Genomic DNA, 113,676 nt, shown 5'->3' with positions numbered 1-113,676 from the left:
CTGGATCTGGTGCAGGCGTGTGGCGTGGACCAGCAGGTCCTCCAGCCGGGTCTCAGGGTCCTCGCGGGCGTCGGCCTTTCCGGCGAGGCACAGGCCGATCACGAGGGCGGATGCCCCCATGGCGAGGGTGGGTAGCGTCAATATGGACTGCCGTTTCATCGGACAGGTCTCCGTCAGCCCGGCGGCAGCGCGCGTCAGGCAAGAGGATGCGACCGATCCCGGCCTCCGAAGATCGGGGGCCGGCGCTGGGATCGGGTCGCTTCGACGGATAGGTCCCCGCGCCCCTGTCTGGTCCCGGACAGAAGACGAGCGACGTCGGCGGCCAGGTCTCCTGGCTTGCGGATCAACAGCCACCGCCCTCGCCTTCCCGAACCGTCCGAAGACCGCTCAGTGACGCCGGGATCGCTCCCGGACCGGACGACGGCCTGGCCGCCTACAGTTGCGGGCACAGCCGCGGTTTTGGACCGCGTTCCCTTAACCGCCTGGGTCGCTTGTCGCAGCGGGGATCGCGAGGCGCAAGAGACGCTTGAGACCGGGCGCGCGATCCGTCACCCTGTCCCGAGGCATGAACCGTCCGCTGACCCCACCTCCCGTCGCCGAACATCCGGTGCGCTCCACAGAGGGCGCGACCCCGGTCATGGCGCAATTCCTGGAGGCCAAGGCCAGCCAGCCCGACGCCCTGCTGTTCTTCCGCATGGGCGACTTCTACGAGCTGTTCTTCGAGGATGCCGAGGTGGCGGCGGGCGCCCTGGGGCTGGCCCTGACCAAACGCGGCAAGCATCTGGGCGAGGACATCGCCATGGCAGGCGTACCCGCCCACGCCATGGAGGGCTATCTGGCCCGGCTGATCCGACAGGGCCACCGGGTGGCCATCTGTGACCAGACCGAGGACCCGGCCGAGGCAAAGAAGCGCGGCTCGAAGGCCGTGGTCCGGCGCGAGATCGTGCGGGTCGTCACCCCCGGCACCCTGACCGAGGACAGCCTGCTGGATGCGCGCGGCGCCAACCGGCTGGTGGCCGTGACCCTGCGCGGAGGGCGGGCCGCCGTGGCCGCCGTCGAGCTGTCGTCCGGCGCCGTCGAGACAGCCGTGTGCGAGGCCGGGGACCTGGCCTCGATGCTGGTCGCCTTTTCGCCGTCCGAAATCCTGGTGCCCGACCGCCTGTTCGGCGAGGCCGATCTGGATCAGGCCCTGTCGATGACCCCGGCCCCGGTCCAGCCGCTGGCCCAGGCCCTGGCCGAGCCCCGGGCCGCCGCCGACCGGGTGGCCCGCCTGTACGGCGTGGCGACGCTGGATGCCTTCGGCGCCTTCGAGCCCGTCGAGATTTCGGCGCTCGGCCTGATCGCCGCCTATCTGGAGACCACCCAGGTCGGGGTGGTGCCGGTGCTGTCGCCGCCGCGCCGGTCGGGCAGCACCCAGTATCTGGCGATCGATCCCGCGACGCGGCTGAGCCTCGAGATCGACCGCTCCCAGCGGGGCGAGCGGACGGGCTCGCTGCTGGACACCCTGGACCGGACCGTGACGGCGGGCGGCGCGCGGGCGCTGGCCGAGCGGCTGGCCCGGCCCGGGCGGGACCCCGACCGCATCAATCGGGCGCTGGACGCCGTGGGCTGGCTGGTCGACCACCGCAGCTTGAGAGGAGAGGTCCGCGACCTGCTGAAGGGGTCCGCCGACACGGCCCGGGCGCTGACGCGGCTGGCGCTGGGACGGGGTGGGCCGCGTGATCTGGCGGCCATTCGGGCGGGCACGCGCACGGCCCAGGAACTGACGGCCCTGTTCACCCGTCGGGCCGACCGGCTGGACCCGGCCCTGCCCCATGATCTGGACCGGGCGCTGGCGGCGCTGACGCCGGGGCCGGAGCTGCAGGATCTGCTGGCCGATCTGGAAGAGGGGCTGGTCGAGGATCCGCCGCATCTGGCCCGCGATGGCGGACTGGTCGTGCCCGGGCACCGGCCGGAACTGGATCAGGCGCGCACCCTGCGCGACGACAGCCGCCGGGTGATCGCCGAACTGGAGGCCCGGGCCGTGGCCGACAGCGGCATTCCGTTCAAGGTCCGGCACAATGCCGTGCTGGGCTATTTCCTCGAGGTCACCGCCAAACAGGCCGAACCCCTGATGCAGCGAGGGGCTGAAAGCCCCTTCATCCATCGCCAGACCCTGGCCAATCAGGTGCGCTTCACCACCGTCGAGCTGTCCGATCTGGATGCCCGGATCACCCAGGCCGGGCACCGGGTGACCGCCATGGAGGTCGAGACCTTCGAGGGCTGGCGGGGCCGGGTGCGCGATCTGGCCGGTTCGATCCAGGCGCTGGCCGACGCGCTGGGCTGGATCGATGCGACCGCCGCCCTGGCCGAATGGGCCGAGGAGGTCGGCGCGGTCCGCCCCGAGGTCGATGACGGGCTGGAGCTGTGCATCGAGGGCGGCCGCCACCCGGTGGTCGAGGCGGCCGTCCGCGCCGAAGGCAAGCCCTATACGCCGAACGATTGCCGGCTGGACGGAACGGGGGCGAACGGGTGCCCGCGTCTGGCGCTGGTGACCGGGCCGAACATGGCGGGCAAGTCGACCTTCCTGCGTCAGGCGGCCCTGCTGGTGGTGCTGGCCCAGGCGGGGGCCTTTGTGCCCGCGCGCGCCATGCGGCTGGGCGTGGTCGATCGCCTGTTCAGCCGGGTGGGCGCGGGGGATGATCTGGCGCGCGGGCGGTCGACCTTCATGACCGAAATGGTCGAGACCGCCGCCATCCTCAATCAGGCCACCGATCGCAGCTTTGTCGTGCTGGACGAGATCGGGCGGGGCACGGCCACCTATGACGGACTGGCCATCGCCTGGGCTGTGACCGAGGCCCTGCACGAGGCCAACCGCTGTCGCGCCCTGTTCGCCACCCATTACCACGAGCTGGCCCGGCTGGAGGGGCGGCTGGACCATCTGGCCAATCTGTCGCTCCGGGCCCGCGAGTGGAACGGGGAGCTGGTCTTCCTGCATGAGGCCGTCGCCGGCCCCGCGGACCGCAGCTATGGCGTGCAGGTCGCGCAGCTGGCCGGGGTGCCCCCCGGGGTGGTGGCCCGCGCAAGGGCGGTGCTGGACCAGCTGGAGACCACCGGCGAGGCCAATGCGAGGCTGGATGACCTGCCCCTGTTTGCCATGGCCGAACCGGCGGCACCGGCCCCGGTCACACCCTCGCCCCTGATCGAGGCGCTGGGCACGCTGGAGCCCGACGACCTGAGCCCCCGCCAGGCACTGGATGCCCTCTATCGGCTGAAGGCCCTGTCGCGCGGGTCAGGCCCGGGGACGCGCTGACCCCATGCCGTTCGAGGCCCCGCCCGCCGATCTGGATGACGCGACTGCGGCGGCGCTCGAGGCTGCGGCCGACGCCGCCAACCCTCGCGCGGCTATGGCCCCCGTGCTCTCTGAACTGCTCTCGGCCGGGCGGGCGCGGGCGGCGCAGCGTCTGGCGCAGGGCGCGGGCGGGGTGGATGTGGCGCGCCTCTATGCCCGGGCGGCGGACCAGATGGTCCAGGCCCTGTGGTGGGTGACCACCGAGCACCTGTTCCCCGCTCCCAATCCGACCGACGCCCAGCGCCTCGCCCTGCTGGCGGTCGGGGGCTACGGGCGCGGGGTGCTGGCGCCCCATTCCGACCTGGACCTGATGTTCCTCCGGCCGTGGAAATCGACGTCCCGCACCGAACAGGTGACCGAATTCGTCCTCTACGTGCTGTGGGATCTGGGGCTGAAGATCGGCAGTACCTCGCGGTCGATGGATGAGGCCCTGTCGGTCGGCAAGGCCGATATGACGGTGCGCACCGCCCTGCTGGAGGCCCGCCCCCTCGCCGGAGACGTTGATCTGGCCGAGGCCTTCCTGACCCGCTTTCGCCAGCAGGTGTCAAAGGCAGATCCCCGCCCCTTCATCGCCGCCAAACTGGCCGAGCGCGAGACCCGCCACCAGAAGGTCGGGGCGATCCGCTACCGGGTCGAACCGAACGTCAAGGACGGCAAGGGGGGCTTGCGCGACCTCAACTGCCTGTTCTGGATCGCCCGGGGACTGGCGCCCGACAGCCCGCTCGGAGAGGCGGCGCTGGAGGACCTGCTGACCCGGCGCGAGCGGCGGCTGTTTGCCGAGGCCTTTGATTTCCTGTGGCAGGTGCGCATCCACATGCACCGGATCACCGACCGGCCGGTCGAGGCCCTGACCTTTGACCTGCAGCCCGAGGTGGCGCGGCGGATGGGCTGGCGCGGCCGGGGCGACGAGCCGGCGGTCGAGCGCTTCATGCGACGCTACTTCCTTGTGGCGAGGGACGTAGGCGCCCTGACCCGGGCCATGAGCGCCCAGCTGGAGGCGCGCGAACAGAAGAAGGCCGGGGGGCTGGTGCGGGGCCTGTCGCGCCTGTGGTCCGGCCGGGGCAAGCCGCTGGACACGCCCGGCTTCCTGATCGACCGGGGCCGTCTGAGCGTGACCGGGCCGGAGGTGTTCGACGAGGACCCCGTGCGGCTGCTGACCCTGTTCGTCGAGGCGGACCGGCTGGATCTGGACCTGCACCCCGATGCCTTTGCCGCCGTCACCCGGTCGCTGCCGCGCATCACGCCACGCCTGCGTCGCGATCCGGAGGCCAGCCGCGCCTTCCTGACCATTCTGGCAAACGGCAAGCGCCCCTACCGGGTGCTCGGCATCATGAACGAGACAGGGCTTCTGGGGCGCTTCCTGCCGGAATGGGGGCGGATCGTCGGCCAGACCCAGTTCAACATGTACCACGCCTATACGGTCGACGAGCACACCCTGCAGGCCGTCGGCATCATCAATGACATCAAGCGCGGCAAGCTGAAGGACGACCATCCGCTGGCGTCGGAGATCATCCACCGGATCACCGACCCGGAAGTGCTGATGCTGGCCATGCTGCTGCACGATGTCGGCAAGGGCGGCGATCGCGGCCAGCTGGAGGACGGGGCGATCGCGGCCCGGCGGGCGTGCGAGCGGCTGGGCGTCGACAGCCGCCGGATCGAACTGGTCACCTGGCTGGTGCGGCACCACCTGGCCCTGTCCGACTATGCGCAGAAGCGCGATGTGACCGACCCCGACACGGTTCGCGCCTGCGCCGACCTGATGGGGGATCCCGAGCGGTTGCGGATGCTGCTGGTGCTGACGGCGGCCGACATCCGCGCCGTGGGGCCCGGGGTCTGGAACAACTGGAAGGGCCAGCTGCTGCGCGACCTGTATCGACGGGTGCTGGCGCTGTTCAAGGGCGAGACGGTCGACGAGCCCGACCCGCTGGAGGCCCATCCTGAACTGGTCGCACGGGCGCGCGAGAGCGGCGCGGCCGCCGACGTCATGGTCGACTGGGACACCGACCCCTCGGCCGAGCGCCAGCTGAAGGCGGTGGGCCGGCCGACGACCCGTGTGGCCGTGGCGGCTACCGACCGGCCGGGCCTGTTCGCGGCGCTGGCCCAGGCGCTGGCCCGGGCCGGGGCCGACATTGTGGGCGCCCGGGTCGCCACGGCACCCGAGGGTCTGGCGCTGGACGTCTTCGAGGTCCAGGACGGGGCGGGTCTGCCCTATGGCCAGGCCGAGCCCCGGCGGCTGGAGCGGCTGGTGCGGTCGCTGGAGGCCGCCGCCCGCGCCGTGCCCGAGGGCACCCCCGATGTGCCGGAAGGCGAGACCGTCCTGCCCTCGGTCAGCGCCCGGCGCGCGGCCTTTGACGTGCGGCCGGTGGTGATGATCGACCGGGAGGCCGTCAGCCACGCCGTGGTGATTGAGGTGTCGGGCGCCGACCGGCCCGGCCTGCTGGCCGAGCTGGCCGCCGCCATCGCCGCCGAGGGCCTGTCGCTGCGGTCGGCGCACGTGGCCAGCTTCGGCGAACGGGCGGTCGACGCCTTCTATGTGACCGATGCCAACGGGCGAAAGCCCATGCGCAAGGACCGGCTGGAACGGCTGGCACGGACGCTGGAGGCGGTTCTGGACCGGGCGCGCCTGCCCGAGCCCTCACCCGGTCAGCGCCCCATCATTCCCGTTCGGGCCAGTGTGCGCGACGTGTCGGACCTGGGGCCGCTCAGCGCCCGACGGCCTGCCGCTGAAGCTCGAAAAGGGTCTCGCAGCCCGAATGGGCCAGGGCGAACAGCCGGTCGAACTCGGCCCGGCTGAAGCCGCGCTTCTCGCCGGTCGCCTGGATTTCAACGATGCTGCCCGAGCCGGTCAGGACGAAGTTGGAATCCGCCTCGGCGCTCGAGTCCTCCTCATAGTCGAGGTCGAGAACCGGAACGTCGTTGAACACGCCGCACGACACGGCCGCGACCTGATCGGTCAGGGGATCGGTCTTCAGCACGCCCTCGGCCCGCAGATAGTCGAGCGCCGAGGCCAGGGCGACCCAGGCGCCGGTGATGGCGGCCGTTCGGGTGCCACCGTCGGCCTGGATGACGTCGCAGTCGAGGGTCACCTGACGCTCGCCCAGGGCCTTGAGGTCCACCACGGCCCGCAGGCTGCGGCCGATCAGGCGCTGGATTTCCTGGGTGCGGCCCGACTGCTTGCCCGAGGCGGCCTCGCGCCGGCCGCGGGTGTGGGTGGCGCGCGGCAGCATGCCGTATTCCGCCGTGACCCAGCCTTGCCCCTTGCCGCGCAGCCACGGCGGCAGGTGTTCCTCGACCGAGGCGGTGACCAGCACGCGGGTATTGCCGAACGCCACGAGGCAGGACCCCTCGGCATAGCGGTTGACGCCGGTTTCGAGCGTGACGGGGCGAAGCTGTTCGGGTGTGCGGTCGGAGGGGCGCATGCGATCTCTTTTGCGTCTTGGATGGGGTCGCGGGGGTGCTTAGCCCGGGCGCTTGTGTCTGTCCCCAATTTAACCTTGCACCAGCCTGAAATTTCAGATGACGCCGATACACCAGACAGCCTACACGTTAGTCGAAGGTCGGTCATTGGAGGGAAGGACATGAGTGAAAAGGCCCTGCTCAGCGCCGCTGTGCGTCTGGCTCTGGCGGTCAACAAGGCGACTGACGAGAATCTTCCGGAGTCCGTCGCAAACATCGTGAAGTTGCATTCGGGGATCGCTGTAGGTACGGCGCTGGTCCCCGTTCCAGGCGTCAATATCGTGGCCGGGGCAGGCAACATCTGGACGATGTATCTTCGCCTCAATGACGAGGTCGGCGTGCCTTTTAGTCAGAACGTGATCAAGAGCCTCGCTGTCGGAGTCCTCACCAATATCGGGGGTGCGGCTATCGGGGTGCTGCTTGTCGGCACGGCCTTGAGGTTTATTCCGGGCATCGGTTCGATCGGAGGAGCCGCTCTCACAGCAGGCGTAAGCTATGCCATAACGCTCGCGTCAGGCATCGTATACATGAACGCCCTTGCGAAGATCGTCGAGATGCAGAATGGCGGCCGTTCGGTCAGCGCAGAAGACCTCAAGGCTGCGCTGGACGAGGAACTGTCGCAGAAGGACATCATAAAGGATATCCTCAAACAGGCGCGCGACTCCTACAAGCGCGACAATCCTGATGGAAAGAGCTGAGCCAAGGGGGGGGGCGTCGAGACCCGCTTGAGGCTCATGCCGCCGAAAAAGACAGTTGTGCCGTGTCAGACTCCAGCCTCGCTCCCATTCTCCACCATTCTGTTGGACTGACGACTCTCGACGCCCGGGCGCGCGACATCTTCCGCAGCATCGTCGAGACCTATCTGGAGACCGGCGAGCCCGTAGGCTCGCGCACCCTGTCACGCGGGCCCATCGCCCTGTCGCCGGCATCGATCCGCAACACCATGCAGGACCTGACGCTGGCGGGGCTGCTGGCCTCGCCGCACACCTCGTCCGGACGGGTGCCGACCCATGCGGGCCTGCGGCTGTTCGTCGACGGCCTGCTGGAGATCGGCGACGTCGGCTCGGAAGAACGGCGCGAGATCGATGCGCGGCTGGCGGGGCTGGGGCGGCCCGGCGGTCGGCTGGATTTCGACCAGGCGCTGAACGAGGCGTCCGCCCTGCTCTCCGGACTGGCCGGGGGCGCCGGGATCGTCGCCAGTCCTGTGCGCGACACCGGCGTCAAGCACGTCGAATTCGTGGCGCTGGGCCATGACCAGGCGCTGGCCATTCTGGTGGCCGAGGACGGGCAGGTCGAGAACCGGCTGATGCCGATGGGCCCCGGCATGACGCCGTCGACCCTGCAGGAGGCCTCCAACTTCCTGAATGCCCGGCTGAAGGGGCGGTCGCTCACCGAGGCGCGCGGCGAAATGGGCGAGGAGCTGAAATCGGCGCGTCAGGCGCTGGATGCGGCGGCCGCCCGGCTGGTCGAGGACGGCATGGCCGCATGGTCCGGGGCCGCCGGCGAGCGCTCGCTGATCGTGCGGGGCCGGGCCAATCTGTTGCAGGACCGCGAGGCCCTGGAGGATCTGGACCGGGTGCGGGTGCTGTTCGACGATCTGGAACAGAAGGAACAGCTGATCGGCCTTCTGGACGGGGTCGCCGACGCCCAGGGGGTGCGCATCTTCATCGGGGCCGAGACACGACTGTTTTCACTTTCGGGTTCCTCTGTGATCGCGGCGCCCTATATGACGGGACGCCAGAGGGTGCTGGGCGCGGTCGGCGTGATCGGTCCCACCCGGCTGAACTATGCCAGGATCATTCCGTTGGTGGACTACACCGCCCGCGTACTGACCCGACTGTTTGACGGACAAGAGCCTTGAACGACACACCGCACGACCCCGAGACCGACGAATTCGACGACCTGAACGGCATCGATCCGGCCGATGAGGCCGACGCCGAGGCCGGGCTGAACGCCGATCCCGCCCATACAGGGGTGGGCATGGACAACCTCGACGTCATCATCGACGAGCGCGACCAGTGGAAGGATCGCGCCCTGCGCGCCGTGGCCGAGGTCGAGAACATCAAGCGCCGGGCCGAGACCCAGAACAACGACGCCCGGGCCTATGCCATCCAGCGCTTTGCGCGCGACCTGCTGGGCGTGGCCGACAACCTCGAGCGCGCCCTCCAGGCGGCCCCCAAGGATGCCGACGGCGCCGCCGCCGGTCTGGTCACGGGGCTGGAACTGACGCAGAAGTCGCTGCTGTCCGCCTTTGCCAGCAACAATCTGGTGCGCGTGGCCCCCGAGGCCGGCGAGGCCTTCGACCCGCACCTGCATCAGGCCATGATGGAGCAACCGTCGGACACGGTGGCAGGCGGAGCGGTCATCCAGACCCTGCAGGCCGGCTACGCCCTGTTCGGACGCACGGTACGCCCGGCCATGGTGGTCGTCGCGGCCAAGGGATCGGGCGCCCACGCCGGACCCACGCCATCGGAAGCGGCCCATGCCTATGAGGGGCCGGCCAGCCCCACCGGTGGCGCCCACGACTCCAAGGCCTGACCCGTCAGGACTTGAGGCGGGCCTCGAACAGGTCGAGCAGTTTTTGCCAGCCGTCGGCCGCCGCGTCCGCCTTGTAGCTGGCGCGGTAGTCAGCGTGGAATCCGTGCTGGGCGCCGTCATAGACGTCGATCCGGCTGTCCGTGCGGCCGGCCCTTTGCAGGGCCTGTCGCATGAGCTCGACGCTTTCCAGCGGAATGCCCCGGTCCAGCTGGCCATAAAGGCCGAGCACCGGCGCCTTGAGATCGGCCGCCAGATCGACGGGCCAGGGCTGGCCGCCGGCGATCTGATCGGGCGTGGCGTCGGCGGGCGGGGCCAGCCGGCCGTACCAGGCGACCCCGGCATCGATCACAGCAAAGCGGGCGCAGGCCTGCCAGACCACCTTGCCGCCCCAGCAGAAGCCGGTGATGCCGACCTTGTCTGCCCGGGCCCACAGCTGGCGCGACAGCCATTCCAGTCCCGCCGAGATGTCGCCCATCACCTGTTCATAGCCCGCCTGTCCCACGATCTGCTGGATGCGGGAGAAGTCGGTGAGCGGTGCCGGGTCCTCGACCCGCACGAAGAAGGCCGGCGCCATGGCCGCATAGCCCGCCTTGGCCAGCCGTCGGCAGATGTCGCGGATATAGTCGTGGACCCCGAAGATCTCGGAGGCGACGATCACCACCGGAAACGGGCCATCGCCCTCGGGCCGCGCCACATAGGCCGGCAGGTCGAAGCCGTCCTGGGCCTCATAATGGATGGTTTCGGTGACCAGGCCCTCGCTGTCGGTGACGATCGGCGTGGCGTCCTGGGCCAGGGCCGCCGGCGCATAGCCCGCGAACATCAGCCCGGCCAGCCCGCCCGTCGCCAGCGCCCGGCGACTGAAACGGAAATCCTGATCGGCGGGGCCTTCGGGGCGGGTCAGTCGCATCGGACGGTCTCCTCAAGGTCAGGGAGCGAGCCTGCGCCCTGCGCCCCGGGACGTCCAGTCACGATCGGCTCAGCCGCCCGGGTCAGCGGGTGAAATAATAGTCCGCGATGCGGCAGACGTTGACGCCGACCCGCTCCAGCCGCTCGCCGTTCGAGAACTCGGCCCGGATCACATAGACGCAGGTGCCCGCCCCGTTATCGATGTCGATCACGGCGCTGTCGCCCGTGGCCAGCACTTCGGGCACCAGCAGGTCCCCCCGCCAGTCGGCGCGGGCCGGATCGGCGGCATACAGGCTGATGATGGTCCAGCCGGTCTGGTTGTGAACCCGGACCCGGCGGTTCTGGCCGTCGTTCGAGGGCTGGGCGCCCCGGGTGCCGCGCGACGGTTCGCCCGACTGGGCCCACCCCAGGGCCGGCGCCGCCGCGAGGGAGGCGATCAGGGCCAAAAGGCCGGCCATGCGGGCCTGTCGCAGGGGGAGGCGACGGAAGAAGCGGTTCATGAGGGCACTGTCCCTGCATCAGTATGGGGCCGGAAACGGGGATTTCCGGACGACACGACCTGTCTAGGTTGTCTCCATACTGCCGTCCAGCGCGGGCGGGGGCACCTGACGGACCCTGACTATCGAGGCCTCCCCTTGGCGGCACGATCCGCAGAAAGGGGCTTGCGGGTGACCCCGCGCTTCCCATATCGGCATCAGCCGGTTCAAAGCCCCTTGTCCTTCTGGGGATTTGTCCCGATCCACATCCGTCGGTCGCGCCACAGCCCGTGCGCGTTGTCCGGCCCAACCCCACGGGGGTGGTTGACAGGGGCGCTCAGCCGAGGCCCGGAACCACCCGCCGAACAGGAGTAGACAGAAAGCCCATGAGCAAGATCATCGGCATCGACCTCGGTACCACCAACTCGTGCGTCGCCGTCATGGACGGCAAGAACCCGAAGGTGATCGAAAACGCCGAGGGCAACCGCACCACCCCGTCGGTTGTGGCGATCCAGGACGGCGGCGAGGTGCTGGTCGGCCAGCCCGCACGTCGTCAGGCCGTGACCAATCCGGCCAACACCTTCTTCGCCATCAAGCGCCTGATCGGCCGCAACTTCGATGATCCGGTGGTGGCCAAGGACAAGGGCATGGTGCCCTATGAGATCGTCAAGGGCCCGAACGGCGACGCCTGGGTGCGCGCCCACGGCAAGGATTATTCGCCCCAGCAGGTGTCGGCCTTCACCCTTCAGAAGATGAAGGAAGCGGCCGAGGCCTATCTGGGCGAGAAGGTCGACAAGGCGGTCATCACCGTCCCGGCCTATTTCAACGACAGCCAGCGTCAGGCGACCAAGGATGCGGGCAAGATCGCCGGCCTCGAGGTGTTGCGCATCATCAACGAGCCGACGGCGGCGGCGCTCGCCTATGGTCTCGAGAAGAACGACGGCCAGAAGATCGCGGTCTACGACCTGGGCGGCGGCACCTTCGACGTCTCGATCCTCGAGATCGGCGACGGCGTGTTCGAGGTGAAGTCGACCAATGGCGACACCTTCCTCGGCGGTGAGGACTTCGACCTGCGTCTGGTCGACTACCTGGCCGACGAGTTCAAGAAGGAGCAGGGCGTCGACCTTCGCCAGGACAAGCTGGCCCTGCAGCGCCTGAAGGAAGAGGCCGAAAAGGCCAAGAAGGAGCTGTCCTCGACCAGCCAGTACGAGGTCAACCTGCCCTTCATCACCATGAATGCGTCGGGCCCGCTGCACCTGAACATCAAGCTCAGCCGCTCGAAGCTGGAAGCCCTGGTCGAGGATCTGGTCCAGCGCACCATCGCCCCGTGCGAGAAGGCGCTGAAGGATGCCGGCCTGAAGGCGGCGGACATCGACGAAGTGGTTCTGGTGGGCGGCATGACCCGCATGCCCATGGTCCAGGAAGCCGTGAAGAAATTCTTCGGCAAGGAGCCGCACAAGGGGGTCAACCCCGATGAGGTCGTGGCGCTGGGCGCCGCCGTCCAGGCGGGCGTGCTGCAAGGCGACGTCAAGGATGTGCTGCTGCTGGACGTGACGCCGCTGACCCTGGGCATCGAAACCCTGGGTGGTGTCTTCACCCCGCTGATCGAGCGCAACACCACCATCCCGACCAAGAAGAGCCAGACCTTCTCGACCGCCGAGGACAACCAGTCGGCCGTGACCATCCGGGTGTTCCAGGGCGAGCGGCCGATGGCGGCGGACAACAAACTGCTGGGCCAGTTCGACCTGATGGGTATTCCGCCGGCCCCGCGCGGCATGCCGCAGGTCGAGGTGACGTTCGACATCGACGCCAACGGCATCGTGCACGTCTCGGCCAAGGACAAGGCGACCAACAAGGAACAGTCGATCCGCATCCAGGCCAATGGCGGTCTGTCGGATGACGACATCGACAAGATGGTCAAGGAAGCCGAGGCCAATGCCGCGGCCGACAAGGAGCGCAAGGAAAAGGTCGAGGCCCAGAATTCGGCCGACAGCCTGATCCACTCGACCGAGAAGGCCCTGTCCGAGCACGGCGACAAGGTGGCCGAGGCCGACAAGGCCGCCATCCAGTCCGCTCTGGATGAGCTGAAGGCCGCCCGCGAGACTGCCAGCGCCGAGGACCTGCGCGCCAAGACCACGGCCCTGGCCCAGGCGTCGATGAAGCTGGGCGAGGCCATGTACGCGGCCCAGCAGGGCGGCGAGGCCGGTGGCGACGACGCGGCGGCTCCGGCCGATGACGGCGTGGTCGATGCCGAATTCGAGGAAGTCTCGGGCGACGAGGCTGACAAGAAGGCCGACTGACGTCCCCTTCCCCGACCGGGGGAAGGTCTGAACCTTGCGGCCCCGCTTGTCAGACGGCAGGCGGGGCCGTTTCATAAAACTTGCATCATGCGACCAGAGCCCCATGTCTGTCGCAGGATCGGTTTCCGGTCAGCGCCCGGCCAAGAGGCGCGACTGGATCGAAACGGGATAATGAGGACCACGGCCTGATGGCGCAGCGTGACTATTACGAGATCCTGGGGGTCGAGCGTACGATCGACGCCGCCGGATTGAAGGCAGCCTATCGCAAGCTGGCCATGCAGCATCACCCGGACCGCAACGGGGGCTGCGAGGAGTCGGCGACCCGCTTCAAGGAAGTGTCCGAGGCCTATGCCGTGCTGTCGGACGACCAGAAGCGGGCCGCCTATGACCGGTTCGGCCACGACGGCGTCAACGACGGCGGCGGCCAGGGGCCGTTCGGTCGCGGCGGCGCGGGCTTTGCCGATGTGAACGACATCTTCGAACAGGTGTTCGGCGACGCCTTTGGCGATGTGTTCGGCGGTCGCGGGCGGACCAGCGGTGGCCCCCGCCGGGGCTCGGACCTGCGCTATGACCTCGAGATCGCCCTCGAGGACGCCTATCGCGGCACCGACGTCGAAATCTCGTTCCCGACCACCGCCACCTGCGACACCTGCGAAGGGTCCGGCGCCAGGCCCGGGACCCAGCCGGTCACCTGCTCGACCTGTCAGGGCGCGGGACGTGTGCGCCAGGCCAACGGCTTCTTCCAGGTCGAACGCACCTGTCCCCACTGTGGCGGGGCGGGCAAGCGCGTGGCCGAGGCCTGTGGCACCTGTCGTGGCCAGGGTCAGGTGCGCCGCTCGCGGACCCTGTCGCTCAAGGTGCCGGCGGGCGTCGACGACGGCTCGCGCATCCGCCTGACCGGCGAGGGCGATGTCGGCCTGCGCGGCGGACCGCGCGGCGACCTCTATGTCTTCATCTCGGTCACGCCGCATGAACTGTTCGAGCGGGACAATCTGGACCTGCTGGTGACCGTGCCGGTGCCGATGACGGTGGCGGCACTGGGCGGGGCGATCGACGCCCCCTGTCTGGTCTCCGAGGCCTGTGACGGCCGCTGCAAGGCCCCCGTACAGGTGCCGGCCGGCGCCCAGACCGGCAAGACCATCCGCATCAAGGGCAAGGGCATGCCGCACCTGAACGGCAAGGCCCGCGGGGATCTGGTGGTTGAACTGTTCGTCGAGACGCCGTCGGACCTGACGCCCCGCCAGAAGGAGCTGATGCAGGAGCTGGCCCAGTCGTTCGGCGAGGACCAGAACCCGCGCAACTCCAGCTTTGCCGGCAAGGCCAAGCGCTTCTGGGCCGATATTCTGGGCGGAGACGGTGACGGGCCGGGCCCGTCCTCGCGGGAGTCCGCCGCGTGAACGCCCTGTTCCACGCCGGGATTTCCGGCGCGCGCGGGCGGATGGGACGGGCGGTCAGCCAGGTTCTGGACGCGCGCAAGGATGTGGTGGTCGCCGCCCGGTTCGACCGGGGCGAGGCGCCCGACCTGTCGCTGTGCGACGTCATCATCGATTTCTCCACGCCCGAGGCCTCGGTCGAACTGGCCGAGCGCTGCGCCGAGGCCGGTGGCCCCGCGCTGGTGATCGGTTCGACCGGCCTGTCGCCCGAGGAAGAGGCCCGCATCGAGGCGGCCGCCGACAAGGTGGCCATCGTCCGCAGCGGCAATTTTTCGCTGGGCGTCAACATCCTGATCGGACTGGTCGAGCATGCGGCCCAGCGGCTGGACGCGCGCGACTGGGACATCGAGGTGCTGGAATCCCATCATCGCCGGAAGGTCGACGCCCCGTCGGGCACGGCCCTGATGCTGGGCGAGGCCGCCGCCAGCGGCCGCAATGTCGAGCTGGACGATGTGCGGGCCGCGCCGCGCAACGGCGTGGGCGAACCCCGTGCCGAGGGCGAGATCGGCTTTGCCGCGCTGCGGGCCGGCGGGATCATCGGCGAGCATTCGGTGATCTTTGCCTCGGACGACGAGGTGCTGACCCTCAGCCATTCGGCCATCGACCGGTCCCTGTTCGCCAAGGGCGCCGTGGCCGCCGCGGCCTGGGTGCGCAATCGCCGCCCGGGTCTCTATGACATGCAGGACGTGCTGGGCTTCCGCCAGGCCTGAAGGGAGACGCCGTGATCCGGCTGGAGGGCATCACGGGCGGCATCCTGCTGAGGATTCTCGCGGCCGGCAGTTTTTCGCTGATGTCCGGCCTGATGAAGCTGGCGGCCGAGGCCGGGGTTTCGGCGCCGGAGATGGTCTTCTATCGCGCCCTTTTCGGCCTGCCGGTGGTGCTGATCTGGGTGCTGGCCGGGCCGGGGATCGGCGCCATCACCACGCGGCGCCCGCTGATGCATCTGTGGCGCTGTGCGCTGGGCGTCACCGGCATCCTCTGCCTGTTTCAGGGGCTGAGCCTGCTGCCGCTGGCCGAGGCGACGACACTGGGCTTCACCGCCCCCATGTTCGCCACCCTGTTGTCCTTCCTGTTCCTGAAAGAGACGGTCGGCTGGCACCGCTGGCTGGCCGTGCTGGTGGGCTTTGTCGGGGTGATGGTGGTGATGCGGCCCGGCGGCGACCCCCTGCCCGCGCTGGGCGTGGCCTTTGCCCTTGTGGGGGCCGGCTTCTCGGCCGGAGTGACGGTGACCCTGCGCCATCTCAGCAAGACCGAACATGTCGCGGCGATTGTCTTCTGGTTCTTCATCGCCTGCGCCGTCGCGGGCGCGGTCCTGCTGCCCGCGTTCGGCAGTCTGCATGCGCCCCTCGCCTTTGCCTTCCTCGCAGGCGGCGGCATGGCCGGTGGGGTGGCCCAGCTGGCCATGACCGAGTCGCTCCGGCTGGCCCCGGTGTCGGCGGTCACGCCCTTCGACTATCTGCAGATCGCGGGCGCGGTCCTGTTCGGCTGGCTGGCCCTGTCGGTGGCGCCCTCCTGGTCGGCGCTGGCCGGGGCCGCCCTGATCGTGGGCAGCGGGCTCTATACGGCCTGGCGCGAGCAGGTGCGGCGCCGCGCGGTCACGGCGCCCGCACCTCCGCTCTGATCAGTGCGCGTGGGCGTGCCGGCGCCCGAAGATCAGCGACTTCAGGAAGAAGAACAGGGCGATGACGATGGCATAGCCCAGGAAGAGGGCGAACAGCGCCAGCCAGAAGTCCAGCGTCAGGATATCCGGCAGGACGAAGGCGCCTCCGTCCAGAACGGGGCGGACCACATTGATCACCACATGGATGAAGGCCGCCGCCAGGGCCGTGGGGAACAGCCTGCCCCAGCTGGCCATGAGGATGGCGGCGATCGCGGCGATGATCAGGCCCAGCACCTGATTGACGCCGTCAAAGCCGCCCTCGGCGAGCGCGAAGATGCCCGTCAGCAGGTTTCCGATCTGGTCCAGCAGGCCGTCCATATGCCCTCTCCTTGCGTGCTGCGACCCCGGGAACGGGGCCCGTTACCGTCAAGGTTAACACCGTTACGCCGGTTTGGCTCCCTCAGCGCCCGGTGGAGCCGAAGCCGCCTGCGCCGCGGGCCGTGTCATCAAGACTGTCGACCACCTGCCATTCGGCCCGCTCGTGGGCGGCAATGACCATCTGGGCGATGCGCTCGCCCCGGCGGATGACGAAGGGCTCGCGGCCCAGATTGGCCAGGATGACGCCCACCTCGCCGCGATAGTCGCTGTCGATGGTACCGGGGCTGTTCAGACAGGTGATGCCGGCCTTGAGCGCCAAACCCGAGCGGGGGCGGACCTGGGCCTCGAACCCTTGCGGCACGGCGATCTTCAGCCCCGTCGGCACGAGGGCCCGCGCCCCCGCTTCCAGCACCATGGGCTGGTCCTCGGGCACCGCCGCGCGCAGATCCATGCCGGCCGCGCCCGCCGTCTCATAGGCCGGCAGGGGCAGGCCCTCGGCGTGGGGCAGTTGCACGAGCGCGATACGGGTCATGAAGCCTCTTTCTTGAAATGGACGGCCACGGCATGGACCAGACGGTCGGCCACGGCGGTCTTGGTGGTCTCGGGCCAGGGGTCGGGCGTCTGTCCCTTGCGGAACAGCATCACCCGGGTCTCGTCGGCGCCGAAGACGCCTTCGGACACATCATTGCCGACGATCCAGTCACAGCCCTTGGTCTCCAGCTTGGCCGCGGCGCGCCGCTCCAGCTCGCCGGTTTCGGCGGCGAAGCCGATGACCAGCGCGGGTCGGTGATCGGGATGGCGGGACAGGGCCTTCAGGATGTCCGGGTTCTCGACCAGGGTCAGGGTCGGCGGGCCCTCTCCCGGCTGCTTTTTGATCTTCCTGTCGGCGGCATCCGCCACGCGCCAGTCCGAGACGGCCGCGGTCAGGACGGCGAGGTCGGCGGGCAGGGCGGCCTCGACCGCCGCCAGCATCTGGTCGGCCGTCTCGACCGACACCCGGTCAACGCCGGTGGGCGTGCCCAGTCCCACCGGCCCGGACACCAGCGTGACCCGCGCGCCCGCGCGGGCCAACGCTCCGGCGATGGCATAGCCCTGTTTCCCGCTGGACCGGTTGGTCAGGCCTCGTACGGGGTCGATGGGCTCGAAGGTCGGGCCGGCGGTGACCAAGGCGTGTCGCCCGGCCAGCGGGCGGTCGCCCGATCCGGCCTTGCCGTCATGGGTCAGGATGGCCGCCAGAATGGCCGCCGGCTCGGCCATGCGCCCGGGACCGTATTCGCCGCAGGCCATTTCCCCGTCGTCGGGTCCGACCACAGTATAGCGGGGCTCGGAAAAGGCCCTGACCGTCGCCAGATTGGCCTGCACCGCCGGGTGCAGCCACATACGCACATTCATGGCGGGCGCCAGCAGCACCGGGGCGTCGGTGGCGATCAATGTGGTCGAGGCCAGGTCGTCAGCAGCCCCCGTCGCAGCCTTGGCCAGCAGGCCCGCGGTCGCGGGCGCCACGACGATCAGGTCGGCCCACCGCGACAGCTCGATATGGCCCATGGCGGTCTCATCCTCGGACGAGAAAAGGTCCTGGCGCACGGCACTGCCGGTCAGCGCCGCCAGCGACAGGGGGGTGACGAACTCGGCGCCCGAGCGGGTCAGGACGGCCTTCACCTCCAGCCCGGCCTTGCGCATCAGCCGGACCAGCTCCAGCGCCTTGTAGGCGGCGATGCCGCCGCCCACGATCAGCAGGACGCGGCGGACGCGGGGAGTGTGGGGTGCCTCAACTGCCGTCATGCGCCACCCTTAGCCGCCCCCCCGCCCGTCGTCGAGCGCCGGACAGCTTGCGATACCCGCGCTCGAAGAACAGAACATTGCAAGAACATAAAACCTGTGCTTGTGTGCGCTCGCGGGTTTCGTGAGGGAGGGTTTCATGAAGAAGATTCAGGCGGGCCTGACGGCTCTGGGGCTGGTGGCCGGACTGGCGCTGGCGGGATGCGACAACGGCGCCTCGGCCGTCGAGACGCGGGAGCGGGCGGCGACGGAAGACGCCAAGCCTGTCGCCGTCGTCGATGCGGAGAGCTCAAAGGCGGCAGAGGGCACAAGCGAGGCCAAGCCGGTCCTGACCGCCAACCGGCGCGAGACGGTGGATGCCAAGGTCCAGCGGCTGTTCGAGCGAAACGGGGCCGCCTTCGGTACGACCACGCCCGAGGCCTATCTGGCGGCGGTTACGGCCTTCACGACCCGGCCCCCGGCCGATGCCGAGACGGTGCGGCGCGCCAATGGCGACGTCCTGATCTATCAGGCCTCGACCAATACCTTTGCGGTGGTCGATTCCGACGGGGTGCCGCGCACCATGTTCAAGCCGGACGACGGCGCCGCCTACTGGGCCAAGGAGAAGGCCGCCGCGCCGACCTTTGGCCAGCGCCGGCGGTCGTCGGCGGCGAACTAGTCGACGGCTTCCGGCTCGGGCGTATCCAGCATCTCGCGGATCAGCTCGAGCGCCAGACGCTGGCGGCGGTTCGACAGCCGGGGCGCGAGACGGGCGATCTCGATCGTCTGGCGGGTCGAGGGAAAGTCATGCTCGAAGGCGGCGCCCTCTTGGGCCACGCCCGGCGCGCCTTCGGCCAGGCCTTCGAAGAAGTAGCCGACATCGACCTTGAAGAAGCGGGCGATGTCGAACAGCTTGGACGCCGAGATGCGGTTCACGCCTTTCTCGTACTTCTGGATCTGCTGGAAGGTCAGACCCAGGGCGCGGCCCAGATCGCTCTGGTTATAGCCCAGGCTGATACGCTTTTCGCAGACGCGACGTCCGACGTATCGATCCACCGGGTGGGGGCCGTCTTCGCCCTTGCCTCTCGCCATACTTACAATTCCTGTTCCGCGACCAACTCCGGCGGGTTTCGCAAGGTCATGCTCCCGCCACGTCCGCCTGTCACCTTAAAATCAGGACAGATACGGGTTCGCGGCCCCTTATGACGCATCGCATAAAGCGTGTCGCCTACGTCCGATTACGTACATGGTTCGGTTAACGACCGAGGCGGGAAACCAGCGGTCGCAAGCGGTCGGCGAGGGCCACCAGCAGGGCTGAAAGCGTCAGCACCCAGAAGATCAGATCCCCGACACGGCCATACAATGTGGGCGACAATGCCGCCGGCAGCCGGGTGTCGATCACGCCGCTTTCGCCGGGATCCAGACGGGCCCCCTCGTCCACGCGGCCGAAGGGATCGATCAGCGCCGAAATGCCGGTCGGGGTGGCCCGCACTACCGGAAGGCCCGTCTCGATCGCCCGGTAGGCCGCCAGATTCAGATGCTGGACCGGGCCCGAGGTGCGCCCGAACCAGGCGTCGTTCGAGACATTGGCGATCCACAGCGGCCGGTCGGCCCCCGCCCCCCGAGTGAAGCCCGGATAGAGGCTCTCGTAGCAGATCAGCGGCTGCAGATCGGGCAGGCCTTCCAGCTTCAGCGGGGCCGGCCGGGGGCCGGCACTGAAGTCGGCGCCCACATGGACCAGGCTGCGCAGGCCGATGCGGCTCATCAGCGGACCCGCCGGCAGGTATTCGCCGAACGGCACCAGACGGTATTTGTCATAGAGGCCGGTGACCTCCAGCCCCCGCTCTCCCCCCCGTCTGACGGCCAGCAGGCTGTTGTAGAAGCGCGCGCCGACCTCGCTGGACGGGTCCGGCTCGGCCCGGCTCATCCCCATCAGCAGGACCTGACCGGGCTGGAGGACGGTGCGCAGGGCGGCCGCTTCCCAGCCGTCGGGCGCCAGCACGGCATTGGCCGTATTGGGCAGGGCCCCCTCGGGCCAGACGACCACGTCCGGCACGCGGGCGCCGGGACGACCGGTCAGATTGATGTATCGCTCGACGATCGACCGGTAGGCTTCGGGCGTCCACTTCGACTGCTGGTCGACATCCGCCTGGACGATGCGGATCACGGTCGGCGTCATTTCGACCCGGGCCCCGGCCAGACGGAACCCGCCCCAGACGTTGAGGGCGAGTATCAGGGCCAGACCCAGCACGGCGGCCCCGGCCCGGGCCTTGCGATTTCCGGCGGCGAGCAGGGGTCCGACCGCAGCAAAGCCCGCCACCGTCAGCAGGCCCAGACCATAGACGCCGATCAGGGACGCGGCCTGCGAACCCGCCGACCCGGCTTGCCAGCTGGCCCCGGCCGGGTTCCACGGAAAGCCCGTCAGCACATGGCCCCGCAGCCATTCCCCCAGCGCGAACAGGGCCGCAAAGGCCAGCACGCGCCTTACCCCCTCGATCCTGAGATGGCGGTAGGCCAGCAGGGCCAGCCCCCAGAACAGGCCCATACCCGAGGGCAGCAGGGCGGCGGCGAACGGGGCCATCCACGCCTGGTCCGGATTGACCAGAAAGGCCTCGGCCACCCACCAGCAGCCGATCATGAAATAGGCAAAGCCGGCCAGCCAGCCCATCCAGAAGGCCGAGCGGCGGGTCGGCGATCCATCGGCGAGCACCAGCAGGAGGGCATAGCCGAACAGACCCGGCAGGATACCGAACGGCGGATGGGCCAGGGCCGCGCCGGCCCCGGCGATCAGGGCGAGCGCCAGTCGCAACAGGCGCATGCGTCCGCCCAGGCGGGGACGGGGATCAGCGACCGGATCGGTCATGGGGCGGTGTCCACAATGGAACGATAGGGGTCATCGATGCCCAGTCCTGCAAGAAGCGTGCGCTCGCGCGCCTCCATGGCCTCGGCCTCCTCATCTTCCTGATGGTCGTGGCCCAACAGGTGGAGCAGGCCGTGAATGACCAGATGGGACAGATGGTGGGCGAGAGGCTTGCCTTGCTCCCCGGCCTCGCGGGCGCAGACACCGAAGGCCAGGATGATGTCGCCCAGATAGGGAGCCGTCTCCGGTTCCCCGGGCAGGGCGGCGGCCGGGAAGCTCAGCACATTGGTCGGGGCGTCGCGGTCGCGAAAGCGGGCATTCAGGTCGCGCACCGCGGCATCCCCTTCCAGCAGCACGGTCGCGCGTTCGCCGCCGCCCGGAGGGTCCGCCCCGAGCACAGCCTCGGCCGCGCCCCGGACCACCGCCTCGACGTCCGGCAGGGCCTCGCGCCAGGCCGGATCCTCGACCTGGATCTCGATCATGTATCGCCGCGCGCCCCGTCGGCGTCATAGGCGCGCACGATCCGCTCGACCAGGGGGTGGCGGATGACGTCCTCGGCGGCGAATTCGACGATGCCCACGCCTTCGACCCCCTTCAGGATCTTCAGCGCGTGGGACAGGCCGGAATCGCGCGGGTTCATCAAATCGATCTGGGTCGGGTCGCCGGTCACCACCATGCGGGAGTTCTCGCCCAGCCGGGTGAGGACCATCTTCATCTGCATGCGGGAGGTGTTCTGGGCCTCGTCGACGATGACGAAGGCATTCTTGAGCGTGCGTCCGCGCATGAAGGCGATGGGTGCCGTCTCGATCTCGCGCCGGTCGCGGTGGGCCTGGACCTGTTCGGGCCCCAGCACCTCGTTGAGCGCCTCCCAGATCGGGGCCAGATAGGGATCGACCTTTTCGTTCAGGTCGCCCGGCAGGAAACCCAATTTTTCGCCGGCGTCCACGGCCGGGCGGGTGACCACCAGCCGGCTGACGCTGCGTGCCCGGAGCAGGGAGGCGCCATAGGCGGCCGCGAGGAAGGTCTTGCCCGTGCCCGCCGGACCCACGCCGAAGCTGAGCGCGCAATGGGTCATCATGTCGACGTAGCGGCTCTGGGCCAGCCCCGTCGGGGTGATGGCGCCCTTCCGGCCAAAGGCCAGCACACCGCCGGTGGCGGCCGCGCCCCGCCGGTCCTGCCGCAGGATGGCGATGACCAGATCATCGGTGATCTCGACGCCCTGTTCGACCTTGGCCGACAGGCTCTCGATCATGCGGCGGGCATCGGCGCGATCCCGGGGCGAGCCGTGGATGCGGATGCCACCGCCCGGCGCGTCCAGATCGACGTCATAGGCGGACTCCATCCGGGCCAGATGGCGGCTGTTGGGGCCGACAACCTGACGCAGGACCCCGTCCTCGAGGGTGACGAATTCGCTGCCGCGGGCCATCAGGCGGCCTGTTCCACAGCGCCGGTCAACCGCCCGGTCAGGCTGTTCTGCTGGCCCGAAGTGATCTCGACCGCCACGATGCGGCCGATCAGGGGGCGTGCGTCCTCGACATGGACCGATTGCAGATAGGGCGAGCGGCCGATGGCCTGCTGGCCATGGCGGCCGGCCTTCTCAAACAGCACCGGCAGGGTGCGGCCGGCCTGCGCGGCGTTGAAGGCCAGTTGCTGTTCGGTCAGCAGGGCCTGCAGACGGTGCAGACGCTCGCGCGACACCTCGGCCGGAACCTGGGCACCCATGGTGGCCGCCGGTGTGCCGGGCCGCGGCGAATACATGAAGGAGAAGGCCGAGGCGTAGTTCACCTCGCGGACCAGCTCGAGAGTCTGCTCGAAATCGGCCTCGGTCTCGCCGGGGAAGCCGACGATGAAGTCGCCGGACAGGGCCAGGTCGGGGCGCGCCTCTCTCAGCCGGGCCACCAGCTCCAGATATTTGGCGCGGCCGTGCTTGCGGTTCATCAGACGCAGGATGCGGTCGGACCCGGACTGCACCGGCAGGTGCAGATAGGGCATCAGGGCGTCCAGATCGCCATGGGCAGCGATCAGGTCCTCGCCCATGTCATTGGGGTGGCTGGTCGTATAGCGGATGCGGTCCAGCCCCGGGATGTCGGCCAGCGCGTACGCCAGCCGGGCCAGGGTCGACGGCCGGCCATCGGCGCCCTCGCCGTCATAGGCGTTGACGTTCTGGCCCAGCAGGGTGATCTCGCGCACCCCCCGGTCCGCGAGCGCGCGGGCCTCGTCCAGAATGGCGGCTACGGGGCGCGACCATTCGGCGCCGCGCGTATAGGGCACCACGCAGAAGGTACAGAATTTGTCGCAGCCTTCCTGCACCGTCAGGAAGGCTGTCACGCCCTGGACGCCGCGCGCCCTGGGCAAGGCGTCGAACTTGTCGACCGGGGCGAAGTCGGCACCGATCCGCTCGCCGCGCGCGCGGGCCGTGCGGGTCAGCAGTTCGGGCAGCTGATGATAGGCCTGGGGCCCGACCACGAGATCGACAGCGGGCTGGCGACGCATGATCTCCTCGCCCTCGGCCTGGGCCACGCAGCCGGCCACGGCGATGGTCATGGCCCCGGCCTTTTCCTCCTTGAGCATCCGAAGCTTGCCCAGTTCGGAATAGACCTTTTCGGCCGCCTTCTCGCGGATGTGGCAGGTGTTGAGGATGACAAAGTCCGCGTCCTCGGCCGTCGCGGTCGGCGCATAGCCCAGCGGGCGCAGCACATCGGCCATGCGCTCCGAGTCATAGACGTTCATCTGGCAGCCATAGGTCTTGATGAACAGGCGCTTGGTCGCACCGGCTCCAGCCTCGGGCAAGGTCTCGGGTTCGGTCATGGCTCGCTTATGGGGGCAGGATGGGGCGCCTGCAAGGCAGGCCCGGCGTGCCGGTCCGCGGCCGGGGTCAGCTGTCGGCGCCGTCGCGCTGGTTCTGGCGCTTGTAGATCAGGCCGTCGCGGTCCGACGGCTCGGCGCCCGGAATGGGTTTGCCGTACAATTCCAGCTTGTGGCCGATCAGGTCGAAACCCAACCGCTTGGCGATCTCGGTCTTCAGACGCTCGATCTCCGCGTCATAGAATTCGATGACCTCGCCCGTCCTGGTGTCGATCAGGTGGTCGTGGTGGTCGTCACCCGCCTCTTCATAGCGGCTGCGGCCGTCGCCGAAGTCGTGCTTTTCGACCACGCCGGCCTCTTCGAACAGGCGGACGGTGCGATAGACGGTAGCGATCGAGATGTGCGGATCGACGCCCGAGGCGCGGCGGTACAGCTCCTCGACATCGGGGTGGTCTTCGGCGGCCGACAGCACCCGGGCGATCACGCGCCGCTGCTCCGTCATCCGCATGCCGCGCTCGGCACAGAGTTTCTCGATCCGGTCCATGCAGAAAGGATAGGGCCTTGATCCGCTCTAGGGAAGCACCTGGGCCAGGTCGAGCGTCAGAATAAGCGCATCGACGGCAGGGCCATCGGGGCGCGCATAGTAGGCCCGACGACGCCCGGCCTCGGTCATGCCCAGCGAACGATAGAGCGCCTCGGCCCCCGGATTGTCGGCGGCGACTTCCAGAAACACCTGCGAGACACCCCGCGTCCGGCAGCTGTCGAGGGCGGTCTGCATCAGTGCCCTCCCCCGGCCCTGACGGCGGGCAGGGGGCAGGACAGCGAGGGTCAGCACCTCGGCCTCATCGCCCGCCTGTCGCATCAGGACAAAGCCGTCCGGCGCCGTCTCGGCCCAGACACCGTCCTGCGCCAGCAGCTCGGCGAGGGCCGTCGCACTCCATGCCGGGGAGATGGACCGCGCATGGATGTCAGCCAGGGCGCGGGGATCGACGGTCATGCCCGGTCCGGTCGGGGCTGGCCCGGCAAGCGGGTGGGCGGGGTCGCATCCGGCGCCCGCAGGTAGAGGGGCTCAAGCCCGGTTGCCGACGACGCGTTCGCGAGGGCTGTGGCCAGATGCACGAGGGCGGCCGGGTCGGGGCCGTCCACCACATGGACCTCTGCCACGCCGCCTTCGACCAGCGCCGCGCCGCTGCCGATGGCCCGGGGCCGATGCGGGGCCAGCATGGCCTCTGCATCGGCGAGACAGAGAGCCGTCGGCGGCTGGATCGGGGTGCCGGGCAGACGCCCCTCAGGCCCGCCCCACAGCGCCAGATAGACCTGGCCCCGCCGTGCATCCATGACCGCCGCGAGGGGGGAATCGCCATCCGGATCGGCGAGTATCGCCTGAACCGCGAGGGCCTCGAGCGAGGACAGGCCGAGCCCCCTGGCGCCGGTGGCCGCAGCCAGCCCCTGGGCAAAGGCAAGGCCGACGCGCAGGCCGGTGAACGAGCCCGGGCCCCGGGTGGCCGCCACAACCGAAAGCGCCGATGCCCCCAGACCGGCCTCCGCCAGCACCGCCTCGACCAGCACCGGCAGACGCTCCTGATGCCCGCGCGTCATGGGCTCGGAGCGCGAAGCGACGACCTGCCCCCCCTGCCCCAGCGCCACGGTGCACAGGCCCTGGGCTGTATCCAGAATCAGCACGGTCATGCGGCGTCTCGTCCCGTCAGGTCGAGGGTGCCGGGTCCCGGGCGAGGGCCTCGGCCAGGACCACCAGCGCCTGGCGCGCGCGCCGTTGCGGAATGTGGCCGAACGCCTCGATCAGGCGCACGCCCGGGCTGGCCCTGCCGCCCGCAGCAGCCGGCGTGGCGTCCCCGGCCAGCGGCGTGGGGGCTCCGGCGGGAAAAAAGCTGCCCGGATCGGCGGCCAGGGCCACCGCGATCTGATGAAGGCGCGAGGCCGATATGCGGTTGATGCCCGTCTCGTACTTCTGGATCTGCTGAAAGCTGACCCCGACCCGCTCGGCCAAGGCGGTCTGGGAGAGGCCGAGCGCCTGACGGCGCGCTGCAATCCGCGCCCCGACCCAGGCATCGACGGGCGTGCCCTCGCGACTGGTCTGTTGTCCCGGCTTGCGCACCCGTTCGCTCCAACGTCAGTGTTTCACGATTACCGGAAAGTTTCATAGGGCGCGTTTTGTCGAAATGCAAATGTTTCATGACTCGTGGCGTGCGGTGACGGTCGACAGCCGCGCCACCTCGGCGCGGGCGATCCGGCCCTGCTCGTCCAGACCCCCGGCCCCTCCTCGCAGATGAAGCCAGTCGCTGTCCGCGCCGTCGAACAGCCGCAGCCAGGTCTCGCCGCCGACGGTCTCGATCACACAGCCCTGTCCCCGTCGGGGCCAGCGTCCCGGGTCGCACACCAGAACCACACCGCTCGACGCCCACGGCCAGACCTCCTCGGTCTGTACCTGAAACGTGAAGGTTTCGTCGGATGCGCTGTGTGCCCCCTCGCCCTGGTACGCCCGCTCCGGCGCGGACAGGCCCTCGCTGCGGCCCGCCGGGTGGGCGTCGGTGGCAGCCGCCGGTGTCTCAAGGGAGAGGGCTTCCGGCGTGGCGCCGAGGGCCGCCGTCAGGCGGGTCTGGATGTCGGGGCGGAACAGGCCGGCGCGCTTGCCGGACTCATAGAGGCCCCATCCCTGCCCGGTCATGCCGACCCGCTCGCCGGCCTCGGCCTGGCTGAGCCCGGCGGTCCGGCGCAGGCGGCCGAGCGCCTCGCCCAGCGCCGCCAGTTCGGCCTGCATACGGGCCTTGACCTCGTCGGTTGATGCAGACAGTCGCATGCCCCCGTTTATCACGCGGCATCCGGCAGGCGACGAAAAAGTTGGATCGCCTAGAGGGTCTGTTCCACCCGGGTCACCTCGGGAATATAGTGGCGCATCATCTGCTCCACCCCCGCCTTGAGCGTCGCCGTCGAGGACGGACAGCCCGCGCAGGCGCCACGCATCCGGAGCGTCAGCAGGCCGGTCGCCTCGTCGAACGAGTCAAACAGGATGTCGCCACCATCCTGGGCCACCGCCGGCCGGATGCGGCTGTCGAGCAGGGCCTTGATCTCCTGCACCAGCTCCGTGTCGTCGGCCCCGTCCGATGCCTCGCCGGTGTCGGTGCCTTCACGGACAACCGGCCGGCCGGACACGAAATGATCCATGATGGCGGCCAGGATCGGCGCCTTCATCTCGGACCAGTCGGGACCGTCCGCGCCGCGGGTCACCGCAATATGATCCGCGCCCAGCATCACACCGGCCACATTCTCGAGCTCGAACAGGGCCTCGGCGAGCGGCGAGGCGGCCGCCTCGTCGATCGAGCGGAACTCCAGCGTGCGATCGGGCGAGACGTCCCGTCCGGGCAGGAATTTGAGGGCCTGGGGGTTGGGCGTGGTTTCGGTCTGGATGAACATGCCGCTGACATGCGCCCCCTGCCCGACGCATTCAAGGGCCGCGCTCAAGCGACGAGACGCCGCGCGTCGAGCGTGGGCGCCCCAACTCTCAGGCCAGATCCTCGACTTCGCTTTCGCTGAGCTCGCCCGGGACAATGGTCACCGGCAGTTTGCGCCCGCCCAGCGAGCCCTGTTTCAGCAGGGCGCTGATCAGGGGACCCGGGCCGCGGTTGCCGCTGCCGGCCGCCAGGATCAGGATCTTGATGTCCGGATCGTCGTCGATGACCTTGCGGATGGCCCCGATCGGGTCGCCTTCCTCGATCAGGAACAGGGGCGGGGCGCCGGCCCGCTCGGTCGCCTCTTCGCCCAGTCGCATCAGCAGGGCCTCGGCCTCCTCGCGCAGCTGGCGGTCGATCTCGTCGCGCACACCCGACCAGTGGGCATCCGATCCGTAGCCGATGACCCGCAGCAGGGCCAGCCGCCCGCCCGTGGAGCGCGCCCGCCGGGCCGCATAGCGCAGCGCCGTCTCGAATTCGGGGCTGTCATCGACGACCACCAGGAATTTGCGCGGCATGCTCTTCCCTCCCCTGTCGGCCGACCGCGGGCCTCAGCCCGCCGAGGTGGCCACCTCGCGGATCGTCGCATTGGCGATCGTCAGCTTGGCGAACGTCCAGCCCTGACCCGACTGTTCGATCTCGTCGACCGAGGCGCGCACGCCCTCGACGATTTCCAGCCGGTGCCCGATCCAGGCGTCCACCGCGGCCTCGGCCGTGGCTTCGGTGCGGCCGACCTTGGGATCCGAGACCTTCGCCACCGCGCGGGTCAGGATCATCTGCTCGGCCATGAAATCCTGGATCAGGCGACGCACCGCCAGCCGGTCGAAATGGTCGACCGACGGCACCTGTCCGGCAGCAAAGCGCAACCGGTCGAGGTCAAAGGCCGCCCCGACCTGGTGATAGAGGCGCGCCATCGAGGGCGCGTCCCAGCCCGCTTCCTGGGCCAGATCGCCGATATCGGCCACGGCCACCTGGGGCCGCAGCAGGGCGATATCGCGGGCCATGTCCTCGGCCACGCCCAGCGCCACGAAGCTGCGGATGCGATCGTCCAGCCGCCCCTGTTCGAAGCGGGACAGGACCTCGCCTTCCTCGACCCGCAGGGCATCCGCCAGCGGGCGATAGGTATCGATCAGCGTGCCGACGGTCATGCCGGGGCGCGCCGCGCGCTTGGCCAGCCAGAAGGTCAGGCGGCGCAGGACGGTCGCCACCTCGCGGTAGAGGGCGATCTGGGCCCCCGACGAAATCTTCAGATCAAGGGCCGAGATGGCGTCCCAGGCCTCGTCCAGCCGGAAGATGCGGCGGGCGGCCTCGAACGCCAGCACCATCGGGCCGGCGCCGACCTCGGCGCTGCGCTTCAGCCGCTCGGGGAAGGTGGCACCCGCCATATTGACGATCTCGTTGCTGAGCACGGTCGCGATGATTTCGCGACGCAGGCGGTGCGACTGCATTTCCTCGCCGAAGCGCTCAAGCGGCTCGGGGAAATAGCGGCTCAGGGTCTCGCGGAAGAAGGGATCGTCCGGCGCGGTCGAGGCCACGATCTCGTCGAACAACTCGATCTTGGAATAGGCGGTGAGCACCGCCAGTTCGGGCCGGGTCAGGGCCTGACCGATGGCCTTCATCTCGGACAGGCGAACATCGTCCGGCAAGCCCTCGACCCGACGGTCCAGACGCCCGCGCGTCCCCAGCAGCTGCATGAACCGCTGCTGGGCGTCGAGCGCGCCGGCCCCTTCGTCGGCCTGCAGGGTCAGGGCGAGGGTCTGGTCATAGTTGTGCGCCAGGACCTTTTCGCCGACCTCTTCGGTCATCTCGGCCAGCAGGGGATTGCGGTCATCGGGCTCGAGCGCGCCCGACTGGATGGCCGACCCCACAAGAATCTTGATGTTGACCTCGTGGTCCGAGGTGTCGACGCCGGCCGAATTGTCGATGGCGTCCGTATTGATGCGGCCGCCGCCCTCGTCGCGGCCCTTGAGGGCAAAGGCGATGCGGGCGGCCTGGGTCAGGCCCAGATTGGCGCCCTCGCCCACCACCTTGACCCGGAGGTCCTCGGCATTGACGCGCAGCGGGTCATTGGTCTTGTCACCGACCTGGGCGTCGGTCTCGTGGATCGACTTCACATAGGTCCCGATGCCGCCGAGATACAGCAGCTCTGCGGGTGCCTTGAGGATGGCGCGGATCAGGCTCTGCGGGTCGAGGGCCTCATCATCGATGTCCAGCATGGCCCGGACCTCGGGCGTCAGCGGGATCGACTTCTCGCCGCGCGAGAAGACGCCGCCGCCCTTCGAGATCTTCGTCGCGTCATAGTCCTGCCAGGACGAACGGGGCAGGTCGAACAGCCGCTTGCGCTCGGCCCAGCTGGTCGCCGGATCGGGATCGGGGTCGAGGAAGATGTCGCGATGGTCGAAGGCGGCCAGCAGGCGCGTCCGGTTCGACAGAAGCATGCCGTTGCCGAACACATCGCCCGACATGTCGCCCACGCCGACGGCGGTGAAGGGCTCGGTCTGGATGTCCCGGCCCATCTCGCGGAAGTGGCGCTTGACCGCTTCCCAGGCGCCGCGGGCCGTGATGCCCATGGCCTTGTGATCATAGCCGACGGATCCGCCCGACGCGAAGGCGTCGCCCAGCCAGAAGCCGTAGTCGGCCGACACCCCATTGGCGATGTCCGAGAAGGTGGCTGTGCCCTTGTCAGCGGCCACGACCAGATAGGGGTCGTCGCCTTCCCAGCGCACGACGCGATCCGGCGTCACCACCGAGCCGTCGGCGGCGATGTTATCGGTGATGTCGAGCATGCCCGACAGGAAGGTCTTGTAGGCGCGAATGGCCTCGGCCTGCTGGGCGTCGCGGTCGCCGCCAGCGCGCACGATCTGGGGCAGGTTCTTGGGATAGAAGCAGCCCTTCGAGCCCACGGGCACGATCACCGCATTCTTGACCTGCTGGGCCTTCACCAGACCCAGCACCTCGGTGCGGAAGTCCTCGCGCCGGTCCGACCAGCGCAGGCCGCCGCGCGCCACCGGACCGAAGCGCAGGTGAACGCCCTCGATGTGCGGGGCCCAGACGAAGATTTCCCGATAGGGCTTGGGCAGCGGCAGGTCCTCGAGCTCGCGCGAGGCGATCTTGATCGAGATGTGCGGCTGCGGCCGGCCCTCATCGTCGCGGATGTAGTAGTTGGTGCGCATGGTGGCGCGCACCAGATGGGTCAGACGGCGCAGGGCGCGGTCGTGATCGAGACTCTTGACCGCCTGCAGCTGCTGGTCGAGGCGGGCGTTCAGCTCCGAGACCTTGTCGAACCGGCCGTCCCCTTCGGCGGCATCCGGGTCGAACTTCAGCCGGAACAGATCGAGCAGCCCACGGGCCACCTCTGGATAGAGGTAGAGGGCCTCTTCCTGCACAGACTGGCTGGGGTCCATGCCGGTCTGCTGGCGATAGCGGCACAGGGTGCGGATCAGGGCGGCCTCGCGCCAGCCGATGCCCAGCTCGATGACCAGACGGTTCAGGCCGTCGCTCTCGGTGTGCCCTGACCAGACGGCCGAGACCGCGGCCTCGAACGGCCCCTTCACATCGGCAAAGCTGAGCTTTTCGCCGCGCGGGTCCTCCAGCAGGAATTCGTGGATATGGATCGGCACATCGCCCTGGGGACGAATGGTGTGGCCCCATTCCTCGAGGGTCTTGAGCCCCATGTCCGCCAGCACCGGCAGGACGTCCGACAGCGGAACCGCGTCACCGCGGTGGTAGAGCTTGAAGCGGAACTGCAGCGGAGTGTCCTCGGCCGCGCGGAAGGCGCGCACCGCGATCGGCTCGCCCCCGTCGCGCTCGCCCGTGCTGTTCAGCTGGTCGAACTGCTCCAGGTCGATGACCGCCTCGGCCGCCGAATAGCGGTCGCGATAGCCGGTACCGAAGGCCTCGGTCCAGCGGGTGCTGAGGGGCCCCACGGCCACATCATCGACGCCCGCGGTCCGAAGCGCCGCCTCGAACCGCTCGGGCCAGCCGCGACCGGCCTCGGTGACCTCGGCTTCCAGCGCCTGGGCATCGGGGATGGGGTGATCGCCGGGCGTGACCCCGATGATGTAGTGGATGCGCACCAGCGGCGCGTCGGACAGCTGCGGATACCAGGCCGACAGTCGCCCGCCCCAGGCCCGGGCCAGGATCCGGCCGATCTGTTCGCGCAGCGACGCGTGGAAGCGCTCGCGCGGGATGAAGGCGAGGATGGAGACGAACCGGTCGAACGGGTCGTTCCGCGTGAACAGGCGGATGCGCGGCCGGTCGTAGAGGTGCAGGATGCCGAGCGCGATCGACAGCAGCTCGTCCTCGGTCACCTGGAACAGCTCGTCGCGCGGATAATTCTCGAGGATGTTCTTCAGCCGCTTGTGGCTGTGGCCGCTGCCGGCCTTGCCGGCCCGTTCCAGCGCCCGCTCGACCTTGCGACGGATCAGCGGCACCTGCGAGGCGACACGGTCATAGGCCTCGGCGGTGAACAGGCCGACGAAGCGGGTCTCGCCCGAGGGCCGCCCGTCGGGGCCGAACCGCTTGACGCCAATGTAGTCCATATAGGCGCGGCGGTGGACGCGGGACCGGGCATTGGCCTTGGCCACGGTGACCGGGTCCGACAGGTCCAGCTGACGCTTCATCTGGCGCGTCAGCACCGCGGGCTCATTTGCGCGACGCAGGACGGTGCGCTCCGGGTCGCGCAGGACGCCCAACCCCTCGCCTGACTGTGACAGGGGGGCTTCAGCCTCATAGCCGCCGTCGGCCGAGCGCGGGTAGTCGTAGTCGCGCGCACCGAGGAAGACGAAATGGTCGTCGTTCAGCCAGTTGAGGAAGGCCACGGTCTCGGCCACCACGGCCGGGTCGACCCCGGCGGGGTGCGCTTCCAGGTGGGCGACCGAGCGGGCCATGAGAGCCCGCATGGCCTTGTGGTCGGCGGTCGCCGCCGCCACATCGGCCAGCGTCGCCGAAAGGCCCTCGCCCAGACTGTCGCGGCGTTCCTGCGGCAGGGGGTCCATGACCACGATAATCACCGACTCGCGCGTCTGGCCGCCGCCCGCCTTGCGGTGGCCGTCGCCGTCGCGGGTGACGTCGGCGATCGGGTGGAACATGGCGCGGACGGAGACACCCGTCTCGGCCAGTTCGCCCATGACGCTGTCGACCAGAAAGGGGCGGTCGTCCTGGACGATCAGGATGCGGTCGAATCCCGTGGTCCGGCCACCGGCGCCGTGCAGGGGGCCGACCTGGATGCGGGCGGGCTCGCCGGCCTTGCGCTCGGCGGCCGTCGTCCAGGCCTCGGCCAGCAGCGCGCCGAGATCCTCAAGGTCGATATCGGGCGTCTCGTCCGCATCATAGTCTTCCAGCGCCTCGGCCAGGAAGGCCTTTACAAGGGCGTCAGCCGTCTCCCCGGTAGCCTTTTCGAACCCTGCGCACAGGACCTCCAGCGAGGTGTTGGCGGAGGAGGAAGGCGGGGATGCGACGTCGCGGGACATGCGGATGGGGTCTCTTCGGCGCGGCTCTTCACCGCCGGTGTGACCCTGATGACTAGATCGGCGCGCGACAAAGGGAAAGCCCTGTGACCATCCCCTCGTCCGCCGCGTCACCAGAGAGATGAAACAGGCCTGAAACAGAGGTGGCCGGACCGGCTTTCACCGGTCCGGCCCCTGTCGGTCTTCGACCGGGCGGGTCCTAGAAGCGGACGTTCATGCCCAGACGGACGCCGTGATACTCGAAATCACCGTTGCTGCGGGCGATATCGGTCCCGGCCGTGTTCGGCGGCAGGATGAACGGGTTGGTCGAGGGGGCCGTACCCGGCCCCGCCCGCACGACATAGTCGCCGGCTTCCAGGCTGGTGTAGAGGTATTCGCCCACCAGCGAGAGATTGGGGGCCAGCTTCCATTCCATGCCGGCGCCGTACTGGTAGCCATCGGCGTCATCCTCGCTGGTCTGCTCGGTGAAGCTGTTGGCGCCATTGGTGGTCTGGAACCGGTTGTTGACCTTGCCGTACACGGCCCCACCCGTACCGTAGAACAGGACCGGTCCCGCAGTGTAGCCGATGCGGGCGCGCACGGCGGCCGTGTGGTCCAGATCCCGGACCATGGTGTAGGAGGCCGGCGTGGTGCTGAACGACGTCACGCTGTCCTTGGCGTCCACGGCCGAAACCTCGCCGACAGCACCCACAACCCAGTTGCCGAATTGCAGGTCGTAGCCCAGGCGGACACCGGCCTCGATGCCGCCGCTGTCGCCGCTGCAGCCGGCACCCGGCGTCAGGCCCTGGGCAGTGCCGCCACAGGAGGCCGCCGTGAAGGCACTGGTGGTCGTTCCGTCCAGCACGACGGTGTCGTCGAACTCGCCATCGAAGTCGCGGTCGAACACAAGGCGCTCGGCACCGTCATCCCGGGTGTCGAGATAGCCGCCATAGAGGCCGATGTAGGGCCCGCTCCAGTCGGTCGGGACCGATTGGGCCAGGGCGGGGGTGGCCAGGCCGGCCGCCAGGACGGTAGCCAGGGCGATGCCGGTGCGGAGGGAAGTCTTCATCCCGTTGTATCCTCTTGAATTGCCGGGTGTTGCGCCCGGGCTTGTTCCGATTACCCCTCCGCGCCAGACAACGGGCCCCGTGGGGAGCCGTTCCCCCAAAAAGCGGCGTTCGGGACACAGTGTGGCAATTCGGTCGCCGGAATGACTAAGGCCGCCGAGCTTTCGCCCGGCGGCCTCTGTCTGGACGAGCCCGGGAGGGGGAGGGGTCGTCCGCATTCGCCGCAGCCTTGGGGGAGGGGGAGGGGGCCGCGGCGGTGAACGACAGGTGGTCACCCGCCCCCCTTCCTTCAAGCGGTCAGTCTGACGATTTGGATGCGTCCGAGTGCGGCGCGTTGACGCGGGGGGAAGGGCGTCGCCCGCCATGGTCGTCGTCGTCCGGATACGGCTCGCCGTCCCCGGACATCAGGATGGCGATCCAGCGGCTGCCCTTGAACTCGGCCAGGATGGCCATGGCCAGCACCGCCAGCGGGGTCGACAGGAACATGCCGATCACCCCCCACAGCTTGCCCCACAGAGCCAGCGACAACAGGACCACCACGGGATCGATGTTCTGGTTGTCGCCCTGCATGCGCGGCTGGATCCAGTTTCCGACGATGAACAGCACGGCCTGCAGTCCGACGAGCAGGATGAGGGCCGGCCAGTAGGTCGGAAACTGGACGAGGGCGAACAGCGGCGGCGCCAGACCCGCCACGGCCCCCCCCAGGATCGGGATGAAACCCACGACGAAGATCACAAAGGTCCAGAACTCGGCGTTCTGCAGACCGACGGCGCGCATCAGCACCCAGGCCACGGCACAGATCATGATGCCCGTGACAGCCTGCACCCACAGATACCCCTCGACTCCCGAGCGAATGCGCTGAAAGACGGCCCGGGCCTCATGCCGCGTTTCCCGCACCGGGAACATGCCGACGATCTTGCGCTGGAAGCCCGCCTCGGCCGCGATCAGGAAGCCCAGATAGACCAGGACGAAGAAGGCGCCGCTGGCGACGTTCTGGACCTGCAGGGCGACGTCGGCGACATAGCTGCGCAGGTCGATGTCGCCGATCAGGTCCATGGCCGTCGGCGGACTGTCGACGCCGAACAGCGCGGCCAGATCGTGGATGACCTGGTCGATGCGGGGGCCGATACGGGTGGAGACGCCCGAGGCCTCACCGAAGAAGCCCGCCGCGCCGTTCACGATGATGGCGATCGAGGCAAAGAAGCCGATCACCACCAGCACCAGCGCGGCCACGCCGGCCATCCGGTCACTCAGCACCGTATTGTCGGCCACGAACCGCTTGATGCCGTCGATCATGATCAGCAGGAAGATAGCCATGGCCAGCGGCGTCAGGATGTCCCGCAGCCAGTAGAGCGCCGCGCCCCCGGCGACCGCGGCCAGCAGCACCAGCGCATTGCGCGAAACGGTCGAGGTCGGCACGGCCATGGCGGTCTTCATGAGGCGGTTGTCCGGGTTCCCGGCGTTCCCGTCAATCGCGGTCTGGTCTATGTCTTGTGACGGACATTGGCGGGGTCAGGCATGAGCGACACGAACGGACTGTTTCTGGGCTGGACGGAGGACGACGGCGACAGCCGTCCCCGCTATCTGCGGTTCGACCGGGCCAATCGCCACGGCGTAGTGGCCGGCGCGACCGGCACCGGAAAGACCGTCACCCTCCAGATCCTGGCCCAGGGCTTTTCCGACGCCGGCGTCCCGGTCTTTTGCGCCGATGTGAAGGGCGACCTGTCCGGCATCGCCATCGCCGGCACGCCCAATGAAAAGCTGGTCGCGCGGGCCGAAGGCATGCAGCTGACGCTGACGCCGCGCGCCGCCCCCACCGTCTTCTGGGACCTGTACGGGGAAAGGGGCCATCCGGTCCGGACCACCGTCAGCGAGATCGGGCCGGTCCTGATGGCGCGCATGCTGGGCCTGAACGAGGTGCAGGAAGGGGTGTTGTCGGTCGTCTTTCACGTTGCCGACACCGAAGGGCTTCTGCTGCTCGACCTGGACGACCTGCGGGCCCTGCTGGTCCATGTGGGCGAGAATGCCGAACGGATCGGGCGCGAGGTCGGCCATGTGGCGCCCGCCTCGATCGCCGCCATCCAGCGGTCACTGCTGCAGCTGGAGCAGGAGGGCGGCAAGGCCTTCTTCGGCGAGCCGGCGCTCAGGCTCGAGGATCTGGTGCGCACGGGTCTGGACGGCCGGGGTCAGGTCAATGTGCTGGACGCCACCCGGCTGATGAACAGCCCGAAACTGTATGCCGCCTTCCTGCTGTGGCTGCTGTCAGAGCTGTTCGAGCAGCTGCCCGAGATCGGCGATCCGGACAAACCCCGGCTGGTGTTCTTCTTCGACGAGGCCCACCTGCTGTTCGACGACACGCCCAAGGCCCTGGTCGACAAGGTGGAGCAGGTAGTGCGCCTGATCCGGTCCAAGGGGGTCGGCGTCTATTTCGTGACCCAGAACCCGGCCGACATTCCCGACAGTGTGCTGGGTCAGCTGGGCAACCGCATCCAGCATGCGCTTCGGGCCTATACGCCCTCGGAGCAAAAGGGCCTGCGGGCCGCCGCTGGCAGTTTCCGGCCCAACCCAGCCTTCGATACGGCCGAAGCGATTCCGGCATTGGGCGTGGGGGAGGCCGTGGTCTCGACCCTAGACGAAAAGGGCGCGCCTTCCATGGTTGCCCGCACGAAGATCCGCCCACCCGCCAGCCGGCTGGGGCCCGCGACCGACGCCGAACGCGCCGCCGTCATGGCCACAAGCCCGGTGCGCGGTGTCTATGACACCCCGGTCGATCGGGAATCCGCCCACGAAATCCTGACCGCCCGCCACGCCGAGGCGGATCAGGCCGAGACCGAGGCGAAAGCCGCAGCGGACAAGGCCAGGGCCGATGCGCTGGCGGCGAAGGAGGCGGAAAAGGCCAGGGCCGCCCGCGAGAAGGAAGAGACCCGCATCCGCCGCGAGGCCGAACGCGAGGCCCGCGCCCGCGCCCCGGCGCGGCGCTCGTCCCGGGAAACCCCGCTGGAGGCCGCGACCAAATCCGTCCTGCGCACCGCCGGCTCAACCCTGACCCGCGAAATCCTGCGCGGCGTCCTGGGCGGGATGCGGCGGCGGTAGGATAACAATCAACTTCAGGGGTGGTGGATGTTCAACAGACTGTTTGGATTGCGGACGCTGGCTCCGGACGAGGCCGAGGATGTCGCAGCCCTGAAACAGGCGTTCGCCGATTTCCTGATCGCTCCTTCGGCGGAGGATATTCGCCGCTCACTCGACGGCTGGAGTTGGATGGAGGTGCCCAATACGCCTCCAATCTTTGTGACTGCGTTTGGCGACATGCTTTTCCGACGCAGCAACGATTTAGTCATGCTGGACACCCTTGATGGAACACTGGTGCCGGTCGCAAAGAGCGTCAGCGACTTGCGACAGCGGCTCTCCGACATCGAACTTCAAGATCATATCTTCAGTTCTGTGTGGGTGCAGGCCGCACGACGTCGCGGCTTAGCCCTGACTCCAGAAACCTGTTTCGATTGGAGGATTGCGCCTGCTCTGGGAGGCACGATTTCCGCTGACAACATCGAAACCCGGCTGTTCGTCGTGAAGGTGCATATCGCCGGCCAATTGCACCAGCAGATCAGCTCGCTGGCGCCGGGTACGAAGATCAGCAAGGTCACGATCAGCGATTGAGCCCGCGTTTCGCGCTCTACCCCTTGGGCACCAGCCGCCACATCCTGAGGGGGTGGCGGACGGCCCCGGCCTCGGCACCCGCCACATCGCCTCGGCCCATATAGAGGTCGGCGCGGACCGGGCCGCGGATGGCCGAGCCGGTGTCCAGCGCCATGACCAGTCCGCGATAGCTGGCGCGGGCGCCGATCAGATTGCCGCCGTCGGCCTCGATCCAGACCGGCTCGCCATAGGTCCAGTGGGCGGGATCGACCGCAATGGCGCGGCGCGCGGGCAGGGGAATGCCCGCCGCCCCGGCCGGGTGGCCGCCGTCATCCGGGTCCATGCGGAAGAAGATGTAGCGGGGATTGAGCGCCATCACCGCCCGGGCCTCGGGCCCCCGGTGGGCGGCCAGCCAGGCCCGGATGGCCTCGCCCGAGGTGCCGTTCGGGGGCAGCAGGCCCTGATCCGCCATGGGCCGGGCGATGCCGACAAAGGGATGGCCGTTGTCGGCCGCATAGGCGGCGCGCGCCCGCGATCCGTCGGCAAAGGTCAGATAACCCGAGCCCTGAATCTGCAGGAAGAACAGATCCTCGGCTCGCATCCAGCCCAGAATTTCATAGGACGCGGCATTGGCCTCGATGGTGGCCCGGTCGTCCAGCCGGTCCCCGCGCTGCCAGCCAGTGGGCCGGGCCAGCACCGGGGCATCATAGTCGGCGTCGGGGACCCGGCGGGCCTCATATTCCGGCGCGAAATAGCTGGTCAGCAGGGCGCGCGACGGCTCCGGTGCGACCGCCTCGACCGCGACGAACCGGGCTTCCAGAAAGGCGCGCGCCTGGCTGGGCGTCGGCGTGTCGGCGACCAGCGCGCGGGCCTCGGCGCAGAGGGCCTGCGACGCTGGCTCGCGCCGGGCGCTGCAGCCGGTGGCATAGGCGGTCAGGGCGGTCAGATGGTCTTCCTGATCCCAGCCCGGCAGGGCAGTGAGCGCCATCGCGCCGGCTAGCGGCGGGGTCGGAGTCGGAGTCGGAGGCGCGGGCTGGCTGACCGGCGGCACGGGCCGCGGCGGCGCGGTCGGCTCGGGAGCGCTGGCACAAGACGAGACGACGGCGGCCAGCAACAGGGCCGCGACCGCTTGCGCCCGACCGGCCGTCCGCATCATGCGGTGGCGGGCTCCACCCGGGCCAGCACCCAGTTGGGGTCGCTGGCGTTCAGCGGGCGCTCGAAGGTCCAGAGTTCGGCGGTGCGGCGCTCCTCGATGCGGGGCTCCTCGCCCTTGCCGTCCTCGATCGTCTGTTTCAGCTCCGACAGGAACCGCACCCTGGCGATGGCCCGGTCGCCCTGGGCCGTGGCCAGTTCCAGATCGGCGCGCGGCGGATGGGGAAACTCCACCTTTTCCTGCACGCCGCGCGTCTCGCGCTCGGCCATGCCGGCCTCGAACGAGGCCATCACCACCGGCGTCAGCAGGGGTTTCAGCGCCTCGCGGTCGCCCTCGGCATAGCCGCGGACGATGGTCTCATGGGCCTGTCGCGCGCCATCGAGGAAGCGGTGGGGGTCGAACCCGGGGTCGCGGGCCTTCAGACCGGCGATGGCCGCGAGCGTCGTTGCGTCCAGCGGTGTGCCGTTGGCGGTCGTGGCGGGCCCGCCCTCGGCGCCCTCCTTGCCGGCCGCGCCGCCGGGCTGGGCGCGGGCATCCTCTTCCGGCTGACGGCCGACCTTCTTGCCCAGCACATTATAGAGCTGGAACAGCACCACGGCCGCGATCACGGCAAACAGGATGATCTGAAATTGAGGATTCACGTCGGGTCCGGGTCTGGCGGCGCCGGAAACGCGGCGCTGGGCCCTGAGGATTAGGGATTGCCGGGTCCCCATGCAAGGCGGCACCCGGGGTGCGCGACATTGCCGCCCCGCCCCCGTCATGCTAGTCGCCCCGCCTTCGGGCCGCCCCGGCGACCCGCGACATCATCGACCAGGAAGACCTGCCCGCGCATGACCGACTCCACGCCTCCCGCCCCGAACGGTGACACCTCGAACGGCACGACCGAAACCCCCGTTCAGCCGGGCCAGCCCGCCCTGCCGGGCTTTCGCATCATGGCCCAGTACATCCGCGACTTCTCGTTCGAGAACCCGCGCGCGCCCGAGAGCCTGAAGGTCGAGGGTCGCCCCAACATCGATCTGGGCGTCGAGATGAATGCCCAGGGCCGGCAGGACGGCCTGTTCGAGGTCGACCTCAAGCTGTCGGTCAAGGCGACCAGCGAAGACAAGCCGGTGTTCCAGGTTGAACTGGTCTATGGCGGCCTGTTCCAGCTGATGAATGTGGCCGAGAAGGACATCGAGGCGCTGCTGCTGATCGAATGCCCGCGCTATCTGTTCCCGTTCGCCCGCGAGACCATCGCCAAGGCGACCTCGGACGGCGGCTTCTATCCGCCCTTCCTGATGGAGCCGATCGACTTCGCCGCCATCTACGCCCAGCGCCAGGCCCAGGTGGCCGGCGGCGCCGCGACGCCCGGTCAGGCCTGAGCCTGACCCCGGCGGATCAGGCTCTCAGCCAGAGCGCCTGATCCCCCAGCTGGGCTTCCACAAAGGCCGCATGCACCTCGCGTTCCGCCTCGGTCAGCCGGGGGGCGAGCGGGCGCGGCCGGGCGCCATGACGCCGGGGCCCGTCCTGACCGCCGGTATCGGTGGTGACCGACACCAGTTCCAGCGACCGGGCCTTGCCGCCCTTCAGCTCCAGATAGACGTCCGACAGCAGCCGGGCGTCGATCAGGGCGCCGTGCAGGGTGCGCTCGGTCAGGGAGATCTTGAACCGGCGGCACAGGGCATCCAGCGAATTCGCCATGCCCGGAAAGCGCATCTGGGCCATCTGCAGGGTGTCGATCCAGCGCGCGTCCTCGATGATGGCGCTGCCGCACAGGCCCAGTTCGTGATTGAGGAAGGCCCGGTCGAAGGCCGCATTGTGGGCGATCACCGGCGCATCGCCGATGAATTCGAGCAGGTCGGCCGCCACCTCGGCAAATTTGGGCGCGTCGCGCAGCTTGTCCAATGTAATGCCGTGCACGGCGATGGCGCCGGCCGGAATATCGCGCTCGGGATGGATCAGCCGGTGAAAGGTGCGGCCCGTCGGCAGCAGATCATCGATCTCGATACAGCCGACCTCGATCATCCGGTCACCCGTCTTGGGGTCAAAGCCGGTGGTTTCGGTATCCAGAACAATCTCGCGGGCCATGGCCCTTGATGCCGCGCTTCGGCCCGGGCTTCAATCCGCAGCGGGCGCCGTATAGCGGGCCATCAACAGCTCAACCTGCTTCCTGGCGTGATCGAGGCCGTGACCGGTGTCGATGACCACATCGGCCCCGGCCCGTTTTTCCGCATCGGGCGTCTGACGGGCGAGGATCTGTTGGAAGCGCGCCTCGGTCATGCCCGGCCGGGCCAGGACCCGGCGCCGCTGTTCCTCTGCCGGTGCGCTCGCCACCACGACCGCAGTGACCCCCGTGCGGTCTGCCCCGGTTTCGAACCACAGGGGGATGTCGAGGACCACCACGGGCCGCGCGTCGGCCTCGGCCCGGGCGATGAAGGCCTCGCGGTCGGCGCGGACCAGCGGATGGACGATCGCCTCCAGCCGCGCAAAGGCTTCGGGATCGTCTTGCAGACTGGCCGCCAGCCGGGTCCGGTCGACCGCGCCGTCGACCGTCGTGCCGGGGAATGCGGCCTCGACCGGCCCGACCGCGGCGCCCCCCCGTGCATAGAGGGCATGGACCGCCGCATCGGCATCCCAGACAGCCGCCCCGGCCTCGGCGAACAGGCGCGCCGTGGTGCTCTTGCCCATACCGATTGACCCGGTCAGCACCAGCACGATCATCCGTTCCCCTCCAGAGCCGCCAGCGCCGCGGCCCGGACGTCGACATCGGGTACCGGCCGCCCGAACAGGGTCTCGAACGAGGGGCGTGCCTGACCGATCAGCATGGCCAGCCCATCCGCGGTCGCATGGCCCCGTGCGCCCCCCTCCGCCAGAAAGGCCGTTCTCAGGGGGCGATAGGTCATGTCCATCAGCACGGTCTCCGGACCGAGGGCTGCGACATCGATCCGGGGCGCCACGCTCAGGGCGTTGACCACCAGGGCCGCGCCCTCCAGCGCCTCGTCGGGATCTTGATGGGTCAGGGCTGCCGGGGTGTACGGCTGAAGATCGGTCACCAGCCGGACGGCCCGGTCGGCGGTGCGGTTGACGATGCGGACCTCGGCAAAGGCCTGGCCGAGGGCGTGGACCGCCGCGCGAGAAGCCCCCCCGGCCCCCAGCACCACAGCGACCTTGCCGGCGGCGTCCAGTCCCGGCGCCTGCTCCTGAAGGGCCGCCATCAGGCCCCGGCCGTCGGTGCTGTCCGCCCGGAGCACCCCGTCGTCCAGCCAGAGCAGATTGGCTGATCCACAGGCCCGCGCCGTCTCGCTGACCGCGTCGGCGAGCGACAGGGCGACTTCCTTCCAGGGGGCGGTGACGTTCAGCCCGACGAGTTCACCCGCCCGGATGCGCCCGACCAGCACGCGAAAGGCGGCCTCGTCCTGCGGTCCATGGCGGTCATAGGTGGCGTCGAGGCCCGCCGCCTCCAGCCAGGCACCGTGAATCACCGGGCTGAGCGAATGGGCGATCGGCCAGCCGGCCACTCCGGCCCGGATCGTCATCGGTCGATCACGCCCTGATCCCGCAGGGCGTCCAGCACGGCCCACAGGGGCAGGCCGAGAATGGTGAAATAGTCGCCCTGGATCCGGCGGAACAACTGGGCGCCCGGCCCTTCAAGGCGATAGCCCCCGACCACAGAGGTCAGCGCCGGACCCTCGGCCGCTAGATAGGTCTCCAGCCAGGCGTCGGAGAAGTCGCGCACCGTAAGCGCGGCCGTGTCGACGGCGCTCCAGACGATCTGCCCGTCCCGGGCCAAGGCCGCGCCGGAATGCAGGTGGTGGCTCCGCCCCCGGAATCCGCGCAGGCGATCGGCCACGGCGGCCAGATCGTCGGCCTTCGACACCACAGCCCCGTCGTCCTCCAGGATCTGATCACCGCCCAGGACCAGCACGCCGGGATGGACCTCACTGACCGCGCGGGCCTTGGCCTCGGCCAGCTGTACAGCCTGTCGGGCCGGCGACAGATCGGCATGGGCCTGCCGGATCGCTTCTTCGTCGAGATCGGCGGGATGGAGTTCGACCGTCAGGCCGACCCCGGCCATCAGGGCCCGCCGGGCCGCGCTGGCCGAGGCGAGGATCAGGGGCTGGCGCTGGAATCCCTGGCTCATCCGGGCATCCCCGGGGTCAGGCCCGCCTTGCCCGAGCGACGCTCGCTCAGAAGATTGACGATGGCCGCCGCGGTTTCCTCGACCGAGCGACGGGTCACATCGATGACCGGCCAGCCCCGCCGTTCGAAGGCGCGTCTGGCCTTGATCGTCTCGTCCCGCACGGCGTCATGGTCGATGTAGGCCGAACTGCGCCCCGCATTCAGGCCGTCCAGCCGGTTCCGGCGGATCTGCACCAGCCGGTCTGCGGAGACCGTCAGCCCCACCACCAGCGGGCCTTTCAGCCGGGTCAGGCGCTCGCCGTCCTCCTGGCCGGGGACGAGGGGCACATTGGCGGCGCGGATGCCGCGGTGCGCCAGATAGATGCAGGTCGGCGTCTTGGACGTCCGGCTGACTCCGCACAGGACGACATCGGCAGCCTCCAGCTGGTCCGTCGTGCCCTGGCCGTCGTCATGGGCCATGGCAAAGTCGAGGGCCCCGATGCGGTTGAAATAGTCCGTGTCGAGGGCGTGCTGGGCCCCGACCCGGGTCGACAGGGCTGCCCCCAGATAGTGCGACAGGGCACCGACCAGCGGATCCAGCGCGCCGATCTGCGGCATGTCCAGTGCCCGACACCCTTCCTCAAGCTGGAGGCGCAGCCCCTTGTCGACCAGGGTGTGCAGGACCACGCCGGGCTTGGCCGAGACCTCTTCCAGCACCCGTTCCATCTGCTTGGGGGAGCGGACCAGGGCATAGATGTGCTCGATCGGGATCACGCCATCGAAGCGGGCCGTGACCGCCTTGGCCATGGCGTTGAGGGTCTCGCCGGTCGAGTCCGAGACCAGGTGGACGTGGAAATAGGTGGCCAGCCGGCCGGAGCCTGAGCGCGTCGGGGTCATGGCCTGTCATCGTCCGAAGCGGCGCGAGCGTCAAACCTGTTCGGCCGGAAAGTCTCCTGCGGAGCGAATCCGGGATTCCTGTGGATGGAGTCCTGCACCGCAGAGGGGAACAACCGGTCGGGGCCGGGAGCAAACGGGCATCGCCTGCGGCTTGGCCCGGAGGACAGGGGACGGGTGTGCAGGACCGGACCGGATTCCCGGCCGGATGTCCCCCGGTCGCCGGACGCGCCAAAGTCCTCTGGGGAAAGGTTAATGAGATCTTAATCCGGGCGCAGACGGTCCCCGGCACGCGCCCCTCGCCGAAGGCCCGCCCGTTAAGGATTGGTTAAGGATTATCCCCGGTTTCTACAGGGTCTGCACAGGGGCCCCTCATCCCGCGCCACCTCCTGTGGGAAGGCCCGCCCGCCCGCGCTTTCACGGTCGAACTATCCCCGTCGTCCCCGGCCCTATCTGCTATCTTCACTTTCAGGATTCCTGAATGAGAAGAAGAGAAGAGAAGCGGGGCATTTCGTCCGCTTGAGGTCGGGCGCTTCCCGGCCTAAAGCCGCTCCATGACGGATACGCGCTTGCTCAAGGCCCTGAGGGGCGAGGTCACCGACCGCCCTCCGGTCTGGTTCATGCGACAGGCGGGTCGCTACCTGCCCGAATATCGCGAGTTGAGGGCTACGACGCCCGGCTTCATCGAATTCTGTCTTGATCCGGAGAAGGCCGCCGAGGCCACGCTGCAGCCTATGCGCCGCTTCGGTTTCGATGCGGCCATTGTGTTTGCCGACATCCTGTTGATCCCGCGTGCCCTGGGCCAGAAGGTCTGGTTCGAGGCGGGCGAGGGGCCCAGGCTCGGCGCGCTTCCGGATCCGGCCGCCATGCGCGACCTGGCAGCGGGGGCGGGCGAGGCCCTGTCGTCAGTCGGCGAGACCCTGTCGCGGGTTCGCTCCGCCCTGGACCCCGAGCGGACCCTGATCGGCTTTGCCGGCGCGCCCTGGACGGTTGCCACCTATATGCTGGACGGCGAGAGCCGCTCGATCGGCAAGGGGGAACGCGCCCAGGCCCGCAGCTTCTATTACCGGGACCCGGAGACGGTTTCAGCCGTTCTGGATATATTGGTGGAGTCGACGGCCCACTATCTGAAGATGCAGGCCGATGCCGGCGCCCAGGTGCTCAAGATCTTCGAGAGCTGGGCCGAGGGCCTGCCGGACGATCTGTTCGAGACCCTGGTGCTCGCGCCGCACCAGAAGCTGGTGGCGCGGGTCCGGGAACTGGGCGTGACCGTGCCCCTGATCGGCTTTCCGAGGGGCTCTGCCGCCCTCGCCGAACGCTATGCGCGGGAATGCGATGTGCAGGCGGTCGCCCTCGATACGGCCTGCCCGCTCGAGGTCGGTCACCGGGTGCAGGCGATCAAGCCGATCCAGGGGGCGCTGGATCCCCTGCTGTTGCGCGCCGGCGGTCCGGCCCTCGACCGACGGGTGGACCAGCTGATGGAGGCCTGGGGGCAGGGGCCGTGGATCTTCAACCTTGGCCACGGAATCCTGCCGGATGTGCCGATCGCCCATGTGGAGCAGGTGCTGAAGCGGATCGGGGCGCAGTGATGGGGTCGGCGACGGGTCAGGGGCGGCGTATCGCCGTCGTGCTGTTCAATCTGGGCGGGCCGGACGGGCCGGACTCGGTCAGGCCCTTTCTGTTAAACCTGTTCAATGATCCGGCGATCATCGGCCTGCCGGGCCTGTTCCGGACGGCCCTCGCCCGGCTGATCTCCAGCCGCCGGGAAAAGAGCGCCCAGGCCAACTATGCCTTTATGGGCGGGGGATCGCCGCTGTTGCCCGAAACGCGGGCCCAGTCCGGGGCTCTGGAAGGGGCGCTCGCCGACCGCCTGCCGGCCGATGACATCCGCACCTTCATCTGCATGCGTTACTGGCATCCGATGACCGCCGAAGTGGCCGCCGAGGTTGAGGTCTTTGCCCCGGACGAGATCGTGCTTTTGCCGCTCTATCCGCAGTTTTCGACCACCACCACGGCCTCGTCGCTGAAGCTGTGGCACGAGACCTATCGCGGCCCCGGTATCAGCCGCACCATCTGCTGCTATCCGCAGGCCGGCGGCTGGGTCGCGGCCCAGTCCGATCTGATCCGCAAGGGACTGGCGAAGGCGGGCGAGGCGCCGGTCCGGGTGCTGTTCTCGGCCCACGGCATCCCCGAATCGCTCGTCACGAAAAAGGGCGATCCCTATGCCGAGCAGGTCGAGGCCGGGTGCCGCGTCATCGCCGAGCGTCTGGGCCTCGGCGACTGGAGCCTGTGCTACCAGAGCCGCGTCGGGCCGATGAAGTGGCTGGGCCCGTCGACGCCCGAGGCGCTGGAGCAGGCGGCGAAAGACGGCGTCGGCGTCGTCCTCGTCCCGATCGCCTTCGTCTCGGAGCATATCGAGACCCTGGTCGAGCTGGACATTGAGTATGCCGAACTGGCCCATGAGACCGGCATCCAGCCCTATATCCGGGTGCCGACCGTCAGCGTCGCCCCGGCCTTCATCACGGGGCTCGCCGAAGGTGTGATCGAGGCTCTGGATCGAACGGGCACGGCGCCCTACGGCCCGGGGTGTCAGTCGAACTGGAAAGCCTGTCCCTGCCGAGGGCGAGCCGTCGAGGGAGCTGCCGCATGAACGCCTATGATCTGGCGCGGGGCCTGCACATCCTCGCCGTGATCGCCTGGATGGCCGGCCTGCTGTTCCTGCCGCGGCTCTATGCCTATGACGCCGAACAGGCGGGCAAACCCGAGCCGCTCCGCTCGGAGATGCGGGGCCTGCTGCGGGTCTGGCAGAGGCGGTTGCTGAAGATCATCCTCAACCCGGCCATGATCGCCGCCTGGGCCTTTGGCCTCTGGCTGTTCTGGCTGCGCAGCGGCGAGGGCGCGGACTGGAGCTTCGCCCATCAGTCGTGGATGCTGGCCAAGATCGCCGGCGTCTTCGCGCTCAGTGGCTGGCACGGCTATCTATCGGCCGAGTTCCGCCGCATCCAGGCCGGTACCTCGGTCCGCACCGGGCGCTTCTGGCGCATGACCAATGAAGTGCCCTTCGTCATCGCCGTCGTCATGGTGCTGTCCGTGACGCTGGAGTGGGGGACGCGCTAGGCGCCCCGCCCCCCGGAACTTGGCCCGGGCTTGACCCGGAGCGGGCGGCGTGGTTTCCGTGATCTTGAGCCGCCCCACCGGCGGTGCCCGTCTCCTCTCCCCATTTGCCCAGTCCCCGTCGCGTGAGCGACCCTGCAGATGGCGGAGCCTTCCTTATGGCCGTAAGGCCTTGAAACTATTGGCGTTTTTCTTCTGCGGGGTGGTCCTGCGGGAGGCAGCGCCTGTGTGAGTTCCCATGAGCGACACCTCCGAGACCCCTGAATCGCCTGAGACCGACGTCCTGCCCGCAGAGGACGCGCATGCCGAGACGCCGGCCACCGAGGTTGATGCGTCCGACGAGGATGAGGACGACGGCGAGTCAATCGTCCCCTCGGGCCGCATCACCCTCGCCGAGCTGAACGAGAAGACGCCGGCCGATCTGGTCGCCTTCGCCGAACAGCTCGAGGTCGAGAACGCCTCCAACCTGCGCAAACAGGACCTGCTGTTCGCCATCCTCAAAGCCCTGGCCGAGGAAGAGGTCGAGATCATCGCTGACGGGGTCCTCGAGATCCTGCCCGACGGTTTCGGTTTCCTGCGCAGCCCCGACGCCAACTACCTGCCCGGTCCGGACGACATCTATGTCTCGCCCTCGCAGATCCGCCGCTTTGGCCTGCGGTCGGGTGACACCATCCACGGGGCCGTCCGCGGTCCCCGCGAAGGTGAGCGCTATTTCGCCCTGCTCAAGGTCGACACGATCAATCTGGAAGACCCGGAGACGGTCAAGACCAAGGTCCTGTTCGACAACCTGACGCCGCTCTATCCGGAAGAGCGGCTTCACATGGAAATCCAGGATCCGACGCTCAAGGATCGCTCGGGCCGTGTGATCGACATCGTCGCCCCGCTCGGGAAGGGCCAGCGCTGCCTGATCGTGGCCCCGCCCCGGGTCGGCAAGACGGTCATGCTGCAGAACATCGCCAAGTCGATCGAGGCCAACCACCCCGAGGTCTTCCTGATCGTGCTGCTGATCGATGAGCGGCCGGAAGAAGTGACCGACATGCAGCGGACGGTGAAGGGCGAGGTCGTCGCCTCGACCTTCGACGAGCCCGCAAGCCGCCACGTGGCCGTCGCCGAAATGGTGATCGAAAAGGCCAAGCGGCTGGTCGAGCACAAGAAGGATGTCGTGATCCTGCTCGACTCCATCACTCGTCTTGGCCGCGCCTACAATGCGACCGTCCCGTCGTCCGGCAAGGTGCTGACCGGCGGTGTCGACGCCAACGCCCTGCAGCGGCCCAAGCGCTTCTTCGGCGCGGCCCGGAATGTGGAGCAGGGGGGCTCGCTGACCATCATCGCCACCGCCCTGATCGATACCGGAAGCCGGATGGACGAGGTGATCTTCGAAGAGTTCAAGGGCACCGGGAACTCCGAAATCGTCCTGGACCGAAAGGTCGCCGACAAGCGTATCTTCCCGGCGATCGACGTGCTCAAGTCCGGCACCCGCAAGGAAGATCTCATCACGCCGAAGGATCAGCTGGCCAAGACCTATGTCCTGCGCCGCATCCTCAATCCGATGGGCCCGCAGGACGCGATCGAATTCCTGCTCGACAAGCTGCGCCAGTCCAAGAACAACTCGGACTTCTTCCAGTCGATGAACACCTAATCTGGCCCTATCGCCTCGCACGCGGTGCGAGGCTACTTGAGGGCGTGTTTCACGTGAAACGTCCTCATGCAGCGAGGTTCCGCGAACCGAGCGGCAGGACGAAGGAGACTTCATGAAGGTCAATATCGAGATCGACTGTACCCCCGCCGAGGCGCGCGCTTTCATGGGTCTGCCCGATGTGACGCCGCTGAACGAGGCCATGGTCTCGGAGATGCAAAAGCGCATGTCGGACAATATGGCGGCTATGCAGCCGGAAGAGCTGATGAAGACCTGGACCGGCTTCGGCCTGCAGGCCCAGGAGCAGTTCCGTCGCATGATGGAAGCCGCGACCAAGTGAGCGTGCGGTGACGGACACCGTCTTTGCTCTGGCGACACCGCCGGGCCGGGGGGCGGTGGCTGTCATCCGCCTGTCCGGGCCCGACTGTGACCGCGTGCTCGCCGACCTCGTTGCGGGTTGTCCCCCGGTCCGCAAGGCCATGGTGCGGAATCTTCAATACGAGGGCCGAAAGCTGGACCAGGCGCTCGTGCTGCGGTTCAAGGCCCCGAACAGCTACACCGGCGAGGACTGCGTCGAACTGCACCTCCACGGAGGACGGGCGGTGGTTGAGGGGGTCAGCGACGCCCTCGCTGGCTTGGGCGTGCGGCCGGCCGAGCCGGGGGAGTTCACGCGTCGGGCCTTTGAGAACGGCAAGCTGGACCTGACCCAGGCCGAGGCCGTCGCCGACCTGATCGACGCCGAAACCAGCGAACAGACGGCGCAGGCGCTCGGTCAGCTGGGCGGGGCGCTGGCGGGTGTCTATGCGGGCTTCCGGCGGGACCTGCTGACGGCTCTCGCCCTCGTCGAAGCCGAGATCGACTTTCCCGATGAGGACGTCCCTGATGCCTTGGCTCAACGTGCGGCGCCGGTGTTGTCCGCCCTGGAGGGCGATCTGGAGGCGGCCCTGGCCGATGGTCAGCGCGGCGAACGGATCCGCGACGGCTACCGGATCGTCCTGATCGGCGAGACAAACGCCGGGAAGTCCTCGCTGTTCAACGCTCTCGTTTCAAGGGAAGCCGCAATCGTGACGCCGATCCCCGGCACCACGCGCGACGTGCTGGATGCAACCCTGACCCTCGGCGGCTATGCTGTGACGCTCTCGGATACGGCGGGGCTCCGCGAGAGCGACGACCCGGTCGAGGCCGAAGGCGTGCGCCGCGCCCGGGCCCGGGCCGAGGCTGCCGACCTGCGTCTCTGGGTGGTCGCGCCGGGCGATCCGGTCGACGGGCCCGCTCTCGACCTGGTGCGGTCCGGCGACCTCCGGGTGTGCACCAAGGCCGATCTCGGCCGCACCGACTGGCCGGAAGGCGGGGTGGACATCCAGTCGCTTGTCGTCTCGCCCACGGATGGGAAGGGCATGGATCAGCTCGATGGCTGGTTGGCGGAGCGCCTGGCCAGCGATCTGAGTGGCGGCGATTTCCCGGCCCTGACGCGGGCCCGGCACCGCAGGCGGCTTCAGGACGTACTGGCCTCCGTGCATGCGGCGCAGGGGCGCCTGTCCTCTGCGCCCGAGCTCGCCGGGGAAGATCTTCGGCGCGCCGCCGACGCCCTGGCCCGCATCACAGGCGAGATCGGCGTCGAAGATGTCCTGGGCGAGGTCTTCTCCACCTTCTGCATCGGCAAATAGTTTCACGTGAAACAATGCGGGCCTGTGGTGGCGAAGGGGCCGGTTTTGGCCTATGTGGCAGCCCATGAAGCGTTTTGACGTCATCGTCATCGGGGGAGGGCACGCGGGCTGCGAGGCCGCGGCGGCAGCCGCGCGCGCGGGCGCCCGGACCCTGCTCCTGACCCAGCGGCTCGACACAATTGGCGAGATGAGCTGCAACCCGGCCATCGGCGGTCTGGGCAAGGGCCATCTTGTCCGAGAGATCGACGCCCTTGACGGCATCATGGGCCGCCTCGCCGATGTCTCCGGTATCCAGTTCCGCATGCTGAACCGGTCCAAGGGGGCCGCGGTTCAGGGACCCCGCTCGCAGATTGATCGCCGCCTGTACCGCGAGGCCATGCAGGCGGAACTCGCCGCCACCACCAATCTCGAACGTATGGCCGGCACGGCCCACCGCCTGCTCATGGAGGGCAAGCGCGTGATCGGGATCGAGACCGAGGCGGGCGAGACCCTCGGCGCCGCGGCCGTGGTCCTGACGACCGGCACCTTCCTCAACGGCGTCATCCACCGGGGCGATCAGCGCATTCCCGCCGGGCGCCATGGGGAGGCGCCCTCGACCGGGCTGGCCGCAGACCTGCATGCTGCCGGCCTCGCCCTCGGTCGACTGAAGACCGGCACGCCCGCGCGTCTGGACGGCCGCACCATTGCCTGGGACCGGCTGGAGATGCAGCAGGCCGACGCCGAGCCTGTGCCCTTCAGCTTCCTGACTGACCGGATCGCCGTGCCCCAGATCGCCTGCGGCATCACCCATACGACCGAAGAGACTCACCGGATCATCGCCGAGAATCTGGGCGAGAGCGCTGTCTATGGGGGGCACCTGTCCGGCCGGGGTCCGCGCTACTGCCCTTCTATCGAGGACAAGGTCGTCCGGTTCGCCGACAAGACCAGCCACCAGATCTTCCTCGAGCCCGAGGGCCTGGACGATCCGACCGTCTATCCGAACGGCATTTCCACCTCGGTCTCGGACGCGACCCAGGATGCCTTCCTGCGCACCATTCCGGGCCTCGAGGTGGTCCAAGTCATGCGCTACGGCTATGCGATCGAATACGACTATGTCGATCCGCGCGAGTTGCTGCCTACGCTGGAGGTCAAGGCGCGACCGGGCCTCTATCTCGCCGGCCAGATCAACGGCACGACCGGCTATGAGGAGGCGGCGGCCCAGGGTTTGATGGCCGGTCTGAACGCCGCCCGCGCGGCTGGCGGGCAGGACGCTGTGATCCTGCGCCGCGATCAGGCCTATATCGGGGTGATGATCGACGATCTGGTCACACGGGGTGTGACCGAGCCCTACCGCATGTTCACCAGCCGCGCCGAGTATCGCCTGAGCCTGCGGGCCGACAATGCGGACCGTCGCCTGACGCCTCTGGCCATTGAGCTGGGCCTGGCCGGAGCCGAGCGCCGCCGGGCCCACGAGGCCAAGCAACGCCAGCTCGACGAGGCCCTGACCTGGGCAACGCAGACCCGCTTTACGCCGGGCGAGGCGAACAAGCTCGGCGTACGGGTCAATGCCGACGGGCAGCGTCGGTCGGTGAGGGACCTTCTGGCCTATCCGGGCGTCACCCTTGATCAGTTCCGCCCGGTCCATCCGGGCCTCGACGACTGGAGCCCGGCCGTCCGCGAGCAGCTGGCCATTGAAGCCACCTATGCCGGCTATCTGGATCGCCAGTCCGCCGACGCCCAGGCCCTGCAGCGCGAGGAAGGGCTCAGCCTGCCCGCCGATCTGGACTATGCTGCGCTCGGCGGCCTGTCGTCCGAGGTGCGCGAGAAGTTGGCCCGCATTCGCCCCCTGACTCTCGGTCAGGCCTCTCGCATTGAGGGGATGACGCCCGGCGCGCTGACCGCCCTGCTCGCCCATGTGAAAAAAGGCCGGGTGGCCGCGTGACTGTCAGTACGGCCGAGGCGTTTCAGGCCCGCACCGGGGCCACCGACGCGCGTATGGACGACCTGCGCCTGTTCCTCGACCGCCTGACCGAGACCAACCAGGTCATGAATCTGGTCGGACCGGACACCCTCCCGGACTTCTGGTCGCGGCATGCCTGGGACAGTGCCCAGCTCCTCGAGCTGGAATCCGGGGCGCGGACCTGGGCCGATCTGGGGGCAGGCGCCGGCTTTCCCGGTGTGATCCTGGCCATACTGTTGAAGGACCAGCCGGACGCGCATATCTGGCTGATCGACAGTTTGGGCAAACGCTGTCGTTTCCTGTCGGCCCTCGTCACGGAGCTGAATCTCCCCGCAACCGTTATCCATGGGCGGGCCGAAGAACAGTCGGTCACCGTGGAGCGGGTCACGGCCCGCGCGGTCGCCCCGCTTGAGCGCCTGCTCGGTTATGCACAGCCCTATATGGATAGGGGTGCACAAGCGGTGTTTCTCAAGGGGGAACGGGCCGAGGAGGAGTTGCGCCAGGCCCGTAAATCCTGGAAATTCGACGCTGAGCTGAAGCCCTCGCTGAGTGACGCGCGGGGCCGTATCGTCCGCATCGGGAGCCTCCGCCGTGTCCGTCCTCTCTGAGACCAAACCCGGGCCGCGCGTCCTCGCGGTATCCAACCAGAAGGGCGGTGTGGGCAAGACCACGACCGCCATCAACCTCGGCACGGCGCTGGCCGCCATCGGTGAGTCCGTGCTGATCGTCGACATGGACCCGCAGGGCAATGCCTCCACCGGCTTGGGTGTTTCACGTGAAACGCGCAGGGTGACCATCTATGACGTCGTGACCGACGGTAGGGCCGTGGCTGAGGCTGCGGTCGAGACGGCCGTACCCGGCCTGCACATCATTCCGGCCGACCCGGACATGTCCGGCGTGGAGATCGAGCTGAGCCAGGCCGATCGCCGCTCTTTCCGCCTGCGCGACGCCCTGTCGGCACACGCCCGCAGCGGTCAGACCCGGTATGACTATGTCCTCATCGACTGCCCGCCGTCGCTGAACCTGCTGACCCTGAACGCCATGGCGGCCGCGGATGCCGTGCTCGTGCCGTTGCAGTGCGAATTCTTCGCGCTGGAGGGCCTGAGCCAGCTGATGAAGACCATCGAAATGGTCCGCCACAACCTCAATCCCCGGCTGGAAATCCAGGGCCTGGTCCTGACCATGTACGATCGGCGGAACGCTCTGTCGGGTCAGGTCGCGAACGATGTGCGCGCCCACTTCGGCGACAAGGTCTATGACGCTGTCATTCCCCGGAACGTACGGGTGTCCGAGGCGCCGTCCTATGGCAAGCCTGCCCTGATCTACGATCTGAAATGCGCCGGCAGCCAAGCCTATCTCAAGCTGGCGCGCGAGGTCGTGAAGCGGGAGCGGTCGCGCCGTTTGGCTGCCGCCTAAGTCACTGATAAGAAAGAACAAATAGAGTGTCTGAACGTCAAAGAGGTCTGGGGCGCGGTCTGTCGGCCCTGCTGGGCGAGACGGTGGCCGAACCCGTGTCGGTGTCGGGCGAGGGGGCGCCGGCGGGCGTACGCCTGCTGCCGGTCGAGATGCTCAGCCCCAATCCCGACCAGCCCCGGAAACAATTCACGCCGCAGGACCTTGAGGAGCTGACCACCTCGATCCGCGACCACGGCCTGCTTCAGCCCATTCTGGTGCGCCCCTGGCCGGGCGAGACCGACCGCTGGCAGATCATCGCCGGCGAGCGCCGCTGGCGGGCGGCCCAGGCGGCGCGCCTGACCGAGGTCCCGGTCATCGAGCGCAGCATGGACGATGTCGAGGTGCTCGAGGTCGCCATCATCGAGAACGTCCAGCGCGCCGACCTCAATCCGATGGAAGAGGCCAGCGCCTATGCCCTGCTGATGGAGCGTTTCGGTCGCACCCAGGACGCCGTGGCCGGCGTGGTCGGCAAGAGCCGCAGCCATGTGGCCAACACCCTGCGCCTGATGCAGCTGCCGGCCGCGGTGCAGGACCATGTGATGGCCGGTCGCCTGACCGCCGGCCATGCGCGCGCCCTGATCACCGCCGCCAACCCGGTGTCGCTGGCCGAAGAGGTCCTGGCCAAGGGGCTGAACGTCCGCCAGACCGAAATCCTCGCCCGTCAGAGCAATGAGGGACCGCGTCCGGAACGCAGTGCCAGCCGCGCCGGTGGCGGCGGGTCCGACAGCTCGGCCGATATCGAGGCCCTGCAACAGGATCTGGCCGATGCGCTCGGCATGAAGGTCGATCTGGTCGACCGCAACGGCAAGGGCGAGCTGACGATCCGCTATGCCAGCCTCGAACAGCTGGACGAGCTCTGCCGCCGTTTGATGCGGTCCTGATCGCCGGGCGGTGCCAGGGTGGTGCCATGACCGACACCCCTGACGCTCCGACCCCTTCGAATCTGACTGCGGAAGCCATGAAGCGGGCTCTGGCCGCCAAAAAGGCTGGAGGACCGGGCGCAACCACGTCCGGTGGCTTCAAGCCGGGACAGCATGAGGAAAAGCGGGTCGCCCGCCAGAACGCGGCGGCCAACAAGCCCGCCTTCCGCAAGGCCTCGAAACGCGGCTAAGGCGCTGAAATAAATAGCAATCTATGCCTAGAGGCCCAGTCTGCGGGCCCGGGCGGCGATCTCCAGAAACAGCCGCTCGGTGATCAGCCGGTCCGGCAGTGCGGTCGTCTTGGTCCGCACCTCGGCCAGTGCCACGGCCTCGGTCACGTCCTGAAGGTCCCGCTGCGACCAGACCTTCACCTGACGCAGAATCTCGGCCTCCTGTTTCCAGAAGACACCAGCGGACTTGGCGGCCTCTCGTGCACCCTGACCTCCGGCGATCGCCGCCGAGATCCGGCGCAGGCGGCCCAGATGCTGGCCTGCGGCGCGCACGGCGGCCACGGCGGCCTCGCCTTCGGCAAAGGCGCGGCGCAGCGCGCCCTGACAGGCCGCGGCCTTGCCGCCAAAGGCCTGCTGGGCCGCATCCTGGAACGAAGCCTGGGGCTCGACCCCCAGATGGGCCTCCAGCTCCGCCTCATCGATCTGCCGACCCGAGCCCGGCCCGATATAGAGGATCAGCCGCTCCAGCTCCTGTCGCATCAGGCCGCGCTCGCGCGGCAGGCGCGACACGAAATGATCCAGCGCCTCACGCGTCAGGCTGACATTGTCCGCCTGCAGGGCTTCGCGCGTCATCCGCGCGACGTCGCCCGTCTCGTCCTCATAGCAGACGATGCCCACGGCCCCGGCCTGGCCCTCGGCGGCGCGACGCAGGGCCGAGTCGCGGCCCAGATTGCCCGCCTCGATTACCCAGACGGCGTCGGGATTGAACTGGCCGTCGGTGTGGGCCTTGACCAATGCCGCCAGCGCCTTTTCCTGCGGCACCCGTTCGCCGCCCAGCCTCAGGCGCACCAGACGGCGCCCCCCCATCATCGACAGGGCGGACAGGGCGTCTTCCAGCCGGCCGTCATCGGCCTCGACATCGCTTTCGGTCAGCAGGGAGACGTTGAAGGGGTCGTTGAGATCCGGCGTGACGGTCTTGCACAGCCGTTCGGCCCGTTCGCCGACGCCCGATCGGTCCCGGCCGTGGATCAGGGCGACCCGCACCGACGGGTCGGGAGACTTCAGAAACCGCTCGATCTCCGGGGCCTTGGAGAGTTGCATGTCCCGTCAGGGCCGCGCGGGGCCGGTCGGGCCCATGGCTCGGACCAGCGCCAGCCGGATTCGCTGGGCCAGGGCCTCGGCCGCGCGGTCCTCGGCGTCCTGCTGGGCGGCAATGGCGGCATAGGGCTGGTCGGCCGCGGCATAGGTGACGGTGACCGTCTCCTGTCCTGTCAGGGCCTCGCCGCCGGACGCAGGGGTCAGGGACCAGTCGCCGACCAGGGTCAGCTCATAGCGGGCCGCGGTATCATCGATTCGGCGGCCCAGCGGGCGTCGCGACGGCTCCAGCGCGACCGCCAGCCGCCAGGCCGGAGCCGCCGAGCGGTCGAACAGCAGGGCGTCTTCCATCCGCTCGCGAAGGCGATAGCCCAGCCGCGAGTCCGGGGTCTGGACCTCGACCCGCGACAGCCCGGCCATGGCCGCCTCGCCATAAAGCGGGGTGAAGCCACAGGCCGACAAGGCCACAAGCGCCGCGGCAACCACGGCCAGCCAGGCGAGGCGTACGCCGCAGCCGCTCATCCCGCCACCAGATTGACGATGCGATCAGGCACCACGATCACCTTCCGGACCGACAGACCATTGGCCTCAAGGTAGGCCTGCACCGCCGGATTGGCCAGCGCCTCGGCCTCGACGGCCTTCGGATCGGCCCCGCGTGCCATGGTGATCTCGCCGCGTTTCTTGCCGCCGATCTGGACGGGCAGGGTCAGCTGGTCATCGGCCGCCAGCGCCGGGTCCCATTCGGGCCAGGGGGCGTCCAGAACCATTCCGCTTTCGCCCAGCGCGCTCCAGCATTCCTCGGCCAGGTGCGGTGTGAAGGGCGCGATCAGACGGGCAAAAGCCGACAGAGCCTCGCGCCGCGCCGCGCCGCCCGCACCGGCATGGGCGCGCAGGGTCGACAGGAAGCCGTACAGCTTCGCGATGGCCGAGTTGAAGCGGAAGCCCTCGACCCCTTCGGTGACAGCCTTGATCGCCTTGTGCGTCTCGCGGCGGAGGGCCTGGTCGACCTCGCCCTGATCGGGCGCGGCACCGTCAAATCCGTCGAATTCGGCCCAGACGCGCTGGACGAAGCGGCCGGCGCCTTCCAGACCGCCGGTCGTCCACTGGACGTCCCGCTCGGGCGGGCTGTCCGACAGCACGAACAGACGTCCGGCATCGACGCCGTGGCTGTCGAGGATTTCCTGCGGCGCGACCACATTCTTCTTGGACTTGGACATCTTCTCGATGTCGCCGATCGACAGGGTTTCGCCGGTCGACAGACGGCTCGCGACCCGCTTGCCGTCCACGGTCTCCAGCCGGACATCGGTCGGCTCGACCCAGGCCCCGGCTTCGGTGCGATAGGTCTCGTGAACCACCATGCCTTGCGTGAACAGGCCGGCGAAGGGTTCCTTCACCGACAGCATGCCCGCGTCCGACAGGGCGCGGGTGATGAAACGCGCGTACAGCAGGTGCAGCACCGCGTGCTCGACACCGCCGATATATTGATCGACCGGCAGCCAGTGGTCGGCGGCATCGCGATTGATCGGCGCCTCGGCCTTCTGATCGGTGAAACGGGCGAAATACCAGCTGGAATCGACAAAGGTGTCGAGCGTGTCGGTCTCACGCACCGCCTCGCCGTCGCAGGACGGGCATTTGACGTGCTTCCACGTCGGGTGGCGATCCAGCGGATTGCCGGGCTTGTCGAAGGTGACGTCCTCGGGCAGCACCACCGGCAACTGGTCGGCCGGCACCGGCACGGCGCCACAGGCCTCACAGTGGATCACCGGGATCGGGCAGCCCCAGTAGCGCTGGCGGCTGACGCCCCAGTCGCGCAGGCGATAGAGGGTCTTGCCCTCGCCGGCTTCGGCAGCCTCGACCCGGGCGATCACCTCGGCCTTGCCCTCCGCGATCCCCTTGCCGTTCAGGAAGTCCGAGTTGAACAGCGTCCCGGGGCCTGTATAGGCCTCGTCCCCGACGTCGAAGCTGTCGTCGGCGCCCTCGGGTCGCACGACCGGCAGCACCGGCAGATCATATTTCCGCGCAAACTCCAGATCCCGCTGGTCGTGGGCCGGACAGGCGAAGATCGCGCCCGTGCCGTATTCCGACAGGATGAAGTTGGCGATCCAGACCGGGATCTCCGCCCCGGTGAAGGGATGGCGGACCTTCAGGCCCGTATCGCGGCCGATCTTTTCGGCCTGTTCGATCTCGGCCTCGGAGGTGCCGCCCCGGCGGCATTCCGCGACGAACTCGGCCACGGCCGGATCGGCGTCGGCCAGCTGCTTCGCCAGCGGATGGTCGGGCGCCAGGCCGAGGAAGGAGGCCCCGAATAGGGTGTCGGGCCGGGTGGTATAGATTTCGATGCCATCCTCGAACCCGGCCGGGGGCGTCCCGGCAAAGGCCCAGGTCATCTGCAGGCCGCTGGACCGTCCGATCCAGTTCTCCTGCATGGTGCGGACCTTGTCGGGCCAGCGATCCAGCGTCTTCAGCCCGTCGATCAGATCGTCGGCATAGTCGGTGATCTTCAGGAACCACTGGTTCAGCTTGCGCTTCTCGACCACGGCCCCCGAGCGCCAGCCGCGCCCGTCGATCACCTGCTCATTGGCCAGGACCGTGTTGTCGACCGGGTCCCAGTTGACCACCGAGTCCTTGCGATAGACCAGACCGCGCTTCAGCAGCTCGAGGAACCAGGCCTGCTGCTTGCCGTAATAAGCCGGGTCGCAGGTCGCGAACTCGCGCGACCAGTCCAGCGACAGGCCCAGCAGCTTCAGCTGGTCGCGCATGGTGGCGATGTTGGACCAGGTCCATTCGCCGGGGTGCACGCCGCGCTCCATGGCGGCGTTTTCGGCCGGCATGCCAAAGGCGTCCCAGCCCATGGGGTGCAGGACCTCGAATCCCCGGGCCCGTTTGAAGCGGGCCACCACATCGCCCATCACATAGTTGCGCGCATGGCCCATGTGGATGTTCCCCGACGGGTAGGGAAACATCTCGAGCACATAGTATTTGGGCTTGCCGGTCGGCGTAACCGGTGTGGTGAAGGCGTCCGCCTCGCGCCAGCGGTCCTGCTGGCGGGGTTCGGCGGTCTTGGGGTCGTATCGGGCCACGCGGAAGAGGGCTCCTTGAACGAGCCCGGCGCGGGCCGGGCCCGGATGCGTCGGTCGGGAAGGACGGCCCCGGCAGGGCCATCAGGTCGGGCAGGCGGAGCCGAGGCTCCGCCGGATCAACGGGCGTCGGCCAGGTTGAGCTGGCGCGCGCGCGTCAGGATGGCGTTCTCGAGGTCCGTCTCGGTCTGCGGATCGACCGGAGCGGCCACCCACTGGCCATCGGCGCCGCGCACCTGCTTGACCACGGCCACGTTCAGGGCGTCGGCCCGAAGTCGCGTGTCGAGGATGAAGACGGTCGCCTTGAAGCGCTCGTTCGGCGCCGCCGGATCGGAATACCAGTCATAATTGATCACGCCGCCCCACGGGTCGGCGCTCGACAGCGGCATGAAGCTCAGCGTGTCCAGCGAGGCGCGCCACAGATAGGCGTTCACGCCGATACCGACGGAGGCCGCTTCGGCATCGGACGAATTGCCCGATCCGCCGACGAGCGGAATGGAACTGCATCCGGCCAGCGCCAGGCTCGATGCCATCAGGACCATTGCTGCGCCGCGAACCACAGCCGACTGGGTGGCCATTCAGGACTCTCCGTTCAGATTCAACCTCATGGCCCCCGGACAGGGGCGCATACGTCTGCGCGAACCCCTCGGATCCGCACCTGTCCGTCCTATAGCACGGGGAAAAGGGGCAAACACAAGGCAAAGGCCGTATCTGCGCCTCCGAGCCGGGAACTCGCCTTCCGGAAGGTACGGGAGGCCCCGGCCGCTCAGGTCCGGAACGGACGGCTGAGGAACGGCGAGCCTGCCACGCCGAAGCGCCACGGCGTCTCCGCTCCCTTGGTGATGCCGATGCGGGGGCCGATGGCGAGACCGGCGGGGGGCGGGCCCGGTTCGAGCACGAAGGGCGGGGCATCCAGCGGGGCGTGGTCCAGCGCCTTGTCGATCGCCAGCGCCTGACACAGCTTGCCAGGACCCGAGCAGAGGTTTCGCGGGTCGGCGGTGCCGCGCCGCCCAGCCATGACGTCCTCGCCGTCGGTCGGCTGCAGTGCGCGGATCAGGACGGCGCTGCCCGGCCTTGCCCGGTCACAGACGATGTTGAAGCACCAGTGGGCGCCGTAAATCCGGTAGACATAGGCCCGGCCGACGGGGCCGAACATGGCGGCGTTGCGGGGCCGGGGGCCACTGAAGCTGTGCGACGCCGGATCGGCCGGATCATAGGCCTCGGTCTCGACGATGGTGCCGCCGACACCGTCGACCAGCAGCCGCGCCCCGATCAGGTCACGGGCGACCTTGACCGCATCGCGCGCCAGCCAGTCGGTCAGGTTCAAGCGACGACCTGCATCCCCAGCCATTCGGCGATCAGGGCCGGTTTGTCGCCGCCCTCGATCTCGACGGTCAGCTCGTGCTTCAGCAGCCAGCGGCCGCCGCCCTTGTCCTCGGCCGACAGAAGTTTGAACCGGCCGCGCACCTTCGATCCGGCGGGCACGGGGGCGAGGAAGCGCAGCTTGTCGAAGCCGTAGTTGACGCCCATCACCACGCCTTCCAGCGGCTTGACCGCATCATAGGACATGGCCGAGGCGAGGCTGAGGGTCAGAAACCCATGGGCAATGGTGCCGCCGAACGGCGTGGCCTTGGCCGCTTCCGGGTCGACGTGGATGAACTGTTCGTCCTCAGTGATCTTCGCAAAGGCGTCGATGCGGGCCTGGTCGACCTCGATCCAGCGGGAGACCCCCACTTCGTTGCCGATCAGGGATTGCAGGTCACTCGGCTTGGTCATGCAGGGGCTCCAGGCGTGAAACGATCCTCGATGATGGCGGCAAACAGGGCTGGGTCAATGTTTCCGCCCGAGAGAACGATGGCCGTGGTGCGGCCCGCCGCCTCGACCTTGCCCGCCAGCAACGCCGCCAGCGACACCGCCCCGCCCGGCTCGACCACCAGTTTCAGGGTGCGGAAGGCATAGCGGACGGCCTCGGCCACCTCTTCGTCGGTGACGGTGAGGGCGCCGGCCAGACGCTGGTTGATCGGGAAGGTCAGTTCGCCGGGACGGTCGCTCATCAACGCATCGCAGATCGAGGGCGCGGCCCCCGGCGGGAAGGTGACCCGCTCGCCGACCTCGAGCGAACGACGGGTGTCGTCATAGGCGGCGGGCTCGATCGCGAAGACCCGGGTTGCGCCCGACCGCTCGGCAAAGGCCAGGTTGATCCCGGCGATCAGCCCCCCGCCCGAGGCCCCGCACAGCAGCTGGTCGATGGGCGCATCGGCCTGTTCGAGGATTTCCAGTCCGGTCGTGCCCTGGCCCTCGATGATGAAGGGGTCGTCGAACGGCCGGACCAGCACACTGCCGCGCGTGCGGGCGATCTCTTCGCCGATGGCCTCGCGCGATTCGGTCCAGCGATCGTATGAGCGGACCTCGCCCCCGAAAGCGATCACGCCCTCGACCTTCACCCGGGGGCTGTCGGCGGGCATCACGATGAGGGCCGGAGTGCTCATGCGGCGGGCGGCGGCGGCCACGGCCTGGGCATGGTTGCCGGAGGAGTAGGCGACCACGCCGCGGGCCTTTTCCTCGTCGTTCAGGCGGCTGATGCGATTCCAGGCACCGCGGAACTTGAAGGCCCCTGCGACCTGCAGCGTCTCGGCCTTGATCAGCACCCGCCCGCCCAGACGATCATTCAGCGCCGGGCTCTCGATCAGGGGGGTGCGCACGACAACGCCGGCGATCTGGCGGGCGGCGTCGAGGACACCGGAAAAGGACGCTGTGTGGGTCATGGCCGCATCTAGCGCGGCTTGCGGGGGCATGGCGAGGGGCATCCCGCTTGCCTCGCCCGGCGTCCGTCGTCACTAATCCCCCATGAGCCGGATGATCCTCTCCATCGACCAGGGCACGACCTCGACCCGGGCCATCGCCTTTGAGGTGTCGGACACCGGAGCCTTTTCGGCGGCGGCCGTCAGCCAGATCGAACTGCAGCAGCATTTCCCCAAATCCGGCTGGGTCGAGCACGACGCGGGCGAGATCTGGACCGCGACCCTGCAGACCTGTCGCGAGGTAATCCGCAAGGCCGGGGGGATCGACCGCTTTGCTGCCATCGGCATCACCAACCAGCGCGAGACGGCCGTGCTGTGGGATGCTGAGACCGGCGAGCCGCTGCACCACGCCATCGTCTGGCAGGACCGGCGCACGGCCGACGTCACCACGGCGCTGGCGCGCGCCGGCCATGAGCCGGCGGTGCAGGGGCGCACCGGCCTGATTCTCGACCCCTATTTCTCGGCGTCGAAATACGCATGGCTGCTGGATGCGGTGCCCGGCAGCCGCGAGCGGGCCGGGGCGGGCGCGGCGAAGCTGGGCACGATCGAAAGCTGGCTGGTCTGGAAGCTGACGGGCGGCCGGTCGCATGTGACCGATGCCACCAATGCCGCGCGCACCAGCCTGATGGATCTGGGCACCCTAGGCTGGCAGGCCGATCTGGCCGGGCTGTTCCGGGTGCCGATGGAGGCCCTGCCGGAGATCCGCGGCTGCGCGGATGCGCTCGGCGACTGTGACCCGTCGCTGTTCGGCCGGGCCCTGCCGGTGCACGGCGCGGCGGGCGACCAGCAGGCGGCGCTGGTGGGTCATGGCGCGCTGCAGCCCGGGGATGCCAAGATCACCTATGGGACGGGCGCGTTTCTGGTCGCCAATGTGGGGCCCGAGCCCGTTATTTCGACCAACCGCCTGCTCGGGACCCTGGCTTATTCCGTGAACGGACAAACTGCCTATGCGCTGGAGGGATCGATCTTCTCGGCCGGGTCCGCGATCCAGTGGCTGCGCGACGGTCTGGGTGTGATCAGCCAGTCGCGCCAGTCCGAGGCCATGGCCCAGAGCCTGCCGGACAATGGCGGGGTCTATCTGGTGCCGGGCTTTACCGGGCTGGGCGCGCCCTGGTGGTCGCCCGAAGCGCGCGGCACCCTGACCGGCCTGACACGGGATACCGGACCGGCCCATCTGGTGCGGGCGGCCCTGGAAAGTCTGGCCTATCAGACGCGGGACCTGCTGGATGCGCTGGCCGCCGACGGCGCGCCCCGGCTGGCGCGGCTGAAGGTCGACGGCGGGGTGACCGCCAATGCGCTGGCCATGCAGTTCGTGGCCGACATCTGCGAGGTCGAGGTGGAGCGCCCGGCCTTTCAGGAGATGACCGCGCTGGGGGCCGCCAAGCTGGCGGCACTGGGCGTCGGCCTGATCGACCGGCTGGACATTCCGCCCATCGAGACCCCCGCCGTCTGGCATCCCCGCATGGATGGCGCGACCCGCAATCGCCTGCTCGACGGCTGGAAGGGCGCGATCCGCGCCACCCTGGCCGCCGCCGAAACCGCCGCTGAACCGGAAACCGCATGACCGACCCGACCCTCGACCCCCAGTCCGCCTTTTCCGGTACGCGCGAGGTCGATCCCCGGCACGCGCTGGACGAAGCCACCCTGGACGCCTGGTTGGCCGAACACGTCGAGGGCTATCAGGGCCCCCTGACGCTCCGCCAATTCAAGGGCGGGCAGTCGAACCCGACCTATGAGCTGACCACGCCCGGCCGGACCTATGTGCTGCGCCGCAAGCCGCCGGGCGTTCTGCTGCCCAGCGCCCATGCGGTCGATCGGGAATTCCGGGTGATCTCGGCCTTGCATGCCCAGGGCTTCCCCGTCGCCCGACCCCATATTCTGTGTACGGACGATAGCGTCATCGGTTCGATGTTCTATGTGATGGACAAGGTCGAGGGCCGGGTGTTCTGGGACCTGAAACTGCCCGATCTGTCACCGGCCGAACGGCGCGCCATCTATGAGGCCCAGACCGATACGCTGGCGGCCCTGCACCGGTTCGATCCGGAGGCCATCGGCCTGTCGGACTATGGCAAGCCGGGCAACTATTTCGCCCGTCAGGTCGGCCGCTGGACCAAACAGTATCAGGCGTCCGAGATCGACACGATCGAGGCGATGGACCGGCTGATCGCCTTCCTGCCCGAAAGCCTGCCGCCGGACGGGCCGACGCGGATCGTGCACGGCGACTTCCGCCTCGACAATATGATCCTCGCGCCCGACCGGGCCGAGGTGCGGGCCGTGCTGGACTGGGAGCTGTCGACGCTGGGCGACCCGATGGCGGATTTTTCCTATCTGCTGATCGCCTGGGTGATTCCGGCGACCCTCAGAAACGGTCTGGCCGGGGCAGATCTGGAGGCGCTGGGCATTCCGTCGGTCGAAGAGACGGTCGCGCGCTATGCCGAGAAGACCGGAACGGCGGGGCCGGCCAATCTCGACTGGCTGTTCGCCTATAATCTGTTCCGTCTGGCCGCCATCTGTCAGGGGATCGCCGGGCGGGTGCGCGACGGCACCGCCGCCAGCAGCCACGCCCGGACCATGGCCGCCCAGGTCGGGCCGCTGTCGGACGCGGCCTGGAGCTTTGCGAAAAAGGCCGGCGCCTGACGCCTAGCTGGGGGTGCCCACGAGGGTGAAGGCCGCCCAATAGGCCGGATGCTGCCAGCGACGGTCGGCGCGCACCTCGCGCATGGCGCCCTGCAGCGCCACGGCCCGGTTACCCGGCGTACGGTCGAGGCCCGCAAAGGTGCCGGTGATCAGGGCGGTCGTGGCCTGGTCCGACACTTCCCAGTGCGAAACGAGGATCGAGCGGGCCCCGGCGTAGAAGAAGGCCCGGGCGAGGCCCGACAGCCCCTCTCCGCCCGGCCGGCCGTCGGAGGCCGCCGTATTGCAGGCCGACAGCACGACGAAGTCGGCGTTGAGGCGCAGACCGGCCGCTTCCGACGCGGTCAGATAGCCGTCGTCCTCGGCGGTCGCCGTTCCGGGCGGGGTGAGCACCAGACCGGGTTCGGCGAAACTGGCCCCGGCCATAAGCCCGTGGGTCGAGAAGACGACGAAGCGCGCCTCGGACAACAGATCGGTGTCGGTCTTGCGGACGGCGGTCTCGGTGGCCGCCGCCCCGATCCGCACCACACCCTTGGGATAGATGCGACCCAGCGCCATCAGCTCGGCCCGGGCGCCGGGCAGGTCCGGCAAGGCGCGCAGCTTCTCGACATCGGCCAGCTGGCCCTCGCCCAGTATGCCATCGGCATCGGGTGCGCCGCGCGCGGCGGGCTCTGGCGTGCCGGTCAGGACCGGCGCCCCGAAGGCCACGAGCGGCAGGCGATCGCCCGTCAGCATGGCCCGTCGGCCGTCTCCGCCGGTGAGACGGGCCGGGCACCCCGGATGGCGGTCCTCGTCCGCCGCCAGATGACAGCGCAGGGCCTTGAGGCTGGAGACTGACGGGAGGGTCGCCAGCGCATAGCGGTCGATGAGCCATTCCGTCGTGGCGAGGGCCTCGGGGGCCGTGTCCTCGCCCACTGGCGGGGCGGTCACGAGGGCGGCGAGCGGCAGGGTGGTCAGAGGTCCGCTGACCACGGTGATCAGGGTGGAATGGCCGGCGAAGATGCCCTCGACCGGCTGGATCAGGGATGTGTAGAGGCGGTAGGCCTCGGCCCGGTCATAGGCGCGGACCGGGCGACCGGCGAACAGGGCGGGATCCAGCGTCGGGTCGCTGCGCGCGCCGGCCGTGGTCAGCGAGGCCCGCAGGCGGTCGACCGAGGCGGTCAGCGCAGCCTCGCCCAGATCGGCCGCGCGGGCCCATTCGATCCGGTCCGAGGTGATGCCCCAGACATAGGTCGCCTCCGGATTGACGAACACCAGCAACAGGGCCTCGTCCGGATTGAGCAGGGCCTGGGTCTCGGTGACGCTCAGTGCGCGCGGGCTGGTCAGCTCGGCAAAGGCGGGAAAGGACTCCTGAATTTCGGCGTCGACCTCGCCCAGCTCGGCGAGCGTCTGCTCATAGCTGCGGCTGAGAATCCGGCGGCGCTCGCGGGCCGAAGGCGTATCCTGGGCGTAGAGGCCCTCGACCTCACGCTCCAGCGCATCGCGGCGCTGGATCAGCCGCTCGCGCCGCTCCGCCAGCTGCCCCAGGGCGTCGTCACCCTCGGCGAAGCGGGCCGAGACCTTGGCGAGGGCGTCGGCGGCATCGGACACAATGGCCCACTGGGCCGCCTCAAACGCCTCGGCACGCAGGGATTCCGGCGTGTCGGGATCCTGTCCGGACCCGGCGCGCGCCAGCGCCCCCCCGGCCAGGGCCAGACCGAGCAGGATCAGCAGGCCCAGCCTCCAGGCCCCGATCCTCATGCCGCGCTCTGCCCCTGCCCCCATGCCGTCCTCAGTTGCTGAGGATCTGGACCTTGGTCCAGATCGCGCCCCGGTTCACCACGCTGACCCGCACCTTGCCCGCCAGCTGCGGCATCAGGGTGCAGACGGGATAGTGGTCGCCGAACCCGTCCTGACACAACAGCCGCCCCTCGGCGTCGCGTACGATCAGGTCGATGTTGGTGTCGCCGTCGCCGATGGCAGCGATGCGGAGGATTTCGCCGCCGCGCGCATCGACGTCAAAGCCGAAGGTCTCGCGCGCCCGGACGTCCTTGACGGTCGCGATCGGGCCGCGGCCAAAGGGCGAGGACACCACCCCGCGGGTGACCTGTCCGCGCAGCTGTTCTATGGCCGCCAGATAGGCGGGCTGGCCGGCCGCCATTTCCTCGGCCTCGGTCAGCAGGCTGTCGAAGGTCAGGAAGGGCAGCTGGTCGCCCTGGTTGCGCAGGGGCACCTCGCCGACGATCCTGGCCGCCATGATCAGGGCGCCGGGGTCCTGATGCGTGCGCCCCCAGTCGGCCAGCCCGGCCGCCGTCACCAGTTGCGACACGCCGGCGGCCTCGGGCGAGGGCACCATGGGCGCGGGGTCCTGGGCGCGGCCCAGACCGGCGCAGGCCATGACCGTCAGGGCCGCGACGAGCGCCAGCAGCCCCGTGCGGAGCGGGCCGGTTGCGATCCTGTATGCGTGGCTGCCCATGCGTTCTTTTCCCCATGCCGTACGCGCAAGGGTGCGCGTCGCGACAGTCTGCCCGCCCCCGGGCAACCGGAATACTGACCGAATGTGATGGCGTCCGCAAAGGGGCTTTCGCCGTTCAGCGAACCGCGGCCCCCAGAATGTGGCGGTCTTCGCGCGACTGGATCAGCACCGCCACCCGGTCGCCGGGCTCCAGCTCGTCGGGCAGGGACAGCAGGATCGGGCGGCCGGTCCATTCGCCGATCGGCTGGATCGAGCGGACGACATTGGTGTGCCGGACCACCCGGCCGCGGTTGTCGCCGCTCTCAACCCGGACCAGCACCGGGCCGGGAGTATAGACCACGGCCAGCACATCGGCCCCGCCGTCCTCGACCCGGCCCGAGCCGATGCCGACCCGGTCCCCGGAGGTGCGGAACTCGATATCCGGCGCCCACAGCCGGCGGGCGGATTCCTCATTCACCGCGACGCCCAGACTGTCCTCGTCGCGCGGGGCAACGGTGCGATAGCCGTCGAGGATGACCTGGGGCGTGGAGACCGCGCGCAGGCGCAGGGCCTGGCGATAGGCCTGCTGGCGCTCGCTGAATTCGGGGCGGGCCAGGGTATCGGTCCAGCCGGTGTAGTCCCAGTAATCGACCGGATAGGTCAGGACGATCACGCCGGGGCGGTCGACCAGGGTCTCGACCCGCTGGTTGGCTTCGGGACAGCCGCCGCAGCCCTGGGCGGTGAACAGCTCGACCACCACCGGGGCCTCGCGGACCGCCACATCGGCGCGGGCGACACGGCGCACGGACTGGGCCGAGGTCGCAACCGCCCCGAACAGGCAGGCGCCAGCGGCCCCCGCGATCACCAGACGTGTCCACCCCCGAACTCCCATGGGTCAGACTCCTAGCCGCTCCGGCGTATTCGCGCCCCTCATTTTCGCGTGAGGGGCGCGTGAAGCCGCCGTCAGTCCATCAGCTGCTGGGCCAGATAGACATAGTGCCGGGCCCAGCGGCGGGCGTTGGCGACCGGGTCGGCGTCGTTGGAATGGCCGCCGGCCGTGTCCTCGAAATAGAGGTGGTCGTGGCCCTGCGCCTCCAGCCGGGCCGCGAATTTGCGGGCGTGGCCGGGGTGGACGCGGTCGTCGCGCGTGTTGGTGGTGATGTAGACGCGCGGATAGTCGACATCGGGGCTCAGCCGCTGATAGGCCGAGTAGTCCGCGATCCAGGCGGCTTCCTCGGGAATGCGGGGGTCGCCGTACTCGCCGATCCACGAGGCCCCGGCGGGCAGTTCGTGATAGCGCAGCATGTCGATCAGCGGGCTTTCGATCACGGCCGCATTGAACAGTTCCGGATGCTGGGTGATCGAGACCGAGGTCAGCACCCCGCCGTTCGACCGGCCATAGATGCCCAGATGCCGGGGCGATGTGATGCCCCGCGCGATCAGGTCCTCGGCCACGGCGGCGAAGTCATCAAAGGCGCGCTGGCGGTTTTCATTGAGGGCCGCCTGGTGCCAGCCGGGGCCGAATTCGCCCCCGCCGCGGATGTTGGCCTGAACGAAGACGCCGCCGTTCTCGAGCCACAGCTTGCCCATCTCGGGCTTGTAGGCAGGCGGGAAGCTGATCTGGAACCCGCCATAGCCGAACAGGATGGTGGGCGCCGTACCGTCCAGCGCGAGGTCGCGCGGCATGACGACGAAATAGGGGATCTTCGTCCCGTCGGTCGAGGTCGCCTCATACTGCCGGACCACATGGGTCGAGGCATTGAACTTGGGCGGGGCGGAGCGGAGCTGGGTGAGGGTGCCGCCCTCGACCCCGAACAGGCTGAGCGTCGGCGGCGTCAGGAAGCCCTGCGTCGACAGGAAGACCCGCCCCGAGCCGCGCGAGGAGTCGCCCAGCGAGACGGCCTGATTATCCGGCACAGCCACATCCGTGCGAGGCCAGCCGAACTCGCCGCGATTGCGGAAGGTGGCCACGCGTCCGACGACGTTGTCGTTGTAGGCGACGACCACGCGGTTATCGAAGACGGCCACCGAACTGATCGACTGACGGTCGGTCGGTTCGAAGATCTGCGTCGCCTGGTTGCTGATCACCTGCGGGTCCGGGCGCACGCACGGGATGCAGATGGCGAGCAGCGATCCCGGGGCATAGGTCAGGCCGTAACGGGTCCAGGCTTCGTCCGGAGAGAGGATCAGGCTGCCGGCCTGGACGCCGTAGATGGCGACCCGCTCGGGGATGTCGAGGCGGACCGCCTCGCCGTCCACCAGTTCCCATGTCTGGGCGCTGAAGGTGTCGAGCGGCCGGTTGATGAGCACCGCCTGCACGGCGCCCTCGCCGTCGCGGAAGACCGAGGCGCTGACCCCATAGCCGCCGTCGCCGGCCTCGCCGCGATAGACCTCGGTCGCCTGGGCGAGGGTCTGGCCGCGCTTCAGCGACTTGACGATATAGGGATAGCCCGACTCGGTCAGGGTGCCGGGTCCGAAGTCGGTGGCGACCAGCAGGGTGTCGGCGTCCAGCCAGCTGATGCGGTGCTTGCCCTCTGGCAGGACGAAGCCGCCGTCCACGAAGGCCTTGGTGGTCAGGTCGAACTCGCGGACCACCACGGCGTCCTTGCCGCCGTCGGACAGATTGACGAGGCAGCGGGTCTCGGCCGGCGGCAGACAGCTGGCGCCCTTGAACACCCAGTCGCGGCCCTCGGCGCGGGCGAGGGCGTCGATGTCGAGCAGGGTCTCCCACTGCGTGTCGCCGGACGCATAGGACTCCAGCGTCGTGCGGCGCCAGATGCCCTTGGGATTGGTCGCGTCCTGCCAGAAATTGCCGATGCCGTCGCCGAGGAAGGACGGGGCGGGAATCCGGTCGGTGGCCGTAAGGATCGCCTCGGCCTGTTGGCGGAAGGGCTCATAGCGGGGGTCGCCCTCCAGCGTCGCCAGCGCCCGCTCGTTGGAGCGGGCGACGAACGCCATGGCCTCGGCCCCATCCACCTGTTCCAGCGCCAGATGATCGTCGGCGGCCGCGACGCCCTCGGGCGAGAGGTCCGCCGGGAAGCCGGGCATGGAGGCCTCTGAGACCGGGACGGAGGTCTCCGCCGGGTCCTGGGCGCCCGGCATGCCGGCGCAGGCAGACAGCATCAGGGCCGGAACGGCCACGGACAGGATCAGGCGTTTCATCAGCTACTCCCGGACGGTCAGTCCATCAGGCGGCGGGTCAGATAGGTGTATTCCAGCGCCAGACGCCGGGCGGTTTCCCGCAGATTGGCGCCGGCGGCGTGGCCCCCGTCGGTGTTCTCATAGAAGAGGACGTCATAGCCCAGCTCTTCCATGCGGGCGGCGGCCTTGCGCGCATGGCCGGGATGGACGCGGTCGTCCTTGGTCGAGGTGTGGATGAAGACCTCGGGATAGGGCTGGCCCGCGCGCAGATTCTGGTAGGGCGAATAGGCGGCGATCCATTCGCGCTCTTCGGGGATATCCGGGTTGCCGTATTCGGCGATCCACGAGGCCCCGGCCAACAGCTTGTGGAAGCGCAGCATGTCGAACAGGGGCACCTGGATGACCGCGGCGTTGATCAGGTCCGGGCGCTGGGTCAGCATCGCACCCATGAACAGGCCGCCCTGGCTGCCGCCCATGATGCCGAGGCGCGGCTGGCTGGTGATGCCCCGGTCGATCAGGTCGAGCGCCACGGCCTGGAAGTCCTCATGCGCGCGCTGGCGGTTCACGCCCTGGGCTGACTGGTGCCAGGTGGGACCGAATTCGCCGCCGCCGCGTGTGTTGGCGACGACATAGACGCCGCCGCGCTCCAGCCACAGCTTGCCGACCGTGGCCGAATAGCCGGGCAGCATCGACACCTGGAAGCCGCCATAGCCGTACAGCAGCGTCGGGTTGGAGCCGTCCATCGGCATGTCCGACCGGCCGACGACAAAATAGGGGATGCGGGTGCCGTCGGCGGACACCGCCTCGAACTGGCGGACCTCAAGGCCGTCGGCATTGAACTTGGCCGGCAGGGACTTGATCACCTCACCCTCGCCGGTCGAGGCGTCGAACAGCCACAGGGACTGCGGGTTCAGATAGCCGGCGACGCTGACGAACACTCGGTCGTCCATATCCGACGCCGAGCCGACGCCGACGGTGACGTTCTCGGGCAGGTCCAGCCGCGTGCGGCTCCAGTCCGAGGGGTCATAGACATAGACGGCGCCCCGGACGTTCTCGAACAGGGCCACGACCAGACGGTTGCGGGTGGCGGTGATGCCCTCGATCGACTCGCGCGGGCCGGGGCGGATGACCAGATGGGCCTCGACCGTCGGATCGGCCAGCCAGGCAGCAAGGTCGTACGCCAGCACGTCGCCGGTCCTGAACTCTTGCCCGGACGGGGCGGTCCAGTCCTGATCCGTGGTCACGATCAGCTGGCCGTCGACCAGGGCGGTGATGCCCCCCTTGAGCGGCAGGGCCAGCTGACGGGTCGTGCCGTCCGCGTTCAGCAGCCAGGTCTCGCTCTCATAGAAGTTGATGCCGCGGTTGAGCAGCACGGCCTGCACCACGCCATCGGAATCGCGCAGGGTGAAGCCGCTGACCGAGACGTCGGTCTGCCGGCCTTCGAACACCACCGGGGCGTCCTCGATCGACTGGCCGCGCGTCAGCAGGCGCACGGTACGCGGATAGCCGGAATCGGTCAGGGAGCCTTCGCCGAAGTCGCGCGAGACCAGCAAGGTGTCGGCGTCGATCCACGACACCCCGCCCTTGGATTCCGGCAGGGTGATGCCGCCCGCGATGAACTGGCCGGTCTCGCGGTCGAACTCGCGCACGGTGACGGCGTCCTTGCCGCCGTCCGACAGATTGACCAGGCACAGCCGTCCGTCGGGCGGCAGGCAGCCGGCGCCCTTGTAGACCCAGTTGGCGCCCTCGGCGGCGGCCAGAGCGTCGAAGTCCAGAACTGTTTCCCACTGGGGATCGTCGGTGGCGTAGCTGTCGACCGTGGTGGTGCGCCAGATGCCGCGCACATGGTCCGCGTCCTGCCAGAAATTGTCGATCATCTCGACGCCACCCGCGCGGCGGAAGCCCGGCGAGGGGATGCGGTCGCGCGCCTCCAGCAACGCCAGCGCCTGATCGTGCAGGCCCTGATAGCGCGGATCCCCCGTCAGAATGCCCAGCGAGCGGGCGTTCTGTTCCTCGACCCAGGCCATGGCGCGCTCGCCCTCGACCTCTTCCAGCCAGAGGTAGGGATCGTCGGCATCGGCGGGTGCGGTCATGGTCGGGTCGGAAGCGCTCTGGGCAAAAACGGGGGCCGCCACCAGCGACAGCGGCAGGGTCAGGGCGAGGGCAGTCAGGGTGCGACGAAGCATGGACGGGGTCTCCGGGCGGGGGTGGGGCACCTTACCCGGGCAGGGGGCGACGACAAGCCATGGCCCCGTTCATTACGGTTTCGTCATCCGTTGCCGGTTCAGACCTCGTAGTTCGGGATGCACAGGCCCTGACCGCAGGCCTTGCAGTGCACCGCATCGGGGTCGTGCCGCTGCAGGCCGCAGTTGGGACAGGGGTGGTGCACCTTGGGCGGGCGCAGCAGGGTCTGGCCCAGCCGGACAAACAGGGTCACGCCCGTCAGCATGATGATGATCGACACGATCCGCCCCCAGGCGCCGGGCAGCAGGATGTCGCCATAGCCGGTCGTGGTCAGGCTGGTGACCGTATAATAGAGGGCGTCGACATAGCCGGTCAGGCCCTCATGGGTGCCGACGAAGGCCGTATAGACGAACCCCGTCGCCACGAAGATGAAGGTGACCAGCGCCGCCAGCGCCTTGATCACATCCTCGACATGGGTGTCGTCATACTTCCGACCGACCGTCCGCCAGAAGAAGTCGGAGTTGATCAGGGTCCACAGGCGAATGACCCGGAGGAAGCCGAAGTTGAACAGCCAGGCGGGGAACAGCAGGGTCGCCAGAATGAACAGGTCCGCCCAGACCACCGGCCGCTTCAGCCACGAGCGGATGTCGGTCCAGGCCATGGCCCGGGCCAGCAGGTCGGCGGCCAGAAGGGCGGCGATCACATAGTCGAGGACATAGAAGAGCCAGCCCAGGTTCTGGCCGCGCATGACCGGGGCGGCGACGAAGAAGGCGATGATGGCCAGATCGATGACCAGCACCCCGTAGCGGAAGCGCACCGCTTGACGGGACTGGCCATGATAGAGGGCCCTGAGCCTGGCCCGGATGCGCCAGCCGCGATGGGAGTCTGGGGAGCTCGTCTCGGAGGCCATGCCCTGCGATAGCGCGGATGGCCGCCCGTGCAAACCGTTCGTGATGGGCCGGACGCTCGCACACCGGCCATGGCTGGCCTATAGGCAGGGCATGAGCGCGCGCGGAATGCCGTATCTGAAGATGAACGGGGCGGGAAACGCCTTCATCGTCCTGCGCGCCGATGCGCCGGGCTTCGATCTCGATGCCGATACGGTGCGGCGCCTGTCCGATCCGGCCACCGGCCCGGGCTGTGACCAGCTGATCGTCATCGAGCCGCCGGCAGAGGCGGGTCAGACCGCCTTCATGCGGGTCTGGAATGCCGACGGCGGCAAGGTCGAGACCTGCGGCAATGCCCTGCGCTGCGTCGGCTGGCTGCTGTTGGAGGCCTCGGAGCAGGGCCGGGCGGTGATCGGCACCCTGGGCGGGGCGACCGTGGCGCGGCGGGCCGGCGACCACCGCATCGAGATCGACATGGGCGAACCGCGGCTGGCGTGGCAGCAGATCCCGCTGGCCGAGGAGATGGACACGCGCGGCATTGAGCTGCAGATCGGGCCGGTCGACGCGCCGGTGATCCACACACCCGGGGCGGTGTCGATGGGCAATCCGCATGTGGTCTTCTTTACCGACCGGCAGGACGACGCCTTTGTGCGTGGGGCCGGCTCGCTGATCGAACATCATCCGCTGTTTCCGGAAGGCGTGAACGTCGGCTTTGCCCATGTACTGGCCCCGGATCACATCCGCCTCAGGGTCTGGGAGCGCGGGGCGGGCCTGACGCAGGCCTGTGGCACCGGGGCCTGTGCCGCCCTGGTAGCCGCCCACCGGCGCGGCCTGACCGGACGGACCGCCACCCTGACGCTGGACGGAGGCGACCTCGACATCCGCTGGGACGCCGACAGCGGCCACGTCTTCATGACCGGGCCGGTCGAGCTGGAGGGGACAGGGACGCTGGCCCTGTAACCGCTGCCCCCCTGTCGTTACGTCAAATCCGGCCTCGCTGCCGTTGTTTGCGCGGCACCCGCCCTCTAGGATCGCCGCCTTCCTCTCTGATCGAAACGACCTCATGCCCGACCTGACCGACAAACAGACCTTCTCCGACACCGACGCGCTGGAGTTTCACAGCGATCCCGTGCCGGGCAAGATTTCCATGGCGCCGACCAAGCCCATGGCGACCCAGAGGGATCTGTCGCTGGCCTATTCGCCGGGGGTCGCGGTGCCGGTGCTGGCCATCGCCGACGATGCCGACCGGGCCTATGACTATACGTCCAAGGGCAATCTGGTCGCCGTCATCTCGAACGGCACCGCCATCCTCGGCCTCGGCAATCTGGGGCATATGGCCTCCAAGCCGGTGATGGAGGGCAAGTCGGTCCTGTTCAAACGGTTCGCCGACGTCGACAGCTTTGACGTCGAGGTGAAGACCACCGATCCGGACGAGTTCGTCACCGTCGTCAAGAACATCGGCGACACCTGGGGCGGCATCAATCTGGAGGATATCCGCTCGCCGGAATGCTTCGTGATCGAGAGCCAGCTGCAGGACCTGCTGGACATTCCGGTGTTTCACGATGACCAGCACGGCACGGCCATTATCTCGACCGCCGGCCTGATCAACGCCTGTCACATCACCGGCAAGAAGCTGGAAGACATCAAGGTGGTGCTGGCCGGGGCCGGGGCGGCGGGCCTGTCGTCGATCGGGCTGATGAAGGCCGTCGGGGTCAAGGCCGAGAACACGGTGATCGTCGACCGCGACGGTGTGGTCTACAAGGGTCGCGAGAACGTCGACCAGTGGAAGGCGGCGCACGCCACCGACACCCCGCACCGGACGCTGGCCGAAGCCATGGTCGGCGCCGATGTGGTGCTGGGCCTGTCGGCCAAGGGCGCGATCACCAAGGAGATGGTGGCCTCGATGGCGGCCAATCCGATCATCTTCGCCATGGCCAATCCCGACCCGGAGATCACGCCCGAGGATGTGATGAGCGTCCGCTCGGACGCCATCATGGCCACCGGCCGGTCGGACTATGTGAACCAGGTCAACAATGTGCTGGGCTTTCCCTACATCTTCCGGGGGGCGCTGGACGTGCGGGCACGCACCGTCAATCACGAGATGAAGATCGCCTGCGCCTACGCCCTGGCCATGCTGGCGCGCGAGGATGTGCCCGACGAGGTGGCCGCCGCCTATTCCGGTCGCAAGCTGAAGTTCGGCCCCGAGTACATTATTCCCACGCCGTTCGACCCGCGGCTGATCTGGTACATTCCGCCCTTCGTGGCCCAGGCCGCCATGGACACCGGCGTGGCCCGCCAGCCGATCGAGGACATGGAGGCGTATCGCATCGCCCTGCGCCAGCGGGTCGATCCGTCCGCCGCCCTGATGCAGAAAATCGCCTCGGCCGTGCGCGCCGCCCCCAACAAGCGGGTGGTGTTCGCCGAGGGCGAGGAGACCTCGGTCATCCGCGCCGCCTGGGCCTTCAAGCAGGCCGAGCTGGGCACGCCGGTCCTGCTGGGCCGCGAGGACCTGATCCGCAAGAATGCCGCCGAGGCCGGGCTGAATTTCGACGATCTGGACATCGAGATCGTCAACGCCCGCATCTCGGACAAGAACGACGCCTATACCGACTGGCTGTACGGGCGCCTGCAGCGGCGCGGCTATCTGCGCCGCGACGTGCAGCGGATGATCAACCAGGACCGCAACTATTTCGCAGCCACCATGGTCGCGCGCGGTGACGCCGACGCGGTGGTGACCGGCACCACGCGGAACTTCAACATGGTGCTCAAGGAGGTCCGGCGCGTGCTGGACGTCCGCGACCGGCTGATCGGCCTGTCGGTACTGCTGGCGCGCGGGCGCACCCTGTTCGTGGCCGACACCTCGATCCACGAGCTGCCGAATGCCACCGAGCTGGCCGAGATCGCCATCCAGGCCGCCGCCACGGTGCGCAAGCTGGGCCGCACGACCCGCGTCGCCTTCCTCAGCTATTCGACCTTCGGCAACCCGCCGGGCGACCGCAGCGAACAGGTGCGCGAGGCCATCCGCATCCTCGACCAGAAGGGCGTCGATTTCGAATACGAGGGCGAAATGCCGGCCGAGCTGGCGCTCGATCCCGAGGCGCGCTCGTCCTATCCGTTCATGCGCCTGACCGGCGATGCCAATGTGCTGGTCATGCCGGGCATCCACTCGGCCTCGATCTCGACCCGGCTGGTCGAGGCGCTGGGCGGGGCCACCGTGATCGGGCCGATGCTGGTCGGCCTCGAGAAGTCGGTCCAGATCGTCAGCCTGGGCGCCTCGGTCAGCGAGATCATGACCGCCGCCACCTTCGCCGCCTATGACGAGGGCGCGAGCGAGGAGGGCTAGCCGGGCGCCACGCCCGCCTCACGCTTCAGCCGCTGGTTTCGACGTTCCAGGAACCAGCACAGGACGACGGCCGGGATGCCGACGATCGCCGTGCCGGCAAAGAACAGGGCGTAGGCGGTCATCAGGGAATGACCCTGCTGCAGGCCCTCGACGGCCACCCCCGAGAAGCCCTTCAGGAACTTGCCGAGCAAGGCATAGAAGGAACTGAGCAGGGCATATTGGGTGGCCGTGTAGCCGATGCTTGTCAGGCTGGACATGTAGGCGACCAGCGCGGCGCCGGCGAAGCCTTCCGAGAAGTTCTCCACGAAGAGGACGCCCGCGAAGGTCGGTGTCGACAGGCCGACCACCGCCATGATCGTGTAGCCGAGGTTGGACATCGGCCCGATCAGGGCCCCGACCAGCAGGGTTGCTCCAAAGCCGAAGCGGACCGCACTCAGTCCACCTGCGGCAATGCCAACGAAGGCGGCCACCAGGCCGACACTCAGCCGCATGGCGCCGATCGCTTCCTTGGTGAGGCCGAGGTCGATGTAGAAGGGCCCCACCATCGGCCCCATCACGAAGTCGGGCAGGCGATACAGGCTGATGGCGGCCAGCATCAGCAGGGCCGCGGTCTTGTGCGTCTTGAGAAAGCTGAGGAAGGGACCCACGACGACATCGAACATGCCGCGCGGGGTCCAGGGGGCTGCGCCCCCGGTCACGGCGGCAATCTCGCGTCGGTCAACCGGTTCCTTTGCAAACAGGGTGGCGACAACGGCAATGGCCATTGCGGCGCCCCAGATCGCATAGGCGCCATTCCAGCCGACCCAGCTGGCGAAGAAGAGGATCAGGGCGTTGCCGGCCAGAATGGCCGAGCGATAGCCGAGTTGATAGGCGGAGGTCAGCAGGCCCATCTCCTCGTCGTTGTCGGCGCTTTCGATCCGCCAGGCGTCGACGACGATGTCCTGCGTCGCAGACGCGAACGCCGTCACAAGTGCAGCGATGCCGAGGGCCGTCAAACCGCCTTCGGGACCGATAATGGCCATGGCGATCAGGGCGCCACCGACAACCAGCTGGGACAGGAGCATCCAGCCGCGCCGTCGGCCCAAACGCCCCAGCAGGGGCACATCGAACCGGTCCACGACCGGGGCCCAGATGAATTTGAAGGAGTAGGCCAGACCGACCCAGGAGATGAAGCCGATGGCCGACAGCGCGACATCACCTTCCGCCAGCCAGATGCTCAGCGTGGCTCCGGTGAGAAGAAAGGGCAGACCCGAGCCGAAGCCCAGCAGCAGGGTGATCAGGACGCGGGCCTCCCCGAGCGCCCTGAAGACGTCCCTCGTGCCTGCTTTTTTGGGTGGCGTCGTCTCGACGGTGGGGTCGGTCATGCGGCTCGTCCTCTGCGGGGACGCGACAACCGTCCCTATGCGGAGGCGACCTTGGCGCGCTCCGGCGGGTTCGTCCAGCGGGTCAGGGCGGCGATCAGGGCCTCGACGCCCAGAGGCTTGGTCAGATGGTCGTCCATGCCGGCGTCCAGACAGGCGCGACGGTCGTCGGCAAAGGCATTGGCGGTGAGGGCCAGCACCGGCGTCCTGTCCCCTCGCCCACGCAGCGTGCGGGTGGCGGTCAGGCCATCCATGCCCGGCATGCGCATATCCATCAGCACCAGATCGAACCGGGCGCGCGTCAGGGCATCCAGCGCCTCCTCGCCGCCCGCGGCCGTCTCAACCACACAGCCTTGCCGCTTCAGCAGGGTGGTGGCCAGGAGGGCGCCGACAGGATTGTCCTCCACCAGCAGCACCCGCACGCCGGGGAAGGCCGGGCGGACGAGGCGGTCATCCTCGGGCCCGGCGGCCAGCTGTCCGGCGGCGGAGGGAGCGGCGCCCAGCGCCCGGGCGCGCTCGACCAGAGAGGCGGGGCGCAGGGGTTTGATCAGATAGCCGTCGAAGCCGGCGGTGCGGTAGTCGGCGATGCGGTCGCGCCGACCGGGCCGGAGCAGGATCACGGCATGGCGGCTGTCCGGACGGGGGGCCAGTTCGGCATCCGGCGCGCGTCCGTCGTCATCGACCAGCACCAGATCGGCCTGCTGCGGATCAACCGATGTGGCCCCCGCCGCTTCGGCCATGGCCGTTGCGGCCGCCGTCGTGAAGGGATGGGCGCCTGCCACCGCGATCCTCAGGCCCTTGAGGGAGGCCGTCGCCGGCCGGTCCTCACCGGGGACCGGATCGAAACGGCCTTGGAAGACGAACCGGGCCCCGCCGCCGGGGCGGTCGTCGACCGACAGGCTGCCGCCCATGGCGAGCGCCAGCTTGCGCGCCACCGCGAGGCCGAGCCCCGCGCCGTCGTGACGGGTGGCGTCGGAACTGTCGGCGTGGCCGAACTCCTCGAAGATGCGGGCGCGGGCTGCCTCGGGCACGCCGGGTCCGGTGTCCTCGACGACGAAGGCCAGGGCACCGTCATCCGTGCCGGACACCGCCATCGACACCCCGCCCGATGGCGTGAACTTCACGGCATTGCCGGCCAGGTTGAACAGGATCTGGCGCAGGCGGCCTTCGTCGGCCCGCACGCGGGGCACGTCGGGCGTCACGATCCAGGCGATTTCCAACCCCTTGTCGTGGGCCCGGGGGCTGAGCAGTTCGGCGACGCCGCGCACCAGATCGTCGACGGCCACGGGGGCGAGGTCGAATTCCAGACTGCCGGCATCCAGACGGGCATAGTCCAGCAGGTCGTTGACCAGCCCCAGCAGATGGTCGGCCGAGGTTCGGGCCGCCTCCAGATAGGCCTTCTGCGCCGGGTCCAACCCACTGTCGGACAGCAGGCCCAGCATGCCGATCACCCCGTTCAGGGGCGTGCGCATCTCATGGCTCATCAGCCGCAGGAAGCGGACGGCGGGATCCGTGTCATCCGGATCGGCGGGGCGGGCAGGCGCGCTCATGGCGCCAGACTAGCGCCGACCTCTTAACACCCGCTCAAACCGGGGCGTGGGCACCTGCGGTCGCCCGGTTGAACTGCATCTCGGCGTCCATCCGGGTGTGGCGATAGATCAGGGCCTCGGCCACATGGCGGCGCAGGATGCCGGTCGAGCCATCGAGATCGGCGATGGTTCGCGCCAGCCGCAGGGTCCGGGTCCAGCCGCGCGCCGTCAGACCCCCGGCCTCGCCCGCCCGCATCAGCAGGGCCCGTCCGTCGGCATCGGGCTGGGCGAACCGGTCCAGCAGGGCCCCGGCCAGATGGGCGTTGATGACGGGCTCGCCCTCATGGCCGGCCTCGTCCAGACGGGCGGTCTGGATCTCGCGGGCGCGGGTGACGCGGGCGGCCGCCTCGGCGGTGCCCTCGGTCGGAGGCGGCAGACTCATGTCGGCGGCGGTCACCGGCGGCACCTCGACCGTCAGGTCGATGCGGTCGAACAGCGGGCCGGAGATGCGGTTCTGATAGTCCCTCTGGCAGCGCGGGGCCTTGCCGCAGGCCCCCTTGCCCGCCCCGCCTAGGCCGCAACGGCATGGCGGTGTTGCCCTTTTGCTACCGGGCCTGAGCTGCGCCCTCAGGGCTGCTCGGCCTGATACGACGCTTTCCAAGAACCCAACACTTGGGGAATGCCTTCGGGTTCGCCGGCAGAAGCTGGGCCTTCGTCAGAAGGATGCTGCGGCCTTGGTCGGCGTGGACGCCAAAACATGGATGTGGTGGGAGCGAGACGTACATCTACCCACCGGATGCCGCCTGGCTGCAGTGGAGGCATTCCTCAACCGCGATGACCTCTGCGCCACTCAGTAGTTGGTACTTGAGGCCTGCCGCAACTAATGGGAGAGTGGGCTGTTCGGGGGAGCAAACAACAAATGTGGTCCGATAACGAGACCGACCAAGATTTCCTAAATTTCGGCTTTGTCGCGGACATCGCGGCGGAGATGATACTGCAGGCCAACGGGAAGCCCATTTCGATGGGGATTTCTGGGAGCTGGGGCGTCGGCAAGTCGTCGATGATGAAGCTTCTGGCTCAGTCGCTTAAGTCTCGGACTGCCGAGGATTATCTATTCGTCGAGTTCAACGCTTGGCTCTATCAGGGCTACGACGATACTCGCGCTGCGCTGATGGAGGTCATCGCTCGGGCCGTTCTGAAAAAGGCGGAGGAGAGCAAGGACCTCGGCGACAATGTGGTGTGGCACGCCCAAAACCTCCTGAAGCGTGTCAACTGGCTTCGACTGGCGAGCGCCAGTGCGAAAACTGTCGCGGCATTAGCGGTCGGCCTGCCTCCAGTCGGACTCATCGGCGACGGGATCGCTGTCTATAGAGACCTGACGGATGGGCAAGTTACTGAAACGGACTTGGACGCAGCGGCCAAACTAGCGGGCGATGCAAAGGGCTTCCTGAAAGAGAGCGGCGCGGCCGATCAAACCCCCCCGAAAGAAATCCAGGATTTCCGAGACGAACTCGAAAAGACACTGAAGGACCTAGGCGTCACCTTGGTCGTATTGATTGACGACCTCGACCGCTGTCTGCCGCCGACAGCGATCGCGACCTTGGAGGCAATGCGCCTCTTCCTTTTCCTCGACCACACGGCATTCGTGATCGCGGCCGACGACGAAATGATCAAACGCGCGGTAGTAGATCACTTCAAAGACGCTAGGCTCACAGACGATCTCGTTACGAACTATTTCGACAAACTGATCCAGGTCCCCATCCGCGTCCCCCCGCTGGGTACACAGGACGTGCGCGCCTATTTGATGATGCTATTTATCGAGAATAGCAGCCTCAAAAAGGAGGAGCAGGATTCCGCTCGGGCGGCGATCTGCAAGCGGTTGGGAGAAACCTGGTCGGGTAAGCGAGTCGATCGCGCCTATGTGGAATCTCTGATCAAAGAGGTCCCGCTCGACTTGGGTCTTCAGTTGGACCTTGCGGATCGCATCGCCCCCATCCTGACCACATCGAACAAGATTGCGGGCAACCCTCGCCTCATTAAGCGCCTGCTCAACACACTATCGATCCGCAAAGCCATCGCCCGTGTCCAACAGGTCAATGTGGACGAGACCGCTCTAGCCAAAATGCTGCTGTTCGAGCGGTGCGGATCGGAAGCGGCCTATGCCGAGATTCTTCGGACCATCAACGAGAGCGAAGACGGCAAGGCAAGCTTGCTCGTGCCGCTCGAAGAGATGGCCGCGAAAGACCCGGCCAGTCTTGTCCTTGAGGGCGAGTGGGACGACGAGTTCGTGCGCGATTGGTTGGCGCTAGAGCCGCCCCTTGGCGAACAAGATCTTCGCGGCATCGTCTACGTCAGCCGGGAGCGCATGCCGATCATAACGGCAGCGGACAAATTGTCGTCCGAAGGTGCGAACCTACTTGAAGCGCTACTCAAGCTGAGCACAACGCCGAGTTCGACATTGGTTCAGAAGCTGCATGCACTGCCTTTGAACGAAGTCAGTCGCATTGCGGAGCGGGTCCTCAGTCGGGCGCGAGCTGTTGAGCAGTGGGGTACGCCTCAGATTCTCAATGCACTGCTCACCGTCGCCGCCGTGCCAGGCGCTCACATCCAAACCGTTGCACGCTTCATGGGTGATCTTCCCCCGGCGCAGATAACGGCTCCGATTGTGCCGTTGCTGGCTGATAAGCCTTGGGCTGTCGATGTGCTGGCCGGTTGGGTGAAGGAGCCGAATGTTTCGGAACCGGTGAAGAAGGCGATTGCTGCGGCCAGCAAGAAAGCCGCTGGAAACGAGAGGCACTGATGGGGACTTCGGCATCAAGCAAGGGCCCGGGCTCGGGCATCCCCTTGGTCCCTGAATGGGTTCCCTCTGCGCCGGGACAGCAGCCCTCGCCTGCGGCGGGAGCAAATCCCCCCGCCGTCGCGCCCGCTGGCCGCTTTAGGCCGGCGCGGACAAGCCTCGGCCGGTATGGCCGGTCTGGGGGGCCGCGAGACCTTCGCCGCGGGCTTGGCCACTACTCCCGCAAGGGACTCGGTGGCGCTGCGTCGGCCGCCCAACGCATGGCGGGGACGGCCCGGACAGCGGGCGGTCTCTATGGAGTCTTGGATGCGCTGAGCACGGGCGCTCCGCTGCCGACCGACGTCACTCTTAATCCGGCAAGCTTGGCGGGTCGCACCCAAAAGGAGATTGCCGACATCATCGTCGAGGCGCTTCGGCCCGTCGACGGGACACAAGACACAGAGGGCGCGCGCGACTCCGTTTCCAGGGCGCTTTCGGAAGTGCTTGCTCATAACCCGAACGCCGACCTGGCGGCGCTAACGCCGCCGGAAATCGATCTGGTGATCGAGTCCTACATCGCCGGCGATCTTGCGCAGCGGATCGAGTTCGATGTCGGGCAGGCGATTCTCGACAAGGCACCGAACTATGCTCAGGGCGTTGACCGGCTGGAAGAGATGAAGAGCTACGTCCGCCAAGAGGTGGCGCGCGCCTTTCGGGCCAGGGCGAACGTCGGGCAAACCATGAATCGCCAAGTCGCCAGCGAGTTGGCGAATGACATCATTCGCGACACCTTCGAAATCTTTGAGAGCTACCTGTGATGAGGGTCAGCTGCGCACCTGCCGGGACGGCATTTCCCACGAGCACTGACATTCCGTTCATTCTCTACGGTTATAAAAACACGCCCAATGAAGGCGCTATTGGCGCGGCCATCCCACCCTATTTTCGCGGCCTAAAGCTTCAGCCATCGGCAAGGGCCTGGGACTTTCTTTCCTTTGCCCTATCCGTCGTAGCTGCGGACGAGTCCTGCACCCGCAGCACCAGCCCCGATGGCTGGACGCGCCAAATCGACTTGACTGTGGCTGTCGTCGATCCTGCCTTCTGGAATGGAGTCGCGCCAGAACTTGAGCAAATGCTCCAGTTCGTCACGGGCGACATCTGGAAGGTGGCATTCTTCGGGGGCGGCTATCTTCCGGCACCACCTATCCCCGTCCAGCATCGAACCGAAGACATCGTCTGCCTCTTGTCCGGAGGTATGGACAGCCTGATCGGAGCGATCGATCTGGTCGCGCAAGGGCATAAGCCCCTGCTCGTCAGCCAAGTCGCTAAGGGTGACAAGAAAGATCAGAGTCGATTCGCACGGACGATCTCTCCACAGTCTCTGCACATCCAGCTCAATCACAACGCATCGCCCCCGATCCAGTCGGAGCGTTCGCAGCGCGCCAGGTCGATGGTTTTCTTCGGATTAGGTGTGCTCTCGGCGACCTGCCTAGAGGCCTACGCCAAAGGTGCGACCATCGACCTCATCGTGCCAGAAAACGGCTTCATCAGCCTTAACATCCCGCTCACGCCTATGCGTGTCGGTTCCCTAAGCACGAGAACGACGCACCCATTCTATCTCGGAAAGCTGCAAAGCGTCCTGACCGCTGCCGGTCTCAACGTACAGCTCCAGAACCCCTACCAGCTGAAGACCAAAGGCGAGATGCTGGCGGGATGCGCCAATCAAACGCTCCTCAAATCTCTGATTGGCGGTACGACCAGCTGCGGCCGCTACGCCAGAACCGGATTCACCCAATGCGGTCGATGCGTGCCCTGCCTTGTTCGGCGCGCGTCCTTCCTGAGATGGGGTGTTACGGATTCCACGCCCAGCTACAAGTACGATAACCTCGGTCTACCGGGCCGAAAACACATGGACTTCGATGACGTCCGGTCGGCTGCCTACGCCGTCCATCTTGCAGATTCGCGCGGGCGTAACGCATGGATCGGAGGTTCTCTGAACTCGGCACAATTAGGCCCAACGACCGATTTAGAGGACACGGCGCTGCGGGGCCTTGCGGAACTTGAAACCTTGTTGAAGGCGCATGGTGTGATTTGATCGATTTCCACTGCCACATCGATCTTTATGCCGATCCCGCCGCTGTTTTGGCGGAAGCCGAGGCAAAAGGCGTTTACGTTTTAGCGGTCACCACAACGCCCAAGGCGTGGGCGGGAAATCAGAAGCTGGTCCGCAACCTGAGGCGTGTGCGGGTAGGCCTCGGGCTTCACCCCGAACTGGTAGCTGAACGCCACACCGAAATACCACTGTGGGAACACTTCCTGCCCGAAGCGAGGTATGTCGGTGAAATCGGTCTCGACGGTAGTCCGCAACACCGAGGCAGCTTCGACATTCAGAAGCGGATTCTGAAGCGCATGTTGCGCGGTTGCGCGGATGCTGGTGGTCGGATCATGAGTTTCCACTCTAGGCGTGCGGCTACACCAGTCTTGGACTTGATCGAGGAATTCCCGGCTGCAGGAACGCCAGTTCTGCACTGGTTCAGCGGCACCGAGCGGGAGCTTGCTCGGGCGGTGAAGCTCGGCTGCTGGTTCAGCGTCGGCCCCTCGATGTTGAACTCTGCAAAGGGCAAGCAGCTGGCTCAGGCCATGCCAGCCGAACGCGTCCTTACCGAAACTGACGCGCCGTTTGCGCAGGTGAACGGACGCCCTTTGATGCCGTGGGACGTTTCTCTCACATACGTCACACTAGCTGAGGTCTGGCGCATGACTGAAGAGGCCGTGCCCGCCCAACTGCATGCAAACCTCCGCTCGTTGTTGGGTTCGGTTCCAGTAGTCTAACAGGGTCAAACTGTGCCGCGCTCCAAGCGCATTGAGCGCCCGAGGCAATAGAAGCCGCCATGGAAGTCGACGAAGTTTCAAACGCGGTCGGTGCTGTCCTCCGGCGTCTGGGAGATCTGCGCCAGCTCTGGCACCAGACGCGAAGCGCCTATTTCGAGCCTGACAAATTCCGCTTGGGCTTGCAGTCCACGATCGCTACCGCGCGCACCGTCACCTTCATCCTGCAAAGCAACAAGGCGGCGATTCCCGAGTTCAAGGCTTGGTACGAAGGCGTTCAATCGAGATTCAAGTCCGATCCGATCATGAGATGGGCGGTCAACGCTCGAAATAAGATCGAGAAGCAAGGCGATCTGGCCACACTCAGCCAAGTCAAGGTTGAACTGGTGGCGAGCTACGCGGGGCACCCGCACACAGCCTGGACTCCGGCGAACGTTTTCGCGTCCTTGGGGGACATTCGCCGCACTATTCCCGCCCATCTTTTGGATGAGCACGTCCTCAAGCACGGCGTCCTGTGCGTGCAGCGTCGTTGGGTCGACGCGGAGCTACCTGATCACGAGATCCTCGACGCCCTTGCTCACGTCTACGGCCAGTTGGCGCAAATGGTCGTCGAGCTTCATCGGCACATCGGCGCCGATATCCCCCGCGGAGGCCCCGACAAGGGCGAGCATCTCCTGCTTGATACTCTCCCCGACGGACGTCTGAAGTCCATGGAGGTCTTGGAGGCAGAGCGCACCATCTACGTAGCGGTGAGCACCGGCCGTGAGATGGAGATCGGCCGAATTCCGAGAGGACAACCATCTGCAAAGGTGACGCGGCTCGCCCGGAAGCGTTACGTCAAGGATGCTTGGGCGGGACTCAAGGATGCGCGAAGTTTCAGAGAGATGGCGGAGGTGTTCTTCGCCGAGGCTCGCCGCGTCATGCTGCGAGACGGCTACCACATGCCCATTATGCTCCTATGGAAGGACCTGCTCCCCGTAGACCAAATCCAGGCTTGGTCCACCGATCGGCGCGCGAAATACATGATGATGCGCGACGCCGCGGCGAGGGCACGCCAGATCGGTGCGAACGGCGTGACATTCATTTCCGAAGCCTGGACTGCGCGACGAGAGGACCTCCCAGAAAGCGGCTTCGCCGCCGAGGCTCAACGCCGCGGCGAAGCGCTGGTGATGTTCGCGGCGAATGCAGATGGCGAGATGTTCAGCCTTCAGGCCAAGATCACCCGCCAACGGATAAGGCGGCACAAGGTCAAGGCACTTGGACCGACTGAGCACGATGAGGGACAGATTATGACGCTTGCGCCGTTCCTGGAGATTTGGGGCAAGCTAGACCTTCTGGCCGATAACGAGGACGAAGAGGCGGCGCAGGCCTAGCCGGCTAGAGGTCCCGCGCATGCCAGGGCGCGACGCTCACCCAGCCTTCCGCTTCCCCTACTACAAGGATTTCGGCCGCCTCCATCACCTTCGAAGTCGAGAGCCAGTTTTCGCCGAGCTCGTTCAGGCTGATGTCGAACTCGTGTTCGACCCATTCGCCACCGGCAAACTCACCGTATGCATAGATGTCCTCGCCAAGCGCGAGCCAGCCTTCGCCCTCGAGCTCCTCGTCGTCCATTTCGTCCGCGTCATTGCGGTCGAGCCATTCGATGACTCGGTGGGGCTCGGTGTAGATCTCCCCATCGTATTCTTCGATGGTGATGCGTTCCCCAAACCGCGCTTGGCGGCCGCCCGAAAAGGAAAGGAACGGGAACGTCTCCGCCAGCGGCGGCATCATGTATTGCCAGTGCACGCGAGCGGGGATCCGGTCGTCAGCTCCGGCGGGTTGCTTAGAAAGATGACCTCTGTTCGGGTCTCCGTGATCCATACCTTCACGGCGATACGCGTCGAGACGCCCTGCTGGCGGCAGGCATCCATCCACTTAACGACCTCAGACGCCGCGAGAAACCGACGAGCTTCGGCGTCGTCCGCAGCGCCCAGCCGTTCGCGCACGACCGACACCAAGTTTCTCCTCAGAACGATTCCGAAGGCGTGGTCGTCGAGGATGTTCTTCTTGTCGATCGAGACCGAGTAAGACTGCTGGGTCGTGGTGAGAACCGTTTCGCCCAACTCTTCGGAAATCCAAGTCTTGATATTGAACACCAGGAACTGATCGGAACTCTCCACATAGACGACGAGGTAGGACGGCTCCGGTGCGATGTACCAGAAACGTAGATGGTTAGTTTGGAGCGATAGCGTGACCGCCTCGGCAGCGTCGAACGCCTCCCTCGGCAGCCTCGCCGCCGGAATGCCCTTCATCTGGAACCAAACCAACGCCGGGGTGACGACCTTTCCGCCGGACGATGCGAGCTGCGTCAAGTGCAAACCGATATCCCGACCGGCCCGATCCGAAGTGTACTCCACGAACGTTCCGTAGCTGGCCGCAAACTGGCGAAACTTCGCCATGTACCGATGCTCAAGATCGTCAGCCGCCCCGACCTTCATTTGACCACCTCTTCCTCCGGGGCCGCTAAAGTCTCGTGGCTCGGCGGTAGGGCGGCTCCGTCACCGCCATCGGCAACCTGTCGACCCGTCCCCAGAACCTGCAGCATGCGGCGGCGTACCGCACTACATCAGTCGGATGCACCAACAGCGGGTCAACCGTTCGCAGTTGGCAGAACGGGATCGATGGAGCGAGCACTGAACGGCGGGCTCGGCGCGCCGTCGATCATGAGTTTCAGATACATGTCGCGGTTGGCCAAGCCGATCAGGTCAAGCACATCGAAGGTCGGCTGAAATTCTCTCGCCATTACCGCAGCGTCTTCGGCACCGACGCGGAATGAGATGACGGTGCCGACGTTCCCGAGCACGGCGTGGCGGATGTCCGGCTCCAGCTGGTTCAGGTGCTGGTGCGCGAGGGTCAGACCGACGCCGTATTTGCGCAGTTCCGGGAGCATATTCACGAACGCGAGCGTGGTGAAGCTCTGGAACTCGTCGATGTAGAAAAAGAAGGGACGGCGATCCGCGGCCGGCGCGTCCGCGCGGCTCAGACCCGCGAGCCCGATGGTCGAGGCGATGAAGCCGCCCAGGAGCGCCGCGCCGTCCTCGCCAAGCCGTCCCTTGGCCAGGTTCACGACCAGCGCCCCGCCCTCGTCCATAATCTTGCGGAACCGGATGTGGCGCTCGGGAGCGACCAGAACACGGTAGAGGCGCGGATCGGTCAAGAGAGCGCCGAGCTTGTTCTGGATGGGTGCGCAGGCTTCGACCCGAAGGCGGTCCGGATATTTGGCAAACTCGTGCGACCAATATCGGCGCACCACCTCATTCCGGATCCTGCCGGTCACCTGCTTTCTAAATGTCTCATCCGAATAGAGGCCGAGGATGTCCGGTAGTGTTGAGTCGTCTCGCTCCAGGAGCGCGTAAAGGCTGTTGCGAAGCACATGCTCCATGCGTACGCCCCACGCGTCCGGCCATAGCTTCTTGAGGGCCTCAAGGAAGCCAGAGACTGCGAGCGGAATCTTGTCGTCCCGGACCCGGCGAAGCGGATTATAGCCGAGGGGTTGGTTTGGATCGGCGGCGTCCAGATAGTTGAGCTGGCCGCCGAGGATCGGCTGCGCCGCATCGCGAAGACGCTCGGCCAAGTCGCCATGCGGGTCGATGAGAGCGAACCCGCGTCCGGCCGCTAGGTCCTGACTCGCCAGCACCTCAAGCAGCGTAGATTTGCCGACGCCGGTCTTGCCGATCACATACACATGCGACAGCCGGTCTGCCTGCCGTATGCCGAAACGCTGACCGCGGCGATGGAAGTTGGTTCTGCCGAAGTATGAGACTGCCTTCCCCGGGTCGCTCGGCATCCCAGCAGTGTGCGCCTCGGCCAAGGTTTGGCCCGGGGGCACTTCATGAAGTGCTACTTGTCCTGCGGAAGACCGCGCATGGATTGAGCGATGACCCGGGCGATGGCGCTTCTGCGGTCCTTCGCCTCATCTGCACCGACGATGGTGCGGGACACCTTCACCCGATAGCCGCGAACCACGCTCGCTTCCTCGCTTGGCGCCGCGAAGGCATCCAGCGCTGCGGCGACGTGCTCCGGCGTGAGGAAGTCGATGCAGCCCATCTCCTCGTCCGACAGACGGGCCCTGGCGGCGGTTTCAATGGCTTTCAGGCGCTTCGCGTCAGCCGCAATGGCGAGAACGCGCGAGAACCCCGCCTGGGCGCATTTGGCGAGGTTTTGAGCTTCGTATTGGGCGGTCGAGGTCACGGAAATCTCGCACGCAATCGAGAGGTCGTCTCGGTAGAGAGCGACGTCGACCTGACCGCCTTCAACGGCCTCCTCAATCACAGCCCGGAACCCCCGCTCTTCGGCTAGCCCCTTCACCAGGTGCTGGACATAGCGATGCTGCGATCCACCCTTTCCAAGCTCGCGCGGCTCCGGCGCAGGGCGCAGCGCGGAGACACGAGGCTCAACGGCGTCAGACGGCTCTTCTGGCAACGCGACACGCGGACGCTCCTCCCTTTGCGGCGGTGTGCGCACTTCCGGACCTTCGGCCATCGCGGCTTCGATCGGCGGAGCGAGGTCAAAGCCCATAACGTCGTCAAGTGTGCCGCAGTAGCGCACGCGATTGGCATCCAGCACCTCTTCGAGTGCCTCTTCCGTCACACCGATGGCGTGGCGATATTCGAGCCCCGCCGCCTCGGACGAGAGGCGCGGGACAGAAGGCCGAGACGGACTTTGACAGCTACAGGGACTGCGAGAGTGGAATGCCGCTTCCGGCCTTCCGGAAGAGGTCAACCGGATCTGCCCCTATGGCCCGGGCAAGCACGTAGAACTCCACCACATCCACGCGCCGCACCCCACGTTCAATGAGCGAAATCACTGGCTGCTGACTTCCCACGCGCCGGGCTAGTTCCGCCTGCGTTACTCCGGCCGTCTTGCGCGCCTCAATGAGGACGCGGAGCACCGACGCACCGGCGTCGGAATGGACAGTCTTCGGCATAAGCTGGCCCTGAATCGAAACCAGCTCTTCCCTTATATTCGACTATCGAATATATGATCTTCATATATTGGAGCTTTGGGAGAGAAAGACATGCGTATCAAGATGCTTGGAGTGGCGCTCGCGGCTTCCTTCGCCGCGAGCGGCTGCGCGACCGCGACGGGGATGCTGTATTCGGAGGACCGGCTTGCCCAGATGGCAGCGGCACATTTTGGGGTCGATGCCTCGCAGATCGAGATTTCGCGCCGCGACCCACAAGCTGGCGGAACGTACTTCACCGTGACGCTGCCCGACGGAAAGACCGAACGCTGCTTCAGCGACGGGAATGCCATGGGCTTCGGACTTACCCACAACGCTCTGAGGTGTGGCCAACAGATGAACGAACGCGGGTTCTAACCGGGCCACACTCCGGGGAAGCGCTCGGCGACCAGGATTGACTTACATCTTCGTCAGGTTGACGCATCTTCGAAATGCAGTGACGCTACCTTTGCGTTAGCTCGGGGATGGGGGGTAACTTGCGAAACGAACGTCGGACTGCGTTGCTGTCTCTGGCCTCGGGGCTGGCCTTGCTCACCTTCGGTCGAGCCGGCCGCGCGAGCGCCAAGGACCCCGTGGTTTACACCTACGACGATTTGGGCCGTCTGATCTCTGCGGCCTATCCGAGTGGCGTCACGATCACCTACACCTACGACCCAGCGGGCAACCGGACCCAGGTTGCGGCAGCAGCGACTCCTCCACCACCCCCACCTCCGCCTCCGCCTCCATTGTCGGCATCGGTTACCCCGACCTCGATCTCCGGCACGGGATATGGGCCGTCGGCCCAGGCCTACGTCACGGCCAGCGGCGGGACAGCACCCTACACCTATCTCTGGGAGCGTACGGGCGGCTCGGCACTGATCGTTCCGACCAGCATTACCTCGGCCAATACAGCCTTTGAGTGGACAGGGTCCCTCTCGACCCCGCCCAAGTTCGCCAACTGGCGCTGCAAGGTTACCGACGGCGCTGCGGCCGTGGCCTACACCGGAACCGTGACAGTCGGCTGGAACCCGGGAGGATGAAGATGTTCGGTCTGTCTCACGCCCGCCGCCTCCTGCTGGCAGTTATGGCCGGTGCCGCAGCGCTTGGCGTCGCGGTCCTACCCGCCTCGGCCCAGACCACTCTTGAGGCTCCTCCCGTTTATGAACAGGTCGGCCCCCTCGGCGTCGATGTGATCAGCGGCACGGCGCAGATCTCATCTCCCGCCATCAGCATCGGCGATCCCGCAGCGGGCGGACTATCCTTCTCGGCGACCTGGGACACGCAGAAGGAAGCCTGGCGCTACAGCACATTGACCAGCCTCTCCCGCACGATCAACAAGGAGAGCAGCTGCTTTGCCCTCTACACCGTCGTGTACCTGGGCAGTTCCAACGTGTTCCAGAGGGAGGAGTGCGACGGTCCGACGTTCGAGCTCATCGACGGCTTCGGCGCGCTGACCGAGGAAACCGACGGCAGTTTCACCTATGTATCCGTCGACGGCGCGGTCGCGGTCTTTCCCGCTGCCAGCCCGACACCTGTGGGCACACCCGTTCAGACCATCACGCGACTAAATGGCGAAGTCATCACCTTCGAAACGGGCTCGATCCGCAACAACCTGGGCTATGAGCTGAGGTTCACGACCAATACCTCCGGCGATCAGGTCGTAACAGCGGTCAACAACACCGTGTGTCCGGTGGGGGGCGCCTGCCCCGGCGGCACGTCCTGGCCCAGCCTGACCTTCTCCAGCGTGGGCAACGAACGTCGCGTGACGGACGCCACCAACGCGACGACCCGCATTACTCTGAGCGGCACGACACCCGGTCTGGACTTGCCGGTGGGCGTATCTCGCCCGACCCAGACAACGGGCAACTCCATCACCTACGGCTACAGCTTCGTGCGGGGGCGCGGCACCGTCGTCACTTCGGCCAGCGACGGACGCGGGACCTGGACCTACGCTTATGAGACCTACTGTGCGCCTGCGCCCGCCCCATGCAGTCCGCCCCAGGGCTCCTATCAGCTCAGTACAACGGTCACCGACCCCAATAGCCAGACGAGCGAGTACCACATCGCCTGGTTGGGCTACACGGTCTGGACGTCGCCGACCACCCAGGAAGAGCAGTTCACGCCCTCCCTGGTCTGGATCAAGAACGGTATGAACCAGCAGACCGACATCTTTCAGAGTGGTGGCGGCCTGCGCTTCGCCGAGCTCCCCGAAGGCAACAGCGTCACAATCGGTCGCAATCCGAACGGCGCCGTCACAAGCATCCTCACCACGCCCAAGCCCGGTTCGGGCCTCAGCCCGCGCGAGTCGACTGCCCACTATCCGGACTGCAGCGTCAATGCCGTGCTGTGCCTACAGCCGGATTCGATCACGGATGCCCGGGGCAATGTCACCAACTTCACCTATGACGCCACCACGGGCCTGCCTCTGACAGCCACCCGTCCGGCTCCGACATCGGGCGCGGCGCGGCCCCAGACCCGCTTCACCTGGACCCCTCAGTACGCCTGGTACAAGGTCGCCGGCACACCGGGGTTCGTGCAGGCCCCTACGCCGGTCTGGGTTCAGACCGAGACCTCGGCCTGTGCCACCGCCGCCCCGTCGCCAGGTTGCAATGGCACGGCCGATGAAGTCGTCACCACGACGGCCTACGAGGTCGGCGATGTCTCCACCGGCAGCAATCTGCGGCCCGTTTCGACCACGGCGCGCAATGGGGCGGGAACGCTTTCGGCCACCACGACCATGACCTATGACGCCGTCGGCAATGTCCGCACCGTCGACGGCCCGCTGGCGGGCACGGCCGACACCACCTGGTACGCCTACGACGTGATGCGCCGGCCAACCGGCACGATCGCGCCGGATCCCGACGGCGCGGGGCCGCTGCCCTATCCGGCCACGCGCACCGTCTACAACGCTGACGGCCAGCCGCTCGAGGTCCGGCAAGGTTCCGCCACGGCCCAATCCGATGCCGCTCTTGCCGCCATGACGGTGCTGAGCAAGAGCGTGACGGCGTATGATGCCCAGGCCCGCAAGGCCCGCGAAGATCAGGTTCTGGGCAGCGGCACGATCAGCGTGATTCAATATACCTATGATGATGAAGGCCTTTTGCTTTGCACCGCAGTACGAATGAACCCGGCCGAGTACGGCAGCTTGCCGGGTTCGGCGTGCACGCGCGGTTCGGTCGGGGCCTTCGGTGGCGACCGGATTACCCAAAATACCTATGACGAGGCCGACCGCCTCACCGTCGTGCGAAGTGCAGTAGGCCACCCCACCCTGGAACAGGCCACCCGCACGCAGGCGTGGACGATGAACGGCCAGATTGACTGGGTCGAGGACGCCAACGGCAATCGCTCCGACTATGCCTATGACGGCTTTGACCGGGTTTACCGCCTGTACTTTCCCAACCCGACAATCGGCTCTCAGGCGCCCAGCGCCACGGATTATGAAGAGTACGGCTATGACGCCAATGACAATCTGACCTCCCGCCGTCTGCGCGACGGTCAGGAGATCACCTACACCTTCGACGCCCTGAACCGCGAGACGGTCAAGACTGTCCCCGGCAGCGGCACGGCCAATGACGTCTTCACCACCTACGACAATCTGGATCGCCGGCTGTCGGCACGGTTCACCAACGCTACGACGGGGGATGGCGTGGTCTGGACCTGGGACGCCCTCGGCCGACCGATCACCGAGACGACTTACGGTCGCACCCTGACCTCGGCCTACGATCTGGTGGGGCAACGCACCCGCCTGACCTGGCCGGGCGGGGCGGCGGCGGAGTATGAGTGGGATCTCGCCAACCGCATGGTCCTGGCTTGGGACAATGCGGGGTCCCCCTCCGGCACCGGCTTGTTCGCAGCCTATTCCTATGACGCCCTGGGACGCTATCTCGTCGTGCAGAAGGGCGGCGGCTCGACCAATTTTGCTTACGTCCCCAACAGCCGCAACTGGTCAATGAGCTTGAATCTGGCCGGAACCACAAACGACGTGACCTGGTCATTTGCGTCCAATCCTTCCGGCCAGATCATCTCCAGAGAGAGCTCCAACCCCGCCTACGACTATCCGATGGCGGGCATGACTACCCGAACCTATGCCCCAGATGGACTGAACCAGTATGACACCGTGGGGGGCGCGACCTATTCCCACGATCAACGCGGTAATCTGACCTCGGACGGCGTTCGCACCTATACCTACGACGTCGAGAACCGTCTGACAGGGATCACCGGCGGTGGTGCATCTGTGACGTTGGCCTACGACCCGTTGGGTCGGCTTCGGCGCGTGACGTCGGGTGGCGTGGCGACCGACTGGCTGTGGGATGGCGACCGGCTGGTAGCGGAATATGACGCACTCGGCGCGCTGACCGCACGCTACGCCCATGGTCAGGAGCCGGACGAACCGCTGGCCGAATGGTCAAAGCCGGCCCGTCGCTGGTATCATGTAGACAACACTCGGTCGGTCGTGGCCGTAGTCGACGGGACAGGGGCTATCGTGGACACGCCCTATACCTACAGCCCCTATGGCGAGCCCGACGCCACGCACGGCTTCGACGGACCCCGGTTCCGCTACACAGGCCAGACGTCCCTGACGTCCACCGTGCCCCTCTGGCACTATAAGGCCCGCGCTTACGACCCCACCATCGGTCGTTTCCTGCAGACAGATCCCATCGGCTACGAGGACAGCCTCAACCTCTATCAGTATGTGGGCAACGACCCGTTCAACCATATCGATCCAACAGGTACGCAAACTGTTTACGGCGACGTCTGGTCACGTCGTCAAGACCTAGGCAACGCAGAGGCTGATAGGCAGAACCGTCAACAGGCTGATGATGGCGACGCACTCATCGCGCGGGCGGTCAACTACGCTAGGGAAGATCCCCTGGGTGCCACAATTCTGGTCATAGGTGCTGGGATCGACATCTTGGACACCTTCGCATCCCCTGGCCCCGATGCGGCGGTAGCGGCAGCAGGGATCAATGCCACCCGGATCGGAGGAAGAATTACGTCCCTAGAAAGGGGCGCTCGACGACTCGATCGTCTCGCAGCCGACCATCTCCGACGGGCTGATGAGTTTCGACGGAACCCCACCGTCCGGCCTGGCATGGAGGGTCAGCCGCGGGCAGCTATTGAGAGACAGCAGCGGGAACGAGTTCAACACTTGGAAGGCGAGGCCGCTGAATTTCAGCGTCAAGCGGCAGCGATGAGGGAAGAGGCTGAGCGCTTGAGGAGGCTCCTATGAAACGTGATCAAGCCGCTATAATTTTGGTTACTCGCTTCGGCCTCTCTAACCTGACTATTTCAGACGCGCCATACTCTATTTGGATCCATGTCGAAGCCCTTACAAAAATTGACATGCGGCACGTGGTAGAAAAACATTATAAGAATTGTGTACATTTTGCAGTTAGCGGGAACAGGCCTGAGGTGGTGCACGACGCGATAGACGATTGCCTTGTTGATCTGGAAGTAAGCGACACACCCACAACATGGCACCACGAGTCACTTAAGGAGATGGCGTGGAATTTTCCCAATATTGATTTTTCTCAAAAGACCTCTGACATAAAAGTCGTGGCGGTCTTAGGAGAGTCAATGGAAAGCGAACTTTGCCGAATTAGCGAAATATCGCAATATATTGCCGATTTGGTAGAGATGTACGACTAAAAGGCCCAGCGGTTGGAAGCTTCCTTACTAGGCAGAAAGAGGAAGTTCCCCGCTGGGAGGTATTCGTTATTCAAACATGCCCAGGCTGGCAGGGTGCTCGAGCAAGTCAGGAGCCTCTGCCCTTAGTGCCGGACGGACCACGCACCGGACGAGTAGATCACCCTCCTTTCGAGGCTCGACCCGAAACGGTGACCAGCGCATAAAATGCCCCCTTTGCAGGAAGAGGCCGTACCTACGGGCTCATTCTTCGTTGGGATTGATCTACCTCGCGCCAACCCCTTCTGGACTCGAACTCTCATCGGCGCGCGAGTGCACTCAGAACTGGAGGATGATGTGCGTGTCTCTCGAAGGAGACGAGTCCTCGACAGCGGAGATGTCCGAAATCTGGAAAACGACGTAAGTCATGCCGGCGATGTTTATCACCGACAGAAGCGTCAAAAACCACATGAAGTAGCTGATCACGCGATTGCGAAAGACGCGTTTCAGAAAGGGCGTAGGCGGTCGGCCGCCCAAAATCTTTTGAACGTCCTGCATGCCGCTGGTAGTCGCAATGGCAAAAGTCGCCTTGGGATTCGAAAGCCCTGGCACGCCTTGGTGAAGGTCGAGCGCATGCTCAAGAACGGTCTTCTTGAAGACCGTCGCTTGGTAATAGTCACGGCCTCGGTGAATGGCGCTAATTCCGATTATCGCCATGGTTATTCCAATAAAGAAGAGCGCACCACATAGCAGCAGCGCCCCATTCGTATCAGCACCCGTCAAGAGGCCAGTCGCAACCGCAATGATGCCGCTGTTCACCACGGCATAGTATTGCATCCGATCCCAGTTTAGCCGGACCTCAAAGCGATACTCTTCGATCGCAATTTTATAGAGCTCAAATAGCTCAGCCCTGCTGGGCGAAGTAGGCTGCCCAGAGGTGCCTGAAGGTGGCGGTGAAACGATCGGGGTATGTGTCAACTTCCGCCCTCAGTATATCCGGCTGGACAAACCGAACCCGATCCACCTGTTCTCGATCAAGAGTGAACGGGCCCTCTCCATGCGCCTCGAAAAGGGTGATGAATTTTGTTGCTCCCAGGTCAGGCATCGACGTCTTTAGAATCAGGCGAGGTATGACAGCGTGCATGCCAAGTTCTGCGCCCATCTTCCTTCGGGCAGCTTCAGCATATTTCTCTCCGGCAAGTACGTACCCTGCGACCGAGCTTCCCCACCGACCTTCGCTTCGTTGCCCCTTCGCTATGTACTGAAGCAGGACCGCGCCATCGCTATTAAATACAAAAACATGGGTCACGCGAAAATTCACTGGGGTTTCGGGCAGATCCTTTCGATTCACGACGCCCAGCGTGACATCCCCATCGCTTACCTGACTGATCTGCGCGCTAGTTCGTAGATTGCCCATACAGGTCGTTCTCATCCTACCATTGGCAAGAATCAGGAGTCGGCGGAATTATGGGACCAAGGGTGACTGAGTCGGGTGCGAAAAACTAGATATTTGCTATCTATTGGGGATAAGTTGCCTGCCACTACCAAATCTAGGGTAGGGAGCTGCCTGCGATCTCCCGCATCTCTCCTCCCTGACGCGCTCACCCCCCCGAACCAGGAGAAGCTCCAAGCGGAAGGGTCTTTCTCGTGCCCACTCGCGCTCTTCAGGCATGGCGTTGGGCACATAACGATTAAGGATGATGTCGCCCAACTTGAGCTCTGGGCTGTTGCTTTGATGCATAGATACTCACGGTTTGACTTGGGGCTATGCGGCGCAAGCGCGCTCCCCGTCGGGTGAATCTGGCTCACGTGGGATACCCAGTTCCGCGGCAAGCCGCCGCACGTCAGGAGGTTTTGCGCTCGGCGCATGGCGAACCATGCTCGCTACGAATACTGCGCCCTCCTTTCGAGGCTCGACCCGAAACGGTGGACCGTTATGCGAAAATCGCCATTTCGCGACCTCGTCAAACGGATATTTCAGCCTAAATCCTAGGCATTTCCCGTCTGCTACAAGGTTCGAGGTTGTGTCTTGGAGCGCATCGCGCTTCTCGGCGATAAATCCAGAATCGAACCGTAAACAGGCGGCTTTTCCGAGTTCGAGCTTTTCCAGTAGCTCAACCCACGGGCTCTTCGAGGCAGGGGCCTCCAGGGCGTCGAGCAAACCCCGCTTCTCGGCCAGCAGACTGGCCTTGCGATGATCAAAGGTCTCACGATCGATCGTGGCGTCAAGGTAGGCGTCTGTCAGGCGTGTGAGGCGATCCTCGCATCGCCCAAGCGCCATCTTGAGTGTGTGTTTGTGCTTGGTGATGTCTTCGGCTTGGGTGACGTTAGCGGCGGCTATCACACGCTGCAGATCCGCCAACTCCGTGTCGTCAAAGGTGAGGGCGGATAACATCTCTCGGACATCACGTTCGACATCGACCTCACGGATCGAGGTACCGCGACACGTCTTTGAATGACAACGATAGTAGATGTGACCCTTCTGGCGTTCTCCAATCAGGGAGCGGTTGCAGCGGTCACAGCGGATCATGCGACGATAGAGAAGATCATGCCTTTCGGTCGCCTCACCGATCCGGCCGGACATGACCGCCTGGACTCTGTCGTACATCGCCTTGGTCACAAGCGGTTTGTGGCAACCTTCAAAGGTCTCTCCGGTGCGCTCTATGCGGATGAGGCCCATGTAGAAAGGGTTGTGGAGAATGTACGCCAAGCTGTTTTTGGAGATTGGTCGCCCCGTTCGGCCGCGCAATCCCCGCTCTCGCATAGCTCCTGCGAGTGAACTGAGCGAGTAGTGGGCTGTGCCGTATCGTTCGAAGGCTTCACGCACGAGCGGACCCTGATGCGGGTCAATCTCCTTGGCCTTGGCCTTGCCCCGGTTGAGATACCCAACCGGGGCGGGAAGCGGGTAAAATCCCTGCTTCAGGCGACCATAGAATCCCTTACGTACTTCCTGTCTCAAATTGCGAATGTAGTCTGCCGCCACCACGGCTTGAATGTCGGCCGAAAGGCGTCCCCCTCGTGAGGCTAGGTCGAGGCTCTCGTGGGCGAAATGGACTTCGATCCCTCGATCAATCAATTCGCCAAGATGTGCCCAGTCCTTGAGGTTTCGGGCACTGCGATCGATTTTATGAATGATGACGCCGGCAGCCTGTTCCTTGCCGAGCGCGCTCAGCATTCGATTGAACATGCGCCTTCCGAGTTTGGCGGCCGTTTCTCGTTCCTCAAACCACTCGGCGACCGTGAGATCATTCTTACGGGCATAGACTTCGATAGCGCTCTTCTGTTCTTGGAGGGATGAGCCGCGCTCCCCCTGCTTCACAGTCGAGACGCGGGTGTAGGCAAAATAGACTTTCATAGGGGGGATGACCCCTCAACTGTACGATGGGTGAGGGATTCCTGCGAATCCCGGTCTCGCCGGGCGAGCTCCCGCTCGCCCCATCGAACCAAGGTCATTCCGAATCGAAGGAGCGCTGCCCTTGCCTCTTCGCGCTTCTCAGGCGTTGCATCGGGGATATAGCGGTTGAGGATGTAATCACCCGGTTGTGTGTCTTGGCTTTCCATCTGGAAAGCCTGCCCGCTCGGGAAGAGGTCACACAGGGTGATGTCCATGTACCGAAGGCATTGACCACCCCATACCGTCGTCACACTCGCGACCGCACACTGGTCGCATGCCTGCTCAAACCACTCCTATCGTCTCGCGGGTCTGTGACGACGGAACGCTCATCGAGGCCCTGTACGACGTCCACAAGTCCTCAACGTCCCTCGCGATCTGTACCCCCGATGGCCGGGTGTCCATTGCACCGGACTTCGCGCTGCCAAACGGTGAGTGTCTGGTTGCCTATTCCGCCGCCAACAATCTCCTTTCAACCGGCTGCGTCCTTCTGCCCTCTGCCGTCGGGGACTTTGAGGACAAGGGGGACTTGGTGCGGGACATCCAGGCCTTCCTGCATCGCCACGTCGATCTCTCCCCCGTCTTTAAAGAGATCTCCGCGCACTATGTATTGCTCAGCTGGGTCCACGACGCCTTCAATGAGCTCGGCTACCTCAGATTCCGGGGCGATTACGGGACCGGCAAGACGCGCGCGCTCCTCGCCGTAGGGTCGCTTTGCTACAAGCCCTTCTTCGCGTCGGGTGCCTCAACCGTCTCGCCGATCTTCCATGTGCTCGACGCAATAGGCGGCACTCTGGTCCTTGATGAAGCCGACCTGCGCTTCTCGGACGCCACCGCAGACCTCACCAAGATTCTGAACAATGGAACGGTGAAGGGACTGCCGGTCTTGCGCACCATGTCCAACCGGCACCGCGAGCTCAATCCTCATGCCTTTCGGGTCTTCGGACCCAAGCTCATCGGGATGCGTGAGAGCTTTGCCGACAAGGCCCTTGAGAGTCGCTTTCTGACGGAAGAGACCGGCGTACGTCCGCTTCGCTCGGATATTCCGATCCATCTCCCCGAGAGTCTGTCGGTAGAGGCGACCGCCCTCCGCAATCGGCTCCTCGCTTGGCGCTTTTACGCCCGGCATCGTGTGGGACCCGATCCGGCCCGCCTCGTCCCGGGCCTTGAGCCACGACGGAACCAGACTGCGCTAGCGCTTCTGTCACTCGTTGACGACGAAGTGGTTCGGCAGCGGATCGCCACGGCGCTCGTGGGCGAAGAGGCGCGCGTGCTCAACGAGCGCGCCTCCTCTTTCGAAGCCACGATGCTCCGTGTGCTCCTTCACGCTTTCGAGAGGGCACCCAAAGCTCCGGTATCGGTGTCGGACGCCACGCGATTGTTCAATGAGGCCCAGGACCCGGACGAGCCGCCTCGCAGTTGCAAGTGGGTTGGAAGCGTCTTGCGCACGAAGCTGAGACTCCGAACGGAACGCGTGAGAGGGGTCTATGTGATCCCGCGAAGCGAACGGCGTATGGTCGAGACGCTCGCTGTCCGCTACGGCATCGTTCAACCGAACGCCGTGGCAGATCAGGCGGCGCCTGGATTTGCGCGCGCAGCGCGCGCGTATGCATAGAGCGCATAGATTACCCCCATCAAAAGCATGTCTATTCGGGCGAGTATGGTTGGAGCGATCCCCTTTATTCCGGTCGCTGCTAACCCACGCCCTCATGCCCCACATCACCTATGTGCGTCGCACCCGTCGGCGCTGGGCGCTCTCGCAACCTGAGCTCGCCCAGCTATTAGGAATCTCACAAAGCGTCATCTCCCGCATCGAAACCGGCGACCTTATTCCCGGGACTTCGCTGGCCTTCGGTTTGCAAGTCATCTTTGGCCAGTCGCCACGCGCTCTGTTTCCGGGCCTCTACAGTGCTGTCGAAGATACCGTGATGACCCAGGCGGCCGAACTTGATCGCGCGCTCGGAGCGCGGAAGGACTATGCCACCGAAACCAAGCGACGCCTTTTGACCGCTATGGCCCATCGTGCCGATGCTAGCCCAAGCGCGTAATGAGCGCCCATCCTTCGAACCTGACGCTCGCCGTCCATCCCGACCGCCATGGATTTGGATGGGTCGCGTTTAGCAGTCCTTTCTACGTCTATGATTGGGGTCGATCAGAGGCCCGTCGCAACAAGAACAGCGTGTGCCTCTCCAAGATCGGGGCACTTATTGATCGCCTCTCTCCACACACCATGGTCCTTGAGGCCCACGAGCGGCCTGACGCCATCCGTGCCGACCGTATCACGCGGCTCTGTCGCGCCATTAAGGCGTTCGGCGCAGACCGAGGCCTAGAGGTTGCGGTCTATACTCGGGCTGACGTAGCCGCCACATTCCTCACGGTTGGCGCCCGAACGCGCGACGAGATTGCTGAAGCGGTGGCGCGCCACGTGGATACCTTTCACCACCGCCTGCCCAAACGCCGCAAGCCGTGGCATGCGGAGGATACGCGGATGTCGCTGTTCTCAGCTGCCGCGCTCGTGCTCACCCACTATCGGCTCGGTGCGTCCACGCTGCTCGACGACCTCCAGCAGACCTGATCCTTCACAAGTAAAGCAGCCGGAGCCCTGAGGGCTCAGGCCGCTTCGTAATGGGGGCCGTTGTGATACTCAGGCAAGACGGGTCTGATCGCTCTTTTTACGACCAAGCCGTAGGGGCTCGGGCAGCCAGCCCGTGCCCCTGATCAGCGTCTCGGCGAATTCGGCCATCACGTCCTTCTTTGCCCCTTCGAGACGGCGGGAAGCCTCGGAAGAGACGGCTTCGGACACCGCCTCAATGATGCGGCCCTTACTCACGCGGGAGAAGTAGCTCTCGGCGGTGGGCTGCCAGTAGGCATTCATATCGAGCGACAGATTGCGGGCCAGGTCACTCGCCGTATCGTCCTCGCACCAATCGCGGTCCCGGCTCACAACCGCATTGACCGTGAGCGAGACGCAGTGGGCGAGCAACGAAAGCCGCTCCTTGTCCGAGAGCGTCAAGACGAAGGACCGGGGACCTTCGTCATGCGTGACCAGCCGGATGGCCCATGTCTCGTGTCGCGCGCGCACCGCCCGGCCTGCGGGGCTTTCCTCGATACCCGCTGCCCACTGGGACAGAGCGGTGTGATGGGGACGGATTTGGAGGAGGTTCCCTTCCCCGATGCAGTCCTCGAAGGTCCGCATGACCAAAGCATGGAGCAGTTCGATCAACGCCACCTTGGGCTGACTAGCGAGCGCGTCCCTGAGGGCCATAGTGCGATGCGCGGTGAGGTCCGCCACCAGTTTGTCGGACAAGGGCGCGGGACTTTTTTGGGCAGTGAGGCCGTCGATTGGAGGGTCGGTGTCGACTTGCTCCCCCTCTGCCTTTTCTGCTTCGGGCTCCTTCTCAGGCCGTTCTTCCTCCGTCCGAACGTAGCCATAGTCGATGCGGGCTTGCCCACTGTCTCCAAGCGTTACGAAGGCTCCGGCACTGGCCATGTCAGCGGGATCAAAGCACAGCCGACCCGCTTCAATCGCATCGATTTCGCGAACGATCTCCTGATATCGGGCCTCGCATTCGTCGGTCCATTCCTCCGTGGTCTGGAGGTCTTCTTGCTCGGATCGCAGAGCGGCGACGGTGTCTTCCTCCTCGGGAGTACGATTCCGAAGCATGGGACGGACGCGCCGAAGACCATGCTCAACGTCCAGCGATGCCCATTTCCAGCCGTCTGCCACCACCTGCTCGGCAACAGACAGCAGCTTTTCGCGGACCAGTCGGTCGAGTAGCGCCGGATCGGCAAGATAGCCGCCTCCGTCCTCCGCAAAGAGATCGCGCTCTACGACGCCGCCGGCTGCCTGATACGCTTCGATGCCGACGAAGATCGCCCGGCGCTCTCTGGCAGACACGCGGTCCCGGGTGAGGTGTCGCCGGATGGTATAGGGGTTGCGATCATAGCTGGGCAGGTTCTCCCACACGCTTTCCTGTCGGCAATGGTCCTCCGTCACGGTGAAGGCCATCAACTGGTCGAGAGTCAGGTCGCCGCTCCGATAGTGCTCCATGAGGCGAGGACTCACCGCCGCAAGACGAAGGCGCTGACGCACCACGGTCGCGGTGACGCCAAAGCGAGCGGCGATATCTTCCGCTCCCAGACCGCGTTCTTCGGCCAGACGGTGGAAGGCCTCGAACTGGTCTGCCGGATGCATGGCGGAGCGGGTGACGTTTTCGTCGAGACTGATTTCGTGGGCGTCATTTTCCAGATCGATCAAGCAGCGGATCAGCTCTGTTTTTTCGATCTGCCTCCGCTTGACCCGTAGCAGTTGGGCTTGCCTGCGTCCTTCACCAATGGTGACGAAGTAGTTGCCGGTGGGGCTTCCTGTCTCGTCGCATTCTGGCTCGACGACCGGGGACTGGAGCATGCCCTTGGCAGCGATACTGGCGGCCAACGCCTCAATGGCGTCCGTCGTGTGCGGGGTCGTACGCGCATTGCGCGGGGACTTCTTCAGCAGGTTGAGCGGAATGAACAGGACGCTTCCGTGGTCAGCGGTGGGGGTATCTACAGTGGTTGTCATGGTCTCTCTCCGTTGGGTTGGGGTGTGGACGCAAAGCGCGCCACACCCCTGCCCGTCGGCGAGACTGGGGGTAGCAAAGGCCAGGGCGAGGGGCCGGAGGGGGATCACCCGATCTGCACGGAGTCGAAGACGAAGGAAGATTGGGGATACCGGCTCCTCGGCGGCGCAGCCGCGACCCCTGGCCGGCGCGAGGGGCAAGGCCCCTCAGCTCTTCCTTCAGGCTTGGCCTTCCGCCGGAAGCGCGTAGACTCTGCCACGAAGGGAGACTGCCATGGAGACCAGCCCCACTCGCGAAGTGTCCAAGCCCATCGGGATCTGGCTGCGCGTATCCACCGAGGATCAAGTCCGCGGCGAAAGTCCAGAACATCATGAACGCCGCGCTCGGGCTTATGCAGAGGCCCGGGGCTGGGAGGTTGTTGAGACCTATCGACTGGAAGCCGTGAGCGGCAAGTCCGTGATGGGCCATGCCGAAGCCAAGCGGATGCTCGCAGACATCCGGAGCGGTGCGATCTCGGGTCTCGTCTTCTCCAAGCTCGCTCGCCTCGCCCGCAACACCCGAGAGCTGCTCGAGTTCTCAGAGATTTTTCGGGCCTGTGGTGCGGACCTCGTTTCATTGCAGGAAGCGATCGACACGAGCTCCCCTGCCGGCCGGCTGTTCTTCACCATGATCGCCGCTATGGCGCAGTGGGAGCGAGAGGAGATCGCCGAACGTGTCCAAGCATCCGTTCCGGTGCGGGCGAAGCTAGGGAAACCGCTAGGGGGTGCCGCTCCGTTCGGGTACCGCTGGGTCGACAAAAAACTTGAGCCGCATCCTGACGAAGCACCGGTGCGAGTGCTGGTCCACGAGCTGTTCCTCGAACATCGTCGGCGCAAGACCGTAGCCCGCATCCTCAATGAGCGCGGCTACCGAACACGAAACGGTTCTATGTTCTCCGACACGACCGTCACGCGGCTCCTGGAGGACCCCACAGCGAAGGGGCTCCATCGGGCGAACTACACGAAGACCAGTGATCGAAACCGTTCGTGGCAGCTGAAGCCCGAGAGCGAGTGGGTATACACATCGGTCGAGCCGATCATTTCGGAAGCACTGTGGGATGAGTGCGCGCGACTAGTCGCCACGCAGCGTGCTGGCGTGAAGCGCCCGGCTCGAAAGTCTGCACACCTGTTCTCTGGCTATGCCTTCTGCGACTGCGGCCAGAAGATGTACGTCTGGAAGGCTTCGCCCAAATACATTTGCTCGGCCTGTCGCAACAAAATCCCCGTGATGGACCTCGAAGCCATCTACAAGGAACAACTCCATCACTTCCTCGTCTCGCCTGACGAAATCGAGGCACATAACCGCGCTGCGGCCGAAGCGATGAATGAGAAGTCGCGCCTGATCGTTGCGGCTGAAACCGAACTGAAGCGGATTGCCTCAGAGGAAAATACCGCGTTCCAGCTCTATGCAGCCGGGGAGCTCTCGAAGCAGGATTTCGGCCGGCGACACCGCCCACTCTCCGAGCGCCGGACGCAGCTAGAGGAAGAGCTCCCGCGCCTCCAGGCAGACCTCGACGTTCTGCGGATATCGACCGCCTCACGAGCCGAGGCCCTGGGCGAAGCTCGCAACCTCACTTCCCAATGGGAAGAACTGCCGCACGAGGAGAAGCGACAGATAGTTGAAGCGATCACTGATCGCATCACGGTCGGCCGGGCCGACGTGGAGATAGCTCTCCTGCACCTACCGGAAGCCGGAACAAGAGGTAACAAAGCAACACGGCCACAGGGGTTCATGGCGGCCACCAGCTGGACCCGCGCCGGATAGCGCACATGGGCGTTGGCGCGCGCCACGATCACCTCGCCGGTCTCCAGCGGCTGGCGCAGGGAATCGAGGGCCTGGGGCGAATATTCGGGCAGTTCATCCAGAAACAGCACGCCGTTGTGGGCCAGCGATACCTCGCCCGGCTTGGCCCGGTGCCCGCCGCCGGTCAGGGCCGCCATCGACGCTGAATGGTGGGGCGCGCGAAAGGGCCGTTCGCGCGTCAGGCCCCCGCGCTCGATCAACCCGGCCATGGACCAGACCATGGAGGTCTCGAGCAGCTCCTTTGGCGTAAGCGGCGGCAGCAGGCCGGGCAGGCGCTGGGCCATCATCGACTTGCCCGAGCCGGGTGGTCCGATGAACAGCAGATTGTGCCCGCCGGCCGCCGCGATCTCGAGCGCGCGCTTGGCGCCTTCCTGACCGCGCACCTCGTTCAGGTCGGGCACCGGGCCGTTCGACTTGAGCGGGCCCGGACGCGGCGCGCTGAGCACCTGACTGCCCTTGAAATGGTTGATCAGACCGATCAGCGAGCGGGGCGCCAGCACGGCCACATCCGGACCCGCCCAGGCGGCTTCGGGACCATTGGCCTCGGCACAGATCAGCCCCAGCCCCATGCCGTTCGCCGCCACTGCGGCGGGCAGGGTGCCGCTGACCGGCACGATCCGGCCGTCGAGACTCAGCTCACCCAGCGCGGCCCAGCCGTCCAGTGCATCGGGCGCGATCACCCCCATGGCGGCCAGCAGGGCCAGGGCGATCGGCAAATCGAAATGACTGCCCTCCTTGGGCAGGTCGGCGGGCGCCAGATTGGCGATGATCCGCCGCGACGGCAGCGCCAGACCGATCCCGGCAAAGGCGCCCCGGACCCGCTCGCGGCTTTCGGCCACGGCCTTGTCCGGCAGTCCGACGAGGGTGAAGCTGGCCTGGGTGCCCTCGCCGCCCAGAATCTGGACCTCGGCATCGACGCGCCGGGCATCCACCCCGTCGAACGCAACCGTCACCACCCGCGCGACCATGACCGTCCCTCCGCTCCCGCAGACAGGAACAGATCATGAACGAACACTGGTTGTCAAATGCCGGGTTGTGAACCCGTGTGGGCTCAACCGGCCGTCCGCTTCGCCTCGATCACCTCCCACATGCGGTCGGTGGCATCGATGCCGGTAAAGCGCTTCAGCTGCTGCGCCCCGGTCGGGGAGGTGACGTTGATCTCGGTCATCCAGTCCCCGATCACATCAATGCCGACGAAGATCAGGCCGCGCTCCCTGAGCGTCGGGCCGATGGCGGCGCAGATTTCCTTGTCGCGCGCGGTCAGTTCGACCGGCTGGGCCGTGCCGCCTACGCGGAGGTTGGAGCGGACCTGATCCTTTTGCGGGACGCGGTTGATCGCCCCGACCGGCTCGCCATCCACCAGCAGGATGCGCTTGTCGCCCGCTGACACGGCCGGCAGGAATTTCTGGATGACCAGAGGATCGCGCGAGCCCATGGCGTGGATCTCGACCAGGGCCGCCAGATTGGGGTCGCCGGCCTTGAGCCGAACCACGCCCGAACCGGCGGCGCCATGCAGAGGCTTCAGCACCACATCGCCGTGGCGTGCATGGAAGTCAGTCAGTTGCACCACATCGCCGGTGATCATCGTCGGCGGGGTCAGGCCCTGGAATTGCGCGACCAGCAGCTTCTCCGGCGCCGAGCGCACCTCGGCCGGATCGTTCACCACCAGGGTGTGCGGATGGATGGTCTCGAGCAGATAGGTGGCCGTCACATAGGCCATGTCGAACGGCGGATCCTGACGCATCAGGACGACATCGACATCGGCGCCGAGGTCCAGCCGCACCCGGTCGCCGAAGGTGGCGTGATCGCCCTGTTTCTCCTGAACCGTGACGGGACGCGCCCGGCAGAACAGCCGCCCGTCTTCCAGCGCCAGGGTGCGGAAGTCATAGACCCACAGCCGGTGGCCGCGCGCCTGTCCTGTCAGGGCCATCAGAAAGGTGGTGTCCGAGGCGATGTCGACCGCTTCCATCGGGTCCATCTGGATGGCGACCTTGAGCATGGCGGACCTTTCGGATCAGAGACGATAGCGGCCGTCGAGGTCGGTCTCGGCGGCCAGACCCCGGATATGGCGCGGCAGACGCCCGGGCGCCAGTGCGATCAGGTCCAGCCGCAGGGTCAGGGCCCTGAGACCCGGCCGCGATTTGCGCACGGCGGCGGCGGCGCGCACCAGCCGACCGTGCTGGACGGGGCCCAGCGCTTCAAGCGCGGCCTCGCGCGTGGCGCGGCGCTTGACCTCTACCGCCGCCAGCACCCGGCCCTTGCGGGCGAGGATGTCCAGTTCGCCGTGGCGCGTCTTCAGCCGGAAGCCGAGGATCTGATAGCCCTTCAGCATCAGCCAGACCGCCGCCGTCCATTCGGCGGCGTGACCTTCGGAGTGGGCCAGCCGGCCCTTGCGGGTCCGTCCCTCGCGCCGGTCGGGGACGGTCGGGGTCACCGGCCCGACAGCTCCAGCGCGCGGCGATAGACCTGCTTCCGGGGCAGGCCGAGGCTTTCGGCCACGCGGGCGGCGGCCTCGGACACCGAGCGATCGGCCAGTTCGGCGGTCAGGGCCTGATCGAGGGTCGCGGCATCGGCCGGCGCCTCGGCGGCAGGCCCGATGACGATCACCATTTCGCCCTTCGGCGACTGGCAACGCGGGTCACCGGCCAGCTGATCGAGCGGCCCCCGCACCCATGTCTCGTATAGCTTGGTCAGTTCGCGGGCGACGACGGCGTCGCGCTCGCCCAGAACCTCGGCCATGTCGGCGAGCGAGGCCGCCAGACGCGGGCCGCTTTCGAACAGCACCACCGTCTGGCCGGGCGCCTTCAGCCCCTCCAGCGCCGTGCGCCGGGCGCCCGATTTGGCCGGCAGGAAGCCTGCGAACAGCACCCGGTCGCTGGGCAGACCGGCCCCGGTCAGGGCCGCCAGCAGGCTGGAAGCTCCGGGAATGGGGAAGACCGGCAGGCCCGCCGCCACCGCGGCCCGCACCACCGGATAGCCAGGATCACTGACCAGCGGCGTGCCGGCGTCGGACACCAGCGCCACCACCTGCCCGGCCTCGAGCCGCTCCAGCACCTCGGGGATGGCCCGTTCGGCGGCATGGTCGTCGCAGCGCTCCAGCCGCGCGCGAAGGCCATAGGCGGTCAGCAGACGCGCGCTGACCCGTGTGTCCTCGGCCAGCACCAGATCCGCGGCGGCCAGTACATCCAGCGCCCGGAGCGTGATGTCGCGCAGATTGCCGATCGGGGTCGACACGACATAGAGGCCGGGGTCGACGCGGCGGGGCGGCGGGGCAGTGCCCGTCCAGAGCGGGGGAGCGTCGGGGTCAGTCATCGGCGGGAACGTGCCAGCCGCGAGGCACCACCTCAAGCACGTTCAGGTGAGCAGCGCCTTCAGCACGCCATCCAGCACGGGGCGCCCCTGTGCGGTGGCGACGATCCGGTCACCCGTGCGGACGAGGAAGCCGTCGGCCACCAGATCACCGAGCGGAGCGGAGTCCACCGACAGGCTCAGCCGCCCCAGCCGGGGGAGAGCCACCCCCTCGACGGTGCGCAGGCCCAGCAGCACCGCTTCCTCATCGGCCTCGGGGGCGGACAGGGCTGTGACCTCCGACCAGGGAGACCCGGTCGCGACACCGGCGACATAGTCGGCGACGCGACGATGGGCGACGGTCGCGGTGCGCTGGCCGTCGAGGGTCAGGCGCCCATGGGCTCCGGGGCCCAGACCCAGATAATCGCCCGCCCGCCAGACATGCAGATTGTGCTGCGAGCGGGCCGCCGGATCGCGGGCATGGTTGGACACTTCATAGGCCTCGAACCCCGCTTGCCCGAGGATCGACTGGGTCGCGTCATAGAGATCGGCGGCCAGGGCCTCGTCCGGCGGGCTCCAGACGCCGCGCCGGACGGCGCGCCCGAAGGCGGTCTCGGGCTCAATGGTCAGTTGATAGGGCGACACATGCTCAAAGCCGCTGTCGAGGGCCCAGAGCAGTTCGGCGCGCCAGTGGTCCACCGTCTGGCCCGGCCGCGCATAGATAAGGTCGATCGACAGCCGGTCGAAATGGCGCCCGGCGAGGGCGACGGCCCGCCGGGCCTCCTCGCCCGAGTGGTTCCTCCCGAGGAAGGCCAGCGCGGCATCATCCAGCGACTGCACCCCCAGCGATAGCCGCGTCACGCCGGCGGCGGCAAAGGCGGCGAAGCGGTCGGCCTCGGCGTCCGTGGGATTGGCTTCCAGCGTCACCTCGACCGGATCGGTCGTCGGGAACAGGTCGCGCGCCCGCGCGATCACCTCGGCCACCCGGCCCGGTGGCATCAGGGAGGGGGTGCCGCCTCCGAAGAAGATGGACACCAGCGGGCGCGGCCCCAGCCGGGCGGCCTGGGCCTCCAGATCGGCCAGCAGGGCGTCGGCCAGCGCACCGGCCTCGGCCTCACGGCCACGGGCCCGCACCACGTTGAAGTCGCAATAGGGACAGATGCGCGCGCAGTACGGCCAGTGGACGTAAAGGGCGACACCCGGCGGGGCATCAGTCAATCAGGGCGTCTTTCAGCAGGGCGAAGGCGCGGGCGCGGTGGCTGATGCTGTCCTTGTAGGTCGGCTCCATCTCGCCAAAGGTCTGGTCGTGGCCTTCGGGGATGAAGACGGGATCGTAGCCGAACCCGCGCTCACCCCGCGGCGGATAGGTCAGGGTGCCGTCCACCCGTCCCTCGACCACCACGGCCGGCCCCTGCGGCCAGGCCACCGCCAGCGCCGAGGTGAACCAGGCGAGGCGGTCGTCCGAGCCGATCTCTTCCATTCGCTGTTCGACCTTGGCCATGGCGTGGGAGAAATCCTTGTCCGGTCCGGCCCATCGGGCGGAAAAAATGCCCGGCGCCCCGTCGAGGGCGCGCACGGACAGACCCGAGTCATCGGCCAGCGCCACCAGCCCCGAGGCCTCGGCCGCATGGCGCGCCTTCAAGAGGGCATTTCCGGAAAATGTGCTCTCGGTCTCGTCCGGTTCGGGCAGATTCAGATCACTCATTGTGACGACGTCGTAATTTCCATCCAGCAGGGCGGAAATCTCGACCGCCTTGCCCGGATTGTGGGTCGCGACGAGCAGCTGCATCCCCTTGATTAATTTGAGTTTCATCGGGCGGGTCACTCCACGGCTCAGGATTGCCAAAGTTTAACATCGTTAAACGATATGTAACGTGATTTCTCGGCGGGGCAGGGCTATCTATTATTTCAAGGACGAGGGGTTGCAACGTTCTTGCCGAAGGCTCAAAGCGCAACCACATTTCAACCGCGCGAAAATAAGCGCAAAACCCGCCCTCTCAGGGCACTATGGAGAAGAACAATGAACGCCATGCCTGTCACCATGATGATGGACCGTATCGGCACCGTCGTCCTGAACGTCGCCCTTCTGGCCGCGATCCCGACCGCCCTGGTCGCCTTTCTCGTCCAGTCCTTCTGATCCGGCCCGGCCTTGAAGTTTCCGACTTTGACGCTGCCCACAAACACCGCGATTGTAGAGTCCGCGCGGGCCTGAACGGCCGGACACCCGCGCGGCGATCGCCCTGATCGCCTGTCGATCCTGCCGGCGAGCCTTCCGATGCGCCTTCCTTCGCCTCGATTTCCCCGCCGTATCCTTCCTGCCTTCCGGGCGCTTGGTCCCGGTTCCGTATCCAGCCTGCTGAAGACCGCCCTGGATATCGCCTACGGCCTCCTGATCCTCATGACCCTGCTGGCCTGTCTGGTCTTTGCCGTGGTCGCGGTCATTCCCATGGACCAGGTCGGGCTGACGGTCATGTCCGACACCGGCGGCACCCGCATTCCCCTGCCCCGCGCCCATGCCCTGTTCGGGATCGGCGCCTTCATCGGCTATTTCGGCGGCTTCGCCCTGATCCTGCGCCATCTGCGGCGGATCTTCCGCACCCTGACGCTGGGCGACCCCTTCCATCCCGACAATGTCAGCCGTCTCAAGCAGATCGGCCTGATCCTCGCCATCGTCACCGGCGGGGTCTGGCTGGGCCAGATGCTAGTCTCGCGCCTCGCCCGCGGCGTGATGGACCCGCCCAGCCTGTTCAACCTTGTCACGCCGGCCTTTTCCGTGCTCGTGGTCTTCGTGCTGGCCGAGGTGTTCCGCGAGGGCGCCCGCCTGCGCCGCGAATCCGAACTGACGATCTGAGCGTACCCCCGAGAGACCCATGGCCATCCGCGTCCAACTTGATCGGCTGCTGCTGGAGCGGCGCATGTCCCTGACCGAGCTCAGCGACCGGGTGGGCGTGACCGTGGCCAATCTGTCCATCCTGAAGACCGGCAAGGCCCGGGCGGTGCGATTTTCGACGCTGGACGCCCTGTGCCGCGAGCTGGGGTGCCAGCCGGGCGACCTGCTGACCCAGGACCCGGGGCCGGCCGGCGGCGACGAACCGGTCGATGACCCGCGAATCTGATCCGCCGGTCGAGGATGGCGCGCCGCTCTGGCGGCGGGTGACCTCGACCGTGACCCCGCTGGCCCCGCGCCGGATGCCCGTCGAGGCCATGCCACCCATCGACACGGCCCCGACCCGGCGACCCCGCGCCGCCTCGGGCCAGCCCCCGGCGGCGCCGCCCGCCCCGGTCGTCCGCCCGCAGAGCCCGCCCGCGGACCTCGACGCCCGCCGTCACCGGCGTCTGGCGCGCGAGCGCGATCCGATCGAGGCGCGACTGGACCTGCACGGCCATGGGCGCTTCCAGGCCGAGGATGTGCTGACGGAATTCCTGACGCGCTGTCAGACCCGGGGGCTCCGCGCCGTGCTGGTGATCACCGGCCACGGCCGGCGCGCGGGCGGCGGCGAAGGCGTGATCCGCGCCTCCCTCCCCGAATGGCTGAGGGGGCACGCCCTGCGCGGCGTGGTCGCCGCCTATGCCCCGGCCCACCGGCGCCACGGGGGCGAGGGCGCCTGGTACATCACCCTGCGCCGCAGCTAGGCCGCACACGAAAAAGGCCCGGATGGCGAACCACCCGGGCCGGAAGTCGATTGGGGATTTACAGGAAGACCAGCCGGCTTACGCGGCCTTCTTCTCGATCTTCGGCTGGGGCCGCGACTGGGCCTTGCCCTCGATCGCCGACGGACCGGTCACGATCTCGATCTGGCGGGGCTTGAGCGCCTCGGGCAGCTCGCGCTTCAGATCGACGGTCAGCAGGCCGTTCACCAGCCGGGCCTCGGTCACCACCACATAGTCGGCCAGCTGGAAGCGACGCTCGAAGTCGCGCTCGGCCAGGCCGCGATGCAGATAGGTGCGGTCCTCGCCGGTGTTCGCCTTCTTGCCGGTGACGGTCAGCAGGTTCTCCTTGACCTCCATCGTCAGCTCTTCGGGCGTGAAGCCGGCGACGGCCAGCTCGATCCGGTAGGCATTCTCGCCGGTCGTCTCGATATTGTAGGGGGGCCAGCCCGCCTCGCTGGTGCGCGCGGCGCTCTCCAGCATGCCGGCCAGACGGTCAAAGCCGACGGCGGAACGGTAAAGGGGGGTCAGGTCAAAGGTACGCATGTCATCCTCCTGGGATCAGCAAGGTTGATCCGCCCGGCGATTTGCCCGGACGGCGGGGTGATGGGCGATACGACCCGCTCTGCGGCGCCGCTCGTCCCGGGAGCCCGACATCGGCGCTCCTGAACAGGGATTTGGGATGGCGTTTCCCCCCGTCAAGAGGCGGGCGATTGCGGATGATGCGAAAATCGGTCGCGGCCCCGCAGGACGGGCCGGGCCTTTGATCGCTTGCCCTCGCGCCCCGGTGCCTTAAGGCTCTCGGGCTGACCCCCTGATCGAGGAATTCGACGATGTCCCACGCCCCTCGCCTGCCCCTGCTCGTGATCGCCGGCCTTGCCCTGGCCAGCCCCGCCCTGGCCCAGACGCCCCGTCCCGCGCAGGACCCGGCCCTGATCCGGCCTATGGTCCAGGAGGACGAGGTGCTGAAGGCCGCGATCGCCTCGGACAGCCGCGCCGAGGCCGACCGGGCGCGCGACGTCTATCGTCATCCCTATGAAAGCCTGACCTTCTGGGGCCTGCGCCCCGGCCTGACGGTCGTCGAGATCGAGCCCGGCCGGGCCGGCTGGTGGAGCGAGATCCTCCAGCCCTACGCCGCGGCCACGGGGGGCCGCTATGTGGCCGTGAACCGGCCGCTGGAGACCATGGGTGTCGCGTCCGGGGAGGCCGACTTTGTGCTGGTGGCACGGGCCTTCCACAACTGGCACCGCGCGGGCCGCACCGATGCCTATATGGCTGCCTTCTTCGACGCGCTGGCCCCGGGCGGCATCCTCGCGGTCGAACAGCACCGTGCCCCGGCCGGATCGGACGTCGATCAGACCGCCGGCACCGGCTATGTGCCCGAATCCTATGTGATTTCCGCAGCCCTCAAGGCAGGCTTCGAACTGGAGGCCTCCAGCGACCTCAACGCCAATCCGGCCGATGATCGCCAGCACGCCTTCGGGGTCTGGACCCTGCCCCCCGTCCGGCGCAGCGAAGGCGATGGCCGGGTGCTGACCGAGGCCGAGCGCGCGGCCTACGACGCCATCGGTGAAAGCGACCGGATGACCCTGCGCTTCCGCAAGCCGGAATGATTGCGCACGACGGCTTTGACCCTGCCTGCGAAGCTGGGTAAGCCGGTCAGGCCGTCGGCCCGCCCGGCGTCGCCCACCCGTGACCGCACCCGAGAAGTGTCCCTGGAACGCGACATGTCCGATCCGACCCCGCC

General features: G+C 67.2%; 103 protein-coding genes, 2 pseudogenes and 1 riboswitch (1 of these 106 only partly in view). Of the genes and pseudogenes, 44 read left to right on the top strand and 61 right to left on the bottom strand.

The window, feature by feature from the left end; all coding sequences use genetic code 11:
* A protein-coding gene (locus tag J7346_RS06145) for a TonB-dependent receptor (RefSeq protein WP_209118813.1) crosses the window boundary here: on the bottom strand, nt 1-159 show its 5' portion. The gene continues 1,701 nt to the left of window position 1, outside the view; the window shows 159 of its 1,860 coding nt (coding positions 1-159); it begins with the start codon at nt 157-159; the stop codon falls past the left edge of the window.
* A 165-nt stretch (nt 160-324) separates the two neighbouring features.
* A riboswitch (cobalamin riboswitch) is annotated at nt 325-476 on the bottom strand.
* An 89-nt stretch (nt 477-565) separates the two neighbouring features.
* Here J7346_RS06145 and mutS point away from each other — a divergent pair.
* Nucleotides 566-3,292 carry a DNA mismatch repair protein MutS gene (gene mutS, locus J7346_RS06140; RefSeq protein ID WP_209118811.1) on the top strand — a complete coding sequence of 909 codons (2,727 nt, stop codon included), beginning with the start codon at nt 566-568 and terminating at the stop codon, nt 3,290-3,292.
* A 4-nt stretch (nt 3,293-3,296) separates the two neighbouring features.
* The gene (gene glnD, locus J7346_RS06135; protein WP_209118809.1) at nt 3,297-6,125 is read left to right on the top strand and encodes a [protein-PII] uridylyltransferase; all 2,829 of its coding nucleotides are present in this window, start codon (nt 3,297-3,299) and stop codon (nt 6,123-6,125) included.
* Here glnD and rph read toward each other — a convergent pair.
* Nucleotides 6,034-6,750, bottom strand: coding sequence for a ribonuclease PH (gene rph / locus J7346_RS06130; RefSeq protein WP_209118807.1), 717 nt, complete (start codon nt 6,748-6,750; stop codon nt 6,034-6,036). The two genes, glnD and rph, sit on opposite strands and share 92 nt — an antisense overlap.
* A 159-nt stretch (nt 6,751-6,909) precedes the next feature.
* Here rph and J7346_RS06125 point away from each other — a divergent pair, with 159 nt between their 5' ends.
* The 3 genes from J7346_RS06125 to grpE all read left to right on the top strand — a co-directional run bounded on the left by J7346_RS06125 (nt 6,910) and on the right by grpE (nt 9,325).
* Nucleotides 6,910-7,485 carry a hypothetical protein gene (locus J7346_RS06125; protein ID WP_209118805.1) on the top strand — a complete coding sequence of 192 codons (576 nt, stop codon included), beginning with the start codon at nt 6,910-6,912 and terminating at the stop codon, nt 7,483-7,485.
* Nucleotides 7,486-7,547: 62 nt separating this feature from the next.
* On the top strand, nt 7,548-8,648 hold the full coding sequence (gene hrcA / locus J7346_RS06120) for a heat-inducible transcriptional repressor HrcA (protein WP_209118803.1): 1,101 nt from the start codon (nt 7,548-7,550) through the stop codon (nt 8,646-8,648).
* A complete protein-coding gene (gene grpE, locus J7346_RS06115) occupies nt 8,645-9,325 on the top strand; it encodes a nucleotide exchange factor GrpE (protein ID WP_280636469.1) in 681 nt (226 codons plus the stop codon). Before hrcA ends, grpE begins: the two co-directional genes overlap by 4 nt.
* Before the next feature lie 4 nt (nt 9,326-9,329).
* Here the strand turns inward: grpE and J7346_RS06110 are convergent, their stop codons facing one another.
* Nucleotides 9,330-10,232, bottom strand: coding sequence for a dienelactone hydrolase family protein (locus tag J7346_RS06110; protein ID WP_209118801.1), 903 nt, complete (start codon nt 10,230-10,232; stop codon nt 9,330-9,332).
* An 82-nt stretch (nt 10,233-10,314) separates the two neighbouring features.
* Nucleotides 10,315-10,731, bottom strand: a complete 417-nt coding sequence (locus J7346_RS06105; protein ID WP_209118799.1) for a hypothetical protein — start codon at nt 10,729-10,731, stop codon at nt 10,315-10,317.
* 362 nt (nt 10,732-11,093) lie between these two features.
* Here J7346_RS06105 and dnaK point away from each other — a divergent pair, with 362 nt between their 5' ends.
* From dnaK to J7346_RS06085, 4 genes are all read left to right on the top strand, one after another.
* Complete coding sequence (dnaK, locus tag J7346_RS06100) at nt 11,094-13,007, top strand: molecular chaperone DnaK (protein WP_209118797.1); 1,914 nt, start codon at nt 11,094-11,096, stop codon at nt 13,005-13,007.
* 188 nt (nt 13,008-13,195) lie between these two features.
* Nucleotides 13,196-14,404: a molecular chaperone DnaJ gene (dnaJ, locus tag J7346_RS06095; RefSeq protein ID WP_209118795.1), complete on the top strand. Its 1,209-nt coding sequence runs from the start codon at nt 13,196-13,198 to the stop codon at nt 14,402-14,404.
* Nucleotides 14,401-15,150 carry a 4-hydroxy-tetrahydrodipicolinate reductase gene (dapB, locus tag J7346_RS06090; RefSeq protein WP_348521461.1) on the top strand — a complete coding sequence of 250 codons (750 nt, stop codon included), beginning with the start codon at nt 14,401-14,403 and terminating at the stop codon, nt 15,148-15,150. Before dnaJ ends, dapB begins: the two co-directional genes overlap by 4 nt.
* An 11-nt stretch (nt 15,151-15,161) precedes the next feature.
* Nucleotides 15,162-16,061, top strand: coding sequence for a DMT family transporter (locus J7346_RS06085; RefSeq protein ID WP_348521460.1), 900 nt, complete (start codon nt 15,162-15,164; stop codon nt 16,059-16,061).
* Here J7346_RS06085 and J7346_RS06080 read toward each other — a convergent pair whose 3' ends face one another.
* From J7346_RS06080 to coaBC, 3 genes are all read right to left on the bottom strand, one after another.
* On the bottom strand, nt 16,062-16,418 hold the full coding sequence (locus tag J7346_RS06080; RefSeq protein ID WP_209118793.1) for a hypothetical protein: 357 nt from the start codon (nt 16,416-16,418) through the stop codon (nt 16,062-16,064). It abuts the gene before it with no gap.
* Between the two features lie 82 nt (nt 16,419-16,500).
* Nucleotides 16,501-16,950 (bottom strand): dUTP diphosphatase, encoded by a 450-nt coding sequence (gene dut / locus J7346_RS06075; protein ID WP_209118792.1) that lies wholly within the window; start codon nt 16,948-16,950, stop codon nt 16,501-16,503.
* Nucleotides 16,947-18,200 carry a bifunctional phosphopantothenoylcysteine decarboxylase/phosphopantothenate--cysteine ligase CoaBC gene (gene coaBC / locus J7346_RS06070; RefSeq protein WP_209118790.1) on the bottom strand — a complete coding sequence of 418 codons (1,254 nt, stop codon included), beginning with the start codon at nt 18,198-18,200 and terminating at the stop codon, nt 16,947-16,949. Before coaBC ends, dut begins: the two co-directional genes overlap by 4 nt.
* A 136-nt stretch (nt 18,201-18,336) precedes the next feature.
* On the opposite strand from coaBC, the gene J7346_RS06065 reads away from it, so the two are divergent.
* Complete coding sequence (locus tag J7346_RS06065; RefSeq protein ID WP_209118788.1) at nt 18,337-18,855, top strand: S-type pyocin family protein; 519 nt, start codon at nt 18,337-18,339, stop codon at nt 18,853-18,855.
* Here J7346_RS06065 and J7346_RS06060 read toward each other — a convergent pair.
* The 15 genes from J7346_RS06060 to J7346_RS05990 form a co-directional block, all read right to left on the bottom strand.
* Nucleotides 18,852-19,268, bottom strand: a complete 417-nt coding sequence (locus J7346_RS06060) for a helix-turn-helix transcriptional regulator (protein ID WP_209118786.1) — start codon at nt 19,266-19,268, stop codon at nt 18,852-18,854. The genes J7346_RS06065 and J7346_RS06060 overlap by 4 nt on opposite strands.
* A 163-nt stretch (nt 19,269-19,431) precedes the next feature.
* Complete coding sequence (gene lnt, locus J7346_RS06055) at nt 19,432-21,039, bottom strand: apolipoprotein N-acyltransferase (protein WP_245157684.1); 1,608 nt, start codon at nt 21,037-21,039, stop codon at nt 19,432-19,434.
* Nucleotides 21,036-21,518 (bottom strand): rRNA maturation RNase YbeY, encoded by a 483-nt coding sequence (gene ybeY / locus J7346_RS06050; RefSeq protein ID WP_209118784.1) that lies wholly within the window; start codon nt 21,516-21,518, stop codon nt 21,036-21,038. The genes lnt and ybeY overlap by 4 nt, the downstream gene beginning before the upstream one ends.
* Nucleotides 21,515-22,462, bottom strand: coding sequence for a PhoH family protein (locus tag J7346_RS06045; protein ID WP_209118782.1), 948 nt, complete (start codon nt 22,460-22,462; stop codon nt 21,515-21,517). The genes ybeY and J7346_RS06045 overlap by 4 nt, the downstream gene beginning before the upstream one ends.
* A complete protein-coding gene (miaB, locus tag J7346_RS06040) occupies nt 22,462-23,844 on the bottom strand; it encodes a tRNA (N6-isopentenyl adenosine(37)-C2)-methylthiotransferase MiaB (protein WP_209118780.1) in 1,383 nt (460 codons plus the stop codon). Before miaB ends, J7346_RS06045 begins: the two co-directional genes overlap by 1 nt.
* 67 nt (nt 23,845-23,911) lie before the next feature.
* Nucleotides 23,912-24,385: a Fur family transcriptional regulator gene (locus J7346_RS06035; RefSeq protein ID WP_209118778.1), complete on the bottom strand. Its 474-nt coding sequence runs from the start codon at nt 24,383-24,385 to the stop codon at nt 23,912-23,914.
* A gap of 27 nt (nt 24,386-24,412) precedes the next feature.
* Nucleotides 24,413-24,838: a GNAT family N-acetyltransferase gene (locus J7346_RS06030; protein WP_209118776.1), complete on the bottom strand. Its 426-nt coding sequence runs from the start codon at nt 24,836-24,838 to the stop codon at nt 24,413-24,415.
* The gene (gene tsaB / locus J7346_RS06025) at nt 24,835-25,530 is read right to left on the bottom strand and encodes a tRNA (adenosine(37)-N6)-threonylcarbamoyltransferase complex dimerization subunit type 1 TsaB (RefSeq protein WP_209118774.1); all 696 of its coding nucleotides are present in this window, start codon (nt 25,528-25,530) and stop codon (nt 24,835-24,837) included. The genes J7346_RS06030 and tsaB overlap by 4 nt, the downstream gene beginning before the upstream one ends.
* 16 nt (nt 25,531-25,546) lie before the next feature.
* The gene (locus tag J7346_RS06020) at nt 25,547-25,957 is read right to left on the bottom strand and encodes a helix-turn-helix domain-containing protein (protein ID WP_209118772.1); all 411 of its coding nucleotides are present in this window, start codon (nt 25,955-25,957) and stop codon (nt 25,547-25,549) included.
* A 75-nt stretch (nt 25,958-26,032) separates the two neighbouring features.
* Nucleotides 26,033-26,659, bottom strand: a complete 627-nt coding sequence (locus tag J7346_RS06015) for a helix-turn-helix transcriptional regulator (protein WP_245157683.1) — start codon at nt 26,657-26,659, stop codon at nt 26,033-26,035.
* A gap of 50 nt (nt 26,660-26,709) precedes the next feature.
* A complete protein-coding gene (locus J7346_RS06010) occupies nt 26,710-27,273 on the bottom strand; it encodes a NifU family protein (protein WP_209119005.1) in 564 nt (187 codons plus the stop codon).
* A gap of 88 nt (nt 27,274-27,361) precedes the next feature.
* The gene (locus tag J7346_RS06005; protein ID WP_209118770.1) at nt 27,362-27,826 is read right to left on the bottom strand and encodes a universal stress protein; all 465 of its coding nucleotides are present in this window, start codon (nt 27,824-27,826) and stop codon (nt 27,362-27,364) included.
* A gap of 33 nt (nt 27,827-27,859) precedes the next feature.
* Nucleotides 27,860-32,779 carry an NAD-glutamate dehydrogenase gene (locus J7346_RS06000; protein WP_209118768.1) on the bottom strand — a complete coding sequence of 1,640 codons (4,920 nt, stop codon included), beginning with the start codon at nt 32,777-32,779 and terminating at the stop codon, nt 27,860-27,862.
* Between the two features lie 196 nt (nt 32,780-32,975).
* Nucleotides 32,976-33,824, bottom strand: a complete 849-nt coding sequence (locus J7346_RS05995; protein ID WP_209118766.1) for an outer membrane beta-barrel protein — start codon at nt 33,822-33,824, stop codon at nt 32,976-32,978.
* Between the two features lie 295 nt (nt 33,825-34,119).
* Nucleotides 34,120-35,259, bottom strand: coding sequence for an AI-2E family transporter (locus tag J7346_RS05990; protein ID WP_209118764.1), 1,140 nt, complete (start codon nt 35,257-35,259; stop codon nt 34,120-34,122).
* A gap of 81 nt (nt 35,260-35,340) precedes the next feature.
* Here J7346_RS05990 and J7346_RS05985 point away from each other — a divergent pair, with 81 nt between their 5' ends.
* Together J7346_RS05985 and J7346_RS05980 are read left to right on the top strand one after the other, a co-directional pair.
* The gene (locus tag J7346_RS05985; protein WP_209118762.1) at nt 35,341-36,915 is read left to right on the top strand and encodes a helicase HerA-like domain-containing protein; all 1,575 of its coding nucleotides are present in this window, start codon (nt 35,341-35,343) and stop codon (nt 36,913-36,915) included.
* 27 nt (nt 36,916-36,942) lie between these two features.
* Nucleotides 36,943-37,482: a hypothetical protein gene (locus tag J7346_RS05980; RefSeq protein WP_209118760.1), complete on the top strand. Its 540-nt coding sequence runs from the start codon at nt 36,943-36,945 to the stop codon at nt 37,480-37,482.
* 16 nt (nt 37,483-37,498) lie between these two features.
* Here J7346_RS05980 and J7346_RS05975 read toward each other — a convergent pair whose 3' ends face one another.
* Nucleotides 37,499-38,617: an MltA domain-containing protein gene (locus J7346_RS05975; protein WP_209118758.1), complete on the bottom strand. Its 1,119-nt coding sequence runs from the start codon at nt 38,615-38,617 to the stop codon at nt 37,499-37,501.
* Nucleotides 38,614-39,255 carry a TIM44-related membrane protein TimA gene (timA, locus tag J7346_RS05970; protein ID WP_348521459.1) on the bottom strand — a complete coding sequence of 214 codons (642 nt, stop codon included), beginning with the start codon at nt 39,253-39,255 and terminating at the stop codon, nt 38,614-38,616. Before timA ends, J7346_RS05975 begins: the two co-directional genes overlap by 4 nt.
* A gap of 189 nt (nt 39,256-39,444) precedes the next feature.
* Here timA and secB point away from each other — a divergent pair, with 189 nt between their 5' ends.
* Nucleotides 39,445-39,975: a protein-export chaperone SecB gene (gene secB / locus J7346_RS05965; protein WP_209118754.1), complete on the top strand. Its 531-nt coding sequence runs from the start codon at nt 39,445-39,447 to the stop codon at nt 39,973-39,975.
* Between the two features lie 16 nt (nt 39,976-39,991).
* Here the strand turns inward: secB and dnaQ are convergent, their stop codons facing one another.
* From dnaQ to J7346_RS05940, 5 genes are read right to left on the bottom strand one after another with little or no spacing between them, the layout of a single operon-like run.
* Nucleotides 39,992-40,681 carry a DNA polymerase III subunit epsilon gene (dnaQ, locus tag J7346_RS05960; RefSeq protein ID WP_209118753.1) on the bottom strand — a complete coding sequence of 230 codons (690 nt, stop codon included), beginning with the start codon at nt 40,679-40,681 and terminating at the stop codon, nt 39,992-39,994.
* A 30-nt stretch (nt 40,682-40,711) separates the two neighbouring features.
* On the bottom strand, nt 40,712-41,314 hold the full coding sequence (gene coaE, locus J7346_RS05955) for a dephospho-CoA kinase (RefSeq protein WP_209118751.1): 603 nt from the start codon (nt 41,312-41,314) through the stop codon (nt 40,712-40,714).
* Nucleotides 41,311-42,129, bottom strand: a complete 819-nt coding sequence (locus J7346_RS05950) for a shikimate dehydrogenase (RefSeq protein WP_209118749.1) — start codon at nt 42,127-42,129, stop codon at nt 41,311-41,313. Before J7346_RS05950 ends, coaE begins: the two co-directional genes overlap by 4 nt.
* On the bottom strand, nt 42,126-42,734 hold the full coding sequence (locus J7346_RS05945) for a Maf family protein (protein ID WP_209118747.1): 609 nt from the start codon (nt 42,732-42,734) through the stop codon (nt 42,126-42,128). Before J7346_RS05945 ends, J7346_RS05950 begins: the two co-directional genes overlap by 4 nt.
* On the bottom strand, nt 42,731-43,609 hold the full coding sequence (locus J7346_RS05940; protein WP_209118745.1) for a pyruvate, water dikinase regulatory protein: 879 nt from the start codon (nt 43,607-43,609) through the stop codon (nt 42,731-42,733). Before J7346_RS05940 ends, J7346_RS05945 begins: the two co-directional genes overlap by 4 nt.
* A 551-nt stretch (nt 43,610-44,160) precedes the next feature.
* Between J7346_RS05940 and hemE the strand changes: the two genes are divergently transcribed.
* The 11 genes from hemE to J7346_RS05885 all read left to right on the top strand — a co-directional run bounded on the left by hemE (nt 44,161) and on the right by J7346_RS05885 (nt 54,528).
* Nucleotides 44,161-45,195 (top strand): uroporphyrinogen decarboxylase, encoded by a 1,035-nt coding sequence (gene hemE, locus J7346_RS05935; protein ID WP_209118743.1) that lies wholly within the window; start codon nt 44,161-44,163, stop codon nt 45,193-45,195.
* Nucleotides 45,195-46,256, top strand: a complete 1,062-nt coding sequence (gene hemH / locus J7346_RS05930) for a ferrochelatase (protein ID WP_209118741.1) — start codon at nt 45,195-45,197, stop codon at nt 46,254-46,256. The genes hemE and hemH overlap by 1 nt, the downstream gene beginning before the upstream one ends.
* Nucleotides 46,253-46,723, top strand: coding sequence for a CopD family protein (locus tag J7346_RS05925; protein WP_209118739.1), 471 nt, complete (start codon nt 46,253-46,255; stop codon nt 46,721-46,723). Before hemH ends, J7346_RS05925 begins: the two co-directional genes overlap by 4 nt.
* A gap of 235 nt (nt 46,724-46,958) precedes the next feature.
* Entirely contained in the window at nt 46,959-48,359 is a 1,401-nt protein-coding gene (rho, locus tag J7346_RS05920; RefSeq protein ID WP_209118737.1) for a transcription termination factor Rho, read from the top strand.
* Nucleotides 48,360-48,471: 112 nt separating this feature from the next.
* The gene (locus J7346_RS05915) at nt 48,472-48,696 is read left to right on the top strand and encodes a DUF6489 family protein (RefSeq protein ID WP_209118735.1); all 225 of its coding nucleotides are present in this window, start codon (nt 48,472-48,474) and stop codon (nt 48,694-48,696) included.
* A 7-nt stretch (nt 48,697-48,703) separates the two neighbouring features.
* The gene (gene mnmE, locus J7346_RS05910; protein WP_209118733.1) at nt 48,704-50,023 is read left to right on the top strand and encodes a tRNA uridine-5-carboxymethylaminomethyl(34) synthesis GTPase MnmE; all 1,320 of its coding nucleotides are present in this window, start codon (nt 48,704-48,706) and stop codon (nt 50,021-50,023) included.
* A gap of 64 nt (nt 50,024-50,087) precedes the next feature.
* Nucleotides 50,088-51,944: a tRNA uridine-5-carboxymethylaminomethyl(34) synthesis enzyme MnmG gene (gene mnmG / locus J7346_RS05905; RefSeq protein ID WP_245157682.1), complete on the top strand. Its 1,857-nt coding sequence runs from the start codon at nt 50,088-50,090 to the stop codon at nt 51,942-51,944.
* Nucleotides 51,945-51,997: 53 nt separating this feature from the next.
* Nucleotides 51,998-52,570: a 16S rRNA (guanine(527)-N(7))-methyltransferase RsmG gene (gene rsmG / locus J7346_RS05900; RefSeq protein WP_209119003.1), complete on the top strand. Its 573-nt coding sequence runs from the start codon at nt 51,998-52,000 to the stop codon at nt 52,568-52,570.
* A complete protein-coding gene (locus J7346_RS05895; protein WP_209118729.1) occupies nt 52,554-53,378 on the top strand; it encodes a ParA family protein in 825 nt (274 codons plus the stop codon). The genes rsmG and J7346_RS05895 overlap by 17 nt, the downstream gene beginning before the upstream one ends.
* A 26-nt stretch (nt 53,379-53,404) precedes the next feature.
* Nucleotides 53,405-54,298, top strand: a complete 894-nt coding sequence (locus J7346_RS05890; RefSeq protein ID WP_209118728.1) for a ParB/RepB/Spo0J family partition protein — start codon at nt 53,405-53,407, stop codon at nt 54,296-54,298.
* 26 nt (nt 54,299-54,324) lie between these two features.
* Nucleotides 54,325-54,528: a hypothetical protein gene (locus tag J7346_RS05885; protein WP_209118726.1), complete on the top strand. Its 204-nt coding sequence runs from the start codon at nt 54,325-54,327 to the stop codon at nt 54,526-54,528.
* Between the two features lie 27 nt (nt 54,529-54,555).
* Here the strand turns inward: J7346_RS05885 and holA are convergent, their stop codons facing one another.
* The 7 genes from holA to J7346_RS05850 all read right to left on the bottom strand — a co-directional run bounded on the left by holA (nt 54,556) and on the right by J7346_RS05850 (nt 61,444).
* Complete coding sequence (gene holA, locus J7346_RS05880) at nt 54,556-55,608, bottom strand: DNA polymerase III subunit delta (protein ID WP_209118724.1); 1,053 nt, start codon at nt 55,606-55,608, stop codon at nt 54,556-54,558.
* Nucleotides 55,609-55,614: 6 nt separating this feature from the next.
* Nucleotides 55,615-56,124 (bottom strand): LPS assembly lipoprotein LptE, encoded by a 510-nt coding sequence (lptE, locus tag J7346_RS05875; RefSeq protein ID WP_209118722.1) that lies wholly within the window; start codon nt 56,122-56,124, stop codon nt 55,615-55,617.
* Nucleotides 56,121-58,682, bottom strand: coding sequence for a leucine--tRNA ligase (leuS, locus tag J7346_RS05870; RefSeq protein WP_209118720.1), 2,562 nt, complete (start codon nt 58,680-58,682; stop codon nt 56,121-56,123). The genes lptE and leuS overlap by 4 nt, the downstream gene beginning before the upstream one ends.
* Nucleotides 58,683-58,798: 116 nt before the next feature.
* Nucleotides 58,799-59,257 (bottom strand): DUF3576 domain-containing protein, encoded by a 459-nt coding sequence (locus tag J7346_RS05865; protein ID WP_209118718.1) that lies wholly within the window; start codon nt 59,255-59,257, stop codon nt 58,799-58,801.
* 188 nt (nt 59,258-59,445) lie between these two features.
* On the bottom strand, nt 59,446-60,006 hold the full coding sequence (locus J7346_RS05860) for a DNA-3-methyladenine glycosylase (RefSeq protein ID WP_245157681.1): 561 nt from the start codon (nt 60,004-60,006) through the stop codon (nt 59,446-59,448).
* Nucleotides 60,003-60,455: a MaoC family dehydratase gene (locus J7346_RS05855; RefSeq protein ID WP_209118714.1), complete on the bottom strand. Its 453-nt coding sequence runs from the start codon at nt 60,453-60,455 to the stop codon at nt 60,003-60,005. The genes J7346_RS05860 and J7346_RS05855 overlap by 4 nt, the downstream gene beginning before the upstream one ends.
* A complete protein-coding gene (locus J7346_RS05850; protein WP_209118713.1) occupies nt 60,452-61,444 on the bottom strand; it encodes a threonine/serine dehydratase in 993 nt (330 codons plus the stop codon). The genes J7346_RS05855 and J7346_RS05850 overlap by 4 nt, the downstream gene beginning before the upstream one ends.
* 91 nt (nt 61,445-61,535) lie before the next feature.
* Between J7346_RS05850 and glpK the strand changes: the two genes are divergently transcribed.
* Together glpK and J7346_RS05840 are read left to right on the top strand one after the other, a co-directional pair.
* Nucleotides 61,536-63,044 (top strand): glycerol kinase GlpK, encoded by a 1,509-nt coding sequence (gene glpK / locus J7346_RS05845; protein ID WP_209119001.1) that lies wholly within the window; start codon nt 61,536-61,538, stop codon nt 63,042-63,044.
* Nucleotides 63,041-64,117 (top strand): phosphotransferase family protein, encoded by a 1,077-nt coding sequence (locus J7346_RS05840; RefSeq protein ID WP_209118711.1) that lies wholly within the window; start codon nt 63,041-63,043, stop codon nt 64,115-64,117. The genes glpK and J7346_RS05840 overlap by 4 nt, the downstream gene beginning before the upstream one ends.
* Before the next feature lie 3 nt (nt 64,118-64,120).
* Here the strand turns inward: J7346_RS05840 and J7346_RS05835 are convergent, their stop codons facing one another.
* The 6 genes from J7346_RS05835 to J7346_RS05810 form a co-directional block, all read right to left on the bottom strand.
* Nucleotides 64,121-65,854: a CHAT domain-containing protein gene (locus tag J7346_RS05835; RefSeq protein WP_209118709.1), complete on the bottom strand. Its 1,734-nt coding sequence runs from the start codon at nt 65,852-65,854 to the stop codon at nt 64,121-64,123.
* 31 nt (nt 65,855-65,885) lie between these two features.
* On the bottom strand, nt 65,886-66,569 hold the full coding sequence (locus tag J7346_RS05830; RefSeq protein WP_209118707.1) for a hypothetical protein: 684 nt from the start codon (nt 66,567-66,569) through the stop codon (nt 65,886-65,888).
* A gap of 115 nt (nt 66,570-66,684) precedes the next feature.
* On the bottom strand, nt 66,685-67,440 hold the full coding sequence (locus J7346_RS05825; protein WP_209118705.1) for a DUF1223 domain-containing protein: 756 nt from the start codon (nt 67,438-67,440) through the stop codon (nt 66,685-66,687).
* Nucleotides 67,441-67,511: 71 nt separating this feature from the next.
* Entirely contained in the window at nt 67,512-69,710 is a 2,199-nt protein-coding gene (locus J7346_RS05820) for a prolyl oligopeptidase family serine peptidase (protein WP_209118703.1), read from the bottom strand.
* A gap of 17 nt (nt 69,711-69,727) precedes the next feature.
* Nucleotides 69,728-71,875: a prolyl oligopeptidase family serine peptidase gene (locus J7346_RS05815; protein WP_209118702.1), complete on the bottom strand. Its 2,148-nt coding sequence runs from the start codon at nt 71,873-71,875 to the stop codon at nt 69,728-69,730.
* Between the two features lie 98 nt (nt 71,876-71,973).
* Nucleotides 71,974-72,783, bottom strand: coding sequence for a potassium channel family protein (locus J7346_RS05810; RefSeq protein WP_209118700.1), 810 nt, complete (start codon nt 72,781-72,783; stop codon nt 71,974-71,976).
* 91 nt (nt 72,784-72,874) lie between these two features.
* Here J7346_RS05810 and dapF point away from each other — a divergent pair, with 91 nt between their 5' ends.
* Nucleotides 72,875-73,720, top strand: coding sequence for a diaminopimelate epimerase (gene dapF / locus J7346_RS05805; protein WP_209118698.1), 846 nt, complete (start codon nt 72,875-72,877; stop codon nt 73,718-73,720).
* 103 nt (nt 73,721-73,823) lie between these two features.
* Complete coding sequence (locus tag J7346_RS05800; protein WP_209118696.1) at nt 73,824-76,103, top strand: NADP-dependent malic enzyme; 2,280 nt, start codon at nt 73,824-73,826, stop codon at nt 76,101-76,103.
* Here the strand turns inward: J7346_RS05800 and J7346_RS05795 are convergent.
* From J7346_RS05795 to J7346_RS05785, 3 genes and pseudogenes are all read right to left on the bottom strand, one after another.
* Entirely contained in the window at nt 76,100-77,467 is a 1,368-nt protein-coding gene (locus tag J7346_RS05795; protein ID WP_209118694.1) for an MFS transporter, read from the bottom strand. The two genes, J7346_RS05800 and J7346_RS05795, sit on opposite strands and share 4 nt — an antisense overlap.
* A 35-nt stretch (nt 77,468-77,502) precedes the next feature.
* A complete protein-coding gene (locus J7346_RS05790) occupies nt 77,503-79,014 on the bottom strand; it encodes a response regulator (protein ID WP_209118693.1) in 1,512 nt (503 codons plus the stop codon).
* Nucleotides 79,015-79,048: 34 nt separating this feature from the next.
* Nucleotides 79,049-79,582 (bottom strand): annotated as a pseudogene (locus J7346_RS05785) (ATP-binding protein); the annotation flags it as partial.
* A 330-nt stretch (nt 79,583-79,912) separates the two neighbouring features.
* Between J7346_RS05785 and J7346_RS05775 the strand changes: the two are divergent.
* From J7346_RS05775 to J7346_RS05755, 5 genes are read left to right on the top strand one after another with little or no spacing between them, the layout of a single operon-like run.
* Nucleotides 79,913-81,793: a P-loop NTPase fold protein gene (locus J7346_RS05775; protein WP_209118687.1), complete on the top strand. Its 1,881-nt coding sequence runs from the start codon at nt 79,913-79,915 to the stop codon at nt 81,791-81,793.
* On the top strand, nt 81,793-82,587 hold the full coding sequence (qatB, locus tag J7346_RS15200) for a Qat anti-phage system associated protein QatB (protein WP_348521458.1): 795 nt from the start codon (nt 81,793-81,795) through the stop codon (nt 82,585-82,587). Before J7346_RS05775 ends, qatB begins: the two co-directional genes overlap by 1 nt.
* The gene (qatC, locus tag J7346_RS05765; protein ID WP_209118684.1) at nt 82,587-83,861 is read left to right on the top strand and encodes a Qat anti-phage system QueC-like protein QatC; all 1,275 of its coding nucleotides are present in this window, start codon (nt 82,587-82,589) and stop codon (nt 83,859-83,861) included. The genes qatB and qatC overlap by 1 nt, the downstream gene beginning before the upstream one ends.
* Entirely contained in the window at nt 83,858-84,598 is a 741-nt protein-coding gene (gene qatD, locus J7346_RS05760) for a Qat anti-phage system TatD family nuclease QatD (protein ID WP_209118682.1), read from the top strand. Before qatC ends, qatD begins: the two co-directional genes overlap by 4 nt.
* A 59-nt stretch (nt 84,599-84,657) precedes the next feature.
* On the top strand, nt 84,658-85,968 hold the full coding sequence (locus tag J7346_RS05755; protein WP_209118680.1) for a hypothetical protein: 1,311 nt from the start codon (nt 84,658-84,660) through the stop codon (nt 85,966-85,968).
* Nucleotides 85,969-85,972: 4 nt separating this feature from the next.
* Here the strand turns inward: J7346_RS05755 and J7346_RS05750 are convergent, their stop codons facing one another.
* The 5 genes from J7346_RS05750 to J7346_RS05730 form a co-directional block, all read right to left on the bottom strand.
* Complete coding sequence (locus tag J7346_RS05750) at nt 85,973-86,365, bottom strand: hypothetical protein (protein WP_209118678.1); 393 nt, start codon at nt 86,363-86,365, stop codon at nt 85,973-85,975.
* The gene (locus tag J7346_RS05745; RefSeq protein WP_209118676.1) at nt 86,362-87,072 is read right to left on the bottom strand and encodes a DUF4365 domain-containing protein; all 711 of its coding nucleotides are present in this window, start codon (nt 87,070-87,072) and stop codon (nt 86,362-86,364) included. Before J7346_RS05745 ends, J7346_RS05750 begins: the two co-directional genes overlap by 4 nt.
* A gap of 152 nt (nt 87,073-87,224) precedes the next feature.
* A complete protein-coding gene (locus J7346_RS05740; protein ID WP_209118674.1) occupies nt 87,225-88,313 on the bottom strand; it encodes a type IV secretion system DNA-binding domain-containing protein in 1,089 nt (362 codons plus the stop codon).
* A 161-nt stretch (nt 88,314-88,474) separates the two neighbouring features.
* Nucleotides 88,475-89,200: a hypothetical protein gene (locus J7346_RS05735; protein WP_209118672.1), complete on the bottom strand. Its 726-nt coding sequence runs from the start codon at nt 89,198-89,200 to the stop codon at nt 88,475-88,477.
* Between the two features lie 103 nt (nt 89,201-89,303).
* Nucleotides 89,304-89,561: a helix-turn-helix transcriptional regulator gene (locus J7346_RS05730; RefSeq protein WP_209118670.1), complete on the bottom strand. Its 258-nt coding sequence runs from the start codon at nt 89,559-89,561 to the stop codon at nt 89,304-89,306.
* 90 nt (nt 89,562-89,651) lie between these two features.
* Between J7346_RS05730 and J7346_RS05725 the strand changes: the two genes are divergently transcribed.
* From J7346_RS05725 to J7346_RS05710, 4 genes are all read left to right on the top strand, one after another.
* Complete coding sequence (locus J7346_RS05725; RefSeq protein WP_209118668.1) at nt 89,652-89,954, top strand: hypothetical protein; 303 nt, start codon at nt 89,652-89,654, stop codon at nt 89,952-89,954.
* Between the two features lie 368 nt (nt 89,955-90,322).
* Nucleotides 90,323-90,616: a hypothetical protein gene (locus J7346_RS05720; RefSeq protein WP_245157680.1), complete on the top strand. Its 294-nt coding sequence runs from the start codon at nt 90,323-90,325 to the stop codon at nt 90,614-90,616.
* Between the two features lie 2 nt (nt 90,617-90,618).
* Nucleotides 90,619-94,806 carry an RHS repeat-associated core domain-containing protein gene (locus J7346_RS05715; RefSeq protein ID WP_209118665.1) on the top strand — a complete coding sequence of 1,396 codons (4,188 nt, stop codon included), beginning with the start codon at nt 90,619-90,621 and terminating at the stop codon, nt 94,804-94,806.
* Nucleotides 94,803-95,225: a hypothetical protein gene (locus tag J7346_RS05710; RefSeq protein WP_209118663.1), complete on the top strand. Its 423-nt coding sequence runs from the start codon at nt 94,803-94,805 to the stop codon at nt 95,223-95,225. Before J7346_RS05715 ends, J7346_RS05710 begins: the two co-directional genes overlap by 4 nt.
* A gap of 315 nt (nt 95,226-95,540) precedes the next feature.
* Here J7346_RS05710 and J7346_RS05705 read toward each other — a convergent pair whose 3' ends face one another.
* From J7346_RS05705 to J7346_RS05695, 3 genes are all read right to left on the bottom strand, one after another.
* Nucleotides 95,541-96,038 carry a hypothetical protein gene (locus J7346_RS05705; protein WP_209118661.1) on the bottom strand — a complete coding sequence of 166 codons (498 nt, stop codon included), beginning with the start codon at nt 96,036-96,038 and terminating at the stop codon, nt 95,541-95,543.
* 67 nt (nt 96,039-96,105) lie between these two features.
* Nucleotides 96,106-96,618: an NUDIX domain-containing protein gene (locus tag J7346_RS05700; RefSeq protein ID WP_209118659.1), complete on the bottom strand. Its 513-nt coding sequence runs from the start codon at nt 96,616-96,618 to the stop codon at nt 96,106-96,108.
* A gap of 348 nt (nt 96,619-96,966) precedes the next feature.
* Nucleotides 96,967-98,556: a recombinase family protein gene (locus J7346_RS05695; protein ID WP_209118657.1), complete on the bottom strand. Its 1,590-nt coding sequence runs from the start codon at nt 98,554-98,556 to the stop codon at nt 96,967-96,969.
* 313 nt (nt 98,557-98,869) lie between these two features.
* Here J7346_RS05695 and J7346_RS05690 point away from each other — a divergent pair, with 313 nt between their 5' ends.
* The 3 genes from J7346_RS05690 (at nt 98,870) to J7346_RS05680 (ending at nt 101,167) form a co-directional block, all read left to right on the top strand.
* Entirely contained in the window at nt 98,870-100,207 is a 1,338-nt protein-coding gene (locus J7346_RS05690) for a hypothetical protein (protein ID WP_209118655.1), read from the top strand.
* Between the two features lie 94 nt (nt 100,208-100,301).
* Entirely contained in the window at nt 100,302-100,640 is a 339-nt protein-coding gene (locus tag J7346_RS05685; RefSeq protein WP_209118653.1) for a helix-turn-helix domain-containing protein, read from the top strand.
* Nucleotides 100,640-101,167, top strand: a complete 528-nt coding sequence (locus J7346_RS05680) for a hypothetical protein (protein WP_209118651.1) — start codon at nt 100,640-100,642, stop codon at nt 101,165-101,167. Before J7346_RS05685 ends, J7346_RS05680 begins: the two co-directional genes overlap by 1 nt.
* Before the next feature lie 69 nt (nt 101,168-101,236).
* Here J7346_RS05680 and J7346_RS05675 read toward each other — a convergent pair whose 3' ends face one another.
* The 7 genes and pseudogenes from J7346_RS05675 to rdgB all read right to left on the bottom strand — a co-directional run bounded on the left by J7346_RS05675 (nt 101,237) and on the right by rdgB (nt 110,094).
* The gene (locus J7346_RS05675; protein WP_209118649.1) at nt 101,237-103,153 is read right to left on the bottom strand and encodes a ParB/RepB/Spo0J family partition protein; all 1,917 of its coding nucleotides are present in this window, start codon (nt 103,151-103,153) and stop codon (nt 101,237-101,239) included.
* Between the two features lie 1,758 nt (nt 103,154-104,911).
* A pseudogene (locus tag J7346_RS05665) lies at nt 104,912-105,961 on the bottom strand (YifB family Mg chelatase-like AAA ATPase); the annotation flags it as partial.
* 83 nt (nt 105,962-106,044) lie between these two features.
* Complete coding sequence (gshB, locus tag J7346_RS05660; RefSeq protein WP_209118646.1) at nt 106,045-106,992, bottom strand: glutathione synthase; 948 nt, start codon at nt 106,990-106,992, stop codon at nt 106,045-106,047.
* A 15-nt stretch (nt 106,993-107,007) separates the two neighbouring features.
* Entirely contained in the window at nt 107,008-107,427 is a 420-nt protein-coding gene (locus J7346_RS05655; protein WP_209118644.1) for a YraN family protein, read from the bottom strand.
* On the bottom strand, nt 107,424-108,305 hold the full coding sequence (gene rsmI, locus J7346_RS05650) for a 16S rRNA (cytidine(1402)-2'-O)-methyltransferase (protein ID WP_209118642.1): 882 nt from the start codon (nt 108,303-108,305) through the stop codon (nt 107,424-107,426). The genes J7346_RS05655 and rsmI overlap by 4 nt, the downstream gene beginning before the upstream one ends.
* Nucleotides 108,306-108,347: 42 nt before the next feature.
* Entirely contained in the window at nt 108,348-109,499 is a 1,152-nt protein-coding gene (gene hemW / locus J7346_RS05645; RefSeq protein WP_209118640.1) for a radical SAM family heme chaperone HemW, read from the bottom strand.
* Nucleotides 109,492-110,094, bottom strand: a complete 603-nt coding sequence (rdgB, locus tag J7346_RS05640; protein WP_209118638.1) for an RdgB/HAM1 family non-canonical purine NTP pyrophosphatase — start codon at nt 110,092-110,094, stop codon at nt 109,492-109,494. Before rdgB ends, hemW begins: the two co-directional genes overlap by 8 nt.
* 462 nt (nt 110,095-110,556) lie before the next feature.
* On the opposite strand from rdgB, the gene J7346_RS05635 reads away from it, so the two are divergent.
* The 3 genes from J7346_RS05635 to J7346_RS05625 are packed head-to-tail and all read left to right on the top strand — an operon-like array spanning nt 110,557 to nt 111,914.
* Nucleotides 110,557-111,132, top strand: coding sequence for a DUF2975 domain-containing protein (locus tag J7346_RS05635; RefSeq protein ID WP_209118635.1), 576 nt, complete (start codon nt 110,557-110,559; stop codon nt 111,130-111,132).
* 19 nt (nt 111,133-111,151) lie between these two features.
* Entirely contained in the window at nt 111,152-111,397 is a 246-nt protein-coding gene (locus J7346_RS05630; protein WP_209118633.1) for a helix-turn-helix transcriptional regulator, read from the top strand.
* On the top strand, nt 111,381-111,914 hold the full coding sequence (locus tag J7346_RS05625) for a Smr/MutS family protein (protein ID WP_209118631.1): 534 nt from the start codon (nt 111,381-111,383) through the stop codon (nt 111,912-111,914). Before J7346_RS05630 ends, J7346_RS05625 begins: the two co-directional genes overlap by 17 nt.
* Nucleotides 111,915-111,992: 78 nt before the next feature.
* Here the strand turns inward: J7346_RS05625 and J7346_RS05620 are convergent, their stop codons facing one another.
* Entirely contained in the window at nt 111,993-112,475 is a 483-nt protein-coding gene (locus J7346_RS05620) for an Hsp20 family protein (RefSeq protein ID WP_209118629.1), read from the bottom strand.
* A 287-nt stretch (nt 112,476-112,762) separates the two neighbouring features.
* Here J7346_RS05620 and J7346_RS05615 point away from each other — a divergent pair, with 287 nt between their 5' ends.
* Nucleotides 112,763-113,542 (top strand): class I SAM-dependent methyltransferase, encoded by a 780-nt coding sequence (locus J7346_RS05615; protein WP_209118627.1) that lies wholly within the window; start codon nt 112,763-112,765, stop codon nt 113,540-113,542.
* Nucleotides 113,543-113,676: the final 134 nt, after the last annotated feature.

Origin of the sequence: Brevundimonas sp. A19_0 (assembly GCF_017744255.1) — a bacterium.
GTDB lineage: Bacteria > Pseudomonadota > Alphaproteobacteria > Caulobacterales > Caulobacteraceae > Brevundimonas.
The sequence above is the reverse complement of the archived record's forward strand: the minus strand, read 5'-3'. Positions and strand labels throughout refer to the sequence as shown.

What these genes read in the sequence shown, in the direction of transcription:
- J7346_RS05990 (WP_209118764.1), bottom strand. Translation starts at nt 35,259, where the DNA reads ATGAAGACCGCCATGGCCGTGCCGACCTCGACCGTTTCGCGCAATGCG.
- J7346_RS05810 (WP_209118700.1), bottom strand. Translation starts at nt 72,783, where the DNA reads ATGGCCTCCGAGACGAGCTCCCCAGACTCCCATCGCGGCTGGCGCATC.
- J7346_RS05950 (WP_209118749.1), bottom strand. Translation starts at nt 42,129, where the DNA reads ATGACGATCCGGGCCGGAGTGGCCGGCTGGCCGATCGCCCATTCGCTC.
- J7346_RS05630 (WP_209118633.1), top strand. Translation starts at nt 111,152, where the DNA reads ATGGCCATCCGCGTCCAACTTGATCGGCTGCTGCTGGAGCGGCGCATG.
- miaB (WP_209118780.1), bottom strand. Translation starts at nt 23,844, where the DNA reads ATGACCGAACCCGAGACCTTGCCCGAGGCTGGAGCCGGTGCGACCAAG.
- J7346_RS05850 (WP_209118713.1), bottom strand. Translation starts at nt 61,444, where the DNA reads ATGACCCACACAGCGTCCTTTTCCGGTGTCCTCGACGCCGCCCGCCAG.
- J7346_RS05825 (WP_209118705.1), bottom strand. Translation starts at nt 67,440, where the DNA reads ATGGGAGTTCGGGGGTGGACACGTCTGGTGATCGCGGGGGCCGCTGGC.
- J7346_RS05800 (WP_209118696.1), top strand. Translation starts at nt 73,824, where the DNA reads ATGCCCGACCTGACCGACAAACAGACCTTCTCCGACACCGACGCGCTG.
- J7346_RS05985 (WP_209118762.1), top strand. Translation starts at nt 35,341, where the DNA reads ATGAGCGACACGAACGGACTGTTTCTGGGCTGGACGGAGGACGACGGC.
- J7346_RS05835 (WP_209118709.1), bottom strand. Translation starts at nt 65,854, where the DNA reads ATGAGGATCGGGGCCTGGAGGCTGGGCCTGCTGATCCTGCTCGGTCTG.
- J7346_RS05820 (WP_209118703.1), bottom strand. Translation starts at nt 69,710, where the DNA reads ATGAAACGCCTGATCCTGTCCGTGGCCGTTCCGGCCCTGATGCTGTCT.
- J7346_RS05695 (WP_209118657.1), bottom strand. Translation starts at nt 98,556, where the DNA reads ATGAAAGTCTATTTTGCCTACACCCGCGTCTCGACTGTGAAGCAGGGG.
- J7346_RS06015 (WP_245157683.1), bottom strand. Translation starts at nt 26,659, where the DNA reads ATGCGACTGTCTGCATCAACCGACGAGGTCAAGGCCCGTATGCAGGCC.
- J7346_RS05750 (WP_209118678.1), bottom strand. Translation starts at nt 86,365, where the DNA reads ATGATGCCGCCGCTGGCGGAGACGTTCCCGTTCCTTTCCTTTTCGGGC.
- J7346_RS05700 (WP_209118659.1), bottom strand. Translation starts at nt 96,618, where the DNA reads ATGGGCAATCTACGAACTAGCGCGCAGATCAGTCAGGTAAGCGATGGG.
- J7346_RS06035 (WP_209118778.1), bottom strand. Translation starts at nt 24,385, where the DNA reads ATGGACCGGATCGAGAAACTCTGTGCCGAGCGCGGCATGCGGATGACG.
- J7346_RS06010 (WP_209119005.1), bottom strand. Translation starts at nt 27,273, where the DNA reads ATGTTCATCCAGACCGAAACCACGCCCAACCCCCAGGCCCTCAAATTC.
- coaE (WP_209118751.1), bottom strand. Translation starts at nt 41,314, where the DNA reads ATGATCGTGCTGGTGCTGACCGGGTCAATCGGTATGGGCAAGAGCACC.
- J7346_RS05705 (WP_209118661.1), bottom strand. Translation starts at nt 96,038, where the DNA reads ATGCAATACTATGCCGTGGTGAACAGCGGCATCATTGCGGTTGCGACT.
- J7346_RS05865 (WP_209118718.1), bottom strand. Translation starts at nt 59,257, where the DNA reads ATGGCCACCCAGTCGGCTGTGGTTCGCGGCGCAGCAATGGTCCTGATG.
- coaBC (WP_209118790.1), bottom strand. Translation starts at nt 18,200, where the DNA reads ATGACGGCAGTTGAGGCACCCCACACTCCCCGCGTCCGCCGCGTCCTG.
- J7346_RS05795 (WP_209118694.1), bottom strand. Translation starts at nt 77,467, where the DNA reads ATGACCGACCCCACCGTCGAGACGACGCCACCCAAAAAAGCAGGCACG.
- ybeY (WP_209118784.1), bottom strand. Translation starts at nt 21,518, where the DNA reads ATGATCGAGATCCAGGTCGAGGATCCGGCCTGGCGCGAGGCCCTGCCG.
- J7346_RS05790 (WP_209118693.1), bottom strand. Translation starts at nt 79,014, where the DNA reads ATGAGCGCGCCTGCCCGCCCCGCCGATCCGGATGACACGGATCCCGCC.
- hemE (WP_209118743.1), top strand. Translation starts at nt 44,161, where the DNA reads ATGACGGATACGCGCTTGCTCAAGGCCCTGAGGGGCGAGGTCACCGAC.
- J7346_RS05980 (WP_209118760.1), top strand. Translation starts at nt 36,943, where the DNA reads ATGTTCAACAGACTGTTTGGATTGCGGACGCTGGCTCCGGACGAGGCC.
- qatB (WP_348521458.1), top strand. Translation starts at nt 81,793, where the DNA reads ATGGGGACTTCGGCATCAAGCAAGGGCCCGGGCTCGGGCATCCCCTTG.
- mutS (WP_209118811.1), top strand. Translation starts at nt 566, where the DNA reads ATGAACCGTCCGCTGACCCCACCTCCCGTCGCCGAACATCCGGTGCGC.
- J7346_RS06045 (WP_209118782.1), bottom strand. Translation starts at nt 22,462, where the DNA reads ATGGCCCGCGGCAGCGAATTCGTCACCCTCGAGGACGGGGTCCTGCGT.
- J7346_RS06000 (WP_209118768.1), bottom strand. Translation starts at nt 32,779, where the DNA reads ATGTCCCGCGACGTCGCATCCCCGCCTTCCTCCTCCGCCAACACCTCG.
- J7346_RS06080 (WP_209118793.1), bottom strand. Translation starts at nt 16,418, where the DNA reads ATGGACGGCCTGCTGGACCAGATCGGAAACCTGCTGACGGGCATCTTC.
- J7346_RS05975 (WP_209118758.1), bottom strand. Translation starts at nt 38,617, where the DNA reads ATGATGCGGACGGCCGGTCGGGCGCAAGCGGTCGCGGCCCTGTTGCTG.
- J7346_RS05635 (WP_209118635.1), top strand. Translation starts at nt 110,557, where the DNA reads ATGCGCCTTCCTTCGCCTCGATTTCCCCGCCGTATCCTTCCTGCCTTC.
- J7346_RS05840 (WP_209118711.1), top strand. Translation starts at nt 63,041, where the DNA reads ATGACCGACCCGACCCTCGACCCCCAGTCCGCCTTTTCCGGTACGCGC.
- J7346_RS05710 (WP_209118663.1), top strand. Translation starts at nt 94,803, where the DNA reads ATGAAACGTGATCAAGCCGCTATAATTTTGGTTACTCGCTTCGGCCTC.
- hemH (WP_209118741.1), top strand. Translation starts at nt 45,195, where the DNA reads ATGGGGTCGGCGACGGGTCAGGGGCGGCGTATCGCCGTCGTGCTGTTC.
- mnmG (WP_245157682.1), top strand. Translation starts at nt 50,088, where the DNA reads ATGAAGCGTTTTGACGTCATCGTCATCGGGGGAGGGCACGCGGGCTGC.
- secB (WP_209118754.1), top strand. Translation starts at nt 39,445, where the DNA reads ATGACCGACTCCACGCCTCCCGCCCCGAACGGTGACACCTCGAACGGC.
- J7346_RS05730 (WP_209118670.1), bottom strand. Translation starts at nt 89,561, where the DNA reads ATGCCGAAGACTGTCCATTCCGACGCCGGTGCGTCGGTGCTCCGCGTC.
- dnaQ (WP_209118753.1), bottom strand. Translation starts at nt 40,681, where the DNA reads ATGGCCCGCGAGATTGTTCTGGATACCGAAACCACCGGCTTTGACCCC.
- qatC (WP_209118684.1), top strand. Translation starts at nt 82,587, where the DNA reads ATGAGGGTCAGCTGCGCACCTGCCGGGACGGCATTTCCCACGAGCACT.
- J7346_RS05625 (WP_209118631.1), top strand. Translation starts at nt 111,381, where the DNA reads ATGACCCGCGAATCTGATCCGCCGGTCGAGGATGGCGCGCCGCTCTGG.
- J7346_RS05690 (WP_209118655.1), top strand. Translation starts at nt 98,870, where the DNA reads ATGCCTGCTCAAACCACTCCTATCGTCTCGCGGGTCTGTGACGACGGA.
- J7346_RS05725 (WP_209118668.1), top strand. Translation starts at nt 89,652, where the DNA reads ATGCGTATCAAGATGCTTGGAGTGGCGCTCGCGGCTTCCTTCGCCGCG.
- J7346_RS05675 (WP_209118649.1), bottom strand. Translation starts at nt 103,153, where the DNA reads ATGACAACCACTGTAGATACCCCCACCGCTGACCACGGAAGCGTCCTG.
- rsmI (WP_209118642.1), bottom strand. Translation starts at nt 108,305, where the DNA reads ATGACTGACCCCGACGCTCCCCCGCTCTGGACGGGCACTGCCCCGCCG.
- J7346_RS05945 (WP_209118747.1), bottom strand. Translation starts at nt 42,734, where the DNA reads ATGAGCCAGGGATTCCAGCGCCAGCCCCTGATCCTCGCCTCGGCCAGC.
- J7346_RS05855 (WP_209118714.1), bottom strand. Translation starts at nt 60,455, where the DNA reads ATGACCAAGCCGAGTGACCTGCAATCCCTGATCGGCAACGAAGTGGGG.
- rsmG (WP_209119003.1), top strand. Translation starts at nt 51,998, where the DNA reads ATGGACGACCTGCGCCTGTTCCTCGACCGCCTGACCGAGACCAACCAG.
- dapF (WP_209118698.1), top strand. Translation starts at nt 72,875, where the DNA reads ATGAGCGCGCGCGGAATGCCGTATCTGAAGATGAACGGGGCGGGAAAC.
- J7346_RS05745 (WP_209118676.1), bottom strand. Translation starts at nt 87,072, where the DNA reads ATGAAGGTCGGGGCGGCTGACGATCTTGAGCATCGGTACATGGCGAAG.
- J7346_RS05925 (WP_209118739.1), top strand. Translation starts at nt 46,253, where the DNA reads ATGAACGCCTATGATCTGGCGCGGGGCCTGCACATCCTCGCCGTGATC.
- J7346_RS05620 (WP_209118629.1), bottom strand. Translation starts at nt 112,475, where the DNA reads ATGCGTACCTTTGACCTGACCCCCCTTTACCGTTCCGCCGTCGGCTTT.
- dnaJ (WP_209118795.1), top strand. Translation starts at nt 13,196, where the DNA reads ATGGCGCAGCGTGACTATTACGAGATCCTGGGGGTCGAGCGTACGATC.
- J7346_RS06005 (WP_209118770.1), bottom strand. Translation starts at nt 27,826, where the DNA reads ATGCCGCGCAAATTCCTGGTGGTCGTCGATGACAGCCCCGAATTCGAG.
- rdgB (WP_209118638.1), bottom strand. Translation starts at nt 110,094, where the DNA reads ATGAAACTCAAATTAATCAAGGGGATGCAGCTGCTCGTCGCGACCCAC.
- J7346_RS05995 (WP_209118766.1), bottom strand. Translation starts at nt 33,824, where the DNA reads ATGAAGACTTCCCTCCGCACCGGCATCGCCCTGGCTACCGTCCTGGCG.
- J7346_RS05775 (WP_209118687.1), top strand. Translation starts at nt 79,913, where the DNA reads ATGTGGTCCGATAACGAGACCGACCAAGATTTCCTAAATTTCGGCTTT.
- J7346_RS05940 (WP_209118745.1), bottom strand. Translation starts at nt 43,609, where the DNA reads ATGACCCCGACGCGCTCAGGCTCCGGCCGGCTGGCCACCTATTTCCAC.
- holA (WP_209118724.1), bottom strand. Translation starts at nt 55,608, where the DNA reads ATGCAACTCTCCAAGGCCCCGGAGATCGAGCGGTTTCTGAAGTCTCCC.
- J7346_RS06065 (WP_209118788.1), top strand. Translation starts at nt 18,337, where the DNA reads ATGAAGAAGATTCAGGCGGGCCTGACGGCTCTGGGGCTGGTGGCCGGA.
- dnaK (WP_209118797.1), top strand. Translation starts at nt 11,094, where the DNA reads ATGAGCAAGATCATCGGCATCGACCTCGGTACCACCAACTCGTGCGTC.
- tsaB (WP_209118774.1), bottom strand. Translation starts at nt 25,530, where the DNA reads ATGACCGTGCTGATTCTGGATACAGCCCAGGGCCTGTGCACCGTGGCG.
- J7346_RS06125 (WP_209118805.1), top strand. Translation starts at nt 6,910, where the DNA reads ATGAGTGAAAAGGCCCTGCTCAGCGCCGCTGTGCGTCTGGCTCTGGCG.
- J7346_RS06030 (WP_209118776.1), bottom strand. Translation starts at nt 24,838, where the DNA reads ATGACCGTCGATCCCCGCGCCCTGGCTGACATCCATGCGCGGTCCATC.
- glnD (WP_209118809.1), top strand. Translation starts at nt 3,297, where the DNA reads ATGCCGTTCGAGGCCCCGCCCGCCGATCTGGATGACGCGACTGCGGCG.
- J7346_RS05915 (WP_209118735.1), top strand. Translation starts at nt 48,472, where the DNA reads ATGAAGGTCAATATCGAGATCGACTGTACCCCCGCCGAGGCGCGCGCT.
- J7346_RS06060 (WP_209118786.1), bottom strand. Translation starts at nt 19,268, where the DNA reads ATGGCGAGAGGCAAGGGCGAAGACGGCCCCCACCCGGTGGATCGATAC.
- lptE (WP_209118722.1), bottom strand. Translation starts at nt 56,124, where the DNA reads ATGAGCGGCTGCGGCGTACGCCTCGCCTGGCTGGCCGTGGTTGCCGCG.
- J7346_RS05885 (WP_209118726.1), top strand. Translation starts at nt 54,325, where the DNA reads ATGACCGACACCCCTGACGCTCCGACCCCTTCGAATCTGACTGCGGAA.
- J7346_RS05680 (WP_209118651.1), top strand. Translation starts at nt 100,640, where the DNA reads ATGAGCGCCCATCCTTCGAACCTGACGCTCGCCGTCCATCCCGACCGC.
- J7346_RS05830 (WP_209118707.1), bottom strand. Translation starts at nt 66,569, where the DNA reads ATGGGCAGCCACGCATACAGGATCGCAACCGGCCCGCTCCGCACGGGG.
- J7346_RS05815 (WP_209118702.1), bottom strand. Translation starts at nt 71,875, where the DNA reads ATGCTTCGTCGCACCCTGACTGCCCTCGCCCTGACCCTGCCGCTGTCG.
- J7346_RS06105 (WP_209118799.1), bottom strand. Translation starts at nt 10,731, where the DNA reads ATGAACCGCTTCTTCCGTCGCCTCCCCCTGCGACAGGCCCGCATGGCC.
- J7346_RS05615 (WP_209118627.1), top strand. Translation starts at nt 112,763, where the DNA reads ATGTCCCACGCCCCTCGCCTGCCCCTGCTCGTGATCGCCGGCCTTGCC.
- dut (WP_209118792.1), bottom strand. Translation starts at nt 16,950, where the DNA reads ATGACCCGTATCGCGCTCGTGCAACTGCCCCACGCCGAGGGCCTGCCC.
- lnt (WP_245157684.1), bottom strand. Translation starts at nt 21,039, where the DNA reads ATGACCGATCCGGTCGCTGATCCCCGTCCCCGCCTGGGCGGACGCATG.
- J7346_RS06110 (WP_209118801.1), bottom strand. Translation starts at nt 10,232, where the DNA reads ATGCGACTGACCCGCCCCGAAGGCCCCGCCGATCAGGATTTCCGTTTC.
- rho (WP_209118737.1), top strand. Translation starts at nt 46,959, where the DNA reads ATGAGCGACACCTCCGAGACCCCTGAATCGCCTGAGACCGACGTCCTG.
- J7346_RS05715 (WP_209118665.1), top strand. Translation starts at nt 90,619, where the DNA reads ATGTTCGGTCTGTCTCACGCCCGCCGCCTCCTGCTGGCAGTTATGGCC.
- glpK (WP_209119001.1), top strand. Translation starts at nt 61,536, where the DNA reads ATGATCCTCTCCATCGACCAGGGCACGACCTCGACCCGGGCCATCGCC.
- gshB (WP_209118646.1), bottom strand. Translation starts at nt 106,992, where the DNA reads ATGCTCAAGGTCGCCATCCAGATGGACCCGATGGAAGCGGTCGACATC.
- J7346_RS05685 (WP_209118653.1), top strand. Translation starts at nt 100,302, where the DNA reads ATGCCCCACATCACCTATGTGCGTCGCACCCGTCGGCGCTGGGCGCTC.
- rph (WP_209118807.1), bottom strand. Translation starts at nt 6,750, where the DNA reads ATGCGCCCCTCCGACCGCACACCCGAACAGCTTCGCCCCGTCACGCTC.
- J7346_RS05755 (WP_209118680.1), top strand. Translation starts at nt 84,658, where the DNA reads ATGGAAGTCGACGAAGTTTCAAACGCGGTCGGTGCTGTCCTCCGGCGT.